The organism is Streptomyces sp. NBC_00425, from assembly GCF_036030735.1.
Classification (GTDB): Bacteria; Actinomycetota; Actinomycetes; order Streptomycetales; family Streptomycetaceae; genus Streptomyces.
In genome coordinates this window covers 5,775,338-5,888,273 of the sequence record NZ_CP107928.1, presented here as the reverse complement: position 1 = coordinate 5,888,273, position 112,936 = coordinate 5,775,338, and the positions used below count along the sequence as shown (strand labels likewise).

General features: G+C 71.5%; 104 protein-coding genes and 2 rRNA genes (2 of these 106 cut by a window edge). 33 read left to right on the top strand and 73 right to left on the bottom strand.

Translation table 11 applies throughout. From position 1 onward, the window contains the following. The 3 genes from OHS82_RS25755 to OHS82_RS25745 form a co-directional block, all read right to left on the bottom strand. Positions 1-202: ribosomal RNA gene (locus OHS82_RS25755) — 23S ribosomal RNA — on the bottom strand (it extends 2,921 nt beyond the left edge of the window). A gap of 314 nt (positions 203-516) precedes the next feature. Then, positions 517-2,042 (bottom strand): 16S ribosomal RNA (locus OHS82_RS25750). Together the 16S and 23S rRNA genes form the textbook arrangement of a ribosomal RNA operon. Positions 2,043-2,605: 563 nt before the next feature. Further along, positions 2,606-3,613 carry a stage II sporulation protein M gene (locus tag OHS82_RS25745; RefSeq protein WP_057578473.1) on the bottom strand — a complete coding sequence of 336 codons (1,008 nt, stop codon included), beginning with the start codon at positions 3,611-3,613 and terminating at the stop codon, positions 2,606-2,608. Positions 3,614-3,744: 131 nt separating this feature from the next. Between OHS82_RS25745 and OHS82_RS25740 the strand changes: the two genes are divergently transcribed. Continuing rightward, positions 3,745-4,656, top strand: coding sequence for an RDD family protein (locus tag OHS82_RS25740; RefSeq protein WP_328434625.1), 912 nt, complete (start codon positions 3,745-3,747; stop codon positions 4,654-4,656). A gap of 13 nt (positions 4,657-4,669) precedes the next feature. Here the strand turns inward: OHS82_RS25740 and OHS82_RS25735 are convergent, their stop codons facing one another. From OHS82_RS25735 to OHS82_RS25700, 8 genes are all read right to left on the bottom strand, one after another. After that, the gene (locus tag OHS82_RS25735; protein WP_328434624.1) at positions 4,670-5,284 is read right to left on the bottom strand and encodes a hypothetical protein; all 615 of its coding nucleotides are present in this window, start codon (positions 5,282-5,284) and stop codon (positions 4,670-4,672) included. A gap of 128 nt (positions 5,285-5,412) precedes the next feature. Beyond that, positions 5,413-6,870: an adenosylhomocysteinase gene (gene ahcY / locus OHS82_RS25730; RefSeq protein ID WP_328434623.1), complete on the bottom strand. Its 1,458-nt coding sequence runs from the start codon at positions 6,868-6,870 to the stop codon at positions 5,413-5,415. Between the two features lie 363 nt (positions 6,871-7,233). Continuing rightward, positions 7,234-8,214: a cation diffusion facilitator family transporter gene (locus OHS82_RS25725; RefSeq protein ID WP_057578479.1), complete on the bottom strand. Its 981-nt coding sequence runs from the start codon at positions 8,212-8,214 to the stop codon at positions 7,234-7,236. 135 nt (positions 8,215-8,349) lie between these two features. Next, the gene (gene manA, locus OHS82_RS25720) at positions 8,350-9,501 is read right to left on the bottom strand and encodes a mannose-6-phosphate isomerase, class I (RefSeq protein WP_057578481.1); all 1,152 of its coding nucleotides are present in this window, start codon (positions 9,499-9,501) and stop codon (positions 8,350-8,352) included. Between the two features lie 161 nt (positions 9,502-9,662). Next, positions 9,663-10,796: an SIS domain-containing protein gene (locus tag OHS82_RS25715; RefSeq protein ID WP_057578484.1), complete on the bottom strand. Its 1,134-nt coding sequence runs from the start codon at positions 10,794-10,796 to the stop codon at positions 9,663-9,665. Positions 10,797-10,925: 129 nt separating this feature from the next. Beyond that, positions 10,926-11,096: a Trm112 family protein gene (locus tag OHS82_RS25710; protein ID WP_079041239.1), complete on the bottom strand. Its 171-nt coding sequence runs from the start codon at positions 11,094-11,096 to the stop codon at positions 10,926-10,928. A gap of 174 nt (positions 11,097-11,270) precedes the next feature. Further along, entirely contained in the window at positions 11,271-12,719 is a 1,449-nt protein-coding gene (locus OHS82_RS25705; protein ID WP_328434622.1) for a phosphomannomutase/phosphoglucomutase, read from the bottom strand. A 218-nt stretch (positions 12,720-12,937) separates the two neighbouring features. After that, positions 12,938-13,360 carry a DUF3499 domain-containing protein gene (locus tag OHS82_RS25700; protein WP_057578486.1) on the bottom strand — a complete coding sequence of 141 codons (423 nt, stop codon included), beginning with the start codon at positions 13,358-13,360 and terminating at the stop codon, positions 12,938-12,940. Between the two features lie 313 nt (positions 13,361-13,673). Here OHS82_RS25700 and OHS82_RS25695 point away from each other — a divergent pair, with 313 nt between their 5' ends. Continuing rightward, the gene (locus tag OHS82_RS25695) at positions 13,674-14,123 is read left to right on the top strand and encodes a metallopeptidase family protein (RefSeq protein ID WP_079041240.1); all 450 of its coding nucleotides are present in this window, start codon (positions 13,674-13,676) and stop codon (positions 14,121-14,123) included. Between the two features lie 52 nt (positions 14,124-14,175). On the opposite strand, the gene OHS82_RS25690 is transcribed toward OHS82_RS25695, so the two are convergent. The 3 genes from OHS82_RS25690 to OHS82_RS25680 all read right to left on the bottom strand — a co-directional run bounded on the left by OHS82_RS25690 (position 14,176) and on the right by OHS82_RS25680 (position 19,950). Further along, positions 14,176-15,756: a DUF5719 family protein gene (locus OHS82_RS25690; RefSeq protein WP_328434621.1), complete on the bottom strand. Its 1,581-nt coding sequence runs from the start codon at positions 15,754-15,756 to the stop codon at positions 14,176-14,178. Then, the gene (locus OHS82_RS25685; RefSeq protein WP_328434620.1) at positions 15,753-19,478 is read right to left on the bottom strand and encodes a glycosyltransferase; all 3,726 of its coding nucleotides are present in this window, start codon (positions 19,476-19,478) and stop codon (positions 15,753-15,755) included. The genes OHS82_RS25690 and OHS82_RS25685 overlap by 4 nt, the downstream gene beginning before the upstream one ends. 208 nt (positions 19,479-19,686) lie before the next feature. Beyond that, the gene (locus tag OHS82_RS25680) at positions 19,687-19,950 is read right to left on the bottom strand and encodes a WhiB family transcriptional regulator (RefSeq protein ID WP_003975777.1); all 264 of its coding nucleotides are present in this window, start codon (positions 19,948-19,950) and stop codon (positions 19,687-19,689) included. 733 nt (positions 19,951-20,683) lie between these two features. On the opposite strand from OHS82_RS25680, the gene OHS82_RS25675 reads away from it, so the two are divergent. The 4 genes from OHS82_RS25675 to OHS82_RS25660 all read left to right on the top strand — a co-directional run bounded on the left by OHS82_RS25675 (position 20,684) and on the right by OHS82_RS25660 (position 24,863). Beyond that, positions 20,684-21,229 carry a cysteine dioxygenase gene (locus OHS82_RS25675; protein ID WP_328434619.1) on the top strand — a complete coding sequence of 182 codons (546 nt, stop codon included), beginning with the start codon at positions 20,684-20,686 and terminating at the stop codon, positions 21,227-21,229. A gap of 216 nt (positions 21,230-21,445) precedes the next feature. Further along, on the top strand, positions 21,446-22,405 hold the full coding sequence (gene cofD, locus OHS82_RS25670; RefSeq protein WP_057578497.1) for a 2-phospho-L-lactate transferase: 960 nt from the start codon (positions 21,446-21,448) through the stop codon (positions 22,403-22,405). After that, positions 22,402-23,736, top strand: coding sequence for a coenzyme F420-0:L-glutamate ligase (locus OHS82_RS25665; RefSeq protein ID WP_328434618.1), 1,335 nt, complete (start codon positions 22,402-22,404; stop codon positions 23,734-23,736). Before cofD ends, OHS82_RS25665 begins: the two co-directional genes overlap by 4 nt. Positions 23,737-23,858: 122 nt before the next feature. Next, entirely contained in the window at positions 23,859-24,863 is a 1,005-nt protein-coding gene (locus tag OHS82_RS25660; protein WP_079041244.1) for a DNA-3-methyladenine glycosylase family protein, read from the top strand. A gap of 319 nt (positions 24,864-25,182) precedes the next feature. On the opposite strand, the gene OHS82_RS25655 is transcribed toward OHS82_RS25660, so the two are convergent. Both OHS82_RS25655 and OHS82_RS25650 read right to left on the bottom strand, forming a co-directional pair. Next, positions 25,183-26,265, bottom strand: a complete 1,083-nt coding sequence (locus tag OHS82_RS25655; protein WP_328434617.1) for an NDP-sugar synthase — start codon at positions 26,263-26,265, stop codon at positions 25,183-25,185. A gap of 293 nt (positions 26,266-26,558) precedes the next feature. Beyond that, complete coding sequence (locus tag OHS82_RS25650; protein WP_328434616.1) at positions 26,559-28,220, bottom strand: N-acetylmuramoyl-L-alanine amidase; 1,662 nt, start codon at positions 28,218-28,220, stop codon at positions 26,559-26,561. A gap of 140 nt (positions 28,221-28,360) precedes the next feature. On the opposite strand from OHS82_RS25650, the gene OHS82_RS25645 reads away from it, so the two are divergent. From OHS82_RS25645 to OHS82_RS25630, 4 genes are all read left to right on the top strand, one after another. Further along, positions 28,361-29,119, top strand: coding sequence for a TIGR03089 family protein (locus OHS82_RS25645; RefSeq protein ID WP_057578505.1), 759 nt, complete (start codon positions 28,361-28,363; stop codon positions 29,117-29,119). 268 nt (positions 29,120-29,387) lie between these two features. Further along, positions 29,388-30,617, top strand: a complete 1,230-nt coding sequence (locus tag OHS82_RS25640; protein WP_057578507.1) for an LCP family protein — start codon at positions 29,388-29,390, stop codon at positions 30,615-30,617. Between the two features lie 245 nt (positions 30,618-30,862). After that, positions 30,863-32,620: an LCP family protein gene (locus OHS82_RS25635; protein WP_057578508.1), complete on the top strand. Its 1,758-nt coding sequence runs from the start codon at positions 30,863-30,865 to the stop codon at positions 32,618-32,620. 416 nt (positions 32,621-33,036) lie between these two features. Continuing rightward, complete coding sequence (locus tag OHS82_RS25630) at positions 33,037-34,614, top strand: LCP family protein (RefSeq protein ID WP_443041053.1); 1,578 nt, start codon at positions 33,037-33,039, stop codon at positions 34,612-34,614. A 210-nt stretch (positions 34,615-34,824) separates the two neighbouring features. Here OHS82_RS25630 and OHS82_RS25625 read toward each other — a convergent pair whose 3' ends face one another. Beyond that, complete coding sequence (locus OHS82_RS25625; protein WP_057578512.1) at positions 34,825-35,856, bottom strand: glycosyltransferase family 2 protein; 1,032 nt, start codon at positions 35,854-35,856, stop codon at positions 34,825-34,827. A 132-nt stretch (positions 35,857-35,988) separates the two neighbouring features. On the opposite strand from OHS82_RS25625, the gene OHS82_RS25620 reads away from it, so the two are divergent. Both OHS82_RS25620 and OHS82_RS25615 read left to right on the top strand, forming a co-directional pair. After that, positions 35,989-37,449: an LCP family protein gene (locus tag OHS82_RS25620; RefSeq protein WP_328434614.1), complete on the top strand. Its 1,461-nt coding sequence runs from the start codon at positions 35,989-35,991 to the stop codon at positions 37,447-37,449. A gap of 142 nt (positions 37,450-37,591) precedes the next feature. After that, on the top strand, positions 37,592-37,954 hold the full coding sequence (locus OHS82_RS25615) for a four-helix bundle copper-binding protein (RefSeq protein ID WP_057578515.1): 363 nt from the start codon (positions 37,592-37,594) through the stop codon (positions 37,952-37,954). Positions 37,955-38,069: 115 nt separating this feature from the next. Here OHS82_RS25615 and OHS82_RS25610 read toward each other — a convergent pair whose 3' ends face one another. Beyond that, positions 38,070-39,353: an LCP family protein gene (locus tag OHS82_RS25610; RefSeq protein ID WP_057578517.1), complete on the bottom strand. Its 1,284-nt coding sequence runs from the start codon at positions 39,351-39,353 to the stop codon at positions 38,070-38,072. 120 nt (positions 39,354-39,473) lie between these two features. On the opposite strand from OHS82_RS25610, the gene OHS82_RS25605 reads away from it, so the two are divergent. Continuing rightward, a complete protein-coding gene (locus OHS82_RS25605) occupies positions 39,474-40,034 on the top strand; it encodes an acyl-CoA thioesterase (protein WP_057578520.1) in 561 nt (186 codons plus the stop codon). Positions 40,035-40,239: 205 nt separating this feature from the next. On the opposite strand, the gene OHS82_RS25600 is transcribed toward OHS82_RS25605, so the two are convergent. Both OHS82_RS25600 and OHS82_RS25595 read right to left on the bottom strand, forming a co-directional pair. Then, positions 40,240-40,674, bottom strand: a complete 435-nt coding sequence (locus tag OHS82_RS25600; RefSeq protein ID WP_328434613.1) for a hypothetical protein — start codon at positions 40,672-40,674, stop codon at positions 40,240-40,242. 200 nt (positions 40,675-40,874) lie between these two features. Continuing rightward, positions 40,875-42,032: an acyl-CoA dehydrogenase gene (locus OHS82_RS25595; RefSeq protein WP_057578524.1), complete on the bottom strand. Its 1,158-nt coding sequence runs from the start codon at positions 42,030-42,032 to the stop codon at positions 40,875-40,877. A 199-nt stretch (positions 42,033-42,231) separates the two neighbouring features. On the opposite strand from OHS82_RS25595, the gene OHS82_RS25590 reads away from it, so the two are divergent. Continuing rightward, positions 42,232-43,575 carry a UDP-glucose dehydrogenase family protein gene (locus tag OHS82_RS25590; RefSeq protein ID WP_057578526.1) on the top strand — a complete coding sequence of 448 codons (1,344 nt, stop codon included), beginning with the start codon at positions 42,232-42,234 and terminating at the stop codon, positions 43,573-43,575. Between the two features lie 126 nt (positions 43,576-43,701). Here OHS82_RS25590 and OHS82_RS25585 read toward each other — a convergent pair whose 3' ends face one another. Further along, positions 43,702-44,205 carry a CGNR zinc finger domain-containing protein gene (locus OHS82_RS25585; RefSeq protein ID WP_057578527.1) on the bottom strand — a complete coding sequence of 168 codons (504 nt, stop codon included), beginning with the start codon at positions 44,203-44,205 and terminating at the stop codon, positions 43,702-43,704. A 105-nt stretch (positions 44,206-44,310) separates the two neighbouring features. On the opposite strand from OHS82_RS25585, the gene OHS82_RS25580 reads away from it, so the two are divergent. Both OHS82_RS25580 and OHS82_RS25575 read left to right on the top strand, forming a co-directional pair. Beyond that, complete coding sequence (locus OHS82_RS25580; protein WP_057578529.1) at positions 44,311-44,670, top strand: VOC family protein; 360 nt, start codon at positions 44,311-44,313, stop codon at positions 44,668-44,670. A gap of 16 nt (positions 44,671-44,686) precedes the next feature. Continuing rightward, the gene (locus OHS82_RS25575) at positions 44,687-45,094 is read left to right on the top strand and encodes a VOC family protein (RefSeq protein ID WP_057578531.1); all 408 of its coding nucleotides are present in this window, start codon (positions 44,687-44,689) and stop codon (positions 45,092-45,094) included. A gap of 228 nt (positions 45,095-45,322) precedes the next feature. On the opposite strand, the gene OHS82_RS25570 is transcribed toward OHS82_RS25575, so the two are convergent. From OHS82_RS25570 to OHS82_RS25555, 4 genes are all read right to left on the bottom strand, one after another. Continuing rightward, positions 45,323-46,561, bottom strand: coding sequence for a membrane dipeptidase (locus OHS82_RS25570; protein WP_057578534.1), 1,239 nt, complete (start codon positions 46,559-46,561; stop codon positions 45,323-45,325). Positions 46,562-46,686: 125 nt separating this feature from the next. Continuing rightward, the gene (locus OHS82_RS25565; protein ID WP_057579341.1) at positions 46,687-47,874 is read right to left on the bottom strand and encodes a dipeptidase; all 1,188 of its coding nucleotides are present in this window, start codon (positions 47,872-47,874) and stop codon (positions 46,687-46,689) included. An 8-nt stretch (positions 47,875-47,882) separates the two neighbouring features. After that, on the bottom strand, positions 47,883-48,404 hold the full coding sequence (gene purE / locus OHS82_RS25560; RefSeq protein WP_079041245.1) for a 5-(carboxyamino)imidazole ribonucleotide mutase: 522 nt from the start codon (positions 48,402-48,404) through the stop codon (positions 47,883-47,885). Beyond that, on the bottom strand, positions 48,401-49,540 hold the full coding sequence (locus tag OHS82_RS25555; RefSeq protein WP_079041246.1) for a 5-(carboxyamino)imidazole ribonucleotide synthase: 1,140 nt from the start codon (positions 49,538-49,540) through the stop codon (positions 48,401-48,403). The genes purE and OHS82_RS25555 overlap by 4 nt, the downstream gene beginning before the upstream one ends. A 198-nt stretch (positions 49,541-49,738) precedes the next feature. Between OHS82_RS25555 and OHS82_RS25550 the strand changes: the two genes are divergently transcribed. Then, on the top strand, positions 49,739-50,254 hold the full coding sequence (locus OHS82_RS25550) for a GtrA family protein (RefSeq protein WP_057578541.1): 516 nt from the start codon (positions 49,739-49,741) through the stop codon (positions 50,252-50,254). Positions 50,255-50,472: 218 nt separating this feature from the next. On the opposite strand, the gene OHS82_RS25545 is transcribed toward OHS82_RS25550, so the two are convergent. Beyond that, a complete protein-coding gene (locus OHS82_RS25545; RefSeq protein ID WP_266721363.1) occupies positions 50,473-51,747 on the bottom strand; it encodes an ATP-binding protein in 1,275 nt (424 codons plus the stop codon). 161 nt (positions 51,748-51,908) lie between these two features. Further along, positions 51,909-52,586 carry a response regulator transcription factor gene (locus OHS82_RS25540; protein ID WP_020128522.1) on the bottom strand — a complete coding sequence of 226 codons (678 nt, stop codon included), beginning with the start codon at positions 52,584-52,586 and terminating at the stop codon, positions 51,909-51,911. A gap of 519 nt (positions 52,587-53,105) precedes the next feature. Here OHS82_RS25540 and OHS82_RS25535 point away from each other — a divergent pair. Continuing rightward, complete coding sequence (locus tag OHS82_RS25535) at positions 53,106-54,602, top strand: oligopeptide:H+ symporter (protein WP_057578543.1); 1,497 nt, start codon at positions 53,106-53,108, stop codon at positions 54,600-54,602. A gap of 85 nt (positions 54,603-54,687) precedes the next feature. On the opposite strand, the gene OHS82_RS25530 is transcribed toward OHS82_RS25535, so the two are convergent. From OHS82_RS25530 to OHS82_RS25505, 6 genes are all read right to left on the bottom strand, one after another. Further along, on the bottom strand, positions 54,688-55,938 hold the full coding sequence (locus OHS82_RS25530) for a hypothetical protein (RefSeq protein WP_328436105.1): 1,251 nt from the start codon (positions 55,936-55,938) through the stop codon (positions 54,688-54,690). A gap of 68 nt (positions 55,939-56,006) precedes the next feature. Further along, entirely contained in the window at positions 56,007-57,302 is a 1,296-nt protein-coding gene (locus tag OHS82_RS25525; RefSeq protein ID WP_370444137.1) for a hypothetical protein, read from the bottom strand. Positions 57,303-57,322: 20 nt separating this feature from the next. Beyond that, positions 57,323-58,174 (bottom strand): COG1470 family protein, encoded by an 852-nt coding sequence (locus OHS82_RS25520; RefSeq protein ID WP_057578555.1) that lies wholly within the window; start codon positions 58,172-58,174, stop codon positions 57,323-57,325. Between the two features lie 43 nt (positions 58,175-58,217). Next, on the bottom strand, positions 58,218-58,925 hold the full coding sequence (locus tag OHS82_RS25515; protein WP_266721357.1) for an LPXTG cell wall anchor domain-containing protein: 708 nt from the start codon (positions 58,923-58,925) through the stop codon (positions 58,218-58,220). Positions 58,926-59,492: 567 nt separating this feature from the next. Next, the gene (locus OHS82_RS25510; RefSeq protein ID WP_057578560.1) at positions 59,493-60,041 is read right to left on the bottom strand and encodes an ATP-binding protein; all 549 of its coding nucleotides are present in this window, start codon (positions 60,039-60,041) and stop codon (positions 59,493-59,495) included. Between the two features lie 202 nt (positions 60,042-60,243). Then, positions 60,244-60,639, bottom strand: coding sequence for an STAS domain-containing protein (locus tag OHS82_RS25505; protein ID WP_057578563.1), 396 nt, complete (start codon positions 60,637-60,639; stop codon positions 60,244-60,246). A 249-nt stretch (positions 60,640-60,888) separates the two neighbouring features. On the opposite strand from OHS82_RS25505, the gene OHS82_RS25500 reads away from it, so the two are divergent. Then, complete coding sequence (locus OHS82_RS25500; protein ID WP_057578565.1) at positions 60,889-61,812, top strand: RNA polymerase sigma factor SigF; 924 nt, start codon at positions 60,889-60,891, stop codon at positions 61,810-61,812. 455 nt (positions 61,813-62,267) lie between these two features. Then, positions 62,268-63,278, top strand: a complete 1,011-nt coding sequence (locus OHS82_RS25495; protein ID WP_242433171.1) for a DMT family transporter — start codon at positions 62,268-62,270, stop codon at positions 63,276-63,278. On the opposite strand, the gene hutI is transcribed toward OHS82_RS25495, so the two are convergent. From hutI to hutU, 4 genes are all read right to left on the bottom strand, one after another. Further along, on the bottom strand, positions 63,218-64,414 hold the full coding sequence (gene hutI, locus OHS82_RS25490; protein WP_057578569.1) for an imidazolonepropionase: 1,197 nt from the start codon (positions 64,412-64,414) through the stop codon (positions 63,218-63,220). The genes OHS82_RS25495 and hutI overlap by 61 nt on opposite strands. A gap of 107 nt (positions 64,415-64,521) precedes the next feature. Beyond that, positions 64,522-65,898, bottom strand: a complete 1,377-nt coding sequence (locus tag OHS82_RS25485) for a formimidoylglutamate deiminase (protein ID WP_057578571.1) — start codon at positions 65,896-65,898, stop codon at positions 64,522-64,524. Continuing rightward, a complete protein-coding gene (locus tag OHS82_RS25480; protein ID WP_057578573.1) occupies positions 65,895-67,118 on the bottom strand; it encodes an allantoate amidohydrolase in 1,224 nt (407 codons plus the stop codon). The genes OHS82_RS25485 and OHS82_RS25480 overlap by 4 nt, the downstream gene beginning before the upstream one ends. Next, positions 67,115-68,779 carry a urocanate hydratase gene (gene hutU, locus OHS82_RS25475; protein ID WP_057578575.1) on the bottom strand — a complete coding sequence of 555 codons (1,665 nt, stop codon included), beginning with the start codon at positions 68,777-68,779 and terminating at the stop codon, positions 67,115-67,117. The genes OHS82_RS25480 and hutU overlap by 4 nt, the downstream gene beginning before the upstream one ends. 513 nt (positions 68,780-69,292) lie before the next feature. Between hutU and OHS82_RS25470 the strand changes: the two genes are divergently transcribed. The 4 genes from OHS82_RS25470 to OHS82_RS25455 are packed head-to-tail and all read left to right on the top strand — an operon-like array spanning position 69,293 to position 71,664. Next, positions 69,293-69,721, top strand: coding sequence for a hypothetical protein (locus OHS82_RS25470; protein ID WP_079041248.1), 429 nt, complete (start codon positions 69,293-69,295; stop codon positions 69,719-69,721). Then, positions 69,718-70,704, top strand: a complete 987-nt coding sequence (locus tag OHS82_RS25465) for a transcriptional regulator (protein ID WP_328434612.1) — start codon at positions 69,718-69,720, stop codon at positions 70,702-70,704. Before OHS82_RS25470 ends, OHS82_RS25465 begins: the two co-directional genes overlap by 4 nt. A 34-nt stretch (positions 70,705-70,738) precedes the next feature. Beyond that, on the top strand, positions 70,739-71,269 hold the full coding sequence (locus tag OHS82_RS25460; protein WP_057578581.1) for a roadblock/LC7 domain-containing protein: 531 nt from the start codon (positions 70,739-70,741) through the stop codon (positions 71,267-71,269). A gap of 20 nt (positions 71,270-71,289) precedes the next feature. Next, entirely contained in the window at positions 71,290-71,664 is a 375-nt protein-coding gene (locus OHS82_RS25455) for a hypothetical protein (RefSeq protein ID WP_057578582.1), read from the top strand. Between the two features lie 84 nt (positions 71,665-71,748). On the opposite strand, the gene OHS82_RS25450 is transcribed toward OHS82_RS25455, so the two are convergent. The 3 genes from OHS82_RS25450 to OHS82_RS25440 all read right to left on the bottom strand — a co-directional run bounded on the left by OHS82_RS25450 (position 71,749) and on the right by OHS82_RS25440 (position 74,157). Then, complete coding sequence (locus tag OHS82_RS25450) at positions 71,749-72,333, bottom strand: hypothetical protein (RefSeq protein WP_079041249.1); 585 nt, start codon at positions 72,331-72,333, stop codon at positions 71,749-71,751. An 84-nt stretch (positions 72,334-72,417) separates the two neighbouring features. Next, a complete protein-coding gene (locus OHS82_RS25445; RefSeq protein WP_242433147.1) occupies positions 72,418-73,416 on the bottom strand; it encodes a MurR/RpiR family transcriptional regulator in 999 nt (332 codons plus the stop codon). Positions 73,417-73,614: 198 nt separating this feature from the next. Further along, the gene (locus OHS82_RS25440) at positions 73,615-74,157 is read right to left on the bottom strand and encodes a GNAT family N-acetyltransferase (RefSeq protein WP_057578585.1); all 543 of its coding nucleotides are present in this window, start codon (positions 74,155-74,157) and stop codon (positions 73,615-73,617) included. Positions 74,158-74,389: 232 nt separating this feature from the next. Here OHS82_RS25440 and OHS82_RS25435 point away from each other — a divergent pair, with 232 nt between their 5' ends. Beyond that, positions 74,390-74,815, top strand: a complete 426-nt coding sequence (locus OHS82_RS25435; RefSeq protein ID WP_057578587.1) for a hypothetical protein — start codon at positions 74,390-74,392, stop codon at positions 74,813-74,815. Between the two features lie 450 nt (positions 74,816-75,265). Here OHS82_RS25435 and OHS82_RS25430 read toward each other — a convergent pair whose 3' ends face one another. Beyond that, a complete protein-coding gene (locus OHS82_RS25430) occupies positions 75,266-76,654 on the bottom strand; it encodes a cystathionine beta-synthase (RefSeq protein WP_057578588.1) in 1,389 nt (462 codons plus the stop codon). 161 nt (positions 76,655-76,815) lie between these two features. On the opposite strand from OHS82_RS25430, the gene OHS82_RS25425 reads away from it, so the two are divergent. The 3 genes from OHS82_RS25425 to OHS82_RS25415 all read left to right on the top strand — a co-directional run bounded on the left by OHS82_RS25425 (position 76,816) and on the right by OHS82_RS25415 (position 80,468). After that, the gene (locus OHS82_RS25425; RefSeq protein ID WP_328434611.1) at positions 76,816-77,844 is read left to right on the top strand and encodes an SGNH/GDSL hydrolase family protein; all 1,029 of its coding nucleotides are present in this window, start codon (positions 76,816-76,818) and stop codon (positions 77,842-77,844) included. A 303-nt stretch (positions 77,845-78,147) separates the two neighbouring features. Beyond that, positions 78,148-79,368, top strand: coding sequence for an acetyl-CoA C-acetyltransferase (locus OHS82_RS25420; protein WP_057578593.1), 1,221 nt, complete (start codon positions 78,148-78,150; stop codon positions 79,366-79,368). 284 nt (positions 79,369-79,652) lie between these two features. Further along, positions 79,653-80,468, top strand: a complete 816-nt coding sequence (locus OHS82_RS25415) for a hypothetical protein (protein WP_199863784.1) — start codon at positions 79,653-79,655, stop codon at positions 80,466-80,468. Positions 80,469-80,489: 21 nt separating this feature from the next. Here the strand turns inward: OHS82_RS25415 and OHS82_RS25410 are convergent, their stop codons facing one another. Beyond that, complete coding sequence (locus OHS82_RS25410; protein WP_079041252.1) at positions 80,490-80,801, bottom strand: hypothetical protein; 312 nt, start codon at positions 80,799-80,801, stop codon at positions 80,490-80,492. Positions 80,802-80,904: 103 nt separating this feature from the next. Here OHS82_RS25410 and OHS82_RS25405 point away from each other — a divergent pair, with 103 nt between their 5' ends. Continuing rightward, complete coding sequence (locus OHS82_RS25405) at positions 80,905-81,132, top strand: DUF4287 domain-containing protein (protein ID WP_020128488.1); 228 nt, start codon at positions 80,905-80,907, stop codon at positions 81,130-81,132. A gap of 103 nt (positions 81,133-81,235) precedes the next feature. On the opposite strand, the gene OHS82_RS25400 is transcribed toward OHS82_RS25405, so the two are convergent. The 7 genes from OHS82_RS25400 to OHS82_RS25370 all read right to left on the bottom strand — a co-directional run bounded on the left by OHS82_RS25400 (position 81,236) and on the right by OHS82_RS25370 (position 87,336). Further along, on the bottom strand, positions 81,236-82,120 hold the full coding sequence (locus tag OHS82_RS25400) for a Bax inhibitor-1/YccA family protein (RefSeq protein WP_057578599.1): 885 nt from the start codon (positions 82,118-82,120) through the stop codon (positions 81,236-81,238). Between the two features lie 212 nt (positions 82,121-82,332). Next, positions 82,333-83,508, bottom strand: coding sequence for a 4-hydroxybenzoate 3-monooxygenase (locus OHS82_RS25395; RefSeq protein ID WP_057578601.1), 1,176 nt, complete (start codon positions 83,506-83,508; stop codon positions 82,333-82,335). Positions 83,509-84,324: 816 nt separating this feature from the next. Further along, positions 84,325-85,227: a JmjC domain-containing protein gene (locus OHS82_RS25390; RefSeq protein WP_328434610.1), complete on the bottom strand. Its 903-nt coding sequence runs from the start codon at positions 85,225-85,227 to the stop codon at positions 84,325-84,327. After that, the gene (locus OHS82_RS25385; protein WP_328434609.1) at positions 85,199-85,732 is read right to left on the bottom strand and encodes a hypothetical protein; all 534 of its coding nucleotides are present in this window, start codon (positions 85,730-85,732) and stop codon (positions 85,199-85,201) included. The genes OHS82_RS25390 and OHS82_RS25385 overlap by 29 nt, the downstream gene beginning before the upstream one ends. An 89-nt stretch (positions 85,733-85,821) precedes the next feature. Beyond that, positions 85,822-86,055 (bottom strand): DUF397 domain-containing protein, encoded by a 234-nt coding sequence (locus OHS82_RS25380; protein ID WP_328434608.1) that lies wholly within the window; start codon positions 86,053-86,055, stop codon positions 85,822-85,824. Positions 86,056-86,267: 212 nt separating this feature from the next. Then, positions 86,268-86,819 carry an ATP-binding protein gene (locus OHS82_RS25375; protein ID WP_328434607.1) on the bottom strand — a complete coding sequence of 184 codons (552 nt, stop codon included), beginning with the start codon at positions 86,817-86,819 and terminating at the stop codon, positions 86,268-86,270. Beyond that, positions 86,785-87,336, bottom strand: a complete 552-nt coding sequence (locus OHS82_RS25370; RefSeq protein WP_328434606.1) for a hypothetical protein — start codon at positions 87,334-87,336, stop codon at positions 86,785-86,787. Before OHS82_RS25370 ends, OHS82_RS25375 begins: the two co-directional genes overlap by 35 nt. A gap of 250 nt (positions 87,337-87,586) precedes the next feature. Here OHS82_RS25370 and OHS82_RS25365 point away from each other — a divergent pair, with 250 nt between their 5' ends. Then, positions 87,587-88,894 (top strand): hypothetical protein, encoded by a 1,308-nt coding sequence (locus OHS82_RS25365; RefSeq protein ID WP_328434605.1) that lies wholly within the window; start codon positions 87,587-87,589, stop codon positions 88,892-88,894. Positions 88,895-88,905: 11 nt separating this feature from the next. Continuing rightward, positions 88,906-89,463, top strand: a complete 558-nt coding sequence (locus tag OHS82_RS25360; protein ID WP_328434604.1) for a GNAT family N-acetyltransferase — start codon at positions 88,906-88,908, stop codon at positions 89,461-89,463. 618 nt (positions 89,464-90,081) lie between these two features. Here the strand turns inward: OHS82_RS25360 and OHS82_RS25355 are convergent. The 12 genes from OHS82_RS25355 to OHS82_RS25300 form a co-directional block, all read right to left on the bottom strand. Then, positions 90,082-90,498: a hypothetical protein gene (locus OHS82_RS25355; protein WP_328434603.1), complete on the bottom strand. Its 417-nt coding sequence runs from the start codon at positions 90,496-90,498 to the stop codon at positions 90,082-90,084. A 77-nt stretch (positions 90,499-90,575) separates the two neighbouring features. Next, a complete protein-coding gene (locus OHS82_RS25350; RefSeq protein ID WP_328434602.1) occupies positions 90,576-90,992 on the bottom strand; it encodes a hypothetical protein in 417 nt (138 codons plus the stop codon). After that, positions 90,992-91,867, bottom strand: a complete 876-nt coding sequence (locus tag OHS82_RS25345) for a peptidoglycan recognition protein family protein (RefSeq protein ID WP_328434601.1) — start codon at positions 91,865-91,867, stop codon at positions 90,992-90,994. The genes OHS82_RS25350 and OHS82_RS25345 overlap by 1 nt, the downstream gene beginning before the upstream one ends. Continuing rightward, entirely contained in the window at positions 91,867-92,130 is a 264-nt protein-coding gene (locus OHS82_RS25340; RefSeq protein ID WP_328434600.1) for a hypothetical protein, read from the bottom strand. The genes OHS82_RS25345 and OHS82_RS25340 overlap by 1 nt, the downstream gene beginning before the upstream one ends. A 26-nt stretch (positions 92,131-92,156) precedes the next feature. After that, on the bottom strand, positions 92,157-92,447 hold the full coding sequence (locus OHS82_RS25335; RefSeq protein WP_328434599.1) for a hypothetical protein: 291 nt from the start codon (positions 92,445-92,447) through the stop codon (positions 92,157-92,159). Between the two features lie 8 nt (positions 92,448-92,455). After that, complete coding sequence (locus OHS82_RS25330) at positions 92,456-93,373, bottom strand: hypothetical protein (RefSeq protein WP_328434598.1); 918 nt, start codon at positions 93,371-93,373, stop codon at positions 92,456-92,458. A 185-nt stretch (positions 93,374-93,558) separates the two neighbouring features. Continuing rightward, on the bottom strand, positions 93,559-94,167 hold the full coding sequence (locus tag OHS82_RS25325) for a hypothetical protein (RefSeq protein WP_328434597.1): 609 nt from the start codon (positions 94,165-94,167) through the stop codon (positions 93,559-93,561). A 238-nt stretch (positions 94,168-94,405) separates the two neighbouring features. After that, positions 94,406-94,819, bottom strand: a complete 414-nt coding sequence (locus OHS82_RS25320) for a hypothetical protein (protein ID WP_328434596.1) — start codon at positions 94,817-94,819, stop codon at positions 94,406-94,408. Positions 94,820-94,894: 75 nt separating this feature from the next. Beyond that, entirely contained in the window at positions 94,895-95,614 is a 720-nt protein-coding gene (locus OHS82_RS25315; protein ID WP_328434595.1) for a glycine-rich domain-containing protein, read from the bottom strand. A 61-nt stretch (positions 95,615-95,675) separates the two neighbouring features. Beyond that, on the bottom strand, positions 95,676-96,119 hold the full coding sequence (locus OHS82_RS25310; protein WP_328434594.1) for a hypothetical protein: 444 nt from the start codon (positions 96,117-96,119) through the stop codon (positions 95,676-95,678). After that, positions 96,119-97,162: a hypothetical protein gene (locus OHS82_RS25305; protein ID WP_328434593.1), complete on the bottom strand. Its 1,044-nt coding sequence runs from the start codon at positions 97,160-97,162 to the stop codon at positions 96,119-96,121. The genes OHS82_RS25310 and OHS82_RS25305 overlap by 1 nt, the downstream gene beginning before the upstream one ends. 69 nt (positions 97,163-97,231) lie before the next feature. Beyond that, positions 97,232-98,662 (bottom strand): hypothetical protein, encoded by a 1,431-nt coding sequence (locus OHS82_RS25300; RefSeq protein WP_328434592.1) that lies wholly within the window; start codon positions 98,660-98,662, stop codon positions 97,232-97,234. 128 nt (positions 98,663-98,790) lie between these two features. Here OHS82_RS25300 and OHS82_RS25295 point away from each other — a divergent pair, with 128 nt between their 5' ends. Further along, the gene (locus tag OHS82_RS25295; RefSeq protein ID WP_328434591.1) at positions 98,791-99,036 is read left to right on the top strand and encodes a DUF6011 domain-containing protein; all 246 of its coding nucleotides are present in this window, start codon (positions 98,791-98,793) and stop codon (positions 99,034-99,036) included. 51 nt (positions 99,037-99,087) lie between these two features. Here the strand turns inward: OHS82_RS25295 and OHS82_RS25290 are convergent, their stop codons facing one another. From OHS82_RS25290 to OHS82_RS25265, 6 genes are all read right to left on the bottom strand, one after another. Then, positions 99,088-103,590: a hypothetical protein gene (locus OHS82_RS25290; protein ID WP_328434590.1), complete on the bottom strand. Its 4,503-nt coding sequence runs from the start codon at positions 103,588-103,590 to the stop codon at positions 99,088-99,090. A 306-nt stretch (positions 103,591-103,896) separates the two neighbouring features. Beyond that, entirely contained in the window at positions 103,897-104,427 is a 531-nt protein-coding gene (locus OHS82_RS25285) for a hypothetical protein (protein WP_328434589.1), read from the bottom strand. 191 nt (positions 104,428-104,618) lie between these two features. Then, positions 104,619-104,996, bottom strand: a complete 378-nt coding sequence (locus tag OHS82_RS25280; RefSeq protein ID WP_328434588.1) for a hypothetical protein — start codon at positions 104,994-104,996, stop codon at positions 104,619-104,621. Further along, positions 104,993-105,580 carry a hypothetical protein gene (locus OHS82_RS25275; protein ID WP_328434587.1) on the bottom strand — a complete coding sequence of 196 codons (588 nt, stop codon included), beginning with the start codon at positions 105,578-105,580 and terminating at the stop codon, positions 104,993-104,995. The genes OHS82_RS25280 and OHS82_RS25275 overlap by 4 nt, the downstream gene beginning before the upstream one ends. Then, the gene (locus tag OHS82_RS25270) at positions 105,571-106,371 is read right to left on the bottom strand and encodes a hypothetical protein (protein WP_328434586.1); all 801 of its coding nucleotides are present in this window, start codon (positions 106,369-106,371) and stop codon (positions 105,571-105,573) included. Before OHS82_RS25270 ends, OHS82_RS25275 begins: the two co-directional genes overlap by 10 nt. Then, positions 106,371-107,096, bottom strand: a complete 726-nt coding sequence (locus OHS82_RS25265; RefSeq protein WP_328434585.1) for a hypothetical protein — start codon at positions 107,094-107,096, stop codon at positions 106,371-106,373. The genes OHS82_RS25270 and OHS82_RS25265 overlap by 1 nt, the downstream gene beginning before the upstream one ends. A gap of 113 nt (positions 107,097-107,209) precedes the next feature. On the opposite strand from OHS82_RS25265, the gene OHS82_RS25260 reads away from it, so the two are divergent. Continuing rightward, positions 107,210-107,800: a hypothetical protein gene (locus OHS82_RS25260; RefSeq protein ID WP_328434584.1), complete on the top strand. Its 591-nt coding sequence runs from the start codon at positions 107,210-107,212 to the stop codon at positions 107,798-107,800. Positions 107,801-107,871: 71 nt separating this feature from the next. Here OHS82_RS25260 and OHS82_RS25255 read toward each other — a convergent pair whose 3' ends face one another. The 6 genes from OHS82_RS25255 to OHS82_RS25230 all read right to left on the bottom strand — a co-directional run. Beyond that, positions 107,872-108,576, bottom strand: coding sequence for a hypothetical protein (locus OHS82_RS25255; protein ID WP_328434583.1), 705 nt, complete (start codon positions 108,574-108,576; stop codon positions 107,872-107,874). Between the two features lie 94 nt (positions 108,577-108,670). Then, positions 108,671-110,086, bottom strand: coding sequence for a glycosyltransferase family 4 protein (locus OHS82_RS25250; protein WP_328436104.1), 1,416 nt, complete (start codon positions 110,084-110,086; stop codon positions 108,671-108,673). Positions 110,087-110,088: 2 nt separating this feature from the next. Further along, entirely contained in the window at positions 110,089-110,610 is a 522-nt protein-coding gene (locus OHS82_RS25245) for a class I SAM-dependent methyltransferase (protein WP_328434582.1), read from the bottom strand. Then, entirely contained in the window at positions 110,610-111,161 is a 552-nt protein-coding gene (locus OHS82_RS25240) for a hypothetical protein (protein ID WP_328434581.1), read from the bottom strand. The genes OHS82_RS25245 and OHS82_RS25240 overlap by 1 nt, the downstream gene beginning before the upstream one ends. Before the next feature lie 18 nt (positions 111,162-111,179). After that, a complete protein-coding gene (locus tag OHS82_RS25235) occupies positions 111,180-111,647 on the bottom strand; it encodes a hypothetical protein (RefSeq protein WP_328434580.1) in 468 nt (155 codons plus the stop codon). Between the two features lie 7 nt (positions 111,648-111,654). After that, on the bottom strand, positions 111,655-112,936 hold the 3' portion of the coding sequence (locus OHS82_RS25230) for a hypothetical protein (RefSeq protein WP_328434579.1). The gene runs 836 nt beyond the window's last position; the window shows 1,282 of its 2,118 coding nt (coding positions 837-2,118); its start codon lies beyond the right edge, outside the window; it ends in the stop codon at positions 111,655-111,657.

Genomic DNA, 112,936 nt, shown 5'->3' with positions numbered 1-112,936 from the left:
TGTTTCACTTCCCCGCGTTCCCTCCACATACCCTATGTGTTCAGGTATGGGTGACAGCCCATGACGACTGCCGGGTTTCCCCATTCGGAAACCCCCGGATCAAAGCCTGGTTGACGGCTCCCCGGGGACTATCGTGGCCTCCCACGTCCTTCATCGGTTCCTGGTGCCAAGGCATCCACCGTGCGCCCTTAAAAACTTGGCCACAGATGCTCGCGTCCACTGTGCAGTTCTCAAACAACGACCAGCCACCCATCACCCCCAACCTGAGCTGGAGTTCACTGGGGCCGGCATCAGAAGGACGACCTCACGGCCATACCCTCAGACACCCAACAGCGTGCCCGACCCGATCCCGCCCGGAGATCATGCTTTCCACGCTCCGAAGAGCAGTACTCGCAAGCCTCCGACCCGGAAACCGGACCGAATAATCAACGTTCCACCCATGAGCAACCAGCATCGGACGTTCGCCGATGAACTGGCCCCTGGACAACCTTGCGGCTGCCTAGAAGTGCTCCTTAGAAAGGAGGTGATCCAGCCGCACCTTCCGGTACGGCTACCTTGTTACGACTTCGTCCCAATCGCCAGTCCCACCTTCGACAGCTCCCTCCCACAAGGGGTTGGGCCACCGGCTTCGGGTGTTACCGACTTTCGTGACGTGACGGGCGGTGTGTACAAGGCCCGGGAACGTATTCACCGCAGCAATGCTGATCTGCGATTACTAGCAACTCCGACTTCATGGGGTCGAGTTGCAGACCCCAATCCGAACTGAGACCGGCTTTTTGAGATTCGCTCCACCTCACGGTTTCGCAGCTCTTTGTACCGGCCATTGTAGCACGTGTGCAGCCCAAGACATAAGGGGCATGATGACTTGACGTCGTCCCCACCTTCCTCCGAGTTGACCCCGGCAGTCTCCTGTGAGTCCCCATCACCCCGAAGGGCATGCTGGCAACACAGAACAAGGGTTGCGCTCGTTGCGGGACTTAACCCAACATCTCACGACACGAGCTGACGACAGCCATGCACCACCTGTACACCGACCACAAGGGGGCGACCATCTCTGGCCGTTTCCGGTGTATGTCAAGCCTTGGTAAGGTTCTTCGCGTTGCGTCGAATTAAGCCACATGCTCCGCTGCTTGTGCGGGCCCCCGTCAATTCCTTTGAGTTTTAGCCTTGCGGCCGTACTCCCCAGGCGGGGAACTTAATGCGTTAGCTGCGGCACCGACGACGTGGAATGTCGCCAACACCTAGTTCCCACCGTTTACGGCGTGGACTACCAGGGTATCTAATCCTGTTCGCTCCCCACGCTTTCGCTCCTCAGCGTCAGTAATGGCCCAGAGATCCGCCTTCGCCACCGGTGTTCCTCCTGATATCTGCGCATTTCACCGCTACACCAGGAATTCCGATCTCCCCTACCACACTCTAGTCTGCCCGTATCGAATGCAGACCCGGGGTTAAGCCCCGGGCTTTCACATCCGACGTGACAGACCGCCTACGAGCTCTTTACGCCCAATAATTCCGGACAACGCTTGCGCCCTACGTATTACCGCGGCTGCTGGCACGTAGTTAGCCGGCGCTTCTTCTGCAGGTACCGTCACTTTCGCTTCTTCCCTGCTGAAAGAGGTTTACAACCCGAAGGCCGTCATCCCTCACGCGGCGTCGCTGCATCAGGCTTTCGCCCATTGTGCAATATTCCCCACTGCTGCCTCCCGTAGGAGTCTGGGCCGTGTCTCAGTCCCAGTGTGGCCGGTCGCCCTCTCAGGCCGGCTACCCGTCGTCGCCTTGGTGAGCCATTACCTCACCAACAAGCTGATAGGCCGCGGGCTCATCCTTCACCGCCGGAGCTTTCAACCCCCACCCATGCGAGTGGAAGTGATATCCGGTATTAGACCCCGTTTCCAGGGCTTGTCCCAGAGTGAAGGGCAGATTGCCCACGTGTTACTCACCCGTTCGCCACTAATCCCCACCGAAGTGGTTCATCGTTCGACTTGCATGTGTTAAGCACGCCGCCAGCGTTCGTCCTGAGCCAGGATCAAACTCTCCGTGAATGTTTTCCCGTGATCGGGATCGCACACACGAGAGCGGAACGTCGAGCGGAATAAGCCCGGCGTTCACAACGTCCTCGCTGTGTTTGTTTCAAAGGAACCTCATCCTCGGCTATCACTGCCGGGGACGGGGTATCAACATATCTGGCGTTGATTTTTGGCACGCTGTTGAGTTCTCAAGGAACGGACGCTTCCTTCGTACTCACCCTCTCGGGCTTTCCTCCGGGCAGTTTCCCTTCGGTCTTGCGTTTCCGACTCTATCAGACCGTTTCCCGATCCGATTTCCTCGGTGCTTTCCAGGTTTCCCGCTTATCTCGCGGTTTCCCTTTCCGGCGGTTCCGACTTTATCAGAAGTTTCAGGACGGTCTGACCGGCCATTCGATTTCCGACTTGTCGAGAAGCCTCTGTGGAATCAGAGATTCACGAGGCTGACAGATACTAACCCTTGCCGACCGGACTCTGTCCAGTTCCAGGCAACTGTTCGAATCTACCTCCTCGCGCCCTCCGTGTCAACGGTGTTTGCGAGGCGAAGAGGAGACTAGCAGTTCATCGGGGGCGGTTGCACATCAGGCGGCTGTCGGCACTGTCGCGCTGCGCTCGGCCGCCTCGACGTCGCCCATGTCGCCGGCCCGGGCGGCCCTGCCGCCGAGCACGTAGACATAGGCCAGGAAGGCCAGTTCGGCTGCGATGCCGATGGCGATGCGGGCCCAGGTGGGCAGGCCGGACGGGGTGACGAAGCCTTCGATGGCACCGGAGACGAACAGGACCAGGGCGAGGCCTATCGCCATGCCGACCGCGGCGCGGCCTTCTTCGGCGAGGGCGGTGCGCCGGGTGCGCGGACCGGGGTCGATGACGGTCCAGCCCAGCCGGAGCCCGGTGCCGGCCGCCACGAAGACCGCCGTCAGCTCGAGGAGACCGTGCGGGAGGACGAGACCGAGGAAGGTGTCGAGACGGCCCGCCGAGGACATCAGGCCGGCTCCGATGCCGAGGTTGAGCATGTTCTGGAAGAGGATCCAGAGGACCGGCAGGCCGAGGAAGACCCCGAGGACCAGACACAGGGCGGCGGCCTGGGCGTTGTTCGTCCACACCTGTGCGGCGAACGCCGCGGCCTGGTGGCTCGAGTAGTACGTCTCGTAGAGGCCGCCCGGCCGGGTGAGGTCGCGCAGTTCGTCCGGGGCGGCTATGGAGGCCTGTACTTCCGGATGGGTGCCGATCCACCAGCCGAGGAGGGCCGCGACGGCGGTGGAGAGCAGTGCGGTGGGGATCCACCAGTGGCGTGACCTGTAGACCGCGGCGGGGAAACCCTGGGTGAGGAAGCGCGTCACATCGCGCCACGAGGCCCGGCGGGTGCCCGTCACCGTGCTGCGCGCGCGTGCCACGAGCTGGGTGAGCCGTCCGGTGAGCTGAGGGTCGGGGGCGCTGGACTGGATGAGGGAGAGGTGGGTGGCGGTGCGCTGGTACAGGGTGACGAGTTCGTCGGTCTCGGCGCCGGTGAGGGTGCGTCGGCGGCGCAGGAGGGCGTCGAGGCGGTCCCATTCGGCTCGGTGGGCGGAGACGAAGACGTCGAGGTCCATCGGTGTGCCTGCTCCTCGGCTGTTCGTCGGCGGCCGGCGGTGGGATGTCAGCTTGTCGTACTGCGGCGCGAAGTGCCTTCAGCTTGGCAGACTGGCGGTTCTCGGGGTGGGCCAGGGAAGGGATGTCGGGCGTGAGTGAGCTGGTGACGGGTGAGGCGGTGGCGTTGGAGCTGCGGCCTGCCAGGCTGCCCAGCCGGGGGTTGGCCACGTTGCTGGACCTCGTGGTGGCGTTCACGGCCTATGTCGTCGTGAGCGTCGTGGTGGTGGTGACGACGGCGTCGCTGGACGACGCGGCGCAGATCGCGCTGTCGATCGCCACGTTCCTGCTGGTGCTGGTGGGTGGGCCGATAGCGGTGGAGACCCTCAGTCATGGGCGGTCGCTCGGGAAGATGGCCTGCGGTCTGCGGGTGGTGCGGGACGACGGTGGGCCGATCCGGTTCCGGCACGCGCTGGTGCGGGGTGCGATCGGGGTGGTGGAGATTCTGCTGACGCTCGGGGTGGTGGCCTGTATCGCCTCGCTCGTGTCGGCACGGGGGCGGCGGCTCGGTGACGTCTTCGCCGGGACGTTGGTGGTGCGGGAGCGGGTGCCGGCGGCGCGGTCCGGATTCGTGCCGCCGCCTCCGCCCTGGCTGGCGGGTCGGTTCCAGGGTCTCGACCTGTCCGCGGTGCCGGACGGGCTGTGGCTGGCGGTCCGGCAGTACCTGGGGCGGATGGGCCAGCTGGATCCGCAGGTCGGCTGGGCGATGGCGGTGCGGCTGGCCGGTGAGCTCGCGGCGTGTACGGGGGTTCCGGTTCCGCAGGGGGTGCCGCCGGCCGCGTATCTGGCGGCGGTCGTGCAGGAGCGGCAGGTCCGGGAGGCGCGACGGGCGTTCGGGGGCGGTCCGGTGGCGGTGCCGGTGGTGGGTGCGGGCGGCGCGGCGATGGCGTACGGTCCGCCGGCTGCTGCGTATGTCCCGCCGGTCGTGGCGGGCGGGGGCGCGCCGGAGGAGCCGGCTGTCGACCGGTCCTCGGGGCCGGGCACGGGGTTCGCGCCGCCGGCGTAGGTCGGGGCGCGGGTCAGTCGAAGGCCGAGGGTGGCGTTTCGAGGTCTTCGAGCTCGATGCCGGGGGCGGCGAGGACGACGTCGCCGGCGAGGTGCACGGTGTGCTGTTCGCCGGTGTCCAGGGCGGTGACCTGGTATTCGTCCACGGTCAGGGGGCCGTTGTCAGTGGCGTGTGCTTCGCTTTTCAGCAGGGACCAGGACTGGTCCACGGTGCGTGGGGCGAGGACCGGGTCGGTGAAGGCGACGAGGCGTACGCGGGTGGCCGAGGAGGAGGGGGTGAGGCGCAGGAGTCGGCTGGTCGCGACGAGGAAGGCGGGGGAGGTGCCGGTGAAGGCGTGGGCGGGGACGTTGCCTTCCGTGGCCTGGGCTCCGGTGGGGTCGGTGCGGACCCAGGTGACGCCGTCCAGGGCGGCGCCGCGTACCTGCCAGCTGCGGGCGTGGAGTTCGAGGCGGAGGGGGCGGCCGAGGTCGTCGAGGGTGAGGTCGACGGAGCCGGTGTGATCGCCGGTGGGGGTGGTCAGCTGTGACACGTAGCGCCAGCCGGAGGGGCCGGGGGCGCACTGGAAGTGCTCGTGTGCGAGGGGGGTGTGGTCGTGCGGGTCGTACAGCGAATACCGGCCGCGGGGCATGGGGGTCCTGGGGTGTGACGGGGTGGTCGGGGCGCCGCGGCGGTCCGGTCCGGGTGGCGTAGGGGCAGGCCCCCGACACGGGGGTGCGGGGGCCTGTCTCTGTGCTGCTGCGGATCGGGGCTACGGGCTCAGTAGCGGTAGTGGTCCGACTTGTAGGGGCCGTCGACCTCGACGCCGATGTACGCGGCCTGCTCGGGTCGGAGCGTGGTCAGCTTGACGCCGAGCGAGTCGAGGTGGAGGCGGGCGACCTTCTCGTCGAGGTGCTTGGGCAGCACGTAGACGTCGGTCGGGTACTCCTCGGGCTTGGTGAACAGCTCGATCTGGGCCAGGGTCTGGTCCGCGAACGAGTTGGACATCACGAAGGAGGGGTGGCCGGTGGCGTTGCCCAGGTTCAGCAGGCGGCCCTCGGACAGCACGATGAGGACCTTGCCGTCCGGGAACTTCCACGTGTGGACCTGCGGCTTGACCTCGTCCTTGACGATGCCCGGGATCTGCGCCAGGCCGGCCATGTCGATCTCGTTGTCGAAGTGGCCGATGTTGCCCACGATGGCCTGGTGCTTCATCTTGGCCATGTCGGCGGCCATGATGATGTCCTTGTTGCCGGTCGTGGTGATGAAGATGTCGGCCGTCTCGACGACCTCGTCGAGCGTGGTGACCTGGTAGCCGTCCATCGCCGCCTGGAGCGCGCAGATCGGGTCGATCTCCGTGATGATCACTCGGGCGCCCTGGCCGCGCAGGGACTCGGCGCAGCCCTTGCCGACGTCGCCGTAGCCGCAGACGACGGCGGTCTTGCCGCCGATCAGGACGTCGGTGGCGCGGTTGATGCCGTCGATCAGGGAGTGGCGGCAGCCGTACTTGTTGTCGAACTTCGACTTGGTGACGGCGTCGTTGACGTTGATCGCCGGGAACAGCAGGGTGCCGTCCCGGTGCATCTCGTAGAGGCGGTGGACGCCGGTCGTGGTCTCCTCGGTCACGCCGCGGATCTCCGAGGCGAGCTGGGTCCACTTCTGCGAACCGTCGGAGATGGTGCGGTTGAGGAGTTCGAGGATGACGCGGTGTTCGTCGTTCTCGGCGGTGTCGACCGAGGGGACCTTGCCGGCCTTCTCGTACTCGACGCCCTTGTGGACCAGGAGGGTGGCGTCACCGCCGTCGTCGAGGATCATGTTCGGGCCGCCGGTGGGGCTGTTCGGCCAGGTCAGCGCCTGCTCCGTGCACCACCAGTACTCCTCCAGGGTCTCGCCCTTCCAGGCGAAGACCGGGACGCCCTGCGGGTTCTCGGGGGTGCCGTTCGGGCCGACCGCGATGGCGGCGGCCGCGTGGTCCTGGGTGGAGAAGATGTTGCAGGACACCCAGCGGACCTCGGCGCCGAGCGCGACCAGGGTCTCGATGAGCACGGCGGTCTGCACGGTCATGTGCAGCGAGCCCATGATCCGGGCGCCGGCCAGCGGCTGGGTGGCGGCGAATTCCTTGCGGATCGACATCAGGCCGGGCATCTCGTGCTCGGCCAGGGTGATCTCCTTGCGGCCGAAGGCGGCCAGGGAGAGGTCGGCGACCTTGAAGTCCTGTCGGTTTTCGACGGTCGTCATGGTGTGCTGCTCCTCGGGGGTCGGGGCGAGGTCTGGGTACGGCTGGTCTGCGCGGCGGCGGACACAGGGGTGCCCGAAGGAGGACACAGGCATGCCCGCGTGCGCGCAGCGCAGTCCGTCGGAGGCCCTCTCTCCCTCGGACGGTCCGCTGGGGACCGCCCGACCGCCATCAGCAGCGACGTCTGGCTCCGTTCCAAGCTACACCGCGGGCGCGGGGCTGCCCCAGTCCGTGTGGGGTCGGATGGCGTGGGATCGGGCTGGATCCGGCCGGATCCAGCCCGTTGGGGTCGGGGGAAGGGGGCAGAACGGCGACAGGACCCTCCGGTGGTTGCCGGGGGTCCTGTCGGGTGGTGTCGGGGACGGTCAGTGTTCGGCGGTGGGGCGGCTGGGGCCGCCGGGGGTGGCCTCGGGGTCGGGGCCCTTGGCGGCTTCCGTCTCGCTGTAGATGTCCGGCTCGAGGTAGATGACGCGGGCGATGGGGACGGCGGCGCGGATGCGGGCCTCGGCGGCGTTGATGGCGGTGGCTACCTGGGAGGCCGTGTCGTCGTGCTCGACGGCGATCTTGGCGGCGACCAGGAGCTCCTCGGGGCCGAGGTGGAGGGTGCGCATGTGGATGACGCGGGTGACGGTGTCGCCGTCCACGATCGCGGCCTCGATCTTCTGGACGTCTTCCAGGCCTGCGGACTCGCCGAGCAGCAGGGACTTGGTCTCGGCGGCGAGGACGAGGGCGATGAGGACGAGGAGGACGCCGATGCAGACGGTGCCGATGCCGTCCCAGATGCCGTCGCCGGTGAGGAGGGCGAGGCCGACGCCGCAGAGGGCGAGGACGAGGCCGATCAGCGCGCCGAAGTCCTCGAGGAGGACGACGGGGAGTTCGGGGGCCTTGGCGCGGCGGATGAACTGTGACCAGGAGAGCTTGCCGCGGTGTTCGTTGGACTCCTTGATGGCGGTGCGGAAGGAGAAGCCCTCGGCGATGATCGCGAAGACGAGGACGCCGACGGGCCAGTACCAGCGCTCGATCTCGTGCGGGTGCTGGATCTTCTCGTAGCCCTCGTAGATGGCGAACATGCCGCCGACGGAGAAGAGGACGATGGAGACGAGGAAGGCGTAGATGTAGCGCTCGCGGCCGTAGCCGAAGGGGTGTTGCGGGGTGGCTTCGCGCTGGGCCTTCTTGCCGCCGATGAGGAGCAGGGCCTGGTTGCCGGAGTCGGCGAGCGAGTGCACGCCTTCGGCGAGCATCGACGACGAGCCGCTGAACGCGAACGCCACGAACTTCGATGCTGCGATCGCGAGGTTGGCGCCGAGTGCCGCCACGATCGCCCTGGTGCCGCCTGACGCGCTCATGTGTTCGCGTTGTCCCTTCGCCTTCGTGCGTACGCCGTGCTGGGCGCGGCCCGTTGCGGCTTTGCCCGTCCTTTGCCGGGGGGCCATTGTTGCAGCCCCGTCCGACGGTGCTGCGTCAGGTCGTCGCGAGCGGGGTCATGCGACGACTGTGGCCCGGAAGACCGTACCCGCCCCGCTCACTTCGGCCTTGTGCCCCGCGGGGACGAAGACAGACGTGCCCGGTGTCAGTGCGTGCTCGCCCGCGCGGATGCCGCCTGCGGTGCACAGCAGGATCTGCGGGGTGGGGAGGGTGAGGTCGTGGGCGGGGCCGCCGGTGGCGAGGACGTAGCGGGAGAGCCGGAACTCGTCGGTGGGGGTGTCGTAGACCTCTTCGCCGTCCGGGGCCGCCTCGGGGCGCAGGACGGCGGGGTCGCCGGGCTCGAAGCGGACGATGCGCAGGAGTTCGGGGACGTCGACGTGTTTGGGGGTGAGTCCGCAGCGCAGGACGTTGTCGGAGTTGGCCATGATCTCGACGCCGAGCCCGTTGAGGTAGGCGTGCGGGATGCCGGCGCCGAGGAAGAGGGCCTCGCCGGGCTGGAGCCGGACGTGGTTGAGGAGCATGGCGGCGATGACGCCGGGGTCGCCGGGGTGGTGGTGGGCGATGCCGGCGTAGGGGGTGTACGCGCCGCCGAGGCGGTCGCAGGCGGTGGCCGCGGCGGCGACGGTGTGCGCCGTCTCGTCGGGGTCGGCGGTGAGGATCGCCGTCAGCACCTCGCGCAGGGCGGCTTCTTCGGGCTGTGCGTGCAGCAGGTCGACGTACGGCTTGAGGGAGTCGACGCCGAGGCCGTCGAGGAGGTCGGCGGCGTGTGCCGGGTCACGGAAGCCGCAGAGGCCGTCGAACTCGGTGAGGGCGCAGATGAGTTCGGGCTTGTGGTTGGCGTCCTTGTAGTTGCGGTGCGGGGCGTCGACGGGGATGCCGCGGCGCTCCTCGTCCTCGTAGCCCTCTTTGGCCTGGGTCAGGTCGGGGTGGACCTGGAGGGAGAGGGGGGCGCCGGCGGCGAGGAGCTTGAGGAGGAAGGGGAGTCGGGGGCCGAACCTGGCGACGGTCCGTTCGCCGAGTTCGCGCCGCGGGTCGGCGTCGATCACGTCGACGAGGGTGCCCCGGTCGGTGCGGGAGGGCGCGCCGGGGTGGGCGCCCATCCACATCTCGGCCTGCGGTTCGCCGGTGGGCTCGACGCCGAGCAGGTGCGGGATCGCGGTGGGGGAACCCCAGGCGTAGGGGCGGACGGTGTTGTCGAGGCGGTCCATGTGGTCTCTCTCCGGCTGCCCGTCCGTCGTCGGTGGGTCGGTTGTCGGTCGGCTGTCGTTCGGTCGTCGGTCATGCGGGGGGGGGGCGTGCCGGCGTCGGGCGTGGGTGGTCGGCCGTGGACGGACGCGGACGGCCGTTCCGTGGCCTTGACGCCGGCTCGTCAGGCTCCGGAGGCGAGCGCCAGGTAGACGGCGGCGAAGTCCGTGGTGGCGATGAGTTCGGCGAGGGTGACGAGTTCGCCGCCTTCCTCGGGTTCGAGTTCGCTGATCGGCGTGTCGTGGCTGAGGGCCAGTTCGCGGGCGGACGGGGCGGCGGTCAGGCCGCCGATCGGACGGTCCCGCAGCAGCACCACGCGCGCGTGCAGGGCGGGCGGTTCCTCGACGCGGTCGCGGAAGAAGTCGTCCGGGTCGGCGCTGGCGGCGAGCGGGCCTGCCAGCAGCGCGTTGTGCTCGGCGAGGGCCTCGGGGAGTTCGGCGACGAGGGCGGGGCGGCCGGCGAGTTCGGCGAGGGCGGCGGCGAAGCGGCGGCCCGCGGGGCCGGCCGAGGTCCCTTCGGTCCAGATCACCGGGAGTGTGTCGGCGAGTTCGGCGGCCAGGGTCTTCGCCGGGTTGCTGTAGGTGGCGACGGCGGGTCCGCAGCGTTCGGCGACCTGGTCGAGCCGGTCGGCGACCTTGTCGAGCTCCTCGGGCGGGGCGGAGATCAGGGCGATGCGGTCGAGGAGGGCGAGGAGCGGGGTGAGCAGGGCCCACAGGACGCCGGGCGCGGAGGCAGCCACGGGGGGTTGTTCGTCCTGCTCGTAGGGGGCGGTCGCCAGGGGGACGAACAGGCTGTGCGCGGCGACGGCCGCTTCGCTGAGCGGCGAGTGGGCGGGGGCCACGGCGGCGACGGTGCAGCCCCTGCGGTAGGCCTGCTCGACGAGGAGGGAGAGGCCGGGTTCGCTGCCGTCCGGGGTGGCGATGAGGAGGAGGTCCACGGAGCCGGCCCAGCCGGGGAGTTCCCAGCGCAGGGCGCCCGCGGCGGGGGCCACTCCGGTGGGCGCCAGCCGGATGACGGGGCACGCGGCGCCGGCGAGGGTGCCGAGGAGGTCGGCCACGCAGACCGCGGCGGCGCCGGGTCCTGCGATGAGGATGGCGCGGGGGCGGCCGTCCGGTGCCAGGTCGTTCACGCCGGCCTCGGCCGCGTGCCGGACGGCGGTGCGGACGCGGGCGCCGGCTTCGGCGGCGCCGCGTAGCAGGGCTCTGCGGTCGGCCTCGGTGAGGGCATCCGGCGTGTCGAGAAGCGAGTCGTCGAGCATGGCGGCAGTCTCCGATCGCCTGGAGCGTCGTCGTTTCGGGGCCGGGGGTGCGGGGGCGGCGGACGCGGTGCGCCCGAGGGCGCGGGTCGCCGGGGGCGCGGGTCGCCGGGTGTGGGCGCGCCGGGCCGGTTATGCGGGGCGGCGGGCCTCGTCGACGAGGAGGACGGGGATGTCGTCCCGCACCGGATAGGCCAGGCCGCAGTCCTGCGCCGTGCAGATCAGCTCGGTGTCCTGCTCCTTGAGAGGGGCGTGGCAGGCGGGGCAGGCGAGGATCTCCAGGAGGCCGGCTTCGAGCGGCATGGGGTGTCCTTTCGAGGGTGCGGGCGGGTGTGGTCCGGGGTGCGGACGCGCCTGGTCAGCGTACCGCTGGTGAGGGTGGGGCCGTGGGGGTCCGGCGCGGCGGGCGGGACGGGCCGGGGAGGTGCCGGTGGGGCGGGCGGAGCGGACCGCTCGGGACCGGTCTCGGGCTGGGGCTCAGGCTCGGATGATGCGCAGGGCCTCGTCCCGGATCCTGGTCATCGTCTGTTCGTCGCGGGCCTCCGCGTTGAGGCGGAGGAGGGGCTCGGTGTTGGAGGGGCGGACGTTGAACCACCAGTCGGCGGAGGAGACCGTCAGACCGTCGAGCTCGTCCAGGGTGACGTCTTCGCGGGGGCCGTATGCCGCCTTGATCGCGGCGATGCGGCCCGCCTGGTCGGCGACCGTCGAGTTGATCTCCCCGGAGCCGCTGTAGCGGTCGTACTCCGCGACGAGGGAGGAGAGGGGGCCGTCCTGGCCGCCGAGGGCCGCGAGGACGTGGAGGGCGGCCAGCATGCCGGTGTCGGCGTTCCAGAAGTCCTTGAAGTAGTAGTGGGCGGAGTGCTCGCCGCCGAAGATCGCGCCGGAGCGTGCCATCTCGGCCTTGATGAAGGAGTGGCCGACGCGGGTGCGGACGGGGGTGCCGCCGTTCTCCTTCACCGTCTCCGGGACGGACCAGGAGGTGATCAGGTTGTGGATGACGGTGCCCGTTCCGCCGTTGCGCGCCAGTTCGCGTACGGCCACCAGGGCCGTGACGGCGGACGGGGAGACCGGTTCGCCTCGCTCGTCGACGACGAAGCAGCGGTCGGCGTCGCCGTCGAAGGCGAGGCCCAGGTCGGCGCCCTCTTCGCGGACCCGCTTCTGGAGGTCCACGAGGTTCGCCGGGTCCAGCGGGTTGGCCTCGTGGTTGGGGAAGGTGCCGTCGAGCTCGAAGTACAGGGGGACGAGGGTCAGGGGCAGGCCCTCGAAGACGGTGGGGACGGTGTGGCCGCCCATGCCGTTGCCCGCGTCGACCACGACCTTGAGGGGGCGGATTCCGGTCAGGTCGACGAGTGCGCGCAGGTGTGCCGCGTAGTCGTTCAACGTGTCGACCCGGGTGATCGTTCCCCGCGGGGCGCCGGCGTGCGGGTCGGCCGTCGTGCCGGGTCGCGGTGCCGCCGGGGTTGCCGTTCGTGGTGCACCGGAGTCCGTGCCGGCGTCCGCGCCCGGGTCCGCGGCGTCGTCCGTCCAGCGCTCCACGAGTGCGCGGATCTCGGTCAGGCCGGTGTCCTGGCCGACCGGGGCCGCGCCCGCGCGGCACAGCTTGATGCCGTTGTACCGGGCCGGGTTGTGCGAGGCCGTGAACATCGCGCCGGGCAGGTCCAGCGCGCCCGAGGCGTAGTACAGCTGGTCCGTGGAGCACAGGCCGATCTGCGTGACGTCCACGCCGCGGGCGGCAGCGCCGCGGGAGAAGGCGTCGGTGAGGCCGGGTGAGGAAGGGCGCATGTCGTGGCCGACGACGATCGCCCGGGCGCCGGTCACCTGGGCGAAGGCCGCGCCGAACAGTTCGGCGAGGGACTCGTCCCATTGGTCGGGGACCAGCCCGCGTACGTCGTACGCCTTGACGATCTGCGACAGATCAGCAGCCACGGCCAACCTTCCTGAAGTCCTGTGGGTCACCACAAACTACCCGGGCCGGTTCGGCGTGCGGCGGCGGGCCGCCGAGTGGGACGTGGTGGTGTCCGGTCCGGTGCCGGACGGTTCAGAAAGCGGTTGCCGGTCTTTTCAGCGGCCGCACGGCGGGGTGCGCGCAGACGGCGCGTGCGGGAGGTGTGCCGGCCGGCGAGGGGGAGGGAGGGTGCGGCTGCTCAGTTGTCCGGTGAGCGCAGGACCCGCAGGTGGCCGCGGCGTGCGACCTCCATCGGGTCCGCCGAGCGTCTTCCGCCGCCGGCTCCGGCCGCGCGCTCCTGCGGGCGGGCCGCCTCGCGTACCGCGTTGGCAAGCGCTTCCAGATCGTCTCCGCTGGGGCGGGCGGGGGCCGAGCTGTCGAGGAGCCGGACCACCTCCCAGCCGCGCGGGGCCGTGAGGCGCTCGGAGTGCTCGGCGCACAGGTCGTAGCAGTGGGGCTCGGCGTAGGTGGCGAGCGGGCCGAGGACCGCGGTCGAGTCGGCGTAGACGTACGTCAGCGTCGCGACGGCGGGTCGGCCGCAGGCGGTGCGCGAACAGCGACGTACAGGGCTCACGATGTTGGACGGTACCGCACTCTTGAGCGGGCTGCGACGACTCTCCACCAGGTCACTCCACCGTGTCGGGTTGTGAAACGCCCCACGCGCAGGTTCAGTCATACCCCGCTGACCTGCGTGAACACCAGTCGTTGAGGGCGGGAACCTGCCGGCTCGCGGTCATCACTCGGCACAAACGGCATCAATTGCCATGAGCTCACCGGTCTCGGAGGGATACGGATTCGAGCCCAACGTTGGCTGGAATGGTCATCCCGCGACAGGACGCGCGCGTGGGGCGACGACGGGCCGCGACGGCGGCGACGGCGGGGAGCCGTGCGGGGGCGGGGCGCAGGGTCACCGCGGGGACTACGCTTCAGTAGTGATGGAGAGCCCCGTACCGCCCCCTGCCGCCGGCCCAGGTCCCCGTCGTCGCGATCGCCACGGGCGGGGGATGCGAGGTCCTGTCGCGCCGCCCCAGGTGCCGCTGGCCGCCAGCCGCGCCGACGTGTTCGCCGATCTCGTGCAGGACTCCGTGGACCGGCTGGAACGGCGATGGCCGCAGCTCACCGACATCGACTTCATGGTCCTGGAGGTGCCGCGCCTGGACGCGGCGTCGGAGCCGTGGAACGACGAGGCGGTCCCGCTGGGCGGCACGATCCCCGCGCGCGAGGGTCGACGGGCACGGGTCGTCGTCTACCGGCGGCCGGTCGAGATCCGCACCAAGGGGCGCGACGAACGGGCCGCCCTGGTGCACGAGGTCGTCGTGGAGCAGGTCGCCGAACTGCTGGGGCTGACGCCCGAGACGGTCGATCCGCGCTACGGCGAGGACTGAGCGCCGCACGGTCCGACGTCCCCCTCCCGGGGGACGGAGCCACCCTTTCGGGTCACCTCTGCAGCACCGCGATGTCCTCGTCGACCTGCGGCACCGCGACCGTTCCCCGGTCGTCCGGCAGGGTCTGGATCGTGAAGCCCGAGACGCCTTCCTGAGTGACCGTCAGGGTGCGGGCGGCGTAGACCGGGGTGGCCGTGAGGGGTTCGACGGTCAGCGCGAACGTGCCCTTGAGCCCGGCGGGGACGGGGGGTCGGACCTCCAGCGTGGTGCCCGCCTTGACCGTGTAGGTCTGAGAGACGGATGTGCCGCCGCCGCTGCCCGCGGACGCCGTGACCCTGACCTTTGCCGCGCCCTTGGGGGCGGTCAGGGAGAGGGCGGCGGTCTTGGCCGCGTTGTCGGCCGCCGACGCGCGCGCGCCGACCGGCCCGGCTGCCGGGATGAACGCCGACTCCTGCTTGTCGCCCTTGCCGCGCAGCACCCGTACGGCGGCGACCACGGGCGTCGCATGGTCCGTCGGGGTCAGGATCAGGGAGCCGGCCTCCCCGCGCGTGACGTCGCCGAGGTCGACGGAGGTCGTCATGCCCGCCTTGACGTGCAGCGTCTCGTGTCCCGCCGGGGTGATCAGGCCTGAGGTGGAGGCCAGTTGGACTTTGAGGTCGGCGTCCGCGTCGCCGGGCGCGTAGGCGACGAGGCGGACGGCGGTGGCGTCCTTGGGGATGCCGGGGATGACCTGGGTGGCGGCCGGTTCGGCGGAGGAGGCGAGCCAGTCGCCGCCGAGCTTCGCGTCCAGGGCCTGGACGGCTGCCCCGAGGCGGCCGCTGCGGACGTTGACGTGGACGGTGAGGTCCTCCTGCTTCTCGGGCGTGAGCGTGGAGAGCAGGATCGGCTCGCTGGAGTGCGGGGGAACGGTGATGTCCTCCCCCACCGTGCTCGCCAGGGCGCCGCCCTTGCCGTAGAGCTCGACGTCGACGACGGCGGCGGAGTCGTCCGGATTGGTGAGGTGGACGTAGTCCGTGCGGTCGGCGGACGTGCTCGCGCCCGGGAACCAGAACTCGGTGTCGGGCGCGGTGCAGGTGAGGCCCTGCAGGCCGCGACCGCTGCCGGCGACGATCTCCGTGGTCTCCTGGACCGTCCAGCCGGGGGCGAACTTCCCCTCGGCGGTGCCCAGGAGCGCGGGAGCGTCGCCGCCGGTGGTGACGCCGACGGCCGGGGTGCCGGGCGTCTTGGGGGCGACGACGGGCTTCGCGGCCTTCTTCTTGCCGCTCGCCTTGTCCCCCGTTCCACCGCTCGTCTTGTCGCCCGGTTTACCGCTCTTCTTGTCTCCTGCCTTGTCCCCCGTCTTGCCGCTCGCCGTGTCCGTCGGAGCGGCCGCGTCGCCCGCCGCGGCCGTGAGTTCGGCCGTGCCGGTGGCGGCGGTCCCCTTGGTGACGGGTGTGAAGGACGTGTACGACGTCTCGGCGAGGTCCGAGGTGCTGGGCGAGGGGCAGAGCAGGCTCGTGCGCTCCACCGGGAGTTCGGCGGCCGCCCTGGCGGTGTCCTGGCCGGCGGGCTCGGGCTGGTTGAGCGTGGCGAACCCGGTGACGGCGGCGAGGGCGGCCGTGCCGGCGATCAGGGACAGGGTGGTGCGGTTCACTGCTGGCTCCCGTCGGGGCGCTCGTTGCCGGTGCCGTGGGGGTGCTGGGCCGGGTCGTAGGCGGGGTCGTAGCCGCCCTGGCCGTAGGCCGACGGGTCATAGGCCGACGACGGGTCGTAGGCGGACGGGTCGTAGGCCTGCTGCGGCTGGTTCGGGTCGTACGGCGCCTGCTGGGCCTGGCCGTCGTAGGCGTACGGCTCGTACTGGCCGGCCTGGTAGGGGTCGTAGGACTGCTGCTGCTGGTCGTAGCCGCCCGCCGGGTACTGCTGGGCGTCGGGGTACTGGCCGGCCGGGTAGCCGCCGTACTCGGCGCCCGCGTAGGCCGGCTGCTCCGGCCCGCTCCAGTCCCCGTAGGACTGCTGCTGGGGGACCGCGGCCGGGGGCTGCGCCTCCTGCGCGGGCACCGGGAACTCGCCGTCCTGGCCGGGCTCTTCGGCCTCCGCCTCGGCCTGGGCGCGCAGGCGTCGGGCGCGGCGGCCCTCGCCCTCGACGGCCTGGGCGGGGACGGGATCCTCCTCGGGGAGGTCGTCGTCGACGTCGCGGCGGCGGCCGGGGAGGGCCAGGACGACCAGGACGACGGAGAGGAGGCCCTGGGCCCACAGCCAGACGGTGTGGGTGAGCGGGTCGTCGTAGGTGACGCTCAGCGTGCCGCCGGAGGCGGGCAGTTCGAAGCCCTGGGCCCAGCCGTCGACGGTGGTGGGCGTGAGGGGCTTGCCGTCGAGGGTGGCCGTCCAGCCGTCGGCGGCGGCGTCGGCCAGCCGCAGGACGCGGCTTGCGGCGCCGGCGGGCAGCGTGGTGTGGATGTCGACGGGGCCTGCGGCGACCGGGACCGGCGTGCCCTTGCCGGACGCGGCGACGACGGCCGCGCGGGAGACCTCCTGGTCGACCCGCCACAGCGCGCTGCCGTCCTGCTGGCTGAGCCGCTTCAGGCCGGGCGTTGCGTCCAGGACGCGGGCGACCTCGCGGGGAGCTCCCTTGTGGACGAGGACGTAGCCCACGGCGAACTTGCCGAGCTGGTCGCTCTGGTCGGCGCCGGAGCCGGCGACGAGGTTGGCGACGACCTTGTCGAGCTGGGCGTTCTCGCCGTCGGCCGCGGCGAGTTCGGCGTCGCCGAGGCGCGCGCCGGAGCCGCGGACCAGCATGTAGCCGACGTGTGCGGCGGAGTCGCTGTCGAGGACGAGGGTGCGGGCCTGGTCGCGGCCGCCGGCCTCTTCGGCGACGAACGCGGGCACCTGGACGGGGTCGCGGCGCTCCAGGGGGCCGTCGGCGCCGCCGATCATCCAGCCGGCGGCGACGAGCAGCGGACCCGCGGCCGAGGCGAAGGCGATGAGGACGGCCACCGGCTGGCGCCAGCCGAAGCTCTGTTCGGCGACACGCGTGCGTGCTCCCTCGGCGCCGATGACGGCGGCGGCGAGGAGGGCGATGCCGTAGACGAGGGTGGCGGGGCCGGCCCAGGTGGAGTTGTTGGACAGGACGGCGAAGACGAGGCCCACCAGGGCGACCGCCCAGGCCGCCCAGACGCCGAAGTGGCGTTCGGAGCGCAGCAGGGCGGCCAGCGCGGCCAGCACGATGCCGATCAGCATGAGGCCCTCGACGGTGCCGGGGCCGCCGGGACTCGCGCCGAGCAGGTCGAGCGCGGTGGCGGCCGACGGGCCGAAGTCGAGGCCGGCCTGGGTGAAGAAGCCGAACGGCAGCAGCGAAAGCGACCAGGGCGCGAGGATCAGCAGGGGCGTGCCGAGCTGGGCCAGGAAGCGCAGGCCGTGGGCGGTGATGTCGCCGCGGCGCAGGACGAGGACCGCGAGGCCGAGGACCAGGGCGATGGGCCAGACGATCGGCGTGAACGCGGTGGCGACGGTCAGGAGCAGCGCGTAGGCCCAGGTGGCGCGCCAGCTGCCGCGGCCGCCGGAGCGCTGCGTCAGGCCGCCGGCGGCGGCGCCCGCGCGGGCGATGAGCGGCAGCAGGACGGCCAGGACGGCGGTGCCGACGCGGCCGCCGGCGAGGGCGCCGGTGGCGGCGGGCAGGAAGGCGTAGACGACGGCCGCCCACGCGCGCAGCAGACGCGACTCGACGAGCGGCCGGGAGGCGAAGTAGGCGCTCACGCCGGCCAGGGGAACGGAGCAGACGAGCAGCACGGTGAGGGCGAGGCCGGTCGAGCCGAGGAGCAGGGTGGCCAGCGTGGCGATGATCGCGAGGTAGGGCGGGGCGGACGCGGTGCCGCCGGCGCCCACCGTGTGCCAGGCGTCGGTGTAGCGCGCCCACAGGTCGGAGGCGTCGGGCGGGGCGGGCAGCAGGGCGCCGCCGGCGAGCGCGCCGCCGCCGAGGAGGTTGCGGCAGGCGACGAGGGAGACGAAGAGCAGGATGACGAAGAGGACCGGGCCGGGCTTGCGGGCGATGCGCTTGAGGCGGGCGAACTGCTCGATCTCCAGGAACTCGGCGTCGTCGCCGCCGGGGCCCGACTCGACGGCGCCGCCGTGCCGGCCCGCTCCGGCGACGGCGTCGGGGTCCGAGGAGCCGAAGAGGTCGCCGGCGACCTGTTCGATGGTGGCCCGCACGGTCGCGCCGGGCGGCGGGAACAGGGGGCGCAGTTCGTCCTTGTCGACGGTCGCGCGGCCGCGCCTGCGGCGTCCGGCGATGATCCGCTCGGGCCGCAGCAGGGTGCTCAGCAGGCCGCGGATCTCGTCGACGGCCTGTCCGGGGACCTTGCCGACGAGGTAGGCGACGGTGCGCAGCAGGGTGCCGAGGACGAGGCGTACCAGGACCCAGGGCAGCAGGGCCGTGCGGCTGTTGACGAGGAGGGTGTAGGCGGCGCCGGCCTTGTCGACCTTGTGCGGGGAGGCGCTGGTGCGGCCCGCGCAGTCGACGGTGCGGCGTTCGCGGGAGGCGGCCTCGGCGTGCCGCACGACGGCCTCGGGGGCGATGAGGACGCGGTGGCCTGCGGCCTGGGCGCGCCAGCACAGGTCGACGTCGTCCCGCATGAGGGGGAGGCGGCGGTCGAAGCCGCCGAGCTGTTCGAAGACGTCGCGGCGGATCAGCATGCCGGCGGTGGACACGGACAGCACGGACCGGACGTGGTCGTGCTGGCCCTGGTCCTGTTCGCGGCGGTCGAGGCCGGTCCAGCGGCGGCCGGAGTGGGCGATGGTGACGCCCACCTCGAGCAGCTGGCGGCGGTCGTACCAGCCACGGAGCTTGGGTCCGACGACGGCCACGTCGTCACGGCCGAGTTCGAGTTCGTTCTCCACGACGCGCAGCAGTTCGGCGAGCGCGTCGGGTTCGGGGGCGCTGTCGTCGTGCAGCAGCCAGAGCCACTGGACGGGCTCTCCGTGCGGGAGTTCCGGCAGGTCGTAGGCGTCGTCGCGCCAGGTGCGCGTGACGGGGTCCCAGCCGCTGGGGCGCTTGAGGTAGGGCAGTTCCTCGGGGGTGAGGACGGGGGCCGTGCGGTGGGCCTCCTCGACGGCCTGGCCGAACCCGGTGCGCCGGGCGAGGTGCAGGACGCGGTCGTCGCCGAGGGCTTCGGAGACCAGTCGCGCGGAGTCGTCCGAGCTGCCGGTGTCAGCGGCCATGACGGACTGGACGGGGCGCTCCTGGCCGAGCAGCCCGGCGAGCGCGTCGGGCAGCCAGCGGGCCCCGTCGTGGGAGACGATCACCGCGGTCACTACATGACGCGGGAACTCAGGTGTGACAGCGCCGTCATGGCGGGCTGCCGTGTGGCTGTGCACGGACATCGAGGTACGGGCCCCGGTTCGCTGGACTGCGGTGGACGCCTGCGCCGTGTGGGGGCGGCGGGGTGTCTCGGACGAGCGCCCACACTATCGGCTGGGCAGGACGACGGCCCGCCGCCTGTGGACAACCCACCTGCGACGGGCCGTTCGGACCCCTGTGCCTCGCTGCCGGCATGCCGTGCCGCCGCTCCTGCAGCCCAGCGGGCGGCGCTCAGACCGCGGCTTTCTTCAGTCGGCGGCGCTCCCGCTCGGAGAGGCCGCCCCAGATGCCGAATCTCTCGTCGTTCGCGAGGGCGTACTCGAGACATTCGGAGCGGACCTCGCAGGCGAGGCAGACCTTCTTGGCCTCGCGGGTGGAGCCGCCCTTCTCGGGGAAGAAGGACTCGGGATCGGTCTGGGCGCACAGCGCGCGCTCCTGCCAGCCGAGTTCCTCGTCCGCGTCGTCGACCAGCAGTTGCTGCACCAGCTCGGTCATGTGCGCCCCTCGCTCTGTCTTTCGCGTCCCCGTGACGTGGCCGTTACCGATTCCGGCTGAACGACACGAGTGAAATTACAAGTGTGCTGCTCCGGGCGAGTCAAGCCGAGATCTGCTATTGGGCCCCTTATTCACTCTGCGGAACCAAGGCCATGCGGTAAGTGTTCAAATCGCCATAAACCTTGACAAGCAGATGAAGCCCCGGAGGGCCGCCGGCCCTGCGCGGTGCTTGTACAGGGAAAGACGCCCAGAGGTTCGATCTCGTTGCGGCACACGCGCGGAAGCGAAGCGGATCACAGCCCGATCACGGATCGCCGTGCGGCTTGCGCGCTCGGCATGTGCGCCATGTGTCCCGGTCGGCGGGTGCACAAACCTTTCACCTCGGAGATGAACCTGATGAGGTGAACCCCGTCCCACATCCTGGGTGTCGAGTTGACAGTGAAGGTGTGAGCCGCTGTTCTAGTGGGCATGCTCGCGAACTTGGCACTCACCTCGACCGGCTCCGCCGGGTCCCACGGTGCTGCCCGCGCTCGCTGTAGCTGTTGTCGCTGTTCCAGCTGTTGAGCCCAACGCGCTCCGGCTGTACCCGTCGAGTCCACCGCGACTCGGCCGCTGCCCTTCTCCGGCCCACACCAGGGCCTCGCTGATCCACCCGTGATCCGGGCGGACGGTACGCGGCACCCCGCCGACCCCCACGCTCTTCCGCCTCTTCCTCCGAGGAACACCGCACCCCATGAACAGCGACAGCGACCTCCAGATCGCCGGCGACATCCTCGAAGTCCCGCACCTTCTCCAGGCGCCGCGCGAGCATCCCGCCACGGTGGCCGAGTTCGTCGGCCTGGCCCGCTCCCTCGCGGACGACCGCTCCCAGTGGGAGCACCTGGTCCGCTACGACGCGACGACCCGCTGGTACCACCGGCTGCGCACCGGCCCCGGCTACGAGGTGTGGCTGCTGTCCTGGGTGCCCGGTCAGGGCAGCGGACTGCACGACCACGGCCGTTCCTCCGGGGTGCTCACGGTCCTGGACGGCGTGCTGACCGAGCGCACGGAGCGCGGCAAGCGCGTGCTCGCGGCCGGCACCCAGCGCGTGTTCGCGCCCGGGTACGCGCACGAGGTCGTCAACGACGCACTCGAGCCCGCGGTGAGTCTGCACGTGTACTTCCCCGGGCTCACGGAGATGCCCATGCACAGCGAGTCGCGGAGCGGTTCCGTCGGCGCGTCCGCCGTGGCCTGCACGCCCGTCGGCGCGCAGGGGCACGCGGGCGTCGTCGGAGCGTAGGACGAGGTCCCGGCGGCCGGGCGGCCCGGTCGCGCCGACGCCGTCGGACGCCCGTCGGGACGCCTGCGCGGGCGCTTGTGGGGGCGCCTGTGGGGGCGCCCGCCGGCGGGGGCGGGAGACGGGGGCCGCTCGGGCGGGTGACCGCGATGTCCACAAGCGGCCCGTCGTCCACAACCGGGCGTCGTGCCGTCGGCGCCGCCTGCGAGACTTGCCCTCATGCGCATTGTGGTTCTGGCAGGCGGCATCGGCGGTGCCCGGTTCCTGCGCGGTCTGAAGCAGGCCGTGCCGGACGCGGACGTCACGGTCATCGGCAACACCGGCGACGACATCCATCTCTTCGGGCTGAAGGTCTGCCCGGACCTCGACACGGTGATGTACACGCTCGGCGGCGGCATCAACGAGGAGCAGGGCTGGGGGCGGTCCGACGAGACCTTCCACCTGAAGGAGGAGCTCGCGGCGTACGGCGCCGGACCGGCGTGGTTCGGGCTGGGCGACCGTGACTTCGCCACGCACATCGTGCGGACGCAGATGATCGGCGCCGGCTATCCGCTGAGCGCGGTCACCGAGGCGCTGTGCGACCGGTGGAAGCCGGGGGTACGGCTGATCCCCATGACGGACGACCGGGTCGAGACGCATGTCGCCGTCGAGGTCGACGGCGAGCGCAAGGCCGTGCACTTCCAGGAGTACTGGGTGCGGATGCGCGCGTCGGTGCCGGCGGTGGCCGTCGTGCCCGTCGGCGCCGAGCAGGCCAAGCCGGCTCCGGGGGTGCTGGAGGCGATCGCCGAGGCGGACGTCGTCCTCTTCCCGCCGTCGAACCCGGTCGTCTCGGTCGGCACGATCCTCGCCGTGCCCGGCATCCGCGAGGCGATCGCCGAGGCCGGCGTGCCGGTGGTGGGCCTCTCCCCCATCGTCGGCGACGCACCGGTGCGCGGCATGGCCGACAAGGTGCTCGCCGCGGTGGGCGTGGAGTCGACGGCCGCGGCGGTGGCCGAGCACTACGGCTCGGGGCTGCTCGACGGCTGGCTCGTCGACACGGTGGACGCGGGCGCCGTCGGTCAGGTGGAGGCCGCCGGGGTCCGCTGCCGGGCCGTCCCGCTGATGATGACCGACCTCGACGCGACCGCGCAGATGGCGCGGGAGGCGTTGCGGCTGGCGGAGGAGGTGCGGGCCGCATGAGCGGGTCCATCGAGAACGGCTACCGGGTCTGGGCCGTGGCCGGGCTGCCCGAGGTGCGGTCCGGCGACGACCTCGCCAAGCTGATCGCCTCCGCCGAGCCGCGGCTCGCCGACGGTGACGTCCTGCTCGTCACCTCGAAGATCGTGTCCAAGGCGGAGGGCCGAATCGTCCGGGCGGACGACCGGGAGGCGGCGATCGACGCCGAGACGGTCCGGGTCGTGGCCCGGCGCGGAGCGCTGCGGATCGTCGAGAACCGACAGGGCCTGGTGATGGCCGCCGCGGGCGTCGACGCCTCCAACACCCCCTCCGGGACGGTGCTGCTGCTGCCCGAGGACCCCGACGCGTCCGCGCGGGCGCTGCGGGACGGGCTGCGGGACGCGCTCGGCGTCGACGTCGGCGTCCTCGTCACCGACACCTTCGGGCGTCCCTGGCGGGCCGGGCTCACGGACGTCGCGATCGGCGCCGCCGGCGTACGGGTGTTGGACGACCTGCGCGGGGGCACGGACGCGTACGGCAATCCGCTGAGCGCGACCGTCGTCGCCACGGCGGACGAGCTGGCCGCCGCGGGGGATCTCGTGAAGGGCAAGGCGGCCGGGCTCCCCGTGGCCGTGGTGCGCGGACTCGGGCACGTCGTCGTGGCCGAGGACGACGCGGCGGGGTCCGCGGAGGCCGCAGCGGGCGCCCGGGCCATGGTGCGCGGCGCACGCGACGACATGTTCCGCCTCGGGACCTCCGAGGCGGTCCGGCTGGCCGTGACCCAGCGGCGGACGGTGCGCTCCTTCACCGACGAACCGGTCGACCCGGGAGCGGTCCGGCGGGCGGTGGCGGCGGCCGTGACCGCGCCGGCGCCGCATCACACCACGCCGTGGCGGTTCGTGCTGCTCGAGTCGCAGGCGTCGAGGATCCGGCTGCTGGACGCCATGCGGGACGCGTGGGTCGCCGATCTGCGCAGGGACGGGAAGTCCGAGGAGTCCATCGCGAAGCGGGTGCGGCGGGGCGACGTCCTGCGCCACGCGCCGTATCTCGTCGTCCCCTGTCTGGTGATGGACGGCTCGCACACCTACGGGGACGCCCGGCGGGACGCGGCCGAGCGGGAGATGTTCGTGGTGGCGGCCGGCGCCGGCGTGCAGAACTTCCTGGTCGCGCTGGCCGGCGAGCGACTCGGGTCCGCGTGGGTGTCGTCGACGATGTTCTGCCGGGACGTGGTCCGGGAGGTCCTCGAACTGCCGCAGGGCTGGGACCCGATGGGCGCGGTGGCGGTCGGACACGCGGCCGGGGAACCACGGGCGCGCGGGGAACGGGAGGTGGCCGACTTCGTCGAGGTGCGCTGACTGCTCTGTCGTCCGGCTCCTGGTTCCTTCCTCAGGCTCCTGTTCCTTCGTCCGGCTCCTGGTTCCTTCCTCCGGCCCTTACCCTCATCCGACCCCCTCTCGTACGACCCGGGACTTCACTCGTGGCAGGACGCTTCTCTCCCCGGCCCACCCGCACCACCGTGCGCGGCGGTCATGTCGGCGTGCCCGCCGGGGTGCCCCGGCAGGCTCCGACGCCGGGGCGGGTGCGGCACTGGGCGCCCGAGGGGCCGCTCGACCTCGGGCTGGTGCTCGGTCCGCTGCGCCGCGGGCCGGGCGATCCGACGTTCCGGGCGACTCCGGACGGGTGTGTGTGGCGGGCCAGTCTCACCCCGGCAGGGCCGGGGACGTTGCGCGTGGCCGCCCACGACGGGTCGGTGCGCGCCGAGGCGTGGGGACCGGGGGCCGAGTGGCTGCTGGAGCAGCTGCCGGAGCTGCTCGGGGCCGCGGACGCGCCGGAGGCCTTCGAGCCCCGCCACCGTCTGGTGGCCACGGCGCGGCACCGGCGGCCGGGGCTCCGGCTGACGCGGACCGGTCTGGTGCTGGAGTCGCTGATCCCGTCGATCCTGGAACAGAAGGTCACGACGGACGAGGCGTATCGGGCGTGGCGGCTGCTGGTCCGCAAGTTCGGCGAGCCGGCGCCCGGGCCCGCGGCCGACGGACGGCTGTGGGTGATGCCGGCGCCGCGGACGTGGGCGCTGATCCCGTCGTGGGAGTGGCACCGGGCGGGCGTCGACGACAAGCGGGCGTCGACGATCCTGCGGGCCGTCCGGGTGGCCGGGCGGCTGGAGGAGTCACTGCGGATGGAGCCGGCCGCGGCGCAGGCCCGGCTGGAGGTGGTGCCGGGGATCGGGCCGTGGACGTCGGCGGAGACCGTACAGCGCAGTCACGGCGCGGCGGACGCGGTGACCGTGGGGGATCTGCATCTGCCGGGGATCGTGGGCTGGGCGCTGGCCGGGGACCGCGAGGCCGACGACTCGGTGATGCTGGAACTGCTGGAGCCGTACGCGGGGCAGCGGCACCGCGCGGCCCGGTTGATCCTGTTGAGCGGGCGGACGCCGGCCCGGCGGGCCCCGAAAATGCCGCGATGGGACATCGGGACTTTGTGAGGGCCCCGCTCCGCGCGGACGCGGCGCACCGGGCGCACCGCCAGCCAGGGCGAGGCGCTCAGAGGGGCACTCCACGCGGCCGGGGCGCTACGCCTCGGGCGGGGCGCTTCGGGCGGGGCGCTTCGCGCGGGCCGGGGGCTCGGGCCGTGAGGAGGGCCAGTGCGAAGGGTGGGGCGGGGCGAAGGGCGAAGGGCGGAGCAGGGGCGGGGCGAAGGCGAAGGCCGGGGCGAGGACCAGTGCGAGGAGTGGGGCGAAATCGGGGACGGTCGACCGGGCCTCACGCCAACCCGCGCGGGGCCGGCCTCACCCGGGCGGCAGGCTACTGATCCGACGAGAACCGCACCGCGCCCGCCGGGATCCTCGCGTCGCACCACACCCGCGCACCCTCGCGGAACTCGTTGTCGGCGCCGACGACCGCCCCGTCGCCGATCACCGCGCCGGTGAGGACGGAGCGTTCGCCCACCCGGGCCCGGGTCCCGACGACGGAGTCGGTGATCACCGCGCCGGGTTCGATGACGGCGCCGGGAAGGATCGTCGAGCCGAAGATCCGCGCACCCTCCGCCACGAACGCGCCCTCGCCCACCACCGTGCCGCCGGTCAGCTTCGCGTCCGCCGCGACCTGTGCCGTCGGCAGGACGAGGCGGTCGCCGCAGCGGCCGGGGACCGCCGGGGACGGTGCGCGGCCGAGGACCAGGTCGGCGGAGCCCCGGACGAAGGCCGCCGGGGTGCCGAGGTCCAGCCAGTACGTCGAGTCGACCATGCCCTGGAGACGGGCGCCGGCCGCGAGGAGGCCGGGGAACGTCTCGCGCTCCACGGACACCGGGCGGCCTGCCGGGACGGTGTCGATGACCGAGCGGCGGAAGACGTACGCTCCCGCGTTGATCTGGTCGGTGACGATCTCCTCGGGCGTCTGCGGCTTCTCCAGGAACGCGAGGACCCGGCCCGTCTCGTCGGTGGGCACCAGACCGTAGGCTCTCGGGTCCGTCACCCTGGTCAGGTGGAGGGAGACGTCCGCACCCGTCGTCTCGTGCGTGGTCACCAGACGGCCGATGTCCAGTCCGGTGAGGATGTCGCCGTTGAAGATCAGCACCGGGTCTTCCGGGGCGGAGGTGAGGCGGGACGCCACGTTGCGGATCGCGCCGCCCGTGCCGAGGGGCTCCTCCTCCGTCACGTACTCGAGGTGCAGGCCGAGCGCCGAGCCGTCGCCGAAGTACGGTTCGAAGACCTCGGCCAGGTAGCTCGTCGCGAGGACGACGTGGTCCACGCCTGCCGCCCTCGCCCGCGCGAGTTGGTGCGCGAGGAACGGCACCCCCGCCGCCCTGACCATGGGTTTGGGCGTGTGCACCGTGAGGGGGCGCAGCCGGGTGCCCTTGCCGCCGACCAGGAGGATCGCTTCTGTCACCTTCGTCTCTGCTTCCTGCCGGGACCGGCCGAACTGTCTTTCGGCCGGCCAGTGTATGCAGACCGTCGTGTGGCGACTTCCGGGCCGTCGGCGTTCCGTCCGTACCGGTCGCCGCGGGCCGGCGGGACCGACAGGACCGACAGGACCGACAGGACCGACAGGACCGGCGGGAGCGGCGGGAGCGGCGGACCACGAGGCCCGCGGACGACGAGGCCGACCGGGGGTGAGCCGGTCGGCCGGTACGTCTCGGTGCGTCAGCGCCTCGGCGCGTCGGTGCTCGGCGCGCCTGCGCCTCAGCGGCCCTGGTAGCCCGCCGAGGTCGAGCGGGCCGAGCCGAGCTTGCCGTAGAGCTGTTTGCCCGGGCACTCCGTGGCGAACCCGTCACGATGCCCGGAGATGACGTTCAGCCGGACGCTCCTGCCCTTCGCGTAGAGGTTGCCGCCCCCGGACGTCAGGTAGGTCTTCCCCTTCGGGTTCGCCCCGAAGAGGCCGAGCTTCCACGCCGTCAGCCGGGCGACGGCGTTGACGGTGGCGGAGTTCGGCTTGGCGGACGTGAACGTGCCGAGGACGGCGATCCCCATGCTGTTGGAGTTGAACCCGAGGGTGTGGGCGCCCAGGACCGGCTTGGCCACTCCCCCGGCGCGGCCCTCGTAGATCCTGCCGCACTTGTCGACGAGGAAGTTGTAGCCGATGTCGCGCCAGCCCATGCTCCTGACGTGATAGCGGTAGATGCCCCGGATGACGGACGGGGCCTGCGAGCACGAGTAGCTGTTGCCCGACGCCGTGTGGTGGACGAACGCGGCCTTCACCTTCGTCGTGTAGCGGAAGCCGCTCTCCCGCAGCTTCTCGTCGGCGCCCCAGCCGCGGCGCGTGACGATGCTCGGGCGCGGGCCGATGTACGGCTTCGCCCGCTGGGCCGCGGTCAGTTCGGCCCCGCGCAGGTCGAGCAGTTCGCGTTCGGTGTCCGCGCGGTCCAGCGCCGGGATCTGTTCGGCGCCGAGCGGCGCGAGGGAGGTGTTGGCCGCGGAGGCCTCGGCCACCTCGGCGGACAGCCCGGTCGCCGATTTCGTGTCGGCCGCGTTCGCCTCGTCGACCGGGTCGTCCGGGTCGACAGGATCGTCCGGGTCGACAGGATCGTCCGGGTCGACCGGGTCGAACTCGTCCACGGCGGAGGCCGCCTGCGGGGGCTCGGGGGCGACCGCCCGCCGGGCACCGGTGGTCAGCGCGCGGCCGCGCGGTGGGCCCGCCTGGGCCTGGACGGGCGGCGCCGCCCCCGGGTCCACCAGTTCCAGGTGCAGGCCGGAGGGGAGGGGTGCGGTGGCCGTGAGGGTCTGGGCGCCCCGGGCCGTGTCCTCCGTGCGGCGTTCGGTGTCGGGATGGACGCGGATCTCGACGCCGTCGGAATCGCCTACCCAGAGCGGGGCGGTGGCTCCGCGGACCCGCCCGGAGGCGCTCTCGGCCGTGCCGGGATCGGCGCCGTGGTCGGCGTTGTGGGTCTCGACGTCCTGCCAGCCGGACCAGGCGTCGGCGCCGGTGCGGCGGATGCGGACCTGGACCCGGCCGTGCAGTTCGGCGGCCGGATCGTCCCAGACGACGCCGAGGAGGGAGAAGGAGCGGACGTCCCGCCTGGGCAGGCCCTGGACCACCGCCGCGCCGGCGAGGGCGCGGTCGCGGCCGAGAGGAGCCAGGGGCAGCGACTGGGTGCTGCCCGGGAGGTCGGGGACGGCGGGGAGTTCGGGATGGTCGGGGAGTTCGGGGAGCTCACGGAGCTCCGGGCGGTCGGGAAGAGATCCCGTGGTCGCGGTGTCGGGGCTCGTGGCCCTGGTCGTCCCGTTGGGCGCCGCCTCCGCGGTCGGCGCGGGTCGCACCGTCGCCGCGTCGGCGGGCGGCGTCAGCGGGAGGGCGAGAGCCGCCGCACAGGTGACACCGATCGAGGTAGCAAGCAATCCACGCATGCCACCGATCCTGGACATAGTCATACATTTCTGTCCATCGGGAAGTTGACGGACCGTCGGGATGCGTTCCGCCGAACCGGTGGCCCCGGGCGGGCCCCGCGACCGGCGTGGCGGCGCGCGCGGCGCGTACGCTTGCGCGGGTGACTGCCACCGATCGCACCCCTGCCGACCTGCTGCGTTCCGCGCTCGCCGCCGATCCCGCGCGCCCCCTGGTGACCTTCTACGACGATGCCACGGGCGAGCGGGTCGAATTGTCCGTGGCCACGTTCGCCAACTGGGTGGCCAAGACCGCCAACCTCCTCCAGGACGGACTCTCCGCCGAGCCGGGCGACCGGGTCGCGCTGCTGCTGCCCGCGCACTGGCAGACGGCGGTGTGGCTGCTGGCGTGCGCCTCGGTCGGCGTCGTCGCGGACGTGGAGGGGGACCCGGGGCAAGCCGATTTCGTCGTGGCCGGGCCCGGCCGGTTCGAGGCGGGGCTGGCCTGCCGGGGCGAGCGCTACGCGCTGTCGCTCGCCCCGCTCGGGCGCCGCTTCGTGCCGGGGCCTCCCGAGGGGTACGACGACTACGCGGTGAACGTCCCGAGCTTCGGGGACCGTTTCGCGCCCTACGCTCCCGTGGACCCCGAGGAGCCCGCGCTGATCGTGGCGGGGGCGGAGTACACCGGTGCGGAGATCGTGGAACGGGCGCGCGCGGAGGCTTCGGGGCTGGGCCTGACGGGACCCGGGGCGCGGCTGCTGTCGGGGCTGCCGTACGACACCTGGGAGGGGCTGAGCGCCGGGCTCTACGCGCCGTTGGCGAGCGGGGGGTCCGTGGTGCTGTGCCGGAACCTGGCGGAGGCCGGCGAGGAGACCGTGGCGCGGCGGATCGAGGCGGAGCGGGTGTCCGCGACGGCCCGGTAGTCGCAGCGGGCCGTCATGCCCCGCAGCCGGCTGCGGCGGCGCGGCCGGTGACTGCCGCCCCGGGCCCCCGCCGCAGGCCCTGAAGGGCCTCGTCCTCGAACTCCCCCAGAGGGGGCACCCCCAGACGGGCTGGTTCCGCGAGCCCCCGCCCGGACCGAGAAGTGCTGCCGTCACCCGTTCGGCTCGCTTCCGGCCGCCCCCTTCCGGGCTTTCGGGTCATCGTCGTAGGAGTAGCTCTGCGCGCTCGTGCGGGAGGGGTGGATCCGACGTGACGTACTCCGGTGGTGGGGGCGGGCCCCTCGGGCCGGGGGCGGGGGCGTCCGCAGACGGGCGGGGGCTCGCGCGGCGGCGCCGGCGGCGGTGGCTGCGGTACGGGGCGACGGCGGGGGCCGTGGTCGTGCTGGGGATCGGGGTGGCCGGCTGGGCCGTCTACGTGAAGCTCGACGGGAACATCACGCCCGACGACGCGGCCGCGGCGGAGCTGGCGCGGTACGCGAAGGAGCGGCCGACCTCGCTGGTGAAGGACGCGCAGAACATCCTGCTCATCGGGTCCGACACGCGCTCCGGCGACGGGAACGAGAAGTACGGGCGGGACTCCGGGACCGAGCGGTCCGACACCACGATCCTGTTGCATCTGGCCGCCGGGCGGCGCAGTGCGACCGCCGTCTCGCTGCCGCGCGACCTGATGGTGGACGTGCCGGGGTGCCTGCGGCGGGACGGCAAGCGGGCCGGGCCGACGTTCGCCATGTTCAACTACGCCTTCCAGAGCGGGGGTTCGGCCTGCACCATCCGGACGGTGGAGAAGCTGACCGGTGTGCGCATCGACCATCACGTCGTCGTGGACTTCAGCGGGTTCAAGGACATGGTCGACGCCGTGGACGGGGTGCGGGTCTGCCTGAAGGCGCCGATCAGCGACAAGGCGGCCAAGCTGCGGCTGCCCGCCGGGAAGGTCACGCTGAACGGGGAGCAGGCGCTGGGATACGTGCGGGCCCGCAAATCGCTCGGGGACGGCAGCGACACCGAGCGGATGGACCGGCAGCAACGGTTCCTCGGGGCGCTCGTCAACAAGGTGCAGAGCAATGACGTCCTGCTGAACCCGGTGAAGCTGTATCCGTTGCTGGACGCGGCCACGTCCTCGCTCACCACCGACCCGGATCTGGCGAGTCTGCGCGGCCTGTATGACCTCGTGCGCGGACTGCGGCACATTCCTACCGAAAATGTGCAATTCCTGACTGTTCCACGTGAGTCCTATGTCCACGACGCGAACCGCGACCAACTGGTGCGCTCCGAGGCGGAGAAGCTCTTCGGCCGGCTGCGGACCGACACGCCTGTCGTGGTTTCTCAGGAGATTCCCACGAACTCACCCCTCTCGGAGTCGGGCGACCACGCTGCGTACAGATCGCCACGGCCGGCCGGAACGGCTTACGGGACGGTTTCGCCCTCTCCGCCCGCTCCGACCTTCCGCGGGAACACCGCCGCCGAGGACGACTGCGGGTAAAGCGCTTGCCAAGGGCAGCCCTCAAGGGGAACTGGAGTTCCAGGAAATGGGGCGGATTGCCCGCTTGTAGGGGCGTGGAATTTGTCACGGCCGTCGCTCGACGCCGAACTGGGCGGATAGTGTGAGCGATCCGGTGCACCCGGCCGCGAGGTCCTTCCCTTGGGTCGCGCACCGAGTGACCGAGACCCGAGCGCCTTAGAGGGGGTAAAGGCGCCGCGTGGCCCCGACGGAGGATTCGGACAATCGTGGACGCGCAAGGCCGTGGGCGGGCGGACGACATCGACCCCGCAGACCAGTGGGTACTCAACCCGGACACCGGTGAATACGAACTGCGACTGGGCGCTTCCGGAGCGCAGTCGACCGTCCCCGGACCGCGTGGATCCGCCGCGGACCGGGTCGGCGGACCGGACCGGGCGCGCGGCCGCACGGCGACGCCCGACCGGGAGTCGTCGTCGCCCCAGCAGCCGCAGAGCGCGGACCTCCCGGGCCCGAGAAGGCGCCGGGGTGCGCCGCCGGAGGAACCGGCGAACCGGCGCGGCCGACGGCCCGTGAAGAAGAAGTCGAAGGCGAAGAAGATCCTGGTGTGGACCGGCGGCACCATGGCCTTCGTCCTCGTCGGCGTCGCCGGGGCGGGCTACCTGTACCTCAAGCACCTCGAAGGCAACGTCACCACGACGGACGTCGGCAGCGCGGGAAAGAGCGGCTTCAGCAAGGACGAGGCCTTCAACATCCTGATCATCGGCACCGACAAGCGCACGGGCAAGGGCAACGAGGGGTACGGCGACAAGGGCAGTGTCGGCCACGCCGACACCAACATCCTGCTGCACGTCTCCAAGGACCGTACGAACGCGACCGCGCTGAGCATTCCGCGCGACCTGATCGTCGACGTCCCGGACTGCCCGACGAAACAGCCCGACGGCAGCGAGAAGAACATCCCCGGCACGCGGAACGTCCGCTTCAACACCAGCCTCGGCCAGTACGAGCGGGACGCGGGCTGCACCATGCGCACCGTCAAGGAGGTCACCGGCATCACGGTGGACCACTTCATGATGGCCGACTTCAACGCGGTGAAGACGCTGACGACGGCGGTGGGCGGGGTCGAGGTGTGCCTCGCGCACTCCGTCGACGACAAGGAGTCGAAGCTGAAGCTCCCCGCCGGCAAGTCGGTGGTCGAGGGTGAGCAGGCGCTGGCGTTCGTGCGCACCCGGCACAGCTTCGGCAACCAGGGCGACCTCGACCGCATCAAGGTGCAGCAGCAGTTCCTGAGCTCCCTCATGCGCAAGATGTCCTCCAGCGACACCCTCACCAGCCCCACGAAACTGGTGAGTCTGGCCGAGGCAGCCACGAAGGCGCTGACCGTCGACACGGGCATCGGCAAGGTCAGCACGCTGAAGGACGTGGCGCTGCAACTGAAGAAGGTCCCCCCGAAGAACATCACGTTCCTGACGGTGCCCGTGGTCGACAACCCGGCCGAGAAGGTCAAGGCGACCGTCGTCGTCGACCAGACGCGTGCGCCCCAGGTCTTCCAGATGATCACGAGCGACACGTCCTTCACCGAGGTGAAGAAGGAGGCGGCGAAGGAGAAGGCCGCCATCGCCGCCCGTCTCAAGGGCACGAAGTCCGCGGCCTCGGACGTGCGTGTGCGGATCCTCAACGGCGGCGCCCCCGGGGGCAGCGCGCAGGAACAGCTGACCTGGCTGCAGACCGAGGCGGACGTGACCAAGTCCGAGAACGCCGGCAACGCGGGCGCCGTCCAGAACACGACGACGCTCGAGTACGCGCCCGACCAGGCGGACCAGGCACGCCGGCTGGCCGACATCATGGGCCTGTCGGGATCGGCGATGAAGCCGGGCAAGAGCGTCACCAACGCGCAGGGACTGCCGACGATGACCCTCGTCCTGGGCAAGGACTTCAAGGGCGCCGGGGTGAAGCTGAACTCCTCCACGGTGGCCACGCCGGACGTGGAGAAGTCCACCGCGGACAAGGTCCAGTGCGCCAGCTGAGTCGGCGAGACGGGTGACCTCCGGGGCCCGCCCCCGTCCCGTGGAGCGGGCGACCGGGTCCTTCGGGCGCCCGGTCGCCGGTGTCCGTACCGCGTCGCCCGGCTCGGGACGCAACCATTCGGCACGCATGACGGTCTGACAACCGGCACCGCTGTGCCGACGGCACGTCGGTGCGGCCGGGAACGGCCGGCCGTGCCGGACCGTGATTTTACCGATGCGCGGCCAACCCGCTTCGGGCCTGGAAGGGTCTGACAGGTTGCCATCAGGTGTCGGAACGAGTGGGCCGACAGGGTGCGCTCGCGCCATCCGGGGGAGACCGGGCGGAGAGCGCAGCTGTCGGATAACGGGTGGGGAGGGGCACGAAGTTGGGGCAGAGCAGGGTGCAGCAGGGAAAGACTTCCGCAGTCGAGGACACGATGTCCCTCGCGCCGCAGGACCGGGCGCCGGCGGGAGCGGGCGGGTCGGGCGGAAGCGGACGACGACGCCAGGGGCGCGACAGCGACCGGCCCCGTCGCAGAAGACGTGTCCTTCGCTGGTCCGCGATAGTTCTCGCGGTGGTGATATCGGGGACCGCCGGCGCCGGGTACCTGTACTACCAGCACCTGAACGGCAACATCCAGAAGGGCGAGCGCAGCAGCGGCGACTCGAAGGCGAAGAAGACCGAGGCCAACACGGCCGGGGAGACTCCGCTGAACATCCTGCTGATCGGCTCCGACAGCCGCAACTCCGACGAGAACGTGGCGCTGGGCGGCAGCCGGGACAACCGCGGCAACCCGCCCCTGGGCGACGTGCAGATGCTCATCCACCTGTCCGCCGACCGCAAGAGCGCCGCGGTGGTGAGCATTCCGCGTGACACCCGGGTCGACATCCCCCGGTGCAAGGACGCGGAGACCGGCAAGACCTACCCGAAGATCAACACCATCATCAACGAGTCGCTGGCCCGCGGCGGCGCCGGCTGCACGCTGGCCACCTGGCAGAACCTCACCGGCGTCTACATAGACCACTGGATGACGATCGACTTCTCCGGCGTGGTGAGAATGGCGGACGCCATCGGCGGGGTCGAGGTCTGCGTGAAGCAGAACGTGTGGGACCGCGGGGGCTCCGGCCTGAAGATGAAGGCCGGCACGAAGAACGTCGAGGGCAAGCAGGCGCTCCAGTGGCTGCGCACACGCCATGCCTGGGGAAGCGACCTCCTGCGGGCCAGGGCCCAGCACATGTACCTGAACTCGATGATCCGCACGCTGCAGCACCAGAACGTCTTCACCGACACGGGCCGGCTGATGGACCTGGCCGAGGCGGCGACCAAGTCGCTGAAGGTGTCCGAGGAGATCGGTACGGTCAAGAAGCTGTACGACCTGGGCATGCAGCTCAAGACGGTGCCGGCGAACCGCATCACCATGACGACGATGCCGAACATCGAGGACCCGCAGGACCGCAACCACGTGGTGCCGGCCGGCGCCGACGCCGACAAGGTGTGGGCGATGCTCCGCGACGACGTGCCGTTCGACGCCAACGGCAAGGCCACGGACGTGAAGAAGCCGGCGACCGGGGAGAAGCTGTCCAAGGACCCGGCGGCGGCCGACGACAAGATCGCCGTACGGGTGGAGAACGGTACGCGGACCAGCACCTCGGCCGCGGTGCCCCGACGGGCCGGCACGATCGCCCAGCAGCTCGCCGGCAAGGGGTTCACACAGGCGGTGGCGGACTCCTCGGTGCTGCCCGACATGGACAGGACGGTCGTCCGCTACCCCAGTGCGGACCTGGAGGGCGACGCGCAGCGCGTCGCCAAGGCACTGGGGATTCCGCTGACCTCGGTGGAGCGGACCAGCGACGCCTCGGGGGTCACCGTCATCGTGGGCGCCGACTGGCGTTCGGGGACGACCTACCCCAAGCAGTCGACGCCGAAGGCCGGGGACATCCCCGACAACGCCGACGCCATCAACGGGTCGGACAGCACACCTTGCATGGACGTGTACGCGCCCTACCGCTGGTAGCCCGGCCGGCGCCCCGGCCGCCGACGGCACTGGGGCGCCGGACCGCACCTGCCCCGAGGGGCACACGACGAGGGGGCTCGCCGTCACTCGACGGCGAGCCCCCGGCCGGTTGTGGTCACCCCTGAGGGCGGCGCTTCCCCGGCATCGACAAGTCGCGGTCCGCACGTGCCGCTCGACGGACGGTCCCGGTGTCCCGGAGGGGACGGGCCCTCACCTGTCGCTGAGGAGGACCGCCGGCCGCCGGGACGCGATGACCTTCCTGGCCAGCGCCTTCGGACTGGTCAGGAAGCCGAAGCCCCAGGACATGTGCATGGTGGCGAGGGCGACCGGGATCTGCAGCCGGGCCTTCGCCGGCAGCCCCCGGCCGGCCGGCAGCGAACCGGCGGCTATCGCCGCGAGGTAGCCGCCGGGGATCACGAAGCCCAGCGGCGTGAGCGCGGCGCCCACCACGATCCCGGCGGCGATCGCGCACACCGCCGTCGGCGGGGCGAGGTAGCGCAGGTTGATGGAGCCCTCGTGGTAGCGGGCCACGACGTGACGCCAACGGCCGTAGTCCTTGTACTGCTTGGCGAGCGCCTTCACGCTGGGGCGCGGCCGGTAGGACACCCTCAGCTCGGGCGAGAACCAGATGAGGCCGCCGGCCTCCCTGATCCGGAAGTTCAGCTCCCAGTCCTGGGCGCGGACGAACTCCTCGTTGTAGCCGCCCTGTTGCTCCAGCGCCTCGCGTCGGAAGACACCGAGGTACACGGTCTCGGCGGGGCCGGCCTGCCCTCCCGTGTGGAAGGCGGCGTTGCCGACCCCGATCTTCGACGTCATGGCCGCGGCGACGGCGTGCTCCCAGTCGTTCTCGCCCTCGGCGTGCATGATGCCGCCGACGTTCTGCGCGCCGGTCTCCTCCAGGAGCCGCACCGCGGTGGCGATGTAGTTCGGCGAGAGCATCCCGTGCCCGTCCACGCGGACGACGATCGGATGGCGGGAGGCCTTGATCGCGGCGTTCAGCGCGGCGGGCGTGCGCCCGGTGGGATTGGGGACCGTGTGCACGCGGGAGTCCTCCGCGACGAGCTGGGCGGCGATCTCGTCCGTCCGGTCCGTGGACGGACCGATGGCGATCACGACCTCCATCTCGCCGGCGTACTCCTGCGCGAGGATCGCTTGGACGGCTCCGCGCAGATGCCGCTCCTCATTGAGGACGGGCATGATGACGGACACGGCGGGGAGCTGCACGTCGGGCTTGGCGTTCATAGGGGGCTCACGTTACCGCGAACGGGGGACAGCGCCCGCCCCGCCGGGTGTGCTGCACCGGTCGGCAGATCGTATGGGCCTACCGTTCCAACGGCTTCCCCCCACCCACGGCCGCCGCCCGGAGGTGCCCCTATGCCCACCACACCGCCCCGGTTCCCGCGCCGCCCCCGCCCGCAGCGCCGCGTGCCCCCTCACCCCGCCCGACGGCGGCGCCCCCGCTGGGCCGTACGGGCGGCGACCACGCTCTCCGTGGTGCTGCTCGCCTCCGCGGGCATCGGCCACTCGGTGATCAGCAGCCTCGACGCCGGCATCGCCCGGGTCGACCCCTTCAAGGACATGAAGAACCGCCCGCGGGCCGGTCACGGCATGAACGTGCTGCTGGTCGGCACCGACGGCCGCGACCGGATCAGCGCGGCGGAGCGCCGCCGGTACCGCCTGGGCGGGGTGCCCTGCCATTGCACCGACACGATCATGATCGTGCACGTCTCCGAGGACCGGGAGCGGGCCAGCGTGGTCAGCCTCCCGCGCGACTCCTACGCCGAGACGCCGCCGCACACCGACCAGGTCACCGGCAAGGAGCATCACGGCCACCCGATCAGGATCAACGCGGCCTACGCGGAGGGCGGCCCGCAGCTGACCGTCCGCACGGTCGAGAACATGACGCACGTCAAGATCGACCACTATCTGGAGGTCGACTTCACCAGCTTCATGAAGACCGTGGACGTCCTCGGCGGCGTGAAGGTCTGCACGGCGACGCGCCTGAAGGACGCGTACACCGGCCTGGACCTGGAGCCGGGCGCCCACACCCTCGAGGGCGGCGAGGCCCTGCAGTACGTGCGCTCACGGCACGCGGACGCCTCGTCCGACCTCGGCCGGATGAAGCGCCAGCAGCGCTTCCTGGCGGCCCTGCTGGACCGGGCCACCTCCTCCGGGGTGCTGCTGAACCCGCTGAGGTTCCGTGACGTGACCCGGGCGGTGCTCGGCTCGGTACGGGCCGACCGGGGCTTCGGCGCGGAAGAACTGCTGGACCTCGGCAGGGCGATGCGCACCTTCTCCCCGTCCTCCTCCGAGTTCGTCACCGTCCCCGTCGGACAGATGGAATATTTCGTGAAGGGCATCGGCTCCACGCTGAAGTGGGACCCGGTGAAGTCGCGGCGCCTCTTCCGGGCCCTGCGCGACGACAAGCCCCTGGCCGCACCCGCCCGGCGGCTCGACCGCGGGGTCGCGCACGTGGAGGTGGCGCCGCAGCAGATCCGCGTCCAGGTGGAGAACGGCACGCACACCACGGGACTCGGCAGGCGGGTGGACGCGGCGCTCGCGGCGACGGGCTTCCGCACGACGGGGCAGCCGGTCAGCGCGGCCGACCCGACCGTCCGGCGCACGGTCGTCGCCTACGACCCGCGCTGGGACCGCTCCGCGAAGTCCCTCGCGACCGCCCTGCCGCACAGCGAGCTGCGGGTCGTCAAGGGGCTCGGGCCGACGCTGAAGGTGACCGCCGGCGCGGACTTCCGGGGGGTGCGCACGGTGCGGGCGGCCGACGCCGAGCACGGGGAGTTCGCCGTCGTACGCGGCGACGAGGTGGGCTGCTCCTAGGTCGTGTCCGCGGCGCGGATCACCGGTGCCGCCGGGTCCCCGATGGCGGAGGCCCGTGGGAGGGCGTAGGACGGAAGGGCACGCAACGGGCCCGCCCGGCCCCCCTCACTCCCGAACGGGCCCCTCACCACGAGGAGGAGCCATGACCCGGCCCGGAACCATGAACGCCATGAGCAGCCAGATGCAGGACTGCGTCGAGGCCTGCATGTCCTGCCACAGCATGTGCGAGGAGACCATGAGCTCCTGCATGCAGATGGGCGGCCAGGCCCAGATGCAGATCATGCGCGCGCTGCTGGACTGCTCCGAGACGACCCGTATGTGCGCCGACATGATGATGCGGCGCTCGCCCATGTCGACCGAGATGTGCGCGATGTGCGCCAAGGCGTGCGACATGTGCGCCGAGGCGTGTACGGCCATGCCGGACGATCCCCAGATGATGCGCTGCGCGGAGTCCTGTCGCCGCTGCGCCGAGATGTGCCGCACGATGGCGGGCGCCGCCATGTGACGCGACGCCGCTCGAACGCGGTCCGGAACACGGACCGCAACACGGACCGGAACGCGGTCCCGGAACACGGAAAGGGGCGCCCGGTTGCGGGCGCCCCTTTCCCTGCGCGGACCCGTCAGTTGCCGGTGACGGTGACCTTCTCGTCGTTGTTCAGCTCGTTCACCAGCTGCTTGACCTTCGTCTTGTCCCAGACGAGGTTGCCGCCGGAGGAGCCGGAGATCGGCATGTTCAGCGAGGTGCCGTCGCCGCCGTTGACGCCCTTCATCGCGAAGAACATGGACCCGAGGTCGTACAGACCCATGTCCTTGTCGACGATCAGCGAGTCCAGTCCGGCGCTCATCGTCGGGTACAGCTTGAAGGGGTTCAGGACCGTGCCCGGGGTCGCCACCTCATGGGCGAGGGCCGCGAGGAACTTCTGCTGGTTCTTGGTGCGCTGCAGGTCGGACGCGGCGAACGCGTGCCGGGTGCGGACGAAGGCCAGCGCCTCCTCACCGTTCAGCTTCTGCTTGCCCGCCTGGAAGTCGGCGCCCGAGTACTTGTCCTTGAAGGCCTTGTCGATGGTGATCTCGACGCCGCCGACCGCGTCCACGATGCTCGCGAAGCCGGCGAAGCCGATCTCGACGTAGTGGTCGATGCGCAGGCCGGTGTTGAACTCGATCGTGCGCACCAGCAGCTCGGGGCCGTCGGTGGCGTACGCGGCGTTCAGCTTGATGTGCCGGCCGGTGCCCTTGTACGTCTTGCCGGACTCGGAGCCGACGAACGTCGGAAGCTCGACGTCGGAGTCGCGCGGCAGCGAGATCAGCGTGTCGCCGTTCGACCCGACGTGCAGGATCATCATGGAGTCGGTGCGCTTGCCCTCGGCGGAGCCGGTGTGCAGCTTCTTCTTCTCCTCGGCGGACATGCCCTCACGGCTGTCGGAGCCGACGATCAGGTAGTTCGTGCCGTCGCCGCCCTCGGGCCGGTCGATGACCTTCGACAGGTCGACCTCGCGCTTCAGCTTGCCGTCGGCCCAGAAGTAGGTGCCCACCGTCGTCACGACCAGCACGGTCACGACGGTGATCGCCGTCCACTTGATGCGGCGGCGCCAGTTCGGCGCGGGGCGCGGCTCACCGCCGGCGTATCCGCCGGTCCCCCCGGAGTCGCCGGAGTCGCCGCCGTAGACCTGGCCCGTGTTGTAGCCGCTGTCGTACCCGGTCTGCCGGGCGTCGGTGTAGTCGCCGTATCCCTGGCCGTTGACGTACGACGGCTGCGGCGGGACGCCGGCGCCCTGCGGCGGCGCGGCCGGACCGCGGCGGACCTGCCGCATGACACGCGGGCTCTCGGGCTGCGCGTTCGCGCTGCCGCCGCCGTACCGGTTGCCGCGGTCCCTGTCGGACCATCCCTCGGGCCAATCGTTCATGCGGACCAGTGTGCAGGGCAGTGCTGTGTGCCGTACAAGGGTCGTCGGAGAATCAGGGCCCCGCTGTTGCCAAGCTGACACAAAGTCCCGGGTTGTCCCCCGCACCATAAGGTGGAGGACATGACAGACCAGGTCACCGCAGCGGACTCGGGCAGCACCCCGGACATCCCGGGCAAGCCCACGTCGGCGTCCCGCACCACTCTCAGCCACATCATGACCCACGCCGACACCAACCTCCTGGGCACGGTGCACGGCGGTGTGATCATGAAACTCGTCGACGACGCGGCGGGCGCCGTGGCCGGACGGCACTCCGGGGGCCCCGCCGTCACCGCGTCCATGGACGAGATGGCGTTTCTGGAGCCGGTCCGGGTGGGTGACCTCGTCCATGTGAAGGCCCAGGTCAACTGGACCGGCCGGACCTCGATGGAGGTCGGCGTACGGGTCATGGCCGAACGCTGGAACGAGTCCGCCCCGGCCACCCAGGTCGGCTCGGCCTACCTGGTCTTCGCCGCCGTCGACGCCGACGGCAAGCCGCGCACGGTCCCGCCGGTGCTCCCCGAGACGGAACGCGACGAACGCCGCTTCCAGGAGGCCCAGATCCGCCGCACCCACCGCCTGGCCCGCCGCCGCGCGATCATGGAACTGCGCGAGCGCCGGATCGCGGAGGGCTTCGGCGACTGAGCAGGCGCTTCATCCGATCGCCCCGCCGTCGGCTTCGGGTCGGATGCGAATTCCTCAGGAGGCGTGCTTGCCGATTCGCCGCAAAGGGCCCGACGTGAGACGTCGGGCCCTCTGTCACTGCGTCCGCTCGGCCTTGTGCAAGGCCGTCGCCGCGTCCGTCACGGGCGACTCGAAGAGTTCGGCGAACCCCCGAAGGAAAACCCTGTCAGGCCGCTATGGAAACCCAAGCGCCGCAATGCTCGAGGAAGGTGCCGTTGGAGTGCCCACGGCATACCCTGAACTGCAGCTTGTAGCCTTCGGTGAAGTCCTTGTCCTTCCAGCGGGACTCGCCGGCTCCCAGATTCATCCAGACGTTTCCACCGCGCACGAGCGTGCCACTCGTGTTGTAGAGACGCCATTCGGCGACGGTGGAGAAACCGTCCGCCCTGTTGTCGGAGACGAAGAACCAGTCGCCGTTCTTCTGGAACGCCGCGTTCCCGTCTTCCTGGGGGCTGTAGGACCAGACGGCCGACCCGCTGGAGGACGGGGCGAGCCCGGTCGCGAAGTCCTTCTCCCACGTGATGGCGGACGCCTGAGTGGAAAAGAGCGCGAAAGCTCCTATTGCGGCGGCAACGACTGTCCCTATGCGCCTCTTGCGCATGCACCCTCCCTGAGTGAATTCCAAACAGCAGCGATCACATTAGCACGGGAAAGGAAGGGGCCAGCGAATTAAAGAATGCCTTCACCGATTCACGAAATGTCCAAATAATCTGCACATCGGTCGCCCCCTAAGCCCGGGAGCGGTGAGGGACGCCCTTTTCCGGGCGTCCCTCACCGCTCGGCCGGGCCGTCGGCCGACGGCTACGGCAGGTTCCTCGCCATGACGATGCGCTGGACCTGGTTCGTGCCCTCGTAGATCTGCGTGATCTTCGCGTCGCGCATCATCCGCTCGACCGGGTAGTCACGGGTGTAGCCGTAGCCGCCGAGGAGCTGGACGGCGTCCGTGGTGACCTCCATCGCCACGTCCGAGGCGAAGCACTTGGCGGCCGCGCCCTGGAAGGTGAGGTCGGAGTCCAGGCGCTCGGACTTGGCCGCCGCCGCGTACGTCAGCTGACGGGCGGCCTCGATCTTCATCGCCATGTCGGCGAGCATGAACTGGATGCCCTGGAAGTCGGCGATGGCCTTGCCGAACTGCTTGCGCTCCTGGACGTAGCCCTTGGCGTAGTCGAAGGCGCCCTGGGCGACGCCGAGCGCCTGCGCGGCGATCGTGATGCGGGTGTGGTCGAGCGTCTTCATCGCCGTCGCGAAGCCCGTGCCCTCCTCGCCGATCATGCGGTCGGCCGGGATGCGGACGTTGTCGAAGTAGACCTCGCGGGTCGGGGAGCCCTTGATGCCGAGCTTCTTCTCCGGGGCGCCGAAGGAGACCCCCGGGTCGGACTTCTCGACGACGAACGCGGAGATGCCCTTGGAGCGCTTCGTCGGGTCCGTCACGGCCATGACCGTGTAGTAGTCGCTCACGCCGGCGTTGGTGATCCAGCGCTTCACGCCGTTGAGGATCCAGTGGTCGCCGTCGCGGACCGCCTTCGTCTTCATCCCGGCGGCGTCCGAGCCCGCGTCCGGCTCGGAGAGCGCGTACGAGAACATCGCGTCGCCCTTGGCGAGCGGCGACAGGTACCTCTTCTTCAGGTCCTCGGACCCGGAGAGGATCACCGGGAGCGAGCCCAGCTTGTTGACCGCGGGGATCAGCGAGGAGGACACGCAGACGCGGGCCACCTCCTCGATCACGATGACCGTCGCGAGGGCGTCGGCGCCCGCGCCGCCGTACTCCTCGGGGACGTGCACGGCGTGCAGGTCGCTGGCCACCAGCGCGTCCAGCGCCTCCTGCGGGAAGCGTGCCTCCTCGTCCACCGCGGCGGCGAACGGCGCGATCTTCGCCTCGGAGAGCGAACGGATCGCGTCGCGGAGCATGTCGTGCTCCTCGGACGGGCGGTACAGGTCGAAATCAGCCGATCCGGCCAAGGTGTCTCACGCTCCAAAGACGCTGCGGTCACCGTGCTAATTACCGTTAAGTAACTCAAATTTTAAAGCGCCGCCGAGCCGGTTGATACGTGACCTTGGCGACAGGGGTCCCGTCCCGTGATCTGCCCGGTGAAGGGCGTCCGCACGCCCCGACTATGCTCGGGCGCGCAGCGACCGGCATCCCCCACCAGGAGCATTCATGGCCCTCAACATCACCGTGATCGGCACCGGCTATCTCGGCGCCACGCACGCCGCGGCCATGGCCGAGCTGGGATTCGAGGTGCTCGCTCTCGACGTGGTGCGCGAGAAGATCGAGATGCTCGAGCGCGGTGAGACGCCCATGTACGAGCCGGGTCTGGAGGAGCTGCTGCGCCGGCACGTCGCCGGGTTCGAGGGTTCCAGCGGCCGGCTGCGGTTCACCCAGGACTGGGCCGAGGTGGGGGCGTTCGGCGACGTCCACTTCGTCTGCGTCAACACGCCCCAGAAGCACGGCGAGTACGCGTGCGACATGTCGTACGTCGAGTCCGCCCTCGCCTCCCTCGCCCCGCATCTGACGCGGCCCGCGCTGGTCGTCGGCAAGTCGACCGTGCCGGTGGGCTCCGCGGACCGGCTGGCCCGCATGATCGCCGAACTCGCGCCGGCCGGTGAGGACGCCGAGCTCGCCTGGAACCCGGAGTTCCTGCGGGAGGGCTTCGCGGTGCAGGACACCCTGCACCCGGACCGGATCGTCGTCGGCGTGCGCAGCGAGCGGGCCGAGGCGCTGCTGCGGCAGGTGTACGAGACGCCCGTCGGGGAGGGTTCCCCGTTCGTCGTCACGGACTTCCCCACGGCCGAGCTGGTCAAGACGTCCGCGAACTCCTTCCTCGCCACCAAGATCTCCTTCATCAACGCCATGGCGGAGGTGTGCGAGGCCGCCGACGGCGACGTCGCCAAGCTGGCCGAGGCGATCGGGTACGACGACCGGATCGGCAAGAAGTTCCTGCGGGCGGGGATCGGCTTCGGCGGCGGCTGTCTGCCCAAGGACATCCGCGCCTTCATGGCCCGGGCCGGTGAGCTCGGCGCCGACCAGGCGCTGACCTTCCTGCGCGAGATCGACTCGATCAACATGCGCCAGCGGGGGCGGATGGTGGAGCTCGCGCGGCAGGCGCTCGGCGGCGGGTCGTTCCTGGGCCGGCGGATCGCCGTGCTCGGCGCCACCTTCAAGCCCGACTCGGACGACGTCCGGGACTCCCCCGCGCTGAACGTGGCCGGGCAGATCCATCTGCAAGGCGGTCAGGTCACGGTGTACGACCCGAAGGGGATGGAGAACGCCCGCCGGCTCTTCCCCACCCTCGGTTACGCCCCCTCGGCGCTCGACGCCGTGCGGGGCGCCGACGCGGTGCTGCATCTCACGGAGTGGCGGGAGTTCCGCGAGCTGGACCCGGCGGCGCTCGGCGAGGTGGCGACGACCCGGCTGATCCTCGACGGACGCAACGCGCTCGACCCCGAGCTGTGGCGCAAGGCCGGCTGGACCTACCGGGGTATGGGCCGCCCGACGGCCTGACACCCTTCGCTCCCGCGGGGGCGCCGCGCGGGCGCGTGCGGGCGACGCCGGTTCGGCCGAGGCTCAGTCGGCCGAACCGGCGTCTTTCTGCATTCTGCACCACCGGCCTGTGCGACGGCCGGTGAACTACTTCGACCGGTACCGGCGCATCTTGGCGCGGGCCCCGCAGACCTGCATCGAGCACCAGCGGCCCCGGCCGGCCGGGCTGCGGTCGTAGTACGCCCAGTGGCAGGTGACGGCCTCGCAGGCCTTCAGCCGGGTCCAGGTGCCCTCGACGAGCGCCTGCGCCACGGCGGCCGCCGTACGGGCGAGCAGCGGGGTCCCGACCGCCGCGGGGTCGAGTCGGGCCGAGCCGTCGTGGGCGTCGACCGTCACCAGCAGGGGCGCCGCGGCGAGCAGGTCGCTCAGCGGGGTCACCGCGCGGTGCGGCGGATGGCCGGCGTGGGCCAGCAGGGCGGCGCGCAGGGACTCCCGGAGCTCGCGGGCGTGCGCCGCCTCGCCTTCGGCGATCCCGAACCTCGCCCGGCCCTCCGCGGTGTCCAGCGTGTCGGCGCCGGACTCGATGTCCAGCGTGTTCACCAGGGACTCGACCAAAGCCAGGGCGCCGGGCGCGGCCGATCGCTCACTCATGCTTGCGACGTTACCGCCGATACGGGAGTATGCAGTAACCGTTACCGGTTACCGGCATCTATGGGTAACCGACTGGCAGGCAACTTCGACTCGAGGAGGAGCGTCATGGCTCTCGCCGAACTGGGCGTCGTCGTTCTGGACTGTCCCGACCCGCGCGCGCTGGCCGGTTTCTACGCCGAGGTGCTGGGCGGCAGCACGGAGGGCGACGGCGACTGGGTCGATCTCAAGCTGCCCGACGGCCGGTCGCTGGCCTTCCAGGCCGCCCCCGGGTTCACTCCGCCCGCCTGGCCCGCGCCCGAGCACTCGCAGCAGTTCCACCTGGATCTGACGGTGGACGACCTGGACGCGGCCGAGCGCGGCGTGCTCGCCCTCGGCGCGAAGCCGCTGGACGCCGAGGACCGCTCGCGCGGCTGGCGTGTGTACGCCGATCCGGCCGGGCACCCGTTCTGCCTGTGCTCGTGCTGATCGCCAGGAGGCCTCCATGCCGCCCGTAGCCCGTTTCCGTTCCGTCGTCCTCGACTGTCCCGATCCGCGCGCGCTCGCCGGGTTCTACGCGGCGGTCCTGGGCGGCTCCCTGGATGCCGGGGAGGGCGAGGAGGGCGAGGACGACTGGATCGTCCTGCGCGTCCCCGACGGACCCAGGATCGCCTTCCAGCAGGTGGCGGGGTACACCCCGCCGGAGTGGCCGCGCGCGGACCGCAACCCGCAGCAGTTCCACCTGGACCTCGACGGCGGCGCCACCTGGGAGGAGATGGACGCCGCCCACGAGCGGGTGCTGGCACTGGGCGCCCGTCCGCTGGATCTGGAGGACCGGGAGAAGAAGGACTTCCTGGTGTACGCCGACCCGGCCGGGCATCCGTTCTGCCTCTGCCGCATCGCACACGCGTGAACCGGCCGACCCGGGCGGCCGCGTGAACCCGCCGACCCCGGCGGCGGCGTAGGCCGGTCACCGGACGCGCGAGGCCGCGTGGGACGTCCGGGGCCCGCCTCGGCATCGGACGAGCCACAGCCCGCACGCTCGCCGCCGTGGTCATCGGGGCCGTGCGGGCCATGCGGGGCCGCACAAGCCGCGCGCGGCATGGATGCCGTGCAGGCCGCGCGCGGCATGGATGCCGTGTCAGGCGTCCTGGTGGCCGTCCAGCTGGGCGACGCCCGCCGTCGGCGGCTCCCGGCGGTCACGGGCTGCCCGGGCCGCGAAGTCGGCCGTGCGCAGGACGCGCTGCATGTTGCCCCAGGTCAGCAGGGCGATGTCGGTCTCCGGCCAGCCTCGGCCCAGCAGCTCGGCGATCAGGTGCGGGTAGCCGGAGGCGTCGGCGAGGCCCTGCGGGTGGGCGGCGCCGGAGTCGTAGGTGCCGGACAGGCCGACGCAGTCCGGGCCGGCGATCTCGCGGACGTGGTCGAGGTGGTCGGCCACGTCCCGGACGCTCGGACCGGTCTGCTCGGCGGTCAGCGGCACCAGGCACAGCCCCTTGGCCGCGCCCAGCTCGGCGAGCAGCCCGTCGGGCAGGTTGCCGGGGTGCGGGCGCAGCGCGCGGGCGGCGGAGCGGGTGCACAGCACCGGCGTCTTGGAGAGCACCAGCACACGGCCGATCGTGGCGTCGGAGGCGCCGGAGAGGTCGGCCAGCACCCCGATCCGGTTCATCTCGCGCACGACCTCCTCGCCGAACCGGGTCAGCCCCGCCTCACCCGCCCACGAGGCGCCGACGAGGGTCAGGACGCGCAGCCCGAGGGTGTGCAGCGACCGCAGGATGCCGAGGGAGCCGTCCAGCGCGGCGGCCGTGGCCGGGCCCAGCACGACGGCCACCCGGCCGCAGTGGTGGGCGTCGATGACCTGCCCGGCGCTGAGCGCCAGCCGCAGCCCCTCGGGATGGGCGGCGATCACCGCCCGGGCGTGGTCCAGCTCCTCCAGGGTCGCGCCGACGGCCCGTTCGGCGGCGAGGCCCTCGGGCGGATGCAGCGACCACAGCAGCGCGCCGACATGGCCCTCCCGCAGCCGGGGCACGTCCGTGTCGACGGCGCTCTCGCCGAGCTGGAGGTCGTACCAGGGCAGGTGCCGCAGGGCCCACGGCAGTCCGCTGTAGCCGTCGGCGACGGGGTGGGCGGCGAGGAGGGCCCGGGCGCGCTCCAAAGGGCTGCCCTCCGGCTCCCGTGCCCGCTCGGTCTCCGGCCCCGGTCCCGGTCCCCGTTCCCGCTCGGACTCCGGCTCCGGCACGGCCTTCGGGGCGGCGGCGTCGAACTCGCCGGTCCCGCTCGCCCCACGGGTGTACGGGGCGGCCGGGGAAGGGGCCGTCTGCGCCTCGTCGGCCGGCTCGCCGGCCTCGGGAAGAGGCCGCAGTTCGTCCTGGAGGTCGGCCATGACGGTCTCCGTACGTCGATCAGCAGTACGGACACCGTCGCACGGGGGGCGGCGTTCTTCCCGGTGGGCAGGGCGTTCGGGGGTACGCGGGCGAGGACGGCCGCCCCCGCCCGCGTCGGACGGGGTCAGCCGTCCAGCGACCCGATCGTCGCGTGGGACGCCGCGCGCGTGGTCCGCAGGTCCCGGGCCACGTCCTCCGCCGCACCCAGCACGCGCACCGCGTTCTGCCAGGTCAGCTTGGCGAGGTCGGCGGCCGACCAGCCGCGGTCGAGGAGCTCCGCGATCAGGCGGGGGTACCCGGAGACGTCGTTCAGCCCTTCGGGGGTGAAGGCCGTGCCGTCGTAGTCGCCGCCGATGCCGAGATGGTCGACGCCGGCCACCTCGCGCATGTGGTCGAGGTGGTCGGCGACCGTGGCGACGGTGGCGATCGGCCGGGGGTGGGTCTCCTCGAAGGCCCGGTGCACCTTCATCGCCTCGGGGGTGGTGTCGAGGTGGTGGAAACCGTGGTCGCGCATGTTGTCGTCGGCCGCGGCCGTCCAGTCGACCGCCTCCTGCAGGACGAACTTCGGCACGAACGTCACCATCGCCATGCCGCCGTTGGCGGGCAGCCGCTCCAGGACGTCGTCCGGGACGTTGCGCGGGTGGTCGCAGACCGCGCGCGCGGAGGAGTGGGAGAAGATCACCGGCGCGCTCGTCGCGTCGAGCGCGTCCCGCATGGTGGTCGCCGCCACGTGCGAGAGGTCGACCAGCATGCCCTCGCGGTTCATCTCGCGCACGACCTCGCGGCCGAAGGCGGTCAGCCCGCCGACGGCCGGCTCGTCGGTCGCGGAGTCCGCCCAGTCCACGTTGTCGTTGTGGGTGAGCGTCAGGTAGCGCACGCCGAGCGCGTACAGCCCGCGCAGCGTGCCCAGCGAGTTGGCGATGGAGTGACCGCCCTCCGCGCCCATCAGCGAGGCGATCCGGCCCTCCGCGCGCGCCGCCTCCATGTCGGCGGCCGTCAGCGCCGCACGCAGGTCGCGCGGGTGGCGGGCGACGAGCCGCCGGACGCAGTCGATCTGCTCCAGCGTCGCCGGGACCGCGTCGGGCAGGTCCGAGCGCACGTACACCGACCAGTACTGCGCGCCGACCCCGCCCGAGCGCAGCCGGGGGATGTCGGTGTGCAGGTGGGCGTGCTGGTCGGCGGCGATGTCACGGGCGTCGAGGTCGTAGCGGACCTGTTCGCGCAGCGCCCAGGGCAGGTCGTTGTGGCCGTCGGCGACCGGGAACTCGCGCAGGAGCTCGCGGGCGGCGGCCAGTGAGGTCGGCTCGCTCACGTCGCCCGTCACTTCCCGAAGCCGAAGCCGTTCGAACCCTCGACCTTGGCGCGCAGGCGCTTGCCCTTCTCGGTGGCCTGTTCGCCCAGCTCCTGCTGGAACTCGCGCATCCGGGCGAGCAGCTCCTCGTCGTGCGCGGCGAGGATGCGGGCGGCCAGCAGGCCGGCGTTGCGCGCGCCGCCGACGGAGACGGTCGCGACGGGCACGCCGGCCGGCATCTGCACGATGGACAGCAGGCTGTCCATGCCGTCCAGGTACTTCAGGGGCACGGGCACGCCGATCACCGGCAGCGGGGTGACGGAGGCGAGCATGCCGGGCAGGTGGGCCGCGCCGCCGGCGCCCGCGATGATCACCTTGAGTCCGCGCCCGTCCGCCTGCTCGCCGTACGCGATCATCTCGCGCGGCATGCGGTGCGCCGAGACGACGTCGACCTCGTACGCGATCTCGAACTCGTCGAGGGCCTGGGCTGCGGCCTCCATGACGGGCCAGTCGCTGTCCGACCCCATGACGATGCCTACGACAGGGCTCATTCGGTGATCGTGCCTCTCAGGTAACCGGCTGCGTGACGTGCCCGCTCGAGGACGTCGTCCAGGTCGTCGCCGTAGGTGTTGACGTGGCCGACCTTGCGGCCGGGCTTCACGTCCTTGCCGTACATGTGGATCTTCAGCTGGGGGTCGCGGGCCATGCAGTGCAGGTACGCGGAGTACATGTCCGGGTAGTCGCCGCCGAGGACGTTGACCATGACCGTCCAGGGGGCGCGCGGGCGCGGGTCGCCGAGCGGGAGGTCCAGGACCGCGCGGACGTGGTTGGCGAACTGCGAGGTGATCGCGCCGTCCATCGACCAGTGGCCCGAGTTGTGCGGGCGCATCGCCAGTTCGTTGACGAGGATGCGGCCGTCGCGGGTCTGGAACAGCTCGACCGCGAGGTGGCCCACGACGCCCAGTTCCTTGGCGATGCTGAGGGCCATCTCCTCGGCCCGCAGCGCGAGGGCCTCGTCCAGGCCGGGGGCCGGGGCGATCACGGTGTCGCAGACGCCGCCGACCTGCTGGGACTCGACGACCGGGTACGCGACCGCCTGGCCGTGCGGGGAGCGCACGACGTTGGCGGCGAGCTCGCGCACGTAGTCGACCTTCTCCTCGGCCAGGACGGGGACGCCGGCCCGGAAGGGGTCCGCGGCCTCGTCGACGGAGTCGACGACCCACACGCCCTTGCCGTCGTAACCGCCGCGGACGGTCTTCAGGACCACCGGGAAGCCGTCGCCCTCGGCCGCGAAGGCGGCCACGTCGGCCGGGTCGGTCACGATCCGGTGCCGTGGGCACGGGACGCCGATCGCGTCGAGTCTGGCGCGCATCACCCCCTTGTCCTGGGCGTGCACCAGCGCGTCGGGGCCCGGGCGGACGGGGATGCCGTCCGCCTCCAGCGCCCGGAGATGCTCGGTGGGAACGTGTTCGTGATCGAAAGTGATCACGTCGCACCCGCGTGCGAACTCACGGAGCGTGTCGAGATCGCGATAGTCGCCGATGACGACATCGCTCACGACCTGCGCCGCGGAATCCTGTGGGGTGTCACTGAGGAGCTTGAACCTGATGCCGAGCGGGATGCCCGCCTCGTGTGTCATACGAGCGAGCTGGCCCCCGCCGACCATGCCGACTACCGGGAACGTCACGCCCCCAGGGTATCGGCCACGACGGCGCGGCCGGATCCCGCGCCTCTTACCGGCGCCTTTCCCTGCTCATACCCGCCGTATCACCGCATCTGCCCCGCCGGGGGCGGTCCGGTGAGCGGGACCACAGGAAACCGGCAAGAGTGGTGGTTAGCATGGCTGGGTTGACGAAACCGAACCCGGACGGGGGCCTGTACGACCATGGCGCATGGTTCCTCGGGGCTGAAGAGGCTCGTCCACGAGCTGGCCAAGTTCGGAGCCGTGGGCGGCGCGGGACTGCTGGTCAACCTCGGCGTGTTCAACCTCGTCCGCCATCTCACCGATCTGCAGGTGGTGCGGGCGAGCGTGCTGGCGACCGTCGTGTCGATCGTCTTCAACTACGTGGGGTTCCGCTACTTCACCTATCGTGACCGCGACAAGGGCGGGCGCACGAGGGAACTGACGCTGTTCATGGCGTTCAGCGCGGTCGGCCTGGTCATCGAGAACGGGCTGCTGTTCACCGCGACGTACGGCTTCGGCTGGGACAGCCCGCTGCAGAACAACGTGTTCAAGTTCGTCGGCATCGGGGTCGCGACGCTGTTCCGGTTCTGGTCCTACCGCACGTGGGTCTTCCGGGCGCTGCCCGTGACGGAGCCCGTGTCCGGCGCGGAGCCGTTCCGCGCGGTGGCCGAGCAGGCCAGGAGGCCCGCGCCGAAGGCGTCGCAGCGGGTCGGCTGAGTCCGCCCCTGGGCCGCAGGGGCCGCGGAGCCTGCGCGGGTCGCCGGGCCCGCTCGGGCTGCCGAGCCGGGGCGCGGGTCCGCCGCCCTCGTCCGACGCTCGGCTCCCCGTCGCTCATCCGACGCTCGGCTCCACGTCGCTCATGTCATGTCCGGCTCCACGTCGTTCAGCTGACGTCCGGATCCTCGTCGCTCATGTGACCGTCGACCGCCCGTCGCTCATCTGACGGTCGGCTCCTCGTCGTTCGCCGTGCGCGTCTGCGGGGCCGTGCGGGACAGGAACAGGCCGAAGACGGGGGGCTGCGCCTGGAGCATCTCCAGACGGCCGCCGTCCGCCTCGGCCAGGTCGCGGGCCACGGCCAGGCCGATGCCGGTGGAGTTGCGGCCGCTGATCGCCCGCTCGAAGATGCGGGCCCCCAGGTCGGCGGGGACGCCCGGCCCCTCGTCGGTCACCTCCACGACGGCCTGGTTGCCGATGACCCGGGTGCGCAGCGCCACCGTGCCGCCGCCGTGCATGAGGGAGTTCTCGATCAGGGCGGCCAGGACCTGGGCGACCGCGCCGGGCGTGCCCACCGCGCGCAGGTGGCGTTTGCCGGAGCTGACGATGGCCCGGCCGTCACCGCGGTAGGCGGGCCGCCACTCGGCGAGCTGCTGCTGGATGACCTCGTCGAGGTCGAAGGTGACGGCGGAGCCGGTACGCGGGTCCCGGGCGTTGGTCAGAAGGCGTTCCACGACGTCCGTCAGGCGCTCCACCTGGGTCAGCGCGATCGTGGCCTCCTCCTTCACCGTGTCGGGGTCGTCGGTGAGGGTGATCTCCTCCAGGCGCATCGACAGGGCCGTCAGCGGGGTGCGCAGCTGATGGGAGGCGTCCGCCGCGAGCCGTCGTTCGGCGGTGAGCATACGGGCGATGCGTTCCGCCGAGGAGTCGAGGACGTCGGCGACCCGGTCCAACTCGGGGACGGCGTACCGCTTGTGGCGGGGGCGCGGGTCGCCCGAGCCGAGGCGTTCGGCGGTCTCGGCGAGGTCGGTCAGGGGGGAGGCGAGGCGGTTGGCCTGGCGGATGGCCAGCAGGACCGCGGCGACCACCGCGAGCAGCGCCACGAGGGCGATGATCAGCAGGGTGCGGCCGACCTCCCGGGTCACCGTGGAGCGCGGCTCCTGGACCAGGACGGTCTCCCCCTCCTCGCCCCTGGCCTGCGCCCTGATGACATCGCCGGTGGGCTTGGTCCCGACCTCGATGACCGGCCGGCCGGGGATGCGGATCTCGGCGTAACGGTCCTGCGTGACCTGGTCGCGCAGTATCGCCGGGGTGACGTTCTCCGAGCCGACCAGCCGGCTGTCCACGATGCTGGCCAGCCGCAGCGCCTCGGAGTCGACCCGCTCCTGGGCGCTGTTGCTGATCGTGCGGGTCTCGACGATGACGAGGGACACCCCGAACACCGCGATGACCACGAGCACCACGGCGAGGGTGGACTGAATGAGACGGCGACGCACGGTGCCCTCCGGGGCGGTGACGTGACGAGAGCGGTTTGCACAGCGCCCTCAAGGGGCGCGGGGAACTGCGCGACCGGCCCCCCACCGGCCCGAGGACGCGCATCCCGCACAAGCCGAGCCGATGGAGACGCGCGTCGTCCGGGCCCACCCCGGCGGAGCAGTCAGCTCTTCTCGAAGCGGAAGCCCACACCTCGTACGGTGGCGATGTAGCGGGGGTTGGCCGCGTCGTCGCCGAGCTTCTTGCGCAGCCAGGAGATGTGCATGTCGAGGGTCTTGGTCGACGACCACCAGGTGGTGTCCCACACCTCGCGCATCAGCTGGTCGCGGGTGACGACCCGGCCCGCGTCGCGCACCAGGACCCGCAGCAGGTCGAACTCCTTGGCGGTGAGCTGGAGTTCCTCCTCGCCCATCCACGCGCGGTGCGACTCGACGTCGATGCGCACGCCGTGCGTGGCGGGCGGCTGCTGCGGTTCGGACGCACCGCGCCGCAGCAGGGCCCGGACCCGGGCGAGCAGCTCGGCCAGCCGGAAGGGCTTGGTGACGTAGTCGTCCGCGCCCGCGTCCAGTCCGACGACGGTGTCCACCTCGTCGGCGCGCGCGGTCAGGATCAGGATCGGAATGGCGTGGCCCTCGGAGCGCAGCCGCCGGGCCACCTCCAGGCCGTCCATGCCGGGCAGACCGAGGTCCAGCACGACCAGGTCGACGCCGCCCTGCATTCCGGCGTCCAGCGCGGTGGGGCCGTCCTCGCGCACCTCGACCTCGTAGCCTTCCCTGCGCAGTGCGCGGGCCAGCGGCTCCGAGATGGACGCGTCGTCCTCGGCGAGCAGTACTCGGGTCATGAGCTGATGGTAGTCCGCGGCGGGCGACCGTCGAAGTGTGATCGCCCACGCGGTTTCTTACCCCGGACATGCCGGACAGTCCGGCCGCCCGACGGGGGCCACGGGACCGTCGATGTTGGTACGGACCTGCGGTCGGGGGATGGCATCCTGGTGCAGACCTTCGAAGTGTCGCCCCCGGTTCCTTGATCACCTGTGATCCGTGTCTCAAGTCCTTCCATATGCGGCGTTGTGCTGTCGTATGGTGAGAGAACGCCTGTAGTACACATGGACCTTTGGCGGTCGGCTCGACGCTGAGGGTCTCTTCTGTGTGCGGGCCGGTCCGCCGGCCCCGACGAGGAACGACCTGTGGCCGGGCCCCCGAGGAGGGGGCGTGGATCCCGGTGATCGCCGTCCACCGCTTCGCGACCCGGAGCGGACCCCCCCGGGGCGTAGGGGTGGGCGACGCGGTCCGCCGGTGCCGGCCAGCCCCCCACCGGGCGCGCGAGCTCTCGCGGCGCGTCCCGACCAGCAAGGAACGACATGGCGTCCAGCCTGACGAAGGACTCGGTCCGCCCGGGCACCCCCGGCTCCGGGAAGACCTTCTTCGGCCACCCCCGCGGACTGGCCACTCTCTTCATGACCGAGATGTGGGAGCGTTTCTCCTACTACGGCATGCGGGCCCTGCTCCCGCTGTACCTGGTCGCCCCCGGCGGCCTGCACCTCAGCGCCGCGACGGCGACCGCGATCTACTCGGTCTACCTGTCGCTCGTGTACCTGCTCGCCCTGCCCGGCGGCTGGTTCGCGGACCGCGTGCTCGGCCCCCGCAAGACCGTCGCCGTCGCCGGCGCGATCATCATGCTCGGACATCTGACCCTCGCGCTGCCGAACGCCGGCACCTTCTACGCGGGTCTCGGTCTCGTCGCCATCGGCTCCGGCCTGCTCAAGGCCAACATCTCCACGATGGTCGGCCACCTCTACGACGGGCCCGACGACCCGCGCCGCGACGGCGGCTTCACGCTGTTCTACATCGGCATCAACCTGGGCGCGTTCGCCGCGCCGCTGATCATCGGCACCATCGGCGAGAACGTCAACTGGCACCTGGGCTTCGCGCTCGCCGCACTCGGCATGGGCCTCGGCCTCACCCAGTTCCTGCTCGGCGGCCGCCACCTCAGCGCCCGCTCGAACCTCGTCCCCACGCCGCTGTCGGCGCAGGAGAAGGCGGCCACGCTGCGCAAGGCCGCGTTCTGGGCGGCCGTCGCGATCGTCTTCTACGCCGTCGTGGGCGTCTCCGGCGTCTACACGCTGAACTGGCTGCTGGTGCCGATCACGGTGGCCGGCCTGGTCATCCCGGTGCTCGTCATCGCCCGGATGAAGCGCGACAAGGAGCTGGACCGCGCCGAGCAGTCCAAGCTGACGGCGTACGTCTGGTTCTTCGTCGCCGCGGCCGTGTTCTGGATGATCTACGACCAGGGCGGCTCGACGCTGTCCCTGTTCGCGGAGTCCTCGGCGAAGAACAGCGTCTTCGGCTGGGACTTCCCGGTCTCCTGGTACCAGTCGGTCAACCCGGTCCTGATCATGGCACTGGCCCCGCTCTTCGCCTGGGCCTGGCTGGCGCTGGCCCGGCGCGGCAAGGAGCCGAGCACCGCGACGAAGTTCGCCATGGGCCTCGTCCTGGTCGGCGCGTCGTTCTTCCTGTTCCTGGCCCCGCTGGCGATCGCCGACGGCGGTCACAAGGCGGCCGCGCTGTGGCTGGCGGCGATCTACTTCGTGCAGACCGTCGGCGAGCTGACCCTCTCCCCCGTCGGTCTGTCCGTCACCACGAAGATGGCGCCCGCCAAGTACGCCTCGCAGATGATGGGCGTCTGGTTCCTGGCCGTCACCGCGGGCGACGCCACGACCGGTCTGCTGTCCATCGCCGGCGTCGACCTCAACAAGACGGGCATCGTGGCCCTGGAGGCCGTGCTCGCCGTCCTCGCCGGCGCGGCGGTGTGGATGTACCGCAGGAAGGTCGAGGAGCTCATGGGGGACGTGCACTGACGTGCGCTGACATCCGCTTCCGTGCCGACGGAGGGCCGCCGTACCCCACGGGTACGGCGGCCCTCCGTCGTCGTTCCGCCTCGGCTCAGTTCGCCCTCCTCCCGGGCATGAAGGTGAACACCGCGCCGCCCAGCAGGATCGCCGTGCCCGCCACCAGGCCCAGCGCCTTCAGGGCGCCGTGGTCGCCGGAGCCCGTCTCCGCGAGACCGCCGCTCGCCGACGTCGACCCGCCCGAGGACGACGAGCCGCCGCCGGACGCGCCGCTCGCCTGTTCCGCGGTGTCCAGCGTGAGGGAGACGGCCGTGCTGTCCGGGGTGCAGGTGGTGGTCGTGCCCATGGCCTCGACGGTGAGGACGCCCGGGGAGAGCGTGGACTCACCGGTCGCGCCGGGCTTGTAGACGCCCTTGAGGTCCGGGATCTTGATGGGGCTGTTCTGCGGGATCGGCGCGGCGTTCAGCGGGCCTTCCACCCTCACCGACCCCTTGTCCGCGCCACCCAGCACGACCTGCAGGATCGGCTTCACCTTGCCGGCCGGGATGGCGATGGGGCTGTCCATGACCGACTTCTTGAACTGCACGGTGAGGTCGTAACTCCCGCTGTTCTTGCGTGCGTTGATCTGGATGGGCGAGGTCGCCCTCTTGACGCCGATCGGCGACTGGCAGGTGTAGGGGATGTCGACGACCTTGCCCGTGAAGTCGGTCGCGCCGCTGTCGCCGCTCGCGGACGCCGACGGGGTGGTGCTGGGCGTGGACGACGCGCTCGACGACGGTGACCGGCTCTGCGAGGGAGTGGTGGACGTGCTCGGCGAGGACGAACTCGATCCCGAACTCCCCGATCCCGCCGTCACGGTGATGGTCGCCGCCGGCTGGACCGCCTCCGTCGGCGCGCACCGGGTGTCGGTCGACAGCGCGTTGACCACGTAGGCGTCCGGCGTCAGCGTCACCTGACCGGCCGCCGTCAGCTTCAGCGTGCCCTTCATGTCGGACAGCGTCATCGCGCCGCCCTTGGGGATCGCCGGGTTCTGCCGGGTCCCCTGCATCGCGATGTCCGCGCTCTGCGCGCCGGCCGCCTTGAGAGTGCCGGACGGCTGCACCGAGTTCGCGGGCAGGTCGATGATGTCGGGGTTCCTCGACGCGGCCTGGGTGAACTTCCAGACGACGTCGACGGTATCGCCCACCTTGGCCGTGGCCGGCGCGGTGATCTCGACCTTGGTGGTGCCGTTGACGTCGGGCAGGCCGATGCCGGAGGGCGGTACGCACTTGGTGGCGTAGGCGACCTCCGCGGCCTGTGCCGGTGCGGCGGTCACGCCCAGCAGGACGGCCGCCCCGGTGAGCATGACGGCGGCGCCCGCGACGGCCGCTCGCTTCCGGGCGGGCGCCCGCTCGGAGGGTATGGCTCTCTCACTCACGTGGATCCCTTCCTGTGGGGAGTCGTGGGGCTCGGTGAACTCGTGGGATGCGTGGGGGGCGGAGGACTCACGGGGGGCGCCGCAGGAGGGGGAGGCGCGGGACTCACGGGAGTCGCGGAGGCCGCGGGAGCGGTGGGAGGCGCAGGACGCGCCGGAGTCGGGAAGGCCGCCGGAGCGCTGGGAGGCGCAGAACCCGTGGGAGTCGGGGACGGCGCCTGAGCGGTGAAGCCCGTCGGGAGCGTCGGCGGGTCGTCGTGGGGTGCGGGGGGCAGGGCCGTACCGCCCGGAGCGCCGTCCGGGGTGAACCACGGCAGCGTCGCGTGCGACAGGGCGGCCGGCTCGGGCTCCGGGACCGGCCGCCGGCGTCCCGGACGGCGGGCACGGGCCGGCCGCCGGACCGCCGGGCGGGGGCGCACCCGGTCCACCACGGCCATCCCGATGCGGAAGAGCGCCGCCGGCACCACCAGGCAGAGCAGGATCCAGAAGAGGGTCACGCCCCAAGGGCGGCCGACGCCCCACGGCTGCTCGGCGAGGACCTTCCCGCCGTACTCGAGGGAGACGGTGTAGTCGCCGTGGGCGCCGGCGGCGAGCTCCACGGGCAGCTCGACGCGGGCCTTCCCGCCGGGGCGGATCGTGCCGTGCCACTGACGCTCGTCCCACTGCGGGGCGAACACCCCGTGCGCGGTGCCGACGCGGAAGACGGGGTTCTCGACGGGACCGGTGCCCACGTTGCCGACGGTGAAGACGAGCGTGCGGGAGGGCGGCGCGCCGAACCAGGTGAGCAGACCGCCGGAACCCTCGAGCCGCGTGTCGGTGAGCACCGACAGCCGTCCGCCGGTCGTCGCCGCGGGCAGCGGCCGGACGGGGTGCCCGGCCACCTGGAACACCGCGTCGGCCTGTGCCTTCGCACCGGTCGCGGTGGCCGCGTGCACCACGCACGGACAGGGCGCCGGCGGTTCGGCCACCGGCAGCGGCCGGCTGAAGCGGCCGTCGGCGTCGGTGGTGACGGCGCGGCCGTCGGCGTTGGCGCACGAGTTGGTCCCGCCGACGACCCCCCGGGCCGGCGTCGCCTGCCCGCAGATCAGCAGCATCACCAGTGTGCGCGGCCGCCAGCCGCTGCCGTTGACGGTGACCGAACCGCCCGCGCCCGCCTGGGCGGTGGAGAGCGTCACGGCCGGCTTGCCGGCGGCGGCCGCCGGACCGGCCGCCGGCAGCGACAGGAACGGCACGAGCAGGGCCAGGAACAGGAACAGCAGCAGGGACGGGCGCACGGCCGGCGGCGTCGCCGTCACCGTGCTGCGCGGCTTGCCTCTCACGCCGGCGCTCCTCTCGACTCGGCTCGCGCGGCGGCCGGGCGGCGCCCGCGTCGTCGTACGGCCACCACGGCCGCCGCCGACAGCGCGCCGGCCGCCGTGCCCGCCGTCGCGGCCCACGGCACGAAGCGGGCCGACGCGCGCCCGGTGGCCGGCGCCGCGCCCTGAGCGGTGACCGTCAGGCGCACGGTGACCGCGTCCAGGGCGGGACGGTTCGGCCAGGGCTCGTCGAGGACGAGGCGGCGGCCCGGCGGGAGCCGGACGGGCAGGGTGCGCGGGGCCCGGTCGAGGACGGCCCCGAGGACGCCGTCCGCGTGCACGGCGAGCCGCGGGACGAGGACCGTGGTGCCTCGGTTGACCAGCTCGTACGTGATGCGGTCGCCGTGCACGGCCACCCGCTCGACGGTCAGCGCGGCCAGCCGCGGACCGCCGACCCGGACCAGCAGCGGCACGACGGTCTCCCGGCCGGCCGCGTCCCGCACGACGATCCCGCCGGCGACGTCGCCGGGCCGGGCGTCCGCCGGGACCGTCACCGTGAAGGGGACCTCGGCGCGGGTGCGGGCGGGCACGGCGAGGGCGGCCGGCCCGGCGAACGCGACACGCAGACCGGCGCCGGCCGCCCGCAGCCGTACGGTGAGCGGCCCGGCGCCCCGGTTGACGACGGCCACCGTGTCCTGGAGCACCGCGCCGGGCACCCCCTCGCAGTAGAAGGACGGCCGTCCGCCTCCCGAGGGCGCCGCCGCCCAGCCCCCGCCGGAGTCCGCGGGCGCGGCGGCGAGCAGCAGGGGCAGGGACAGCAGCAGGACCAGCGGCAGGGACAGCAGCGGGGCGCGGGCTGCGGGGTACGGCATCGGCGGCTCCAGCACTCGTGCGCGGGGGGGCGGTGCGGTGCGGTCAGTGGCGGGTGCGCGCCGGCTGGTTGCGCCGGGTCAGCCACAGGGCGCCCGCCGCGCCGGCCAGCAGGACGGTGCCGCCGAGGGTGCCGAGGGCGATCGCCGAGTCCTCGGGGCCGGTCTGCGGGAGATCGCCGCCGGAACCGCCGGAGCCCGTCGTCCCGCCGGAGCCGGAGCCACCGCCGGAGCCGCCGCCCGCCGCCGTCACGTCGAGGGTGAGGGAGGGGCCCGGGGTGTTGGAGGGCGTGCACGTGGTCGTCGTGCCGAGCGCCTTGATGGTGAGCACGCCGGCCGTGAAGGTGACCTTGCCGGACTTCTTCGGCGTGTAGGTGCCGCTGAGGTCGTTGATCTTGATGGGGGTGTTCTCGGGGATCGCGGCCTGGTTGGCGGGCCCGGTGACGTCCAGGGTGCCGCTGTCGGCGCCGCCCAGCTTGACGGTGGCGCTCGGCTTCATGGAACCGGCGCCGAGTTCGACCGGGCTGGAGGACACGCCCTTCTGCCAGGACATGGTGATCCGGTAGCCGTCACCGCTCTTGACGGCCTTGATGTCGATGGGCGAGACGGCGCTCTTGTCGCCGATCGGGGTCTTGCAGCCGTAGTTGACGTTCACGACCTCGGCCACGGCCGCGGGGGCGGCCGTCCAGACCACCGCCGCGCCGGCCAGAGCCGCGGCAGTCGCGAGCGCGGCGGTTCGCTTCCGGTTCGACACGGTCCCGTCCCCTCCCTCCCACCGCCCCGCCCTTACTGACGAGGCATCAGATTGAGCCGTCAAGGTACGCCCGGGGCGATGAGGAGGGAAGAGAAGGCACGCGCCGGAGTTGCGCCGATCCCGCGCGGGGGTTCAGCGGGCCCGGAGGAGGGCGGGACCCCCCGCGGCGGAGGACCTCGGGGACCGCGACCGTTCCGTCGGGACGCCGATGCTGCTCGAGGAGGGCCGGCAGCAGGCGACCGGTGGCCGGCCCCGACGCGTTGAGCGTGTGCACACAGCGCCCTTCTCCGCCGCCGGCCGGACGGTAGTGGATCGCTGCCGCCCGGCGTCGGCCCGGCGGTGCGGCGATCTCCGCCGAGACGCGTCGGCGCTCGCCGCGCAGCCGCTTCCCTGCGGTGCGGGCAGCGCGGAACTCCACGTCCAGGACGAGAAAGGCGGGCAGGCGGCGTCGACGCCGCGGAGCGGGACGGCGCCGGTGCGCCGACGGGTTTGGGCGACGGCGTCCGAGCGGCCGGACCGGGCCGGGGCGGCCTGGCCGGGGTGGTCAGGCAGGGGCGGCCGGGCGGGTCAGGCCGGGGCGCCCAGTTCTGCCCAGACCGTCTTGCCGGCGAGGCCGGGGGCGCGGACGACGCCCCAGTCGAGACAGAGGCGCTGCACGATGAACATGCCGTGTCCGCCCGGGCGGCCCGCGCGGTGCGGAGTGCGGGGTGCCGGCTGTCCGGTGCCGCGGTCGGAGACCTCGACGCGGATCACCTTCTTGTCGCAGCCGAGGACCAGCCCGTCCGGTCCGTCGGCGTGCAGGCACGCGTTGGTGACCAGCTCGGAGACGACGAGCAGCACGTCCTCGGCGGCGGCCCGCTGGTCGGCGGTGGCTGCGGGCAGCCAGCCCCAGGCGTACAGCGCCTGCCGGGCGAAGTCGCGGGCGAGCGGGACGACGCCGCTGGCGTCCTCGAAGCTCAGTCTGCGTACCTGAGGGCCGCCGGACGACGCGGAGGCCACGGCTGCCGTGCCCCCTCCGGACGCACCGGCCTCCTGCGGGCCCCCTTGGGACGCCCCGGAAGCGCCGCTGGGCTCCGGGCCGCGGTCGCCCGGCGAGTAAGGCCGGGTGGTGCTCATCAGCGCTTCACCTCACCGATTCCCCGATTCAACCGGTTCACAGTTCAACAGTCGATCACTACAGTCTGTACGTAGCCGAACGGCGTGCGTGTCGGCGTCGCCGCCGACATGTTCGGGTTCAGGATGTCTCCTGCCCGGGGGAACCGGCGGAACACCCCCCGCCTTCGCCCCGTTTCCACCCGTTTCGGACGGACGGCGAAGCTCAGCCGTCCCCGTCGCGCCCGTCGCCGTCGTCCGCGAGCGCCGCCTCCACCGTGTCGTGCACGGTGAACACCGCGTCCGCTCCGGTGATCTCGAAGACCCGCGCCACCACCGGCTGCATGCCGGCCAGATGGACTCCGCCGCCGGCCGCCTCCGCCTTCAGGCGGGCGCCGAGGAGCACGTTGAGTCCGGTGGAGTCGCAGAACTCCAGGCGTGCGCAGTCCACGACCAGCCGGCTGAGGCCTCTGGAAAGGCAGTCGTCGAGTGGCTCACGCAACAGATCAGCCGTGTGGTGATCCAACTCACCTGCCGGGGTCACCACGGCACTGGAGCCTTCCTGCCGCACCTCGACCAGAAGCCGGCCAGACTGTGCGCTGCCGACCGTCCCGCGGTCCATGCCGTCTCTCTCCCGGGGTCGTGAACTGGTTGCTGACGCTCTCGCACCCTACGCCCTCGACCCGCGACCTCACACCTGAACAATCGCACACAAACGGACATAACCCTACAAAATGCACTTGCGATCGGTCAAGTAAAGCGGGTAGGGCTAGGGGGAACACGTACCCGACCCGGCCGGCTATGGAGGCGCCGCACACCGAAGTGCGCTCACTGGCATCGGCAGCCATATGCCGAGAACGATGGAGGACTCATGTCACCCCGGCTCGACGCACCGCATACCCGCGGCGCGACGTCGACACCCCCTCCGGAACTGAAAAGTCTGGAACCCATCGCACAGCACGCGGTGCAGGACGTCGACCCCACCGACCTCCTCGCCGGACTCCCGGACATCCCCCCGTACGACGAGATCGCACCCGTCGACGCACGGGCCCTGTCCAAGACCCTGTTCGCGCGGCTCGAGTCCCTCGAAGAGGGCACGCACGCGTACTCGTACGTCCGCAACACCCTCGTCGAACTGAACCTCGCGCTGGTCAAGTTCGCCGCCTCCCGGTTCCGCTCCCGCAGCGAGCCGATGGAGGACATCATCCAGGTCGGCACCATCGGCCTGATCAAGGCGATCGACCGCTTCGAGCTGTCGCGCGGCGTCGAGTTCCCGACCTTCGCGATGCCAACCATCATCGGCGAGATCAAACGGTTCTTCCGTGACACCTCGTGGTCGGTGCGCGTCCCGCGCCGGCTCCAGGAGCTGCGGCTCGACCTCGCCAAGGCGGGCGACGAGCTGGCCCAGAAGTTCGACCGGGCGCCCACCGTCGCGGAACTGGCCGAACGCCTCGGCCTCTCCCGCGACGAGGTCGTCGAGGGCATGGCCGCGTCGAACGCGTACACCGCCTCGTCGCTGGACGCGCAGCCGGAGGAGGACGACTCGGAAGGCGCCCTCGCCGACCGCATCGGCTACGAGGACCACGGACTCGAAGGCATCGAGTACGTCGAGTCGTTGAAGCCGATGATCGCCGAACTTCCCTCCCGTGACCGCCAGATCCTCTCCCTCCGCTTCGTCGCGGGTCTCACCCAGTCGGAGATCGGCGAGGAACTCGGCATCTCGCAGATGCACGTGTCGCGGCTGCTGTCGCGCACGCTGGTGCGGCTGCGGAAGGGCCTGACGCTCGAGGAGTAGGCCCACGGGCCGCGGAGCGAGCAGCAACCCCGATCTCACCGGTGTCCACCGGACACCGGTGCCGTCCGCGTCCGGGCGATCAGCCGCTGAGCGATCGCCCGGGCGCGGACGTCGCCATGTCGGCGGTCGTCAGTCCATGGCGCCCGTCCCCCGGTCCGCGTCCCTCGGTCCGCAGTCCCCGGTCCGCGTCCCTCGGTCCGCAGTCCCCGGTCCGCAGTCCCGGCCCGCACGGAGGCGGCCTGCTGCTGTCCTCATGGTGAAATTGCCTGGCCGGATTCCTGGCGATGGCTACGCTGGCCCAGCCCCTCTGACCAGCAGCGCCGCTGGGCCAGCCGCGTCACCTGCTCATGAGGAGCCCCGTGGCCGCCTCCCCTGCCTCTCCTGCCTCTCCTGCCTCGACTGGCTCTCCTGCCTCCTCCGCCGCCTCCCGGCTCGGCCGGCTCGCCGACGTCCCCGTGCTGCTGGTCGCCGTCGTGTGGGGGTCCAGCTACCTCGCCGCCAAGGGCGTCACGACGGCGGACACCGTGCTCGCCGTGCTGGTGCTGCGGTTCACCGTGGTGCTGCCGGTGCTGGTGGCCGTCGGGTGGCGGCGGCTGCGCGCGCTGAGCGGCGCACAACTGCGGGGGGCCGGGCTGCTGGGGCTGATTCTCGCCGGAATCTTCCTGCTGGAGACGTACGGCGTCGTCCACACCTCCGCCACGAACGCCGGGCTGATCATCAGCCTGACCATGGTCTTCACGCCCCTCGCGGAGAGCCGGGTGCGCCGGGTGCGGCTGCCGGGCGCGTTCCTGGCGGCGGCGGGCCTGTCGGTGGCGGGTGTGGCCCTGCTGACGCAGGGGGCCGGGTTCACCGCTCCGTCGGGCGGTGACCTGCTGATGCTGGGGGCGGCCCTGGCCCGGACCGTGCACGTGCTGGCCATGGCGCGGATGGAGTCCGTGCGCGGCGCGGACGCGCTGTCCCTCACGACCGTGCAACTGGGCGGCGCCGTGGCCGTGTTCGCCGTGCTGGTGGCCGTGCCGGGGACGGGGTCCTCGCCCTGGGCCGCCGGGGCGGACTTCGACGCCGGGGACTGGGCCGGCCTGGTCTACCTGTCGGTCTTCTGCACCCTCTTCGCGTTCTTCGTGCAGATGTGGGCCGTCCGCCGTACCTCGCCGTCCCGCGTCAGCCTGCTGCTGGGGACCGAGCCGGTGTGGGCGGCGGCCGTGGGCATCGCGCTCGCCGGGGACCGGCCGGGACCGCTCGGGTTCGCGGGCGCGCTGCTGGTGCTCGTCGGCACGGCCTGGGGGCGGTCGGCGGCGGACCGGGGACGGGCTGACGCGGACCGGGGACGGACAGCGGCGGACCGGGGGCGGGCAGCGGCGGACCGGGGACGGGTTGCCGCCGGCGCCCCCGCCGACCAGGGCCCTCAGACGACCCGGACGCCTCGCCGCCACACGCCGGAGACCAGGGGCACGCCCGGCCGGTAGGCCAGGTGGACGTGGCTCGGCGCGTCCAGGAGGGTCAGGTCGGCGTACGCGCCGGGCGCGACGCGGCCGACGTCCGTGCGACGCAGGGCCGCGGCCCCGCCCGCCGTGGCGGACCACACCGCCTCGTCCGGCGTCATCCCCATGTCCCGCACCGCGAGCGCGATGCAGAACGGCACGGACGAGGTGAAGGACGAACCGGGGTTGCAGTCCGTGGAGAGGGCGACGGTGACGCCCGCGTCCAGCAGCCGTCGGGCGTCCGGCCACTGCGCCCGGGTGGAGAACTCGGCGCCGGGCAGCAGGGTGGCGACGGTGTCGCCGTTCGCGAGCGCGTCGACGTCGGCGTCGGTGAGGTGGGTGCAGTGGTCGGCGCTGGCCGCGTCCAGCTCGACCGCCAGCTGCACGCCGGGGCCGTGGGAGAGCTGGTTGGCGTGGATGCGGGGATGCAGTCCCTTCGCCCTGCCGGCGGTGAGGATCGCGCGGGCCTGGTCGCCGTCGAAGGCCCCCTTCTCGCAGAAGACGTCGATCCAGCGGGCGTGTGGGGCGCACGCGTCGAGCATCTCGCCGGTGACCAGGGCGACGTAGCCCGCCGGGTCGTCGGCGTAGTCGGGGGAGACGATGTGGGCGCCGAGGTAGGTGACCTCGTCGGTGTGGGCGGCGGCGAGGCGCAGGGCGCGGGCCTCGTCGGCGACCGTCAGGCCGTAGCCGGACTTGGTCTCGAAGGTGGTGGTGCCCTGGCGCAGCGCCTCGGAGAGCAAACGGGTGAGGTTCGCCTCGAGTTCCGCGTCGGTGGCGGCCCGGGTGGCCGCCACCGTCGTGCGGATGCCCCCGGCCGTGTAACCGCGGCCCGACATCCGGGCGTTGAACTCCTCGGTGCGGTCGCCCGCGAAGACCAGGTGGGAGTGGGAGTCGACGAAGCCCGGGAGGACCGCCCGGCCTCCGGCGTCGACCCGGTTGTCAGTGGCGGGTGCTTTGCTTGATTCACCGGTCCACACGACGCGGTCGCCCTCGATGACGACGGCCGCGTCCCGGACCAGCCCGAGTGGGGAGCAGTCGCCGAGGGAGGGGTCGTTGGTGACCAGCGTGGCGATGTTCGTGATGACGGTGGTCGTGCCGGTCGTGCCGGTGCTGCTGCTCATCGTCGTGTCCTCGTGGGGGCGGGATCCGGTGGTGGTCGCTGGGGCGTGTTGCGAAAGTCCCTCCCCCGGAGGGGGTGCCCCCAGCCGGGCGACGCGTGGCACGCACCCTAGGCGCGCAGGGCCGCCACGGCCCGCGCCAGGGCCTGCGGCACATCGGGGACGAGCGTGTGCGCCCCGTCGCGTACGACGTGACGCCCGGCGACGACCGTGTGCCGTACGTCCGCGGCGGTCGCCGCGAATACGGCCGTCTCGGCGCCGAGCCGTGGCAGCGGGCCCGCTGTCCTGACCGAGTCGAGGGCGATCGTCGTGAAGTCGGCGGGCGCTCCGGCCTCCAAGGCGCCCGCGTCCGGGTTGCCGAGGGCGGCGTGGCCGTCGGCGGAGGCCGCGCGCAGCAGGGCGGCCGCCGTCCAGTGGCCCCGGGTGCGGGTGCGCAGCCGCTCGTTCAGCTCCATCGCGCGCGCCTCTTCGAGCAGGTCGATGACGGCGTGGCTGTCCGAGCCGAGGGAGAGGGGCGAGCCTGCGGCCTGGAGGGCGACGGCCGGGCCGATGCCGTCGGCGAGGTCCCGTTCGGTCGTCGGGCACATGCAGGTGCCGGTGCCGGAGCGGCCGAGCAGGGCGATGTCCTCGTCGGTGAGGTGGGTGTTGTGGACTCCGGTGGTGCGCGGCCCGAGCACGCCGTGCTCGGCGAGGAGCCCGGTGGGGGTGCATCCGTGGGCGGCGCGGCAGGCGTCGTTCTCGGCGGTCTGCTCGGACAGGTGCACGTGCAGCGGCGCCCTGCGCTCTTCGGCCCAGCGCGCGACGGCCGCCAACTGGTCGGCGGGCACGGCCCGTACGGAGTGGATCGCCGCGCCGATCCGCGCGTGATCTCGTTCCTTGAGAAGTGAACAGCGTTCGGCCCAGGCGTCCGCGTCGCCGTCGGAGAAGCGGAGCTGATGGGCGTTGGGGGGCTGTCCGAAGCCGGAGGACAGGTAGGCGGTGTCGAGGAGGGTGATGCGCACCCCGGCTTCGGCGGCGGCCTCGATCAGCGCCTCGCCCATGGCGTTGGGGTCGGCGTAGCGGACGCCGCCCGGGGCGTGGTGCAGGTAGTGGAACTCGCCGACGGCGGTGATGCCGGCCAGCGCCATCTCGGCGTAAACGGCGCGGGCCAGCTGGTGGTAGGTGTCCGGGGTGAGCCGGTCGGCGACCGCGTACATGACCTCGCGCCAGGTCCAGAAGGTGCCGGAGCCGACCTGGACGGTGCCGCGCAGGGCGCGGTGGAACGCGTGGCTGTGGGTGTTCGCGAGGCCCGGCAGGGTGAGGCCGCGCAGGATCTCGGCGCCGGGCGGCGGGGCGTCGACGCCGGTGCGCACGGCGGTGATGCGGCCGTCCGTCCCCGCGCCGGAGCCGCCGCCCGCCGACACCGTGAGGGCGACGCCCGGCTCGACGCTCGTGTCGAGCCAGGCGTGCTCGAGCCAGTACGTCCGTGTCCGCTGCGTGGGAGTCACCGGCAGGCCAGTCCTTCCAGTACGTCGGCGAGGGCGCGCACCCCGGCGACACAGTCGTCCTCGGCGGCGAACTCGGCCGGGGAGTGCGAGACGCCCGTGGGGTTGCGCACGAACAGCATGGCGGTCGGGATGCGGTCGGAGAGGATTCCCGCGTCGTGTCCGGCGCCGGTGCCGAGGACGGGGACCGTGAGCCGGGCGCCGCTGTCCTTGCCGAGGATGCGGGCGAGCTCGTCGCGCAGCGCGTGGTCGAACTCGACGACGGGCGTGAACGACTCCCGGACGACGTCCAGGTCGATGCCGTGGGCCGCAGCGTGGTCGCGGGCGGCCCGTTCCACCCCGTCGACGACCGTGTCGAGGGTGGCCTGGTCGGCGGCGCGGGAGTCGAGCCAGCCGCGCACCAGGGAGGGGATGGCGTTGACGCCGTTCGGCTCGACGGAGATCTTGCCGAAGGTGGCTACGGCGCCCGCGAGCCGGGCCTCGCGGCGGGCGGCGAGGACGGTCTCCGCGTACGGCAGCATCGGGTCGCGCCGGTCCTCGAGCCGGGTGGTGCCGGCGTGGTTGGCCTCGCCCCGGAAGTCGAACCGCCAGCGTCCGTGCGGCCAGATGGCGCTGGCGACGCCCACCCGGTCGCCGCTCAGGTCGAGTGCCCGACCCTGCTCGACGTGCAGTTCGACGAACGCGCCGATGCGGGAGAGCCGCTCCGGGTCCGGGCCGATGGCGTCCGGGTCGTGCCCGGCGGCCTCCATGGCCTGCGGGAGGGTGACGCCCTCGCCGTCGGTGAGCCGGTGGGCCTGCTCCACGGTGAGTCGACCGGCGGTGAGCCGGGAGCCGACGCAGGCGAGCCCGAAGCGCGCGCCCTCCTCGTCACCGAAGTTGACCAGGGCGAGCGGCTTGGTGAACTCGGCCCGGCGGGCGCGCAGTTCGTCGAGGGCGGCGAAGGAGGACACCACTCCGAGCGGTCCGTCGAAGGCGCCGCCGTCGGGCACCGAGTCGAGGTGCGACCCGGTCACCACGGCGTCCCCGGCCAACGGGTCGCCGAGCCAGGCCCACTGGTTGCCGTTGCGGTCGACCTCGTACGTCAGGCCGCGCGTCTCGGCCTGTTCGCGGAACCAGGCCCGGCAGTCGGCGTCGGCGGCCGTCCAGGCGTAGCGGCGGTAGCCGCCGGAGGCGGAGCTGCGGCCGATCGGCAGCAGCTCCGCCCACATGCTGTGGAAGGTCACGCGTCGTCACCTTCACGCAGGGGCACCCGCACGCCCCGTTCGTCCGCGACCGACTCCGCGATGTCGTAGCCGGCGTCGACGTGCCGGATGACGCCCATGCCGGGGTCGTTGGTGAGGACGCGGCGGATCTTCTCGCCGGCGAGTGCGGTGCCGTCGGCGACGGTCACCTGGCCGGCGTGGATGGAGCGGCCCATGCCGACGCCGCCGCCGTGGTGGAGGGAGACCCAGGAGGCGCCCGAGGCCACGTTGACCATGGCGTTCAGCAGCGGCCAGTCGGCGATCGCGTCCGAGCCGTCGAGCATGGCCTCCGTCTCGCGGTACGGGGAGGCGACGGAACCGGAGTCGAGGTGGTCGCGGCCGATGACGAGGGGGGCGGCCAGCTCGCCGGACGCCACCATGTCGTTGAAGCGCTCGCCGGCCTTGTCGCGCTCGCCGTAGCCGAGCCAGCAGATCCGGGCGGGCAGGCCCTGGAAGTGGACGCGCTCACCGGCCAGCTTGATCCAGCGGGCCAGGGACTCGTTCTCGGGGAAGAGGTCGAGGATCGCCTTGTCGGTCTTGGCGATGTCGGAGGCCTCGCCGGACAGGGCGGCCCAGCGGAAGGGGCCCTTGCCCTCGCAGAACAGCGGGCGGATGTAGGCGGGGACGAAGCCCGGGAAGGCGAACGCCCGGTCATATCCGGCGAGTTGGGCCTCGCCGCGGATGGAGTTGCCGTAGTCGAAGACCTCGGCGCCGGCGTCCAGGAAGCCGACCATCGCCTCCACGTGCCGCGCCATGGACTCGCGGGCCCGGGTGGTGAAGCCGGCCGGGTCCTTCGCGGCGGCGTCCGCCATGTCCTCGAAGTCGATCCCGGTGGGCAGGTAGGACAGCGGGTCGTGCGCGGAGGTCTGGTCGGTGACGATGTCGATGGGGGCGCCCATGGCGAGCAGTTGCGGCACGAGGTCGGCGGCGTTGCCGAGGACGCCGATGGAGAGCGGCTTGCGCCGGTCGCGGGCCTCGACGGCCAGCTGGAGCGCGTGGTCCAGGTTGTCGGCCCTGACGTCCAGGTAGCGGTGCTCGATGCGGCGGTCGATGGCGCGCGGGTCGCAGTCGACGCAGATCGCGACGCCGTCGTTCATCGTCACGGCGAGCGGCTGGGCGCCGCCCATGCCGCCGAGGCCGGCGGTGAGGGTGATCGTGCCGGCGAGGGTGCCGCCGAACTTCTTCGCGGCGACGGCGGCGAAGGTCTCGTAGGTGCCCTGGAGGATGCCCTGGGTGCCGATGTAGATCCAGGAGCCGGCGGTCATCTGGCCGTACATGGTCAGACCCAGCTGTTCGAGCCGGCGGAACTCCTCCCAGTTGGCCCAGTCGCCGACGAGGTTGGAGTTGGCGATGAGGACGCGCGGGGCCCACTCGTGGGTCTGCATCACGCCGACCGGCCGGCCGGACTGGACGAGCATCGTCTCGTCCTGCTTGAGGGTCCGCAGGGTGCGGACCATCGCGTCGAAGGAGCGCCAGTCACGGGCCGCCTTGCCCGTGCCGCCGTAGACGACGAGCTTGTCGGGGTGCTCGGCGACCTCGGGGTCGAGGTTGTTCTGCAGCATCCGCAGGGCGGCTTCCTGCTGCCATCCCAGGGCGCTCAGTTCCGTACCGCGCGGTGCTCGTACGGGGCGGGGTCCTGACATGGTCTGCCTCCTTGCGGACGGGTGATCCCGGCGGGCTTTTACTGCCGTTATTCACATCCTGACCCGCTGAATAGAGCTAGTCAATACGGCCGCGCGACGGGACGCCTCCCCGGAGGCGGGCCGGGAGCGGGCCGAAGCGCGACGAGACGAGGGCGGGAACGGGCGGCGAAAGGAGTCGACAGAGGGCGAGAGCGGGCGGCCGAGGGGACGGCAGCGGCCGGAAGCGGCGCGGCGACCGGGCGGGAGCAGGGGGCCGGACACGCCCCCGCCGAGGGCGCGCGGAACCGCCGCCACCACCCTTCGCGAGCTCGTGCGCCGTGGCGCGCACCGATGGGCGCGGTGTTGAAGGGACGCATGGGACGTCACACCGGGCACGGAAAGTGGTCAGTCGACCCACCTTAGTCACCACTCCGCATGTTCCGCGGGAAAATGCCAGAAGACTCACCCTCGACGCACACGTTGCGTAGCTTCTTCATCACTCAGCCGAACGGCGGGCGGGAGGGGGAGCCAACGGTGCCCGGAATCGACGAGTGTCTACTGGAGGCCATGCGGCTGCCCGGCGCACGGGGCGCGGCGCTGGTCGACTGGACGAGCGGGCTGGCCCTGGGCGCGGTCGGGGAGTTCCCCGGCGGCGACCACGAGGCGGCGGCCGCCGAGGCCGCGGAGGTCGCCCGGCTGACGGCGGAGCAGCGGGCGTTCACACCGGACGGCCACGACGGTCCCTTCGGTCACGAGGACCGCGAGGGCGCGGCGGGGGCCGCCGATCCCCCGGTCGAGGACCTGATCATCAGCAACCGGGACAGCTACCACGTGCTCCGGTTCGTGCCGACGTCCTTCGACAGCAGCGTGTTCCTGCACGTCTGGCTGGCCCGGTCGGACGGCAACCTCGCCCTGGCCCGGATCAGGCTGGGCGAGATGGCCGAACGGCTGGTGCTGGGATGACGGCGGTGAGAACGACCCCGCCGGGCACGACCCCGCCGCCCCGGCTGCCCGTCCGGGAGAAGTCGGCGGCGCAGGGGCAGGGCGGCGGGCTGTCGCCGATGCTGAACCGGCTCGCCGCCGAACGCGCGACGGGCGTCCTGGAACGCGAGCGCGGCTCGCTCTACCTCGCCGAGGGGCGGGTGGTGCACGCCGAGAGTCCCCTCGCCCCCGGCCTCGACGTGCTCCTCCTGGCCCACGGCACCCTCTCCCCCGCCGTCTGGCAGGACGCCGTCGAGCGGGCCGACGAGGACTACGGCATCGCCCGCCTGCTGCTCGACGCCGGCCGTGTCCCGCGCGGCGCGCTGGAGCTGTGCCACCTGGAGGCGGTGTTCGACGCGGCGTACTTCGCGCTCGCCCCCAGCAGCACGCCGGGCCGCTTCCACTACGGCGCCCGGCACCGGCTCGGCGCCCTCAGCCCCGTCCCGGTCGGCACGGTCGAGCGCGAGACGCTGCGCCGGCGCGCGCTGCTGGACCGGCTGTGGCCCGACCCGGCGACCGACGGATCACCGCTGCGCCGGTCCGAGGCCGTCGCCGCGCCCGCGCCGACCGCCCGGCAGAGCGCGGTGCTCGCTCTCGCCGACGGGATACGCACCGCGCCGGACATCGCCCGCGAACTGGGCCGACAGGCCTTCCACACGCTGGTGGACGCCCGGCGGCTGGCGGCCGCCGGTCTGCTCAGCGCGCTCTTCCCGCCCCCCGGCCCGCACCGCCTGCCGACCGGATTCCCGCCCCGCCACGCACTCCCCGCGACCGGGTCCCCCGCGGCCGCGGACCCCACAGCCGGGGTGATCGCGCCCGGAGCCCCGACGACCGGGGCCCCCGCAGCCGCGGGACTCCCCGCACCCCCCGTCCCCGACGCCCCGCAGGGCATCGCCCTGCCCCGCGTCAACGACCCCGACATCACTCTGCTGAAGAGGCTCAGGGATGCGCTGGAGGCCCTTTGAACGGCAGCGACCGCGCGCCGAGAGGAGCGAGCTGATGGCTTCCGCGCCCGAGATACTCGACGAGCTGAAGCGACTACGGGCGCGGGTGCCCCAGCTGACCGGCGCGCTGGCGGCGGGTGTGGACGGACTGGTGCTCGCCCACGACACCCCGGGCGTGGAGCCGGAGGTGGTCGCCGCGCTGACCGCCGCCGCCCTCGGCGTGGCGGTGCGGATGGCGGACACGACCGGCCAGGGAGACTTCCGCGAGCTGCTCGTGCGCGGCCGGTACGGCTACGTCTCGACGTACTCGGCCGGCGAGAACGCCGTGCTGACGCTGCTCGCGCAGGACCGCGTCAACGTCGGCCGGCTGCACCTCGAGGGACGCCGGGCCGGTGTCCGCATCGGGGAGCTGGTCGACGCGCGGGAGGCGACGGCGCGGGCGGCCGCGGCGGCCGCCCCCGTGAAGACACCGCCCAAGCCGCCCGCGAAGGCGCCGGTGCGGACGCCCGCGAAGCCCACGACCGTACGGACCAGATCGGCGCGCGGCCCAGCCACCACCAACGCGCGCACCACCACGGAAAGTTGAAGGAACCGAGGAGCACAGTCATGGCCAATACCGAGACCTGCCTGAAAGAGGCGCTCGCCTCCATCGAAGGCGCCACCGGAGTCGCGCTCGTCGACTACACCAGCGGCATGGCGCTGGGCACCATGGGCGGCGGCAAGACGTTCGACCTGAACGTCGCCGCCGCCGGCAACACCGACGTGGTGCGCGCCAAGATGCGCACCATGGAACACCTCGGGCTGAAGGCCCAGATCGAGGACATCCTGATCACTCTGTCCGACCAGTACCACATGATCCGGCTGATCAGCGGCCGCGGCGGGAACGGCCTCTTCCTCTACCTGGTGCTGGACGCCAAGCGGGCCAACCTGGCGATGGCCCGTCACCAGCTGAAGAGGATCGAGGAGGACCTCGAGGTGTGACCTGACCGGCGGGTCAGGTCCGCAGGGCGCGTCCGACAGGCCCTGGGTCGCGTCCGACAGGCCCTGGGTCGCGTCCGACAGGCCCTAGACCAGTGCGGCGGCGCGGCGGCGGGATCCGCCCGGGGCCGCGTCGCCCGCCGCGATGCCGGTGCTGCGGTACGCCTTGACGGTTCGGCCGGCGGGGCGTCCGCCGCGTCGGTCCAGCCAGTCGACGCGCACCCACAGCAGCGCGTCGTCGGCACGCTCGCGCCGACCCAGCCAGGAGGCCTTGAGCCACAGCCCTGCCCCGCAGCCGGCGAGCAGCATGCCGCCGGCCGCGGGCACGGCGAACGCGCTGCCGAGCGCGGCGAGGAAGGCCGGCAGCAGCCACCGGCGGTGGCCGCGCCGCCAGGCGCGGACGGTCACCGCCCGGTCCTGGAGCACGTCGTGCTTGCCCGCACGGACCGCGCCACGCCCGAGTTCCGTGAACCGACGACGGCCGCGCACCGCCGTGACCGCCGCGGCCACGAGGAACAGCGCGGCTCCGGCCCACACCCCGATCCGCCGCCCGGTCAGGCCGGGCACCAGGACCCCGACCCCGGCCGCGAACACCCCGCACCACCACAACGGCGCGGCCCCGGCCCGTACGACGACGGCCACCCGAGCCAGCCCCTGCCCTCCGCGTGCCACGTCCGCCTCCTCGTCACTCCGGCTCCCTCTCGTGGCCGTTCAGCGTAGTCAGCGAACGTGAGACGAGTCTGAGAGGCGCGGCCTTCACTCCACGAAGAGGCCGCGTGTCGCCGCCCGTGCGTCGAACTCCTCCAGCCGGGCCTGTGCATCGGGCAGGTCGTCGCACATCGCCTCCAGCAGCACCCGCCCGAGCAGCATCGGCGCGCACGCCGTGTCGAAGGCGAGCCCGGTGCCGACGGCGGCCGGCAGCAGCAGGTCGGAGACCTTGGCGACCGGCGCGAACGCGGAGTCGGCGACCGTCACCACGCTCAGCCCGGCTTCCCTGGCATAGGCGAGGGTGTCGACGACCTCCCGCGGGTGGCGGGGCAGCGCGAAGCAGAGCAGCGCGGAGGCGCCGGCCCGGACCGCGGCGTCGATCCGGTCGTGGATCATCGTGCCGCCCTCGTGCAGCAGCCGTACGTCGGGATGCACCTTGGCGGCGAAGTAGGCGAAGCCGTACGCCTGGGAGGCTGCGGCCCGCAGTCCGAGCACCGGCAGCGGCCGCGAGGCCGCCAGCAGCCTTCCCGCCCGCTGCACGGGCCGCGGATCGGCGAGCAGTTCGGCCAGGTGCCGCAGGTTCTCGATCTCGGCCTGGACGGCCTGCTGGTAGGCGTTGTACGAGGCCGAGCCCGGGGTCCGGTCGGCGGGGGCGACCTCGCGCAGGTGTTTGCGCAGGGCGGGGTAGCCGTCGAAGCCGAGAGCGACCGCGAAGCGGGTCACGGACGGCTGGCTGACCCCTGCCAGCTCGGCCAGCTCCACGCTGGACAGGAACGGCACGTCGGCGGCGCGCCGCACCATGCTGTGCGCGATGCGCCGCTGGGTCGGCGTCAGCCGATGGCCTTCGAAGAGCACCTGCAGCCGGGCCGCCGGGCTGTCCGGCAGTGCCGCACCCTGGGCGCCGGCACCCGGCACACGCTCACCCGGCCCAGGCCCCGCCCCCGCCCCCGGACGCGACCTCGGCCCGGTCCCGGACGCCGGCCCCGTCCCGGACCCCGCTCCCGCTCCTGATCCCGCATCCGTCCCCGCGTCCGTCTCCGCGCTCATGCCCGCTCCCCCTTCAGCCGCCCGCGATCCGAGCCGTCGACGAGCTTATTCAGCTATCACGCACTCTGCATGACGTCATACAGCCAAGCAAGGGAGGCCCGAAGCCCCGCCTGGCCCGCCCGGCGAACCCGGCGAACCCGACGGACCAGGCGGGTCAGACGGGCCGGGCGGGCCAGGCGGGCCAGGCGGGGCACGCGATCAGGCGGGGCGCTTCAGGCCCCAGGTCTGCAGGGCGTAGGGCCGCCCCTTCTCCTCCCCCTCGATCAGCGGGACGCCGAGCAGGCGGAAGCCCGCCCGGGTGGCCACGGAGACGCTCGCGGCGTTCTCGGCCTCCAGCTCCAGGACCACCTGTGCCACCTCCAGCTGCTCGAAGGCGTACGCGGCCATGACCCGCACCGCCCGCACGGCCAGCCCGCGGCCGCGGTGCGCCGGGCCGACCGCGTAGCCGATCTCCGCGCCCTCGGGCGTCCGCCGCAGCATCACCTCGCCGAGGGGTGCGTGGCCGTCGACGGTGACGGCGAGCAGGACGGTCGTGCCCTCCGCCCGCAGCCGCCGGGCCCGGTCCAGCCGCGCGCGGGCGGCCGCCGCGTCGAAGGGGGAGACGATCGGCGTCCAGTACGCGATGTCGGGGTGGTCGAACAGATCGGGCATCGCCGCCAGGTCCGCCTCCGTCCAGTCGCGCAGGACGAGGCCTTCCCCCACGAGCTCGATCCGGTCGGGAAAGGGCGGTGTGCTGCTCATGGTGTAGGACCTCCCAGGCCTGTTCAGGACGGAGCAGCCTAACCGGGGCCGACCCCGGTGCGGGTCGTCGGTCGGCCGGATCCCGGCGGCGTCCGCCTCATGCCGCGGACGCGTCGCCCGGGACCGCGGACCAGGCGACCCCGGCGGCCCCGACCCCGAGAGGGGGGCTGTCCCCAGTGCGACGGGCGCACGCCCTCTCTAGCCTGGTCCCATGACGGGACGGGAGACCACCATGGAAGCGCGGGACACAGACCTCAAGAAGGATCTGGACGCCACCCTGCAGACCCGCAGGGAACTCGGCGAGGAGTACGAGTCCGCGCTGGTGGACTCGTTCCTCGAGAAGGTCGACCAGCGCATCGACGGCGCGGTGGAGCGCCGGGTGCGTCGCCAGTTCGCGGAGCAGCAGATGGCGGCGGCCCGCGACTCCCGCTCGCCGAAGGCGACGGACTCGTGGGGCGAGCGCTTCGGTTTCGGCATCGTCTCACTGGTGCTGGCGGTCCCGCTGTCCGGGATCGGCGCGGGCGTCGAGGGCCTGCCGGGCCTGATCGTCTCCTGGGTGGGCATCGTCGGCGTCAACGTGGTCCAGGCCGCCCGCAGCAATCCCGGTCTCTTCCGTGGTCGGCGCCGCTCCTCGAAGGACGGCGACTGGGAGGAGTGAGCGGCGCCACAAGGCGCCCTCGGGCCGGGTGCACGCGTGGGAAGACGTGAGGCGAAGGCCGTGCGCGGGGACGGCGGCGCACGGGGAAGGCGACCGCGAAAAAGCTGTGCGCGGGGACCGCCGCACCCCCGTTGCCGGGGGGCGGGACGACGGCGGTCCCCGCGAGGGACGCGGGCCGGGTCAGGCCGGGTCGCCGCGTCCATGGCGTCTGTGGAAGGTCCGGGAGCCGCTCCGGAGGTCCGTGACGCCGTTTTGGTGCCGGCCGGGGAGCCGCTCCCTGCCGACATCCACAAATATGCCGGACGCGTGTTAACCGGGTGCTGCGCGGACGTGACGCGCGCGTACCACTTCCGCGAAGTCCACCACTTCGGTGGGGAAACGGAATTTCAGCGCCCCGAGGGGCCGTTCACCGCAGGTTTCCCCGCCGTGACGGCCCCTGTCACGCAGACGTCACTTCCCGCCCTTGGCCAGGAAGGCCAGCAGGTCCTGGCGGCTGACGACACCGGTGGGCTTGCCCTCGACGAGGACGATCGCCGCGTCGGCCGTGCCGAGCACCGACATCAGGTCGCCGACCGGCTCACCGGAGCCGACCTGCGGCAGCGGCGCGGACATGTGCTTCTCCAGCGGGTCGCCGAGGGAGGCCCGCTGGGTGAACAGCGCGTCGAGCAGCTCCCGCTCCACGACCGACCCGACGACCTCGGCCGCCATGACGTCGGGGTGACCGGCGCCGGGCTTCACGATCGGCATCTGCGAGACGCCGTACTCGCGCAGCACCTCGATGGCCTCGCCGACGGTCTCGTCCGGGTGCATGTGGACGAGGGACGGGATGGCGCCGTGCACCTTGTCGTTGAGGACGTCGGCGACGCGGGCGCTCGGACCCTCGTCCTCGAGGAAGCCGTAGTCGGCCATCCACTCGTCGTTGAAGATCTTGCTGAGGTAGCCGCGGCCGCTGTCCGGCAGCAGCACGACCACGACGTCGTCCGGGCCGAGCCGCTCGGCGACGCGCAGCGCGGCGACCACGGCCATCCCGCAGGAGCCGCCGACCAGCAGGCCCTCCTCTTTCGCGAGCCGCCGGGTCATCTGGAAGGAGTCCTTGTCGGACACCGCGACGATCTCGTCGGCGACGGTCCGGTCGTAGGCGGTCGGCCAGAAGTCCTCGCCGACGCCCTCGACGAGGTACGGCCGCCCGGACCCGCCGGAGTACACGGACCCCTCGGGGTCGGCGCCGACGACCTGGACCCTGCCCTCGCTGGCGTCCTTCAGGTAGCGGCCGGTGCCCGAGATGGTGCCGCCCGTGCCGACGCCCGCCACGAAGTGGGTGATCCGTCCCTCCGTCTGCTCCCACAGCTCGGGGCCGGTGGAGTGGTAGTGGGAGAGCGGGTTGTTCGCGTTGGAGTACTGGTCCGGCTTCCACGCGCCCGGCGTCTCACGCACCAGCCGGTCGGAGACGTTGTAGTAGGAGTCCGGGTGCTCGGGATCCACGGCGGTCGGGCAGACGACGACCTCGGCCCCGTAGGCCCGCAGCACGTTGATCTTGTCCGTCGACACCTTGTCGGGGCACACGAAGATGCAGTGGTACCCCTTCTGCTGGGCCACGATGGCGAGCCCGACACCGGTGTTGCCGCTGGTCGGCTCGACGATCGTGCCGCCGGGCTTCAGCTCCCCGCTCTGCTCGGCGGCCTCGATCATGCGCAGGGCGATGCGGTCCTTCACGGAGCCGCCCGGGTTGAAGTACTCCACCTTGGCCAGGACGGTCGCCCGGATGCCCTTGGTCACGCTGTTGAGCTTCACCAGCGGGGTGTTGCCGACGAGGCTGATCATCGAGTCGTGGAATTGCACCGTTGTCTCCGGTTGCTTGCAAAAACAGTGGTCGTAGTGGTGACGCCAGAGTACGGGTCGGGCTCTGACCGAAGCGGCATGTTCACACCTCGTCGAGATTGGGCGACCGTCCGTACGGGGCAAGGAGTGGGTGTACGGACACGAGGAGGTGGCGTCGAGGCATGACGAGCATGTCGAGGGCGAGAGTGGCCCGGCGCATCGCGGCCGGCGCGGCCTACGGCGGCGGCGGACTCGGGCTGGCCGGGGCGGCGGCGGCCGGACTGGTGCTGGCCGAGATGCACCTGGCCCGACGCCAGGTGAGCAACGGGGTTCATCCGCACGTCCCCCAGGCGGACGGCCGCTACGGCGTCGCCTATGACGCCCCCGGTCCCGGCAGGGAACCGCTGCGGCTGACGATGCTGGGCGACTCCACGGCGGCGGGCCAGGGCGTGCACCGCTCCGGTCAGACGCCGGGGGCCCTGTTGGCCTCCGGGCTGGCGGCGGTCGCCGAGCGTCCCGTGGAGCTGCGCAACGTGGCGCTGCCGGGGGCCCAGTCCGACGATCTCGACCGGCAGGTCGCGCTGGTCCTGTCGGACACCGACGGGGCGCCCGACGTCTGCGTGATCATGATCGGCGCGAACGACGTGACCCACCGGATGCCTCCGACGCGCTCGGTGCGGCATCTGTCCGCGGCGGTGCGGCGGCTGCGCACGGCCGGCGCGGAGGTCGTCGTGGGCACCTGCCCCGACCTTGGCACCATCGAGCCGGTCCAACAGCCGCTGCGCTGGCTGGCCCGCCGGGCCTCCCGCCAGCTGGCGGCGGCCCAGACGATCGGCACCGTCGAGCAGGGCGGTCGCACGGTGTCGCTGGGCGACCTGCTCGGCCCCGAGTTCGAGGCGAATCCGCGTGAGCTGTTCGGCCCCGACCACTACCACCCGTCGGCGGAGGGGTACGCGACGGCCGCGATGGCGGTCCTCCCCACGGTCTGTGCGGCGCTCGGCCTGTGGCCGGCCGACGAGGAACGCCCGGACGCCTCCCGCCACGAGGGCTTCCTGCCGGTCGCCCGTGCGGCGGCGGAAGCGGCCTCGGAGCCCGGCACCGAGGTGACGGCCGCGATGCCGACGGGCCCCCGGGGCCCCTGGGCCCTCCTGAAGCGCCGGCGCCGGCGGCGGGTGTCGGAATCGGAACCGACCTCCCCGACCAACGCCTGACCCCCGGCCCGCCAACCCGTCCGTCCGACGCCGGCCGGACCCTCGGCACGCCAGTCAGCCCGTCTGGGGGCGCCCCTCTGGGGGAGTTTGAGGACGAGGCCCGTTCAGGGCCGTAGGGGGTCCGGGGGCGCAGCCCCCGGGGTCCGCGCCCCACCGGCACAATCCCGCCCCACCGCCGAAGGCCAAAGCAAGCGCTTAGTAAATTGCGGCCAGGGTCACACCGCGACACCAGTGACCCAGGCCATACGTACGGGTAACTTCCCAGGAAGCCGTCCCCGTACGAATCTCGCCAATGGAGCCGTGATGCCCGAAGCCGTCATCGTCTCGACCGCCCGCTCGCCCATCGGCCGCGCTTTCAAGGGCTCCCTGAAGGACCTGCGCCCGGACGACCTCACCGCCACGATCATCCAGGCGGCCCTCGCCAAGGTCCCCGAGCTCGACCCGAGGGACATCGACGACCTGATGCTCGGCTGCGGTCTGCCCGGCGGCGAGCAGGGCAACAACCTCGGCCGGATCGTGGCCGTGCAGATGGGGATGGACCACCTCCCCGGCTGCACGATCACCCGCTACTGCTCCTCCTCCCTGCAGACCAGCCGGATGGCGCTGCACGCCATCAAGGCCGGCGAGGGCGACGTCTTCATCTCGGCGGGCGTCGAGATGGTCTCCCGGTTCGCGAAGGGCAACTCCGACAGCCTTCCGGACACCCGCAACCCGTTCTTCGCCGAGGCCGAGGCCCGCACCGCGGCCGTCGCGGCCCAGGAGGGCACCACCTGGCACGACCCGCGCGAGGACGGCCTCGTCCCGGACGCCTACATCGCCATGGGGCAGACCGCCGAGAACCTCGCCCGCGTGAAGGGCGTGACCCGCCAGGACATGGACGAGTTCGGCGTCCGCTCGCAGAACCTCGCCGAGGAAGCCCTCAAGAACGGCTTCTGGGAGCGCGAGATCACCCCGGTGACGCTCCCCGACGGCACGGTCGTCTCCAAGGACGACGGCCCGCGCGCCGGCGTCACCCTCGAGGGCGTCCAGGGCCTGAAGCCGGTCTTCCGCCCCGACGGACTGGTCACCGCCGGCAACTGCTGCCCGCTGAACGACGGCGCCGCCGCGGTCGTCGTGATGAGCGACACCAAGGCCCGCGAGCTCGGCCTCACCCCGCTCGCCCGCATCGTGTCGACCGGCGTCTCCGGCCTGTCCCCCGAGATCATGGGCCTCGGCCCGGTCGAGGCGAGCAACCAGGCCCTGCGCCGGGCCGGCCTCACCATCGACGACATCGACCTGGCCGAGATCAACGAGGCGTTCGCCGCCCAGGTGATCCCCTCCTACCGCGACCTGGGCATCCCGTTGGAGAAGGTGAACGTGAACGGCGGCGCCATCGCCGTCGGCCACCCCTTCGGCATGACGGGCGCCCGCATCACCGGCACGCTCGTCAACTCCCTCCAGTTCCACGACAAGCAGTTCGGTCTGGAGACCATGTGCGTCGGCGGCGGCCAGGGCATGGCGATGGTCATCGAGCGCCTCAGCTGACCCACCCCTGAGTGACCGCTTCGGCACCTGCTGTGACGGAATGGCCCGGAGTCCGGAAAGCACCCGGACTCCGGGCCGTTCTGTGATCCAATCTCCCCCAGGATGTGACCTATCTCCCTCCCAGGAGGGGTTCACCCAGCTCAGCGCCTTTCGGCAGTAAACCGGAGGACCAAAGTCCTGCCCGTTTCGTGACGTTACGCACTGACAGGTGGATAGTCCGCCCTTCAAGCTGATGCTAGGAAGTCGGGGGTCGACTTGAAACCGGGAGTACGTCAGTGAGCGCCATGCCGATCGCCTTGCTGGTCACCACGGCCGCCACGGGCGCCGTGGGCGTCGCCGTCCTGCGCACCCTCATGCAGTTGCGCCGGCAGGTCGCCGCCCTGCACCTCCAGCTCGCCAGGAACGCCGAGGACGCCGCAGCGGACCTGCGCGGCTTCGTCCCGGCCGCCCGCACCACCGCCGACGCGGCGGAGATACGCGCCGCCGTCGCCGACGCGCTCGCGGAGGAGCGGGAGCGCGAGCTCGCCGAGGCGCGTGCGTTCTGGGCCGCCCAGGAGGCGCGTGACGCCTCCGACGCCCCGTCGCTGCTGGGCCTGCCGGACAGTGAGCTGTTCCTGCCCCGCCAGGCCGACCTGCTGGGTCTGGAGCCGTTGGAGTCGGTGGCCGAGCCGGCCGCGGACGCCGACGAGTTCGCCGGGGAGCTGGCCGGAGAACTGGCCGGGGAGTCCCCCGAACTGGCCGCCGCCCGCCGCCGGCACCCGTCCCACCCGGACTTCGTGCCGGTGCAGTCACCCGTCGTGAACGACCACGAGCGCACGGTCGCCGCCCTCGAGGAGCTCGCCTCTTCGCAGATCGAGCTGACCGACGTCCGGCCGGGCCCGCTCGGCACTCTCGACGTCTACGTCTTCGCCGACGGCACCACGCTCTGCATGACCCCGGGTCACCGCGAGACGGCCGAACGGCTCTCCGCGGCCCTGACCGCGGGCCAGACGCCGTTCCTGCTGGGCGGGTCGGGCATCTCGGGCGCCTACACCCTGACGTTCCAGTGCGGCGGGGACAACGTCTACATCCTGGCGGACCGCGTCATAGCGAGCCTCTGAGCGTCCTGCGGGTCCCGGGCGTCACACGCCGGCCCGCTTCTGCGCCTGCGCCACCAACTCCACAGCCTCGTCGACCTGGCCCTCGTCCGTGAGCACGAGGGCCAGGTCGTGCGCGGCGACGGTGATCTGGTCGGCGGCGGCGAACATGCCGGCGTCGGGCATCTCCCGCAGGGGTGTCCCGGGCTCCTCCATGAGCTGGGTCCGCCGGGCCAACTCCCTGGCCAGGGCCAGCGCCTCGGCGGCCGCGCCGCGCTGCAGCCGGCTCTGCGGGGCGGCGCGCAGACGATCGGCGAAGTGATCCACCGCACGGGTCAGGGACGTCGTATCAGCCACGCCGCGAGACTACGCGTCACAGCGGGACTGTTGCCAACGGGCGAACAGTCAGGCACGGTGACCTGAGGACCGGCTTACATCCCCTTTGCTACCGGAGGCGCCGATGTCCCATGTCCTCTCCGAGGAGACCCACCGCAACATTCTCGCCCGCATCCCCCATTGCACCGGTCGTGAAGTCGCCGACTGGCTGCGCACCGTCGACGAAGGCCCCGCTCTCCGCTTCGAGGAGAAGGTCAGCTGGCTGCGCGCCGAGCACAACCTCGCGTACGGCCACGCCAAGGCGATCATCCACGAGTACGACCTGAGGAGGGCCGCGCGCAAACTGCTCTAGCGCGCACGCGACACACGGCGAAGGGCCCCGGGATCGATGATCCCGGGGCCCTTCCCGCTGTCGTGCGCCGGCGCTCGCGCGCCGCCGGCCGACGGCTCCGCGCTCAGTCGCTGTTGAGGATGGACAGGAGTCGCAGGAACTCCATGTAGATCCACACCAGCGTCATCGTGAGGCCGAAGGCGGCCAGCCAGGCCTCCTCGCGCGGGGCGCCGTAGGCCACGCCGTCCTCGACCTGCTTGAAGTCCAGGGCGAGGAAGCAGGCGCCGAGGATGATGCCGATGATGCCGAACACGATGCCGAGGCCGCCGCTGCGGAAGCCGAGGCCGTCACCGCCGCCGAAGACGGCGAAGAGCAGGTTCACCATCATCAGCAGGACGAAACCGATCGCGGCGGCCATCACGAAGCCGTAGAAGCGACGGTTGACGCGGATCCAGCCGGCCTTGTAGGCCACGAGCACGCCGGCGAAGACCGCCATGGTGCCGAGCACCGCCTGGGCGACGACGCCGTCCGCGATGTAGGTCGAGACCGCGCTGGAGATCACGCCGAGGAAGACGCCCTCGAAAGCGGCGTACGACAGGATCAGCGCGGGCGACGGGCGCCGCTTGAACGACTGGACCAGGGCGAGCACCATCGCGACCAGGCCGGCGCCGATGGCGATGCCGTACGACTTGCCGATGTTGGCGTCGTCGACGGGCAGCAGCAGCCACGACAGGATCGCCGTGACGACCACGGTGCCGAGCGTGGTCGCGGTGCGCGCGACGACGTCGTCCATCGTCATCCGGCCGGTGGCGGCCGGGGCCTGCGGCGGGGCGCCGTGCTGCTGGGCGTAAGGGTTCTGCGCGTACGGGTTGCCGGCCGGCTGGGCGTACGGGTTGCCCTGCTGCGTGCCGACTGCGGGTCCCCCGGCCTGCGGCGCGGCGTTGAAGCCCGCGTAGCCGTTGTCGCGGCTGAACCCCCGTCGCGAGAAGACCGGGTTTCTGCTCCTCATTGCACTCCTCCGTGGCCACACTGCGCGGCCTTGAGCTCAAGGGTAATGGGTAGGCAAAGGATTGACCCTAGTGCTTGGGGAGGATCTTTCCCTCTTGTTGCTGCGCAACACGCTACGTGGCGTCGTGATTCCCGGCACGGAAGGTTCCCGATCATGACCAAGCCGCGACATGTCCGCTACCGCACGGAGACCGGACGGGCCGCGGTGTTCGGTCATTCGAACGAGAACCCGGTGTATCCCTCGGCGAGATCGGTCTCGGCGGCCCGGGAGGAGGCGAGCCGCTCGAGACGGGCGAGCTGGAGACGGCTCTCGAAGGGGTCCGCGTCCGGGGCGGGGTGCAGCAGGGTCGTCATGTCGTAGGAGAACCGCTCGGCCTGCCACACGCGCCGCAGACAGGTCGCGGAGTAGGCGTCCAGGAGCGCGGACGATCCCGTCTCCCGACGATGGGTCAGCGCCCGCGCGAAGGTGACGACGTCCCCCACGGCCAGGTTCAGCCCCTTCGCCCCGGTGGGCGGCACGATGTGGGCCGCGTCGCCGGCGAGGAAGAGCCGGCCGTGCCGCATGGGCTCGTGGACGTACGAGCGCATCGGGGTGACCGACTTCTGCGTGATCGGGCCGCGCTCCAGCCGCCAGCCGTCGTCGGTGGCGAACCGCCGCTCCAGCTCGTCCCAGATCTCCCCGTCGCTCCACGACCCGGCGTCCGTGCCCTCGGGCACCTGGAGGTAGAGACGGGAGACGGACGGGGAGCGCATGGACAGCAGTGCGAACCCGCGGTCGTGGCGGGCGTAGACCAGCTCGTCGTGGGAGGGCGGCACGTCGGCGAGGACGCCGAGCCAGCCGAAGGGGTAGGACCGTTCGAAGGTGCGGCTCAGTCCGGCCGGGACGGCCCTGCGGGCGACGCCCCAGAAGCCGTCGCAGCCGACGACGTAGTCGCACTCCAGGACGTCCTCGACGCCCTGGTGACGGAAGCGCACGCGGGGGTGGTCGGTGTCGGCGTCCTCCACGGCCAGGGCCTCCGCCTCGAACAGCAGCGGGCCGCCTTCCTTCAACTGGAGGGCGATGAGGTCCTTGCACACCTCGGTCTGGGCGTAGACGGTCACCGACCGGCCGCCGGTGAGCGCGGGGAAGTCGACGCGATGGCGGCGGCGGTCGAACCGCAGCTCTATGCCGTCGTGCCGCAGGCCCTCGCGGTCCATGCGCTCCCCGGCGCCCGCCGCCCGCAGGACGTCCACCGTGCCCTGTTCCAGGATTCCGGCGCGCTGCCGCTGCTCGACGTAGGCGCGGTCACGGCTCTCCAGCACGACCGAGTCGACGCCGGCGTTGTGCAGCAGACGGGCGAGGAGGAGGCCGGCGGGGCCGGCGCCGACGATGCCGACGGTCGTGCGCATCGGACGTTCCCTTCGAGGGCGGGACGGAGGCTGTTCGTACAGTGAACTTTTCTTCACTTCACGATCCGCGTCCGAGTCTGCGCCCTGGCTCTGCGGGTGTCAACGGTCAAGGGTTCCGGCCCATGGCGGACGGGGTGCGGGCGCCGGTTCTGCAAGGACGGGCGCCGGCGCGGAGAAAGGGGACGGAACGCGCATCGGGGACCGAACGCGCATCAGGGGTCGGCCGGCCGTGACCGGCGACCCCTTTCGCGACCCACCGTCCCCGAGCGTCACACACGGTGACCGCGGAAGTGCCCAGAGCCGGACTTGAACCTGCCTTGCGTCGCAGGTCAGAGCGCCGACCTGCGAGTTCGACCCCGCAACTTCCCGAATTCACCCGCATCCACCCGCTTCAGCCCGCTCCGTGCGCCAAGTTCTGGCGCACCTGGCGCACGGTTTCCTGACCTGCTGCAACGCACTCGACGGCTGGCTGAGAGCGCCCCGCCGTCCCAGGCCACGACCTTGGCCGGATCAATGCCCTTGAGGGAGTTCTGGCGCAGATGCATCCGCGCGAGGATGCTGGACAGAACAGAGACGGGCCCGGCAGTAGGTCTGCCGGGCCCGTCTTGCCGGCCCCAGGGGCCCGCTTATGCGGAGCAGGGCCCCCGGCCCGGTCGCCGCCCAAGGAGGGGCGACGGGCTCATGTTGCGCGCACAACCATTCTGCCCTGATCTGCCCTGCGCTTTGGCTAAAACAGCGCTTTCTATGCCCATACGTCTATACGGCGGACAGGCCCGGCGGACGTCAGTCGGGCCTGCACGACGGAGGGGCGAACCGTCAGGTGGTGTACTCCAGCTCGCTGAGCGCCGCGGTGGTGACCCGCTCGGCGAGCCCCTCCACGTCGACTGAGGCCAGGTAGGACGCCAACTGTCCGCAGGTCTCTTCCAGGTGGCGGGGCAGCCCCGGGCCGAGCAGCTCGCCGGGCGGGATGATCCGCCGCATGGCCGGGTTCTCGATCAGCCCGGCGAGGATCTTCTCCGCAAGCCAGTACGGCGTGCGCTCCCGGATCGCGAACGTCAGGTGCACGCTGTCCTGACCGTCCTCCGGTACGGACGGGTTGTGGACCCAGCCGCGCGGCACGAGTAGCGATTCACCAGGCATCAGGTGCACGGAGAGGTCAGGACCGCGGTCCTCCCAGCCGGGGATCCACGACTCGTCCCACACCCGGCCGGACTCGTTCACCTCTCTCATCGGCGAGTCCACGACCGGCCCCCACAGCTCCCAGAGCTTCCCGCCCGCAAGCTGGACGATCACCGCCATCTGCTGATCCCAGTGGTGGCTCAGGCCTTGCTGGCCGGCCGCCGTCATGAACGCGTGGACGTAGTTGCTGCAGCCGGTCTCCTGCTGGATCTCGTGCGAGATCCGGCCGAACACGGCCATGACCCGCTGGAGGTTGCCCAGCCGGATCGTGTAGCCCCGCTCGTACAAGCCGCGCAGGCGCCGGCCGTCGGTGCGGCCGTGGGTGGAGAAGGCGTGCGCCGTGATCGACGGCACGCCCTTCTTCACGGCCCGCACCTCCTCGGGCGGCACGCACCCGAGGTCGATGTGGTCCCACAGCCAGTCGGCCGTGATGACGCTGTCCACGTCTGTCCGTCCGCGCTGGTATACGCGCGGCTCGTCCGGCCAGCCGGACAGCAGCTCCTCAACGCCGTCAGGCGGGAGCAAGTGCCGAAGCGACATCGCTTCTGTTCCTCCTCGTATCGAGGGAGATCGCATCCGGAGGGGAAGGGCACGCCAGGTGATGTTGCGCCAGATTGCGGCAGCAGACCACCGAGTACGACGCGAGCATGCGGGTCTGTGTCCAGTAGCACCAGGTGACGTCGACCCCGCGCGGCAGAACATCGAGGGCGTACCGGATCTTGTCGGGCAGCTCGACGTACGCGGCTTTCCCGTCGTCCCGGACCATCGGCGGCGCCGCTTCGTAGCGCTCCTGCAGCCAGGCGACAGCGTCCTCGACGCTGGTCCACGTCCCGGCGACCTGATCGGTCTTCATCAACCAATGACCGGTCATCATCGGGGGCCGCTTGTCCCTGACGAACAGCTCGGTCTGCGGGTCCCGCGCACCCTGGCCGGGGCGACGCCGCGACTCTTCCTTGTGGCTCTGGCCGCTCCCGATCCACGGACCGAACCCGTGCCAGTGGCCCGTCCAGTTCTCGCTGCTTACCGGCCAACCCTGCTGCTTCACGATGACCCCTTCCCGAAGGTCAAGAGGGGCGGACCCCCGTGCGAGAGCCCGCCCCGGAACCGTGCCGAGGCGACGGTCAGACACTACGGTCAGGCACTGACAATGACCTCCGCGTCACGAAGCTCCCGCAGCTCCGCGCCGGTGAAGCGGAGCACGCCGGCCGCCGGGTTCTTGCTGTCGCGGACCGCGAACGCGTCGACCGCGCCCGGGATGGCCGCCAGCTCGACGCACTGCTCGTTGTCGCCGCCCTGGTTGCCGCCGCACAGCGCGGTGAACTCGGCGCCGTCGAGGGACAGGGCGTAGAGGTCCTGGTTCTGCTGCATGACACTCCTCGTGTCTCTGGCGGGGAACACGCTCCCCGCTCTGTGCCCGGCCCTCTCGGATGGGAGGGCGGGAGTCTGTGGTGCCGGTCCTGGCCGTCGGGTGGGCGGCCAGGACCGGTGGGCCCGCTCCAGGCCGGGGGCCTCGCATCGGGCGAGATCCGGCAACCGTGGGAGATCGGTTCGTCCGTGAACGACCGGCCGGGAGCGGGAGATCAGCGGTGCGCGGCGACGCCCGCGACCAGCAGCGAGGCGACCGTGAGGACTATCAGGAGGTAGATCGCCTGCGCCTGCAGCCGCGCATGCCGGGCCGACAGCCCCGGCCGCAATGGCATCTCCAGGTCGGCCCACACGCTCTTGCCGTGCGGCAGGAGTTCGGTGTCCCAGCGCGCGGCCACACGCTCGACGAGGAACAGGCCGCGGCCGTGGTCCTCGTCGTCGCCGGCCGTGTACACGGCGGGAGGCGTACAGCTTCGGTCGGTCACCGCGACCCGCACCAGGCCGTCGCTCAGTCGGTGGATAGTCACCTGGAACTCGTCCGCCCGCGTGTGCTGCACGGCGTTCGTCGCCAGCTCGGAGGTCACCAGCTCGACCGCGTCGGCGAGTTCGGGCATCTCCCAGCCGTTCACGACGCCGGTCGCGAACTGGCGGGCGGCCCGTACCGACTCGGGGGCCCGCACGAAGTCGCCCTCTGCGACGTGCGTCGCCAGCAAGCGGCGCCGCCGCAGCGCCTCACGCACGGCGCTGGCCGTCCCGAGTCGCGGCACGGAAGTGAGCGAACGTCACCATCTGCGACACCGCGTCCAGCACGCACACCGCGCCCGGAGCGTCCGGCTCGACCAGCCAGTAGGACCGCGCGGTATCCGGGCCGCCCGGGAGGGGAACGCCGAGGTAGTTGTCCCTGCCGAAGTGCCCGCAGTCCGGCGGCCGCCAATCGGGCGGCGTCGAGGTCGACAGCAGGCAGTACACGAGGTGTGAGGCAGTGTCGAGGAAGACCGGGCCGCCCAGCAGCGCCTCGTGCAGGTAGGCCGCCAACCGCTGCCGGTCTGTCGTGCCGGCCGCCGTCTCGACGAGGACCAGCGGGACACAGACCGCGTCGAATGAGCGGCCGCAGCGCAGCAGCGCGATACCGCCGGCCTTCCACTCGCGCCGTGCCTGCTCCTCGTCGTCAGCCGCGTCCAGTAGCCATCGTGCGATGGCGAGGAAGCGTTCCCGGCCGGTGACGACCTGGCCGGCCGTGTGGTCGAGGGCTGTCGCTCTGTGCTCCTGCGTGGGTTCCGACATCGTCACGCCTCGGTCAGGGAGGGAGGAGCGGGCCCTGCCCTCGGGGGACGGGGGCGGGCCCGCTGTGCCCGCAGAAGGGCAACAGGACCATTGGAGTCCACGACCATCGGTCATCCCAGGACACTGAGCGGCCATCTACCGGCCATTCACCGTCCTCTGACGGGCTGTCCGCTGCCATTTCGCGATACGGCACGCCCCCTGCACGCGTTGCGTCCTACGGTGATATCGGTCATACGCATCAGGGGGACTGATGGCGAAAGCGCCAGGCAACGAAGCACTGTTCGCGGCGCGGATCTCCAAAGGCTGGTTCAGCCAGGACTCCGCCGCCGAAGGCATCAGCGCGGCCGGAAGAGGCGCGCTGCACGACAGCGCCTTCGAGGTCAGCGTCCGTACGTACCGCCGCTGGGAGTCCGCAACTCCCGGCTGGCCCCAGCCACATCACGCGACCGCCCTGCGCGCCGCGTTCGGCAAGGGCCCCCAGTACCTCGGGTTTCAACCTCCTGCGACCCTGGGGGGAGAAGCCCCCGCAGTCGCTCAGGAGAACGATCCCGTGAAACGTCGCTCTGCCCTGTTCGGGGCCGGTGCCGCCGTCGGCCTGCCCTGGCTCACCCCCTCCCGCGCCTCAACTCGCCCCGGCCTCACAGAGGTCAGAGTCGGCGAGGACGAAGTCCATGAGCTGAAAGAGGCCGCCGCCGACCTCGACGCCATCGACCAGCGCTTCGGCGGCGACCGGCTATGGCGCACCGCCCGCTCACACCTCATGTGGGTACAGCACCTCATCGACGAGGGCACCTACCCGGAGGAGATCGGCGCCGAGCTCCACCAGATCAGCGGCCAGCTCACCACCTCCCTCGGCTGGTTCTGCTACGACGCCAACCGCCAGGAAGAGGCCCGGCTGTACTTCTCCGAGGCACTGAACACCGCCCTCCTGGAGAATGACCTGCCGCTCGCCACCCGCACCCTGTCCAACATGAGCCGACAGAGCGTCGACCTCGGCAAGCCGAGGGAAGCCGTCCGCCTGGCAAAGCTCGCCGGCCAGCACGCCGCGTCCTGGTCCGCTCCCCCGCGCGTGAACGCCATGCTGGCCATCCGCACCGCGCAGGGCTATTCCCGCGCCGGGGACGAGCTGAACGCCTCCACCGCGATCCGTCGGGCCTGGCGGCACTTCGATCAGGGCCCCAGCGACCGCGACCCGGAATGGGTCCACTTCCTCAACGAGGCCGAGCTGGTCTGCCTCGAGGGGATGTGCCGCTCCGACCTCGGCCAGCACCGGCGGGCGGTCAGACTCCTCGAGCGCTCGGCGACCCTCCAGGACATCCAGCACAGCCGCAACCGGGGTATGTGCCTGGCCCGCCTCGCCACGGCGGCCGTCGAAGACCGGGACCTGGACCGCAGTGTCAGCGCGGCCCGCGAGTCCCTGCGCCTCATCGACGGCGGCCAGGCCTCCACCCGCAACCGGCTGCAGCTCGTCGTCGTCCGGGACAGCCTCACCCCGTACGGCAGCCGCGACGGCCAGGCCCGTGACACGATCGAGCTGCTGAACCAGCACATCGCCTGAAGGGAGCTGGCATGCCCGTCACCGGGAGCCTGACCGTGGAGTACCACAGCCCCGAAGGGGCCAAGGAGGTCGCGGACGAGCTGATCGCCGTCTACGCCGACGTCTACAACGTTCCCCCGTACGCCGGTGACCCGTTCTTCTCCGTCCCGACGTACATCAACCGGCTGCACGCCGCGTTCGACATGCCGGGCTTCTCCGTGCTGACCGGCCGTCTCGACGACGGCACGCTCGTCGGCTACGTCCACGGCGTCACCCTCGACCCGGAGCGCGCGTGGTGGACATCCCTGGGCGAGGCGCGGCCGGCCGACGCCGTCCGGGCCGCCGAGGAGGGTGAGGTGTTCTGGCTGCGGGAGCTGATGACGCTGCCCGCCTACCAGGGTCAGGGCGTGGGCCGTCGCCTGCACGACGTGATGGTCCAGGCCCGCACCGAGCCGTGGACGACGCTCACCTGCATCGTCGACAACGAGCCCGTCCGCAGCGCGTACCCGCGCTGGGGGTATGAGGTCATCGGGCAGATCAAGCATGCCGAGGAGTCGCCGGTCTACGACGCCATGGTCCTGCGCCCCTGACCGACTGACCCGAGTGTCAGTGCCGGGCCGTACGGTTGCCCCTATGTCCCGGCATCACCCGCTTCGCGGTCATCCGCGCCCGGAAGCGGACCAGGTCAACGCTCGTATCCGTCGGCTCATGTCCCAGCCCGCCACCCGAACCCGGACCGCCGAGTACGCCCGCCTCCTCGTCCAGTGGGCGGAGGCCACACAAGCTGGCGGAAACCCCGCATAAACGGCACCGCCCCGACCGGATCACCGGACGGGGCGGACCTACGGGCACCGAGTAGCACGCCGTGGACTACGTCACCGTACCCGTGGACCCCCCGTCGGACAGGACGACAGGCCGGTCAAACCGCAGCTCACTCGGCACCCACCGGGCAGCCGTCTGCAGCCCCGCCAAGATCCCGTCCACAGCCATCTGGCCGAACCGCGATAGGGCCGCCTGGTTGTAGGCGCAGTACGCGCACGCCACCCGGCCATAGCCGCGGGTGCACACACGCTGCCCGCCCTCGATGGCATGGACGCGCACCGGATGCCCGCAGCCTGAGCACTCACGCACAGCCAGCGCCCGCGCGACCTGGTTCAGGGCGCGGTCCACGTTCGGGAACGCCCGCCGATTGCGCCGACTGTAGGGCCTCACCACACCTCCCGCACCGGCGGCTCCTGCCCTGGGTGGGCGTCGGCGAAGTGCTCGCGCACCGCCGTCTCGATCCGCACGCGTACCGTCGCTCCGCGCTTCTCCGCGTGCTCGGCGAACAGGCAGCCGATCTCCTCGGATGAGGCCCCCAAGGGGACGGCCAGGATGTCGCCGCCGTCGGCGTAGACGTCCTCGTCGTGCGCCCACCCGCAGCCGAGCCCACACGGGAACTTCATGATCCCGGAGCCCGGCGCCGGCCACATCGGCGGATGCACCGGCTCAGGGATGATCGTGTACGTCCTGGGCCGTTCCGCGTCGGCCCGGCGAGCGGCTTCCAGCTCCGCATACATGTCGAGCGTCGACTTCTGCGGCAGCTCGGCAAGCAGTGTGGCCAAGGCGGCGTCATCAGTGGGCACGGCGTCCTCCGTCTCGTACGGCAGGACAGGATGCCACAAATGCCGCAGCCCACCGTGCGGGCGGGCTGCGGCATCCGTCAGGACTCGCCGGCCGGGCCGGCCGGTGACGGCGGATCATGCTCCGGATGCCGGACACACGGACTGCCCTCGGGGAGGAGTTGCGCGAGCTGACAGTTCGCCCGGTCGATCGCATCCCGCAGCGATGCCCCGGAGTTCGGCTGCATCTCGTGCGCCAGCTGCTCCACCCGGCCATTCAGCGTGTCCACCTGCCTCTCAGTGCGCTGCAGCCGCTCCAGGACACCGGGGCGAGCCGCCACGCCGGGACGGGGCGGCTCCCCGTACCAGTCCGTCAGGTACTGGTCGACGCCCTTCCCGATACGCACCAGGACGCGACCCACGCGCCACAAGCCCGTGCCGATGCCGAGGGCGATGGAGACGGCGCCGCCCCAGACGAGGACCTGGTCCAAGGCTGCGATCCCGGTGGGGTCCGGCATCACGTCGCCAGTCGCGCGGCGAGCTGGTCGGCGACCCGGGCCGCGATCGCGTCGGCCAGCGCAGGTGTCGCGGCGACCTTGTCCGCGATGGCCTTCACCTGCGCGTCCGTCAGCCCGCTCGTGGCGAGCCCGGCGACCTTCGTCTCCAGGGCCCGCACGTGCTTGCCCTGGTCGACAAGGACGCTAGCCGCCATCCATTCCGGGTTGTCGGGCGTCGTCCACTCGGGCGGAACGGCGAGGACCCCGTCCGTCAGCCACACCGCCTTGCACACGCCGGCCAGCACCAGAGCGGCCGCCTTGCTGGCGACCTTCTCGATCTCCGCGTCTGTGAGTGCCACGTCGTCTCCCTTCGCGCGCGCGACGATCCGCGGGAACACCACCTCGCGGAACTGCTTGACCCTGGCGGGCCCGGGGCACGCCGTGCCCCCGGTCGACCACTGGGGGAACATCGAGTGATAGCCGAACCCGGGGTCGTCCCAGGTCCGGCAGATCCGCAGCGGCACCTCCGGATGCCGCTCGTGGACCCATACGCCGAGCTCGACCAGGACCTCGATCTGTGCGGCCGTCCACGGGTCGGTGGAGTCGGTGTTGCTGGCGGTCTCCACTGACACGGCGCCGGTGCCGTCCGCGCGCCGGTTGGCCTGCGCGTTGGCGTCCGCTCTCGTCTCGGTGCCGATGAACTGCCCGCACGAGCCGTCGAAGTCGACGCCGAAATGCGACTCCAAGCTCGTGCTGTCCCGCCAGTACCGATACAGCCGCTGCTCATCCCACGGCGCGGCCTCGCTGTGAAAGATGACCTGCGTCGGCCGGATCGCGGGCTGGTCGTCGCTCTCGGGCTGCAACTCCAGCTTGATGGCCTTCCCCCACCACGCCATCACACACGCTCCGGCCAGTGCCAGGTGCCACCACGGCGGTCGCCTGGCTCCAGCGAGCAGCCGCCGCCGGGCGGGTCGTACAGGAAGCAGCCGCCCTCGGACAGCGGGCGGAAGTGCAGCCCGGTCGGATTCTGCACCGACAGGCCGACCTGGTGCGGCTCCTCGACATTCACCTCGGTCACCGTCGCTGCCCGGCACTGCGCCGTGTACGCCTGCGTCCCGTCGGCCCTCACCGGCGAGCCCATGCTGACGTAGTGCACCATCCGGCCGACGGACGGTCGAGGCGCGATCACATGTCACCGTCGCTGGTGTAGCCGGACAGCCGGCGAGCGGTCGCCTCCGGAATGCCCGCGGCGCGCAGCGCCTCGTAGTCCTCCACGTGGCGCTCCCGGTCCGCGGTGGCGAGTTCGGTCTTGCCCTCCTCGTTCACCCGCTGGATCTCGGCGTACGCCTCCTGGTACTCGGCCTCCGTGATCTGCACCGTGCCGCCCTGCACGCGGATGTCGTCCGCGTCCAGGCTGGTGACGACGCGCGAGACCGACCCGTTGGCGTTGCGGTAGTACAGGGTGTGCTCACTCACGACGGGCCTCACAGGTTGAAGATGAACGCGCGCTCGATGGTCTGGATCCGCTGGTACGTCGCCCCGTTGGAGCCCAGGCCCATCGTGATGGGGAACGGCTCGACCAGACTCCCGCCAGGCGGGATGGTGCGGTTGTAGGCCTTGGTGGTCTGCCAGTGCACGTTGTTCTGCGTCGCGTTGCCCCGGTTCTCGACGTACACCGTGTCGTCGCCGCCCATGCCGTACATCGCGGTCCCGTTGACCGGCAGCCGCAGGTCGACGTCCAGCTCGACCTCGACGATGACGAACGCCGGCCGACAGAGGTCGGGGTTGTCGATCTGGAGGTTCCGGGTCTCCACCGTCGCCTCCGTCACCGTGGGCACGGCAACCGACGGGTACGCGTTGTCGATGAGGACCTGCGTGAACGTCGCCCGTCCGCGCGGCTCGCTGCGCAGGTTGCCCGACGGATCGCAGTAGACCAGGCCCGCGTTCGCGCCGAGGTCGCAGGGATAGCTCCAGGCGGCGACAGCAGCGGCCAGCGGATTCCCGGCGGAGCCGTCGCCTGTGAGGCCGCACTGCACGCTCACCGTCGCCGCCCCGGTCGGGACGAACAGGCCGCCGTCGCCGCCGAAGGTGACGTTGTTCCCCGCGTCCGTCGAGGGCCTGGCCGCGATGACCCCGGTGACCGGGTCGTAGTCGATGCCGTTGCCCTCGGTGAAGCACTGCCGCACCTGGGCGCAGTTCGTCGTGACGTACAGGCCGCCGTCGCCGCCGAAGGTGACGTTGTTGTTCGGGTCGGTCGACGTCCGCGCCGAGATGATGCCGGACGCCGCACTGTACGAGGCGCCGTTACCCGCCGAGAGGCACGCCCGGATGACCGAACAGTCCGGGTTGTCGGCGCTCACGACGAACGGGTTGCCCGCCGACCCGCTTCCACTGACGGTCACGCCCGTTCCGGCGACCACCGCACAGTTGCAGGTTCCCCCGCCACATCCGCACCTAGCCAAGGTTGCTCCCTGGTCGGAGTCCTCGGCCCGGCCTATCGCCAGCAGCTCGCAACGAGGGTACATCGCAGCGTCCGGACGCCATCCGGATACCGTCCGGACCGGTGAAATGAGCAGCTTGAGGTGTCCTACCGCGTTACGGAAGTTGACCATCGCCCGGAGTACCAGTAGCCCCACACGCCTCCTGCAGCAGCCGCCAGCGGGGCCCAGGGAGTGGCTTCTACCCCGGTCGCCGCGCACGCAATGACGGCAAGAATCCCTGCGCCAAGAGCAGGGATGCCTGCGAAACCCAATCGGTGCGGTCGGTCGACGGTCGCCATAGGGCTACCTTGGCAGATCCGGCGCTGGGAACGGGAGGAACGGCCGAGAGGCAAGGGATCCCGCCACTCTGGAGCGCTAAGAAACCCCAGGTCAGCGAGTTCCTTCGGTTTCCGACGTGCGGAGTCCAGCGCTTCCCTCAGGTCTTCACGGGTCAAGCCGCAGTCCTGGTTGCATTCGCCGGGGTGGTCCCAGATGAGCAGACAACTCTCGGCGACGACGCTTCGGCGGCATCCCGGCGCGATTCGGAGTTCCCTGTAGCCATCGTCGTCCCACAACAGCCACCAGAGAATGACCTTCCCTGCGATGTACTGCATCTGCGCGCAGACCGCGTGCCGCCCTCCGGCGTCGTGCATGGCGAAGTCGCAGCCGAGCGGCTCGGCGTCGGCTTCGAAGTCGGCGCCGGGCAGGCTGTTCATGTCGCGTGCCTCATCGCTGGTTAGCGCCGCCTCTGCGGGGCAAGCCGGCGTCGGCCGAGACTCATTGGGCGAGATCATCAAAGTCCTCCAAGTTGCGATGCCCTTACTCTCTGGGCGCGGCAGACATGCAAAACGGCAATAGATCTTGGAAACAGGATTGTGATCTGCGTCACTGCGGAATCTGAGTGCCACCTACGGGCAGCCCTTCCGGTGCCGGGACCTGCCGTCACCGCCACGATCACCGAGCGGGCTTCCGGAATAGGGCGTGCGGAAGACGTGGCGTACCTGGCACTGTCACGGTCCACCGCCCGGCCGAGAAGGTCCACCCGGTCCATGGATGGCCGCGGCGGCCAGGCTGGACCTCGCGGGCGAGGGCCTGGCGGGCGGCCGCGTTCAGCACGGTGGTGCGGCCGGTGTACTGAAGCCGGCCGGTTGCGTCGAAGCGCCCAAGGAGGGCCGTGGTCGGGGCAGCCAGGGTGCCGGTGACCGCGCCGATCACGGCCTCGGTGCTGTGCCGGGACCGGTACTTCCGCCATCCTCTCCAGCCGGGCACGTAAGTTTGATCAAGGCGTTTGAACACGAGGCCTTCCATGCCCACCGAGGACCACTGCAGCCATGCGGCGGCCTGCTGCGGATCGGTGGTGGCCGACATCCGTATGCGTCCACATACAACACGCTGACCTGGGCGGACACCGTCCGGACACCGCGTCCGGACACCGTCCGGACGTCAGTAGTACAGCTCGACGACGACGATGCCCGATCCGCCCGCGAGGCCGTCGAAAGCGTTGCCGTACGACAGCGCGCCGCCCGCTCCCCCGCCGAAGCCGCGCGGTCCCGTGCCCGTCCCCTGGGTGGCGCGCTGGAAGCCGCCCGTGCCCATGAAGGAGTTCCCGCCGTACCCCGACAGCCCGTTGGTGCCGTTCAGCCGGATCGCTCCTCCACCCGCGCCGCCGCCCATGCGGAAGTCGCCCGTCCCCGCCAGCGGCCCCGCGACACCCGACGTCGTGTCAGGCGCAGTACCAGACCCCTGCGTCGAGGTACCCCCGGCGCCGCCCGGCGCGGTCACGAACCCGCCGAACGATGACGCCCCGCCCGCACCTCCGTCGGACGACGACGTGCCGGCCGCGCCGCCCGCGCCGACGGTGATGTTCTCCAGCGCGCCGAGCGTCGCGACGTCGATCAGGGACTCGCTGTACCCGCCCCCGCTGCCGCCCGGGCGCGTGATGCACTCGCCCGCCGCGGCGTCCACGCCCGCCGAGCCCCCGCCGCCGCCCTGGACGCGCACCCGCACCCGCGCGAGCTTCGGATAGTCGGCCTTCTTGAACTGAAAGGTGCCCGGGTCGCTGAATACCAGGAGGTCTTGCAGACCGGTCGAGCCCGGGGTCAGGCACAGCTCGCCGTCGTCGTTGACCGTGAAGTAGTCGGAGCACACACAAACGCTGGCCATAGCTCACCCCTGAGTAACGAAAGGTGAGTCCGGCCCACAACCAGCGACATCGCCCATCAGGTTAGCCGGACGCCCGCGCGGGCCGGGCCGTTACATGGACCCGCACCCCGGACCCCACCGGGCACGCTAGCCCCGACACCGGGTCGGGGCGCACCTGCCACACCCTGACGACCGCAAAGCCCTCCTGGACGTCTTCGAGGACGACGACGGCGGGCCGCTCCGACATGGCGACAGCGGTCAGCACCGGAGCCTCCTCGTACCGCTCCGGGTACGCCCATACGGCGCGCCCGTCGTCGCCCGTCTCGACGACCGAACCGGCGGACGGCACCGCCGGCGGGCCTTGCTCGCCGCGCGGCCCTCGTGGACCGCGGGGGCCCTCGATGGCTTCTGGCGGCGCGGGCTTCTTCCTCCTGGTCGTCGTCCTCGACCGGCGATCCAGGTCGCGCAGGATCCCGCCCAACGGGTTGTTCTGCAGCCGCCTCGGCGGTCCGCCACGCAGCGCCATCAGCTCGTCGCCTCCGCTCCAGTAACAGCTACCTGCACCTGCACGCTCTCGCCGCCCGGGTCGTCGCCGTCGCCGCCGGTCTCGGTCACCGTCAGCCCCACGATCTTCAACCGCTGGGCGACCGTACGGCACGTCTCCGCGCTCGTGATGTCCAGGCACCAGCCCGGCACCAGCTTGTTCACCTCCACGGCCGCCAGCGGGCTGATAGTGACCTGCTGCGAGTCCACGAACACCGGCACCGGCAGGCTGGCGCGGAGCTTCGCCGCCGCCGCGGCGGCCGCCGACGCGTCGTCCGGGACGGACGTGTTCTCCACGTACCGCTCCAGCAGCCCGTAGTAGTCGTGCGAGCCGCCCGCCGACCCCAGTACGTCCCCGTCCTCGTCGCCCGCGACGACCCACCGCGTTCCCAGCGACGCCCCGTCCTCGGCGACGACCAGGCCGTCAGGGAAGTCGGCGTCGCTGAGCCGGCCGACGGTCGCCGTGTGCGTCTCCGGGAGCAGCACGATCGTGTTCCCGACCACCGTGAAGTCGATCCCGGTCTCCGCCAGGTCCGTGAGGTGGTCGAAGGTCTGCCCCACGTCCTTGGTGTACTCCCGCGACCCGTACACCCCGGCCTCGCCGACCGTCTGCACAGCGTGCCCCGGGTCGTCAGGCGCGAACCCGTCGGCGATCAGCCACTCAGCCGCCCGCATGAGGTCCACGTTCGTGAAGATGATCGAGTCGTGAGGCACCCGCCGCGACAGCCACGCACTGATGTCGGCAGCGTTGACCTCCACCTCGCCCTGGCGCCACTCGATCCCGATGATCGGCCCCGTCCATACGAGGATGCCGTCCCGGAAGATTGCCAGGGAGTGTCTCCAAGACCGGACCTTCCCCAACCGTTCACAGCAGTCGCCCTGAGGCATGATCGTGACGCGCGCCGTCGACGTCTCATCGAGGGCGCGGTGCCATTCCACCTCGGTCAGCACGCTCGCCTCGGTGACGATGCCGCCACCCCGGTCGATGATGCGCGCCGCATGCGATCCACACCCGGCAACGGCCAAGGCCGGACCTCCCCACATCAGTGGACGGAGGCCCGGCCCAAAACCAGTCGGCATCGACCGCCAGGGTAGCTACAAGCCCCGTCCCGTGACGGAGAGCAGGACCAGGGCGTCATCAGCAGGCGGGTACTGCACGTCGCTCTCCATGCAGATCACGTACGACGCGCAGTTCAGCGAGGGGAACGTCAACGGGCCGCCGTCGGCGCCATACACATCGGGGCTGGTCTCGCACACGCCCGCGCACTCGACGGTCGCCCGGTTCGTCTGCCCGTCGATGACGACCGCGCCGCCGGCCGGGATGTACCGGATGGTGTAGCTGGCCAGCGCGTCACACCGGCTGGCGTTGGCGACCTGCTCGCACGTCAGGGCCGCCTGGTCGTCGGTCCGTTCATAGATGGTGATGGTCAGGTTCCGCAGGTCCGTCTTCCCCGCGCGGACGTTGATGATCACGCCGTCCGTGCTCCACGCCGGACACTCGCTGAGGTCCATGTCGCAGCACTGCCGCTCCACCGCCAGCGGCAGGCAGTAGCACGTCGACAGCTCCGCGACCGTGGGAGGCGTCGGTGTCATGCACATCGGGTCCGCGCACGACGCCGTCGCATCCGTGCACGGCTTCAGGCGGCACGTGGAGTCGCACTCATCGACCGTCTCGTCGACCGGCCACGCCAGCCCCGTGCACGAGTCGACTGGCGTCACGCCGATCGAGCCGTTCGGGCAGGACGCGACCAGGTCGACGCAGTTCGCCTTGCCGTTCTGGCCGTGGATGCACCAGGTGATGCACTCCGTGCTGGCGTCGATCGGCGGCTTCGTCTCGATCATCGTCACCGGGTCGGTCCACAGCCAAGGTGTCGCCGCGACCAGCGTCCACTCCACCGTGAGGATGTCCGCCCCAGTCGAGCACTCGCCGACCGTGCAGCCCTCACCCACGCGTTCCAGGACGCGAGGGCCGTCGACCAGCGCCACCCGGCGCAGCGTGCGCCGGTAGCCGTCCATCAGGCACAGGTGGTCGAGCTCCTCGTCGGGGCAGCACGACAGGATTTCCATGCAGTCGCCGTCGCACTCGTTGCCCGCGCAGCCCTGCAAGGCCTCCGTCAGCCAGTGCAGCCCGTACTCCACGCCGCAGCACGTACTGCCCAGCAGCACCGCGGTGAACACCAGCGTGCGCGGCAGGACGCGGGCCGGCCCGAGCACGCCGCCGCCGCTGATGGCGTTCGTGACGCTCCGCTTGACCGGGTTCTCGTCGAGGCCTTCGATGCTCAGCAGGAGCACCCCGGCGAACTCGGTCGACTCGGGCACAGCCGCGTCGTACCAGGGCGCCGGATCCTCGGCCGGCTTGGTGTACGCGGTGTCCTCGCTGAGGTTCGCCGAGGTGAGCGTCGGGCACACACACGCCGTCGCGGACGTGAGGGGCGAGCCCACCGACTCGGCGTCCAGGTAGGCGTTCAGCCGCACATGGTTGACAATCTCGACCCCGCCGAGGGTCACGTAGTCGAGCAGCGCCACAGGGCCTACCTCCTGGAGAGCAGGACGGCCCGGCCCAGAGCCAGCGGCGCGCACGCCAGTCTAGGTGTGCACCCATCCGCCGCTCATTCCCACGACCAGCCGGGCCCCGCTCGGGCATCCTGAGGGGCATGAGCAAGCGCGCCGCCCGAGTGCCCGCCCCAGCCGCCGTCACGCAGGGGCAGTCCCTCCTCTTCGACGTCGAGCGACCCGAGCCGGCCGTGCCCGCGCTGGTCGTGCGCTGCTCGGAGTGCAACCACGTCCTACGCTCCGACCGGTCCAAGGCGGCCGGGGTCAGCCAGGCCTGCGCGGCGAAGGTCGGCCGGGCCGTCCTCGCCACGGTCCGCGGCGCCCGCAAGACGGCTGCAGCAGCCTGACCGCTTCGATCCGAAGGCGAGGACGCGCGGCCGCGCCTTCGGATCGAAGGACTACAGGCCGCTCCCGGCCAGGGCGAGGCGGGTCACGACGCGGTGAGCGGTCGCCCGCCCGTCGCCGACCTCGCTGATGTTGAACGTGTTGTTCTGCACCATCCCGCTCCCGGGCCCGCGGCGTCCGCCGGTGCCGGTGGCGAGGAGGTCGGTCAGTCCGGACTCCTGCGCGAGCTGCCGCGCCCTCGAGGGCCTGGTCATCGGGATCACGACCTCGCGGCCGGCCTCGCCGAGCAGGCCGATCGTGGGCTCGTTGACGATCCCGCCGTCCGCGAACGGCAGCAGGTTCCGCGCCCCGGCGGGCAGCCCGCTCTTGATCTGCGCCAGCACCTTCGCAGAGATGTTGCCGAGCGCGTCGGTGACCGTCGAGGGCAGCGCGGCGAACGCGGCGGCCACCACCGCGGCGACCGACTCGGCCGACGACTTCGCCGAGTCCTGGAGCGCAGCCAGGCGCGCCGCGAATCCCTTCTCCAGGCCCAGGCCGGTCAGGTCGCCGATCTTCTCGAAGACCTGCGACGGGCTCTTGATCTTCAACGCCGCCCGGATGGCCCGCTGCATGCCCTTGGCGATGTCGAGCATGAGCTGCTCGATCTGCTTGCGCTGCCCCTTCAGCCCGGCAAGGAAACCCTTCCCCGCCTGCGTCCCCGCGTCGAACAGGGCATCCGCACCCGTGACGCCCAGCTTCGTCGACGCCTTCACCAGGTCGGCCTGCAGTGAGTTGATCCGCTTGAGGGTGGCCGGCTCGGCCTCGGCGAGCGACCGCGCGAGCGCGGCGCCCTGCTCCGGGCCGAGCCCGATCACCTGCTGGAGCAGGTCCTTGCGCAATCCCCGCTTGGCGAGCGCCGTGATCTCCGCGTTGAACTGTTTCACCCCGGCGATGGCGCGCCGCAGGCCCCGTAGCACCGTGTCGGTGTTGTCCTCGCCCTCCCCTTGCGTGAGCGACGACAGCGAGCCCGTCGCCAGCGCCGCCGCCGTGGTGTCGGCCGCGAACTTGGACGCCTCCTCGAGCCGCTTCACGATCGCGTCCCGCCGGTTCGCCAGCAGCTGGAGCTTCTTGTTGCCGTCCTGGATGAGCCGCACGAGGGCGTCGTCGATGCTGGTCTTCTTGCCCTTGAAGGCGTTCACGATGGACTGGGCGATCTTCTCCGACGTCCGCTGGATCTCCGCCGCCGTGCCGGTCAACCCGATGATGAAGCCCTTCCCGGTGTCCTTTCCGATCTTGATGAAGACCTTCGACGGCGAGCTGATTCCGAGGAGGTTCTTCGCCCCGTCGACCGCGCCGCTCACCACGCCCTTGGCTGCCGATACGAGCGCGCCCGCCGTCGACTTGATGCCGCTGATCAAGCCGAGAATCAGGTCCTTTCCGGCGGACACCAGAGCCGACTTCGCGCTGGCAAGGGCGGCGCGGGCCTTCCCCGGCAGACTGCGGAGGAAGGCGATGGCCTGTGAGATGAACGAGGAGACCGTTGCCAGCGCCGAGGATGCCATCGACTTGAAGAGGCCCACGACCGACGACACCAGCGAGCTGAGGACGCCCACGATCTGGCCCGGCAGGCTCGCGAAGAACCCGAGGATCGCAGTGACCAGATCCGGGATGATCGAGTTCCCGACCAGGACGTCATACATGAACTGGAAGCCGGCGATCGACGCATCCACGAACGCCGTGATGTAGCCGACGACCGTAGTCAGGACGCTCGCCAACCCGGTCAACGCGGACACAATCCCGCTGATGATCGGGACGAGGATCTCGATTGCGACGGCCTGCGCCGCGACTGCCGCGAACTGGAGCAGCGGCGCCAGCAACTCGACGATCTTGGCTGCCAGCGGGCCCAAGGCAGCGAGGAGTTGACCGATCGGTGCGATCAGCGGGACCACCGCGGCGACGATGGCCTGGAAGGCTGCCAGCAGCGGTGGCAGGACGGGCAGCAGCGCCGCCGTCAGCTGCTGGACAAACGGGATAAAAGCGACCACGACCTGAGCGATGGCCGCTGCCAGGACGCTCAGCAGCGGGCCCAGGGACGCGACCGCAGCCCCGAGGACCTGCCCCAAGGCCACGCCCAGAGGGATGACCGCCGCGAGGATCGACTGGAAGGCGAGCGTCAAGGGCGGCAGGACCGGCAGGAGCGCACCGACCAGGGCCGAGATCACCGGATTCAGGACCGCGAGAACCGCCTGGAAGGCGGGTGCCAGGACCGCCAGGACGGTGTTCGCCAGCGACCCCACCAGCGGCAGCAGCGGCGCCAGCCCGGCGAGGAGCTGGCCGACCACCGTGCCGACAGCGGTCAGCGCGCCGCCCGAAGCCAACGCGGACAGAGCCTCCGACAGCGCGGCACTGACCGTAGTGAGCGCGGGCGCGATCTGCGCCAGAGCCGGCCCCAGCGACGTGATCAAGGTGACCAGCGCCGGGCCGAGCGTCGTGAAGATCGGCCCTAGGGCTGGAGCGATGGCCCCGACCTGCGTGACCAGGGCCCGCAGGATCGGCCCCAGCTGTGAGGCGACCTGCGCGACCGTCGAGAAGATCGCGCCGATGGCCTCCTGACCCTTCGCCGACTTGACGAACTCCTCGAATGACGCGGTGACCGCCTTCAAGTTCGCCAGCAGCCCGCCACCGGAACCCTGCGCCGCCTTGAAGACGCCGGCGAGGATCCCGCCGACGTTGCTGACGATCGCGCCGAGCTGCCGGAACACCGTGAGGGCGTTCGTCACCCACGACAGCGCCTTGCCCGACTCGGTGGCCCTCTCCAGGAACCCGGCGAACTTGTTGGCGACACCGTCGATGCCGCCGCCTAGCCCCTTGAAAGCGGGCAGCGTCGCCGTCGTGAACTTGGCGACCGCCGTCAGCAGCCGGTCGACCGTGTCCGACTTGATCGCGCCGAGCTGCTTGCTCAGACCCCCGAAGACGCCGTCGAGGAGCTTGACCGCAGAGGACGACTTCGCGAACCCGAGCGCCGAGGACGCCAGCCGGCCGAACTGGGAGGAGACCGCGGTCATCCCCTTCTTCAGGGGCCCGCCCAAGGCCTTCGCCGTGGCCTCGATCTGCCCCTTGAGCGGCTTGAAGAACGCGTTCTGGACGCTCTTCTTGAGCGAGTCGAACGCGGGCTTCAACGCCCGGACTTCCCTCGCTGCCGCCTGGGCTGCCGGGGACAGATCCTTGAGAGTCTTCTCGAACTCCTTCGCGTCACCGGTCAGCGCCGCGGTGAACGCGTCCTTCACCCCGGACAGGGCGAGAGTCAGGGTGAGCGTGGCCGCCTTCAAGGCCAGGAACGCGGCGGGCGCCGCAGCCACGATGCCCAGCGCTGGCGCGAGCGCCGCCGTGAACGCGATGGCGGCCTGCGCGGCCCCTGCGAGCGCAATGCCGATCGCGCCGACCTTCAGCAGGCCGATCAGCGCCTTGCCGACGCGGCCCGCGATACCGCCCAGGCCCGCGAGGGCGCGACCGAAGCGGTCGGCGTCCGGGTTGACGTTGACCGTGACGTCCGGGGCGTTGTGCGCCCGGATACGGGCGTCGAAGTCGTCCAGGTCGGGGACGACCCGGATGCTGACCTCTTCGCCCGCCAGGAGGGCGCGGAGGCGCTCCAGGAAGCCCGTCAAGTCCGGGACGAGGTCGAGCGACACCCGAGGGAACTTGTGCCCCCGGATAAGGCGGTCGAGGGCATCCAGGTTCAGGAGGATGTCGAGCGACACCTGCGGCAGCTTGTGGCCGCGGATCGCCCGATTGAGCCGGTCAAGGTCGGGGACCAGCGTGACCGGCAGCTCGGGGAGACTGTGGCCCCGGATCGCCGTCGAGAAGCGGTCCAGGTCGGGCAGGACAGGGACCGTCAGGTTCTCGCCGGCGAGCGCCGTCCGCACCCGCGCAGCGAAGTCCGCCAGATCTGGGAGGACAGGAACGGTGAGACCCTCGCCCGCGAGGGCCCTGCGGACGCGGTCCGCGAAGTCGGCCAGGTCGGGCAGGACCGGGACCGTCAGGCCCTCGCCCGCGAGGGCCGTCCGCACCCGCGCGGCGAAGGCAGCCAGGTCCGGCAGGACCGGGACCGTCAGGTCCTCGCCCGCGAGGGCCGTCCGCACCCGCGCACCGAAGGCAGCCAGGTCCGGCAAGACGGGAACGGTGAGACCTTCGCCCGCGAGAGCCGTCCGCACCCGCGCAGCGAAGTCAGCCAGGTCTGGCAGGACAGGAACGGTGAGACCCTCACCGGCGAGGGCCCGGCGGACGCGGTCCGCGAAGTCGGCCAGGTCCGGCGCTACCGGGACCGTCAGGTCCTCGCCCACGAGGGCCGTCCGCACCCGCGCGGCGAAGTCAGCCAGATCTGGGGTGACCTGTACCGAGACGGCTGCCTCGCGCAGACCGGCCGTGATGTTCTCGCGGATCGTCCGGCCGAGGTTGCGGGTCGCCCGGTTCAGCGCCCGCTGGAGACGTGGGCCCAAGAGCCGGGCATCCGACTCCGCTTCGCTCTCGTCGAGATCGACGGTGATCCGGGCTGACCCGAAATCCTCTTCGCCGGCCATCGGGCACCCTCACGAAGTCGTGATGGATGCCCGGCCTAGCGCCAGCGGCGAGTCCCAGATTAGCCGGTCAGCCCCTCCCGGCCTGGGCGTCTTGAACCGCAGCAGCCGCTAGGAGATCCCCAGCCTGCCCCCGCGTCATCCGCATACCCGGCGGGCGCGCACGGCCGCCCTGGGGCCGTCTGGAGCCCTTCGGCGGGGCGTACAGCTGAGCCTTGAGCCTGGCCCGCCCCTTCTCGTCCTCGGCGCTGCCCATGATGGCGGCCTCCGCCGCATTCACCATGGTCGACAGCCGCCACCGTCGCAGGTCTACACCTTGGAGCGCGAGGGAGCCTTCCCACGCGTCCCAGTTCGCCTCGATCCAGCCGAGGATCCTTTGGACGGCCCAGTAGGGCGGGTCTCACCGCCCCCGCCGTACAGCTCCACTGACCACTCCATCAGCTCGATCAGGACGCGGTCCGGCAGCCGCACCGACTTGTCCACGACGCGGGCGGCACCCTCGAGCCGGCCCGCATACAGGTCGGCTTCGGCCCGGTCGCGGAACACCTCGACCGCATCACCCTGGTGGACCTCGAACCGCTGGAAGCGGTCGGCGGACTCCTCCGTCATCATCTTGAAGAGGAACGTACGGATCGCCGTGTACAGGACCCGCAGCTTGTCGCCAGTCAGCTTGCTCATGTCGCCGTCTGCCGCGCCGAGCGCGGCCTGCGCTTCCTGCAGCTCGGCGTACGCGTCGAGGAACTCGTCGCCGTAGACCTCGGCCGTGAAGCGGAGCTCCAGGTCTGCGCCGATCTGGGCGACGTGCGGTTCCGTCCTGAGTGCGAACTGCTTCTGTGCCACGGGGATGCCCTTCTCGCGCGTTGACGCCCGGCCCACAGCCAGCGGCGTGCGACCGCAAAGAGTAGGGCATCGGGACAAACTGCCCCGGGTATGGGCGAGGCCCCGGGAGCACCATCCCGGGGCCTCTCTGTGACGCGAACTGCCCACCCAGGCATCAAGCGCACATCCGCAGTCTGCCACGGCCTTCCGACTCACCGGCCGAGCCTCAACGCCCTCGCCATGAAGTCGTTCGGTCTCGTCCCCGGATGCCGGACCAGCTTCGTGAACACCTCCGTGCCGTCGACGTAGAAGTGCAGCGCCTGCCGCCGGCGCGGCCGGATGATGTGCGGCCGCGTCCCCTTCAGCACGAACAGGACGGCCGGGTGGTTGCAGCGGACGACGCCCTGCAGTCCCTTCGGCCCGACCACCACATCCCACGACACGAAGTCGCCCATGCTGCCCGGAGCCTCCTCCTCGGCGAACCGGGCGACGCGGCGGGCGCGCTCCTCCATCTGCCTGTACGCCTTGCCTCCCCGGCGCCGCAGCAGCCGTTGGATCGCCCCCTGGTCGATACGGACCTCGGCGCTCACGGCGACTCCTCGTCCGGACATGCGCAGCTCGCCAGCGCGATCGTGACGCGCTGCTCGATCCCCCCGCAGCCGCCCTTGGGGTCGAGCGTCTTCTGCTGCCCGATCACGTACAGCGGGCCACGATGCCTGACCCCGATGGACGGCACGCAGCACAGCAGCGCGTTGAGGACCGTCGCCGAGTCGATCTGGATGACCCGGGCGGCCGCAGCCGTCGCCTCGCACGTCGGCGGGCACTGGCTTCCCTCGTCCATGGTCGGCACGCACCGCAGCAGCGTGATGACCAGCTCGACCGCGATGCGGGTCGCCGAGCACGACTTGAGGCCGCGGACCTCCCGCGTCTCCGTGGGGAACTCCGTCGTCGGGTAGATCCGCGCGACGTGCACGGTCAGCTGGCCACCCGTGTCGTCGGAGCCGTCGCACGGGTCCTCGCACGAGTCCCACGCCGGCGTGCCCGGCACCACGCACGACCGGCACGGACATCCCGGCTGGTTCTCGACCGTCGCCGCGGTCGCCTCGAGGGCCTGGCAGACGCACGCCAGGACCGCGGTCGCCAGCTCGTTGACGGACTCCAGGATCAGGGCCATGACGTGAACCTCGGCCGCTTGAAGTCCGGCGAGTACACCCGGGACGGCGAGCTGAGCCGGTACGGGTTCACCATGTTCAGCCACATGTCCACCAGCGGCAGCCCGGTGCGGCCCTCGCTGTAGATGACCGTCGGGTCAGCCCACTCGTAGTCCACGCCCTGCCTGCTGACGCGGGTCATGTTCCGGTTGGACTTGCAGCCGCACGACCCGCCACCGCAGCCCTTCAGCAGGTGACAGACCAGCTCGGACACGGCCGCGGTCGCGGACTCGTCGAGCGGTAGGCCATACCGGTAGCGCACGACGAACGTGTTCTCCGCGCCGGCCGGGGCCCCCATGTCCTGGCAGTCGGGCCAGCACTCCCCGTCGGTACGCACGAGCATGCCGTTGTTGTCGACGCGGTACGCCTCTGGCGGGATGACGTCCCCTCCGATCGTCACCTCCTGAACGTCGTGCACGGGCCCGGCGAGGTAGACCTCGCACAGCTCCCCGCATGAGCAGTCCGAGCGGCAGCCGCACACCGAGGCGTTGCGCCACTGCCCGTAGGAGTCGATGTACGGGATCCACGGGCCGGTCGACTGCCACAGCACCGCGTACGAGGGCATCCCGTCCATGCACGACTTGCGGCACGGCCGCACCGTCACCGGGCACGGCCCCCAGCGGCGCCCCGACAGCCCCCACAAGACCTGGGAGGCGACCATCGTCCAGAACTCCAGATCCTCGGCCTCGACGCCCTCGGTGGTGCAGCACAGCTTCGTGGGCCACGGTTCGCACGGGCCGGTCTGAATCGGCATCAGCGCCTCCCAGCGCGCTCGTACCGGCAGGGCAGCGGGAACGCGGCCCGGATGAACCGTCCAACGTGCCCGTTCGTGAAGCTGTCCGGCATCGTCGACAGGAACAGCGACTCAGGGCCGAAGCCGCGAGGGCCTCGGTGCGCCACTTTCACGTCGCCGATCTGCTCGCCCCCGAGGCCGGCGAGATTCCCGTACAGCGTCCGCTTATGCATCCCGTCGAGCTGCGGCGCCTGGTCGAGCGCGGCGACCATCCCCGCCTTGTCGACCGGCATCGGAACGTGCAGCTCGTACGACAGCGGCTCCGGGTGGCCGAGTTCGGCGAGCACCGTCCGCGTCTCGCGCATCCCCCGCAGGTAGGCCCCGTAGCCGCGTGCCTCGTAGTGCTTCTCGACGTCGGCGACCAGGCCGCGGTGCAGCACGGGCATCCCGTCGGGCAGCGGCCCCATCGTGAACGTGTCGTCGTTGCACCACACGAAGCGGTCCGACACCTCCGGGTGCGCGCAGGCCGCCCGCATCGCCACCGTCGTGTTCTCGAACTTGCTGCCGGTCTGCCAGATCGGGATGTGGCCCACATCGTCGGCCAGCCAGTCATGCCGGTAGCCGACGACCCACACTTTGCGGTGGGGCAAGCTCTCGCACCACGACCGCAGCGCGTACCGCAGCTGCTGGTTGGTGGCCTCCTCGCGCACGGGGACCACGATGTCCATATCGCCCGGGGCCGTCATGATCTACCCCTAAAATGGGTGGTCCGGCGGCTGCGCGAACAGCCCCGGACCCGGCTCGAACCTGGATAAGAGGTCCGAACATGAGCAAGTCTACGAGTCCGTCCCGCCTCTGCGTGGTCGACGGCAAACCTGGCTACCGGCGCGCGAAGACCTGCGCTGGCTGGTGGTGCTCCGCCTGCTACGAGTGGGCGCGGACGCACGACTGGACCGACCCCGCAACGCGCCAGATGAAGCGGCGCGTTGGCGACGTCATGCAAGAGCTGACCGCAGCGGCCCACGCCACCACCGATCAGTGCATCATCCTGACCGGCTACGCCTCTCGCCCCCGCGTGCGGAACTACGGGCGGCTGGCCACCGAGGCGAAGGCCGTGCACGCGTCCCGCGCCGTCTGGATCATCGCGCACGGCGATCCCGGAGAGCGTCACGTCCTGCATACCTGCCACCGGGGCGAGGAGGGATGCATCAATATCCGCCACCTGACGCTCGGGGACAGCGATCAGAACGTCCAGGACATGGTCGGCGCTGACCGCCACTCGCGCGGCACTCGCCGCTGGAGCGCGAAGCTGGAGGACGCCGACGTGGCCAAGATGCGGACCGAGTACGCAGCCGGGGGGATCTCCTACGCGGCCCTGGGTGCCCGCTTCGGCGTGTCTGAGTCGACGGCCCACCGCGTTGTGAGCCGAGCGGGCTGGAAGCACGTCTGAGACGCGGGAACGAGCGGTAGCCGGGTGACCGATCAGGTCCCCGGCTACTCGCTTGTGACGTCGAGACGTCCTCAGCTGGCGAGGCACAGCCCCTCGGTGACGTCGACGTACTCGCACGTCGCGGTCGGCGGCGCGATGTGCGTCGTGATGATCCGCCGGTGGCAGTTCGCACTCAGCGGGGTGAGGAGCGGGCCAGGGGTGAGCGCAGCGTTCTGCTCCAGGACGTTGTACGGGCCGACGCCCCAGCCGCCGTTGGTGCGGGTCGAGCCCTGCATCGTCAGCGTGACCGCCTCGTTGCCGACCTCGATGTCCCCGAGCAGGCCGTTAGTGACCCACGGCAGCAGGAAGTAGATCCACTCGCCCGACGCGAGACCGTTGGTGATACAGATCTCCTCGCCGACGACCTCGGCCCAGCCCTCCAGTGCGAAGCCCTGCTTGCACTGGATCGAGCAGTCGTCGAAGCCGATCGGTTTGCCGTCGAACCCGTAGACCACGGGATTGCCCGTGGCGATCTCGATGATCTCCGGGGACACCGAGTAGAAGTTCAGCTCGATGTCGTAGCCCCGGAACGTCGGGCAGCCCTTCTTGTAGCCGCAGACGCGGCCGTTCGCGGCCTTGTACTCGACGTCCGTGCCGTCGTCCGAGTTGACGTTCATCGCCAGTGAGGCGAGGCAGTCGAAGGGGATCGCGTTGTCGGCGCCACAGACGGGCCGGCCGCAGGAGTCCAGACGTGTCAGCCGGACGACGTCGAGGTTTGCGATCAGGGGACAGGTCATGCCGATGACCTCCAGAAGCGCAGGAGGCCCGGCCTAACGCCAGCGACACTACGACCAGCATAGCCAGGCCGCGCCCTGATGGCCCGGCTCGGGATCAGCGCCTCGTCAAGTCCCGCACCGCGTCGGTCCAAGCCGCCAGCTCCCGGTCGGTCTGCTCGGCGAGGAACGCACTGCGCTCGAGGGCCGCCGCGACGGCAGCACGGCGACGCGGCCCGTCCTGGTACAGCTCGTCGGCTGCTGCAGCCCACGCCGCGGTGTCCGCGCGGTCGAGGAAGGTCGCCCCGTCGCCGAGGGCCTCGCGCAGACCCGGGGTGGGGTGAGCGATGACGGGGATGCCCGACGCCAGCGCCTCGACTGCAGCCATGCCGTACGACTCGTACAGGCTCGGCATCAGCAGCACCCGCGTGTGCGCCCACACGTCGCGCCGCATGTCGGAGGTCTGCCCGATGATCCGGGCGTTCGGCGGGCAGGGCAGGGTGAGCTGCTGGCCATGCGCCCCGGCGACGCCGAGGAACGGCAGGTGCGGCAGTGCGCCGGCCATGGCTCGCCACGTCTCCACTCCCTTGTCGGCGCTCATGTTGACCAGGGTCACCCGGTCCCCCGCCGCTTCCGTGCGGTGCTCCTGGGGGCGAACAGGGGGGCGCACGACGAGCGTCGGCAGCTCGGCGACCTCGACGTACCGGGGCGTCAGGGAAGCCCACACCCACTCCGTGTTGAGGACCACCAGATCCGGGCGCGCGGCCAAGGAGCGGGCAGAGTAGTCGAGGTCGGAGTGGATCAGCATGACCGGCCGTGCCCCGATCCTGCGGGCGATGGCCGTGGCGCGGGCCGCGTAGTTGTGGTGGGTGACCAGGACGCTCGGTTCCATCCGCTGCAGGAAGAGTTCCGCCGGCTGCGTCCCGAGCCGCAGGTAAGGAACGTCGTCGACTTCCCAGGCGGACGGGGCGTCCGGCATCGAGGAGCACACCACCGCCACCGGCAGACCCGCTGACTTCAGCGCCCGCATCATCGTGTGAAGCATGGTCTCCGACCCGGCGCGCCGGTACGGCACCCCGTAGTGGATCCACGCCACGACCTTCACGGGCTGGCCCGCGAGCGGGTCGACGGGGATCGGCGTGCGCGCCGCGTCTCGCTGCTGGAAGGGCAGGAGGCCGATGCACGCCTCCTCGAACTCCCCAACGTCGGTATCGCCCTGATCGATCACCAGGCGCCGGACCCGCAGGTCCGCGGTGAGGCGCAGCATCTTCGCGTCTCGCCGGTCCACGACGACGACCTGCGGGTGAACGGTCTGCACTGCATGCCACCAGAATCCGAGGGACCAGAAGCTCATCCCGTCCTTGACGCACGGGCCTCCCACGCCGCGCGTCACGCTGAGGCTCACGCCGTCTTCGGCGCACGGCCCTGGTTGCTCGCGGCCCGAAATGACCACGTGGACCTCGTGGCCGGCCGCAGCCATCGACCGCAGGTGCTCCTGCTGCCCGTACGCCTGGAGGAACGCGAGGATGCGCATGGTCACCGAGACCACCAGAAGCAGGCGAGGACGTCGCCGACCAGCTCGCCGTTGATCGTCCCGGACCGGCCGAGTTCGGCGCGCATCTGGTCGGCGGTCCAGTGGTCGACGTGCACCTCGTAGGGATTGCCGTACACCGCGCCCTGGTCGAGGTGGAGAACCGGAACCGACACGATCAGGTGCGCGGCGTGGGCACGGGCCTTGCCGAGGAGGCGGACAGCGTCGGCGCGCGGCATGTGCTCCAGAACGTCCCCGGCGATGACCAGGTCAGCGCGGTAGAACGGCGCGACCAGCTGGCGGGCATCGGCGACCACCACGGCGTCGTACAGACTGCGGAGGCCGAACCGGTCGACGTACGGCTCCCACGCCTCCACAGCCGTCCAGCGGCCTTGCCACCAGCTGTGGGCGCGGACGGCCTGCGCGTACGTGCCGGACCCGGCGCCGACGTCGATGACGGTGCCGGGCTGGATCTCCTCGTACCAGGCGAGGGCCGCGTCCTTGCCCTCGGCGTCGCTGTACGGCATCAGGGCGTCGCGCCTGCGGGAGTGGCGATGGCGTGCACAGTCACCCCGGCGATAGGTGCGGCGACGCCCAGCACCGACAGCGACAGGACGACGAGCGTCGGGGACTGCCTCACGTTCACCACGGCCGAGGTCGCGGTCAGCGTCGTGGCCCGGTAGTCGATCGGGTTGGAGCCGGCCGCGAACTGGATCGCCACGTCCAGCACGGGCGCGGCCGAGAACAGGCCGGCGGGAAAAGCGAACGTCGCGTTGCCCGAGGCATCCGTCACGGCGGTGGCGGCGAAGAACGGGCGAGAACCGGAGCCGCTGACCAGGACCCAGCGGGTGCCGTTGCTGTAGACCCTGCGCGCTTCGCCGACAGGAATGGTCAGGGTGGCCACGTTCGCGCCTCCGACCACGAACGGTGTGGCGCCGACCGATGACCAGGTCTGGGCGACGTTGGCGTTGTTCTTCAGTTCCAGCGTGCGCCCGGCGAACAGCGCCGGGTCGACCAGGCTCTCGGCTGAGCCGGCCCCCTCGATGGTGAGTGCTTCAGAGTCACCGTGAACGCTCATGGCTACACACCAATCCAGTCACTTGCCGCGTAGCACTCGATTGAAAGTCGGCTGGGAGATGCCGTACTTCTGCATGAGGGCCTTGGAGTTGCCGTACCCCGGAACGTGCTCGTCCCGGATGGCCTGGCGCTGAGCGTCTGTGAGCTTCGCCCGGCCGTTCCGTTCGCCCCGGCGTTTGTCGCCGCCACCGAGACCGCGCTCCTCGCGCTCTCCCGCGTTCCGCTTGTTCGTGCCCCAGGAGAGGTGGGCCGGGTTGAAGCAGGGCGGATTGTCGCAGGAGTGCAGGGCGTGGTCGCCAGGGGCTGTTGGCCGGGGTCGGCCGTCTTGCTCCAGGACGAGGTGACTGACGAGCACCTGGCCGCCGTAGACGCGGCCGTAGCCGTTCGAGTCCTTGCCGTGCGGCCAGGGCCAGCAGAGCGAACGATCACCGGTGACGAGCATGAGGTCGATGAGCGCGAGGGCTTCATCCAGAGGTGTGCGAGACATGCAGTCATCATACGCCAATCCAGTCATCGAACGCCTTCGACCGGAGCTTGCCGATGTTGGCAGCTGTGCAGGTGAACGGCGTCGGGACGGCCACGGCGAGCGGGTTCCGCAGCTCGAAGACCGTCCAGAAGTGGCTGAACGCCCCGGTGTTCAGGACCGTCTCCTGGTCCTGGCGGTGGTTCTGGATCGAGCCTCCGATGTTCACGTTGCAGACTGAGCGGCCCATGATGTCGATGTCCCGGACCGGTGCCGCGAGGGCGCCGAGAAGGTTCAGCTGCGACTCGTCCGACAGCTCGATACCGAAGACGTCGAAGTTCGGACCGCCAGAGGTGTTGAGCGCCGAGAACACCGCGCGGCCCTGGATGCGAATGTGGCGGAACTGGCGGGTGGCCGCCGCGCTCGGGTTGACCACTGAGAAGGTGCCACCGCAGCCGACCTTGATGTCGTAGACCGAGGTCGGCGACGTGAGCGAACCGGCGGCCGCGTTCGTGACCGTGAAGATGCCGTCATCGACCACGCAGTTACTCACCGAGAAGGCGTCGCTCGTGCCGTCGATCAGCATCCGGCCGAAGGAGCCTCCCAGAACGCCGCCCTTGATGACGCAGCGGTTGACCTGGATGAAGCTGCCCGCGCCGGTCTCGGTGATGTCCAGGCGGCCGTTTTCCCTGATCTCGGTGCCGCTGAGCGCGATGCCGGTACTGGTGTTGGCCGTGTTCGAGGTCTTGATGTAGTTCGACGCCTGGTTGATGCCGTTCATCAGGCAGTCGGTCAGGCTCAGGTTCTTCGGGCCGGACGTCATCTCGATCAGGGAGTTGTTCAGGTTGCAACTGTTAAAGGAGATGCTGCCGCTGGAGGCCGGGAGCTGGGTGATCGCCATGCTGGTGAGGCGGGAGAAGGTCATCGAGAAGCGGGCGTCGGCGCCGGTGGTGGTGCCGTTCGCCGTGATGATGCCGCCGAGAATGTCGGACCCGTTGGCGATCTGGAACGCGTGTGCCGCGACGCCCTTGACGATGCGCGCCTGGCGGAGGATGGAGTCGGAGATGATCGCACCCTGGACGCCGTCCCAGGAGTGCGCGGGCCCGGCGCCGACCACGCCGCAGTCGACGTCGACGCGGCTGTAGCTGATGGAGCCGGCGGTCGTGGTGCCCGACAGCAGGATCGAGTCGGTCGGTGCGGCGGAGGGGCGGCCGTAGACGCGCGCCGTGGTGAGGGTGATGCCGCCCGTGCCGGTGCCGTCTACGCGGAGGGTAGCGCCGTTGATCTCGGACCCGGCGCTGACGTTGATGGAG

What these genes read in the sequence shown, in the direction of transcription:
- OHS82_RS25745 (WP_057578473.1), bottom strand. Translation starts at nt 3,613, where the DNA reads ATGGACCTCGACGTCTTCGTCTCCGCCCACCGAGCCGAATGGGACCGC.
- OHS82_RS25735 (WP_328434624.1), bottom strand. Translation starts at nt 5,284, where the DNA reads ATGCCCCGCGGCCGGTATTCGCTGTACGACCCGCACGACCACACCCCC.
- ahcY (WP_328434623.1), bottom strand. Translation starts at nt 6,870, where the DNA reads ATGACGACCGTCGAAAACCGACAGGACTTCAAGGTCGCCGACCTCTCC.
- OHS82_RS25725 (WP_057578479.1), bottom strand. Translation starts at nt 8,214, where the DNA reads ATGAGCGCGTCAGGCGGCACCAGGGCGATCGTGGCGGCACTCGGCGCC.
- manA (WP_057578481.1), bottom strand. Translation starts at nt 9,501, where the DNA reads ATGGACCGCCTCGACAACACCGTCCGCCCCTACGCCTGGGGTTCCCCC.
- OHS82_RS25715 (WP_057578484.1), bottom strand. Translation starts at nt 10,796, where the DNA reads ATGCTCGACGACTCGCTTCTCGACACGCCGGATGCCCTCACCGAGGCC.
- OHS82_RS25710 (WP_079041239.1), bottom strand. Translation starts at nt 11,096, where the DNA reads ATGCCGCTCGAAGCCGGCCTCCTGGAGATCCTCGCCTGCCCCGCCTGC.
- OHS82_RS25695 (WP_079041240.1), top strand. Translation starts at nt 13,674, where the DNA reads ATGGAGAGCCCCGTACCGCCCCCTGCCGCCGGCCCAGGTCCCCGTCGT.
- OHS82_RS25685 (WP_328434620.1), bottom strand. Translation starts at nt 19,478, where the DNA reads ATGTCCGTGCACAGCCACACGGCAGCCCGCCATGACGGCGCTGTCACA.
- OHS82_RS25680 (WP_003975777.1), bottom strand. Translation starts at nt 19,950, where the DNA reads ATGACCGAGCTGGTGCAGCAACTGCTGGTCGACGACGCGGACGAGGAA.
- OHS82_RS25675 (WP_328434619.1), top strand. Translation starts at nt 20,684, where the DNA reads ATGAACAGCGACAGCGACCTCCAGATCGCCGGCGACATCCTCGAAGTC.
- cofD (WP_057578497.1), top strand. Translation starts at nt 21,446, where the DNA reads ATGCGCATTGTGGTTCTGGCAGGCGGCATCGGCGGTGCCCGGTTCCTG.
- OHS82_RS25665 (WP_328434618.1), top strand. Translation starts at nt 22,402, where the DNA reads ATGAGCGGGTCCATCGAGAACGGCTACCGGGTCTGGGCCGTGGCCGGG.
- OHS82_RS25650 (WP_328434616.1), bottom strand. Translation starts at nt 28,220, where the DNA reads ATGCGTGGATTGCTTGCTACCTCGATCGGTGTCACCTGTGCGGCGGCT.
- OHS82_RS25630 (WP_443041053.1), top strand. Translation starts at nt 33,037, where the DNA reads ATGTCCCTCGCGCCGCAGGACCGGGCGCCGGCGGGAGCGGGCGGGTCG.
- OHS82_RS25625 (WP_057578512.1), bottom strand. Translation starts at nt 35,856, where the DNA reads ATGAACGCCAAGCCCGACGTGCAGCTCCCCGCCGTGTCCGTCATCATG.
- OHS82_RS25620 (WP_328434614.1), top strand. Translation starts at nt 35,989, where the DNA reads ATGCCCACCACACCGCCCCGGTTCCCGCGCCGCCCCCGCCCGCAGCGC.
- OHS82_RS25615 (WP_057578515.1), top strand. Translation starts at nt 37,592, where the DNA reads ATGACCCGGCCCGGAACCATGAACGCCATGAGCAGCCAGATGCAGGAC.
- OHS82_RS25610 (WP_057578517.1), bottom strand. Translation starts at nt 39,353, where the DNA reads ATGAACGATTGGCCCGAGGGATGGTCCGACAGGGACCGCGGCAACCGG.
- OHS82_RS25605 (WP_057578520.1), top strand. Translation starts at nt 39,474, where the DNA reads ATGACAGACCAGGTCACCGCAGCGGACTCGGGCAGCACCCCGGACATC.
- OHS82_RS25600 (WP_328434613.1), bottom strand. Translation starts at nt 40,674, where the DNA reads ATGCGCAAGAGGCGCATAGGGACAGTCGTTGCCGCCGCAATAGGAGCT.
- OHS82_RS25590 (WP_057578526.1), top strand. Translation starts at nt 42,232, where the DNA reads ATGGCCCTCAACATCACCGTGATCGGCACCGGCTATCTCGGCGCCACG.
- OHS82_RS25585 (WP_057578527.1), bottom strand. Translation starts at nt 44,205, where the DNA reads ATGAGTGAGCGATCGGCCGCGCCCGGCGCCCTGGCTTTGGTCGAGTCC.
- OHS82_RS25580 (WP_057578529.1), top strand. Translation starts at nt 44,311, where the DNA reads ATGGCTCTCGCCGAACTGGGCGTCGTCGTTCTGGACTGTCCCGACCCG.
- OHS82_RS25575 (WP_057578531.1), top strand. Translation starts at nt 44,687, where the DNA reads ATGCCGCCCGTAGCCCGTTTCCGTTCCGTCGTCCTCGACTGTCCCGAT.
- OHS82_RS25570 (WP_057578534.1), bottom strand. Translation starts at nt 46,561, where the DNA reads ATGGCCGACCTCCAGGACGAACTGCGGCCTCTTCCCGAGGCCGGCGAG.
- purE (WP_079041245.1), bottom strand. Translation starts at nt 48,404, where the DNA reads ATGAGCCCTGTCGTAGGCATCGTCATGGGGTCGGACAGCGACTGGCCC.
- OHS82_RS25550 (WP_057578541.1), top strand. Translation starts at nt 49,739, where the DNA reads ATGGCGCATGGTTCCTCGGGGCTGAAGAGGCTCGTCCACGAGCTGGCC.
- OHS82_RS25540 (WP_020128522.1), bottom strand. Translation starts at nt 52,586, where the DNA reads ATGACCCGAGTACTGCTCGCCGAGGACGACGCGTCCATCTCGGAGCCG.
- OHS82_RS25535 (WP_057578543.1), top strand. Translation starts at nt 53,106, where the DNA reads ATGGCGTCCAGCCTGACGAAGGACTCGGTCCGCCCGGGCACCCCCGGC.
- OHS82_RS25530 (WP_328436105.1), bottom strand. Translation starts at nt 55,938, where the DNA reads ATGCTCACCGGGGCGGCCGTCCTGCTGGGCGTGACCGCCGCACCGGCA.
- OHS82_RS25520 (WP_057578555.1), bottom strand. Translation starts at nt 58,174, where the DNA reads ATGCCGTACCCCGCAGCCCGCGCCCCGCTGCTGTCCCTGCCGCTGGTC.
- OHS82_RS25510 (WP_057578560.1), bottom strand. Translation starts at nt 60,041, where the DNA reads ATGAGCACCACCCGGCCTTACTCGCCGGGCGACCGCGGCCCGGAGCCC.
- OHS82_RS25505 (WP_057578563.1), bottom strand. Translation starts at nt 60,639, where the DNA reads ATGGACCGCGGGACGGTCGGCAGCGCACAGTCTGGCCGGCTTCTGGTC.
- OHS82_RS25500 (WP_057578565.1), top strand. Translation starts at nt 60,889, where the DNA reads ATGTCACCCCGGCTCGACGCACCGCATACCCGCGGCGCGACGTCGACA.
- hutI (WP_057578569.1), bottom strand. Translation starts at nt 64,414, where the DNA reads ATGAGCAGCAGCACCGGCACGACCGGCACGACCACCGTCATCACGAAC.
- hutU (WP_057578575.1), bottom strand. Translation starts at nt 68,779, where the DNA reads ATGTCAGGACCCCGCCCCGTACGAGCACCGCGCGGTACGGAACTGAGC.
- OHS82_RS25465 (WP_328434612.1), top strand. Translation starts at nt 69,718, where the DNA reads ATGACGGCGGTGAGAACGACCCCGCCGGGCACGACCCCGCCGCCCCGG.
- OHS82_RS25460 (WP_057578581.1), top strand. Translation starts at nt 70,739, where the DNA reads ATGGCTTCCGCGCCCGAGATACTCGACGAGCTGAAGCGACTACGGGCG.
- OHS82_RS25455 (WP_057578582.1), top strand. Translation starts at nt 71,290, where the DNA reads ATGGCCAATACCGAGACCTGCCTGAAAGAGGCGCTCGCCTCCATCGAA.
- OHS82_RS25445 (WP_242433147.1), bottom strand. Translation starts at nt 73,416, where the DNA reads ATGAGCGCGGAGACGGACGCGGGGACGGATGCGGGATCAGGAGCGGGA.
- OHS82_RS25440 (WP_057578585.1), bottom strand. Translation starts at nt 74,157, where the DNA reads ATGAGCAGCACACCGCCCTTTCCCGACCGGATCGAGCTCGTGGGGGAA.
- OHS82_RS25435 (WP_057578587.1), top strand. Translation starts at nt 74,390, where the DNA reads ATGGAAGCGCGGGACACAGACCTCAAGAAGGATCTGGACGCCACCCTG.
- OHS82_RS25425 (WP_328434611.1), top strand. Translation starts at nt 76,816, where the DNA reads ATGACGAGCATGTCGAGGGCGAGAGTGGCCCGGCGCATCGCGGCCGGC.
- OHS82_RS25420 (WP_057578593.1), top strand. Translation starts at nt 78,148, where the DNA reads ATGCCCGAAGCCGTCATCGTCTCGACCGCCCGCTCGCCCATCGGCCGC.
- OHS82_RS25415 (WP_199863784.1), top strand. Translation starts at nt 79,653, where the DNA reads ATGCCGATCGCCTTGCTGGTCACCACGGCCGCCACGGGCGCCGTGGGC.
- OHS82_RS25405 (WP_020128488.1), top strand. Translation starts at nt 80,905, where the DNA reads ATGTCCCATGTCCTCTCCGAGGAGACCCACCGCAACATTCTCGCCCGC.
- OHS82_RS25400 (WP_057578599.1), bottom strand. Translation starts at nt 82,120, where the DNA reads ATGAGGAGCAGAAACCCGGTCTTCTCGCGACGGGGGTTCAGCCGCGAC.
- OHS82_RS25395 (WP_057578601.1), bottom strand. Translation starts at nt 83,508, where the DNA reads ATGCGCACGACCGTCGGCATCGTCGGCGCCGGCCCCGCCGGCCTCCTC.
- OHS82_RS25390 (WP_328434610.1), bottom strand. Translation starts at nt 85,227, where the DNA reads ATGTCGCTTCGGCACTTGCTCCCGCCTGACGGCGTTGAGGAGCTGCTG.
- OHS82_RS25380 (WP_328434608.1), bottom strand. Translation starts at nt 86,055, where the DNA reads ATGCAGCAGAACCAGGACCTCTACGCCCTGTCCCTCGACGGCGCCGAG.
- OHS82_RS25370 (WP_328434606.1), bottom strand. Translation starts at nt 87,336, where the DNA reads ATGTCGGAACCCACGCAGGAGCACAGAGCGACAGCCCTCGACCACACG.
- OHS82_RS25365 (WP_328434605.1), top strand. Translation starts at nt 87,587, where the DNA reads ATGGCGAAAGCGCCAGGCAACGAAGCACTGTTCGCGGCGCGGATCTCC.
- OHS82_RS25360 (WP_328434604.1), top strand. Translation starts at nt 88,906, where the DNA reads ATGCCCGTCACCGGGAGCCTGACCGTGGAGTACCACAGCCCCGAAGGG.
- OHS82_RS25350 (WP_328434602.1), bottom strand. Translation starts at nt 90,992, where the DNA reads ATGCCGGACCCCACCGGGATCGCAGCCTTGGACCAGGTCCTCGTCTGG.
- OHS82_RS25345 (WP_328434601.1), bottom strand. Translation starts at nt 91,867, where the DNA reads ATGGCGTGGTGGGGGAAGGCCATCAAGCTGGAGTTGCAGCCCGAGAGC.
- OHS82_RS25340 (WP_328434600.1), bottom strand. Translation starts at nt 92,130, where the DNA reads ATGGTGCACTACGTCAGCATGGGCTCGCCGGTGAGGGCCGACGGGACG.
- OHS82_RS25325 (WP_328434597.1), bottom strand. Translation starts at nt 94,167, where the DNA reads ATGAACAGCCTGCCCGGCGCCGACTTCGAAGCCGACGCCGAGCCGCTC.
- OHS82_RS25320 (WP_328434596.1), bottom strand. Translation starts at nt 94,819, where the DNA reads ATGTCGGCCACCACCGATCCGCAGCAGGCCGCCGCATGGCTGCAGTGG.
- OHS82_RS25315 (WP_328434595.1), bottom strand. Translation starts at nt 95,614, where the DNA reads ATGGCCAGCGTTTGTGTGTGCTCCGACTACTTCACGGTCAACGACGAC.
- OHS82_RS25310 (WP_328434594.1), bottom strand. Translation starts at nt 96,119, where the DNA reads ATGGCGCTGCGTGGCGGACCGCCGAGGCGGCTGCAGAACAACCCGTTG.
- OHS82_RS25295 (WP_328434591.1), top strand. Translation starts at nt 98,791, where the DNA reads ATGAGCAAGCGCGCCGCCCGAGTGCCCGCCCCAGCCGCCGTCACGCAG.
- OHS82_RS25290 (WP_328434590.1), bottom strand. Translation starts at nt 103,590, where the DNA reads ATGGCCGGCGAAGAGGATTTCGGGTCAGCCCGGATCACCGTCGATCTC.
- OHS82_RS25275 (WP_328434587.1), bottom strand. Translation starts at nt 105,580, where the DNA reads ATGGCCCTGATCCTGGAGTCCGTCAACGAGCTGGCGACCGCGGTCCTG.
- OHS82_RS25270 (WP_328434586.1), bottom strand. Translation starts at nt 106,371, where the DNA reads ATGCCGATTCAGACCGGCCCGTGCGAACCGTGGCCCACGAAGCTGTGC.
- OHS82_RS25265 (WP_328434585.1), bottom strand. Translation starts at nt 107,096, where the DNA reads ATGACGGCCCCGGGCGATATGGACATCGTGGTCCCCGTGCGCGAGGAG.
- OHS82_RS25255 (WP_328434583.1), bottom strand. Translation starts at nt 108,576, where the DNA reads ATGACCTGTCCCCTGATCGCAAACCTCGACGTCGTCCGGCTGACACGT.
- OHS82_RS25250 (WP_328436104.1), bottom strand. Translation starts at nt 110,086, where the DNA reads ATGCGCATCCTCGCGTTCCTCCAGGCGTACGGGCAGCAGGAGCACCTG.
- OHS82_RS25245 (WP_328434582.1), bottom strand. Translation starts at nt 110,610, where the DNA reads ATGCCGTACAGCGACGCCGAGGGCAAGGACGCGGCCCTCGCCTGGTAC.
- OHS82_RS25240 (WP_328434581.1), bottom strand. Translation starts at nt 111,161, where the DNA reads ATGAGCGTTCACGGTGACTCTGAAGCACTCACCATCGAGGGGGCCGGC.
- OHS82_RS25235 (WP_328434580.1), bottom strand. Translation starts at nt 111,647, where the DNA reads ATGTCTCGCACACCTCTGGATGAAGCCCTCGCGCTCATCGACCTCATG.